Genomic DNA, 99543 nt, shown 5'->3' on the forward strand with positions numbered 1-99543 from the left:
GCTGTAAATCAAATAAGTTTATAATAATCCACAATTAAAATGTGGATTGTAAAAAGAAAAAAAGTAACAAAAAAAAGAAAAAGGGTAATAGTAGTAATAGTGTCTACTTTTTTCAGGACATGACAATTTCACATCGCCATCAGGCTGCAGCCACGTATATCGCTGTTATCTATTCTGCCCAATACTTCAAAGCCGCCATCACTATATAATAAGCCCGCATCTTCTGTAGCAATAAAACTGCAGGAGTATATATTGGCAAGATCAATAACATTAACAGCGCCACGGGTTTTAGCGGCAGAAGGGGCAGGCATATGCATCGGATCTTCTTCATCCCTTATAAATATTTTCATCCATGGCGGACAATAAAAAATGCCTTCACCTTTTGAATATGCCTGCGAAAGCAGTTCTGTCATTCCATATTCGGAATGAATATGACTGACTGTAAAAGCATTTTTCAATTCATCGTGTACTTCCGCCCTTGTCATTTCTGTTCTCCGGCCTTTCATGCCGCCGGTTTCCATTATGATAGTATTTTTTAAAGGGATAGGAAATGCTTCCGCAAAATCCAGCAAGGCAAAGGTTACGCCTATAAGCAATGTTTTTTGTTTGTTGTTTTCCAGGTCAACCAGTGTATCAGCGAGCTTTTGTTGTTCGTATAAATAAAAACCACTTTGCGGGTGACCGGACTGCTTTATCAATTCATCCACCATCACCACCAGCGATGAATGTTGTCTTTCCAGGTAGGAGGGAAGTAATCCTATAATACAGTATCCGGAAGGATCTCCATAAAACTGTGCAAACCCTTTGCTGAAGCTTTGCGTATATATACCGGCATCTTTTACATAATGCCTGCTGGGTGTGGTTTGTGTGGTACCGCTGCTTTCAAAAAGCAGTTCGTAGCTGAACGCGGTAGTTTTGATTTCATGGGTTTTAAAAAACTGTATGGGCAGAAACGGAATATCGCTGATGGTATTGATTTGTTCAGGGTTACTGCTGGTAAGCGAAACAAACTGCCTGTAAATGCTGTTGTTTTCATACTGGAAGCGGAAAACATCCAGCGCAACGGTCTCAAATGCCGAAATGTTAAAATCAAATAAACCCTTTGCAATGTCGTTATATGATGAAATTTTATTCAACCGGAATATTTACATTTGTTTACTGAATACGGTGTTATGAAAATAAGGATAGCAATCATTTTGTTGATAGTAATAGTAGTTTCCTGCAGCAAAGATACATTCAATAGTAAACCTTCGCTTAAACTGAAAGAAACAAGTGGCGATTACGTACCTCTTGACGGTAATTATGGTGTTCAGTTTACCTTAGAATATACAGACGCAGAAGGTGATATTGCCGGAGTTCCTATTTATCTTCAGAAATTGTCTTCTTCTGCTCCCTGTGCAGATAATACCAAAGATCCTACTTACCTGGATAGCAGTTATACCCTGCCAGCTGATGTGCCGTTGAGCGCTAATCAAAAAGGAGCGATTGTTATAACTATTTCAGATTTGTTGCTCAACAGAATTGCCTGCGATCCTTTAGATACACTTGAGGATGCCACTTTTAAATTCTGGTTTAAAGACCAGGCAGGTAATGTGAGTGATACTGTTACTTCTCCTGTTATTAAGATTGAGAAGCAGCCGTAAGCGGCCATGTCATCATCAATGCTCCGGCTTTGCAGTGCCTGGTGTCCTTTCATTTTCAAATTCATTTCCACATTTTCACATTTCCACATTATTTTGTCCGGGTTTCTTACATTTGAAGCCATAATTCATTATATACATGGCTAAAAAATCTAAAGAAAAACAAAAATCAATTTTAAAAGACAGCTCCTATACTTTCCTAAAAAATTATCTCAACAATCCTTCTCCTGTTGGCTTTGAAAGCAGCGGGCAAAAAATATGGCTTGATTATATCAAACCTTATATCGACAGCAGCTTTGTTGACCCTTATGGCACTGCGGTTGGTATAATAAATCCTGATGAACCATTTAAAGTAGTTATAGAAGCTCATGCAGACGAAATAAGCTGGTTTGTAAATTATATTACCAATGACGGCTTGATTTACCTGAAGCGCAATGGGGGAGTAGACCACCAGATAGCGCCTGCAAAGCGTGTGATCATTCATGGAAAAAAAGGCGCGGTAAAAGCTGTTTTCGGTTGGCCTGCTATACATACACGTATAGGTGGTGGTGAAAAAGAAACACAACCTAAAGTAGAAAACCTGTTTTTAGATACGGGTGCAAGAAGCAAAAAGGAAGTAGAAGACCTTGGTATTCATATTGGTGCTGTGGTTACTTATGAAGAAGGGTTTGACGAACTGGCATACGGGTATTATATCGGCCGGGCAATGGATAACCGTATCGGCGGGTTTATGATTGCTGAAGTAGCCCGTTTACTTAAGGAAAATAAGAAGAAGCTTCCTTTCGGGTTGTATGTGGTAAATGCCGTGCAGGAGGAAATTGGTTTACGTGGGGCTGAAATGATAGCGAGGCGGATTAAACCTGATGTTGCCATCATTACGGATGTTACGCATGATACTACCACGCCAATGATCAATAAAATAATTGAAGGTGATATAGCCTGCGGCAAAGGTCCTTCTCTTGCATATGCGCCGGCAGTGCATAACAAACTGTTGCAGGTAGTACAGGATGTTGCGGCAGAAAATAAAATACCTGTACAGTTAAGAACATTGAGCCGCAGCACAGGTACTGATACCGATTCTTTTGCTTATGCCAATGATGGTTGCCCGTCAGTATTAATTTCTATTCCCCTGCGGTATATGCATACAACCGTTGAAATGCTGCACAAAAACGACGTGGAAAATACCATTAAGCTGATGTATGAAACGGTGCTGGCATTATCGCCCAAAACAAAATTGAGTTATCTTTAAATATGCTGAACAACTTGTTATACATTGATCCGGGAAGCGGAAGCTATCTTGTGCAGGTAATTGCGGCTGCTGTGCTCGGTGTTGCCTTTTATTTTAAAACTTTTGTTGCCTGGGTAAAATCATTCTTTGGTGGAAAAAAGAACGTTTCTGACAAAGAAGAGAAAATCAATGAATAATTTAAAAAAACATCCTTCTTCGTTCAGGGATCCTTCAGGTTTTGTATTTGAATATGAAGGAAAACTTTATCGGCAGGTTAATAAGCATTATGCTGATGATTATGATCTTTTGCTTTCCTCCGGTTTATATGACGAATTGTTAAAGGGAGGTAAGCTTATTGCTCATCAGGCATTACAGCAGAATTTAACAGGCAGTAATGACTGGTATGTTACATTACTACCCGAACAAATTCAGTTTATTTCATATCCATATGAATGGTGCTTTGACCAGCTAAAAGATGCAGCTTTACTAACACTTGATATTTTACAAATATCGTTAAAGCACGGAATGGTATTAAAAGATGCAACTCCTTTTAATGTGCAGTTCGTAAATGGTAAGCCAATTTTTATTGATACACTTTCTTTTGAAAAATACAATGATGCAGAACCATGGGTGGCGTACAGGCAATTTATAGAGTGCTTTATTGTGCCGCTTGTCCTTTCTTCGTACAAATCAACAGATTTTATCAGGCAATTACAGTTAAATCCTGATGGGTTACCAACATCATTTGCGGCTAAACTGTTACCTTTTAAAAGCCGTTTCAGGTTGTCGTTGTTTTTGCATATTTTTTTGCCCAGTAATATCAGTACCAGGAAAAAAAATGCTTCATCAGCCAGGCACACCTCTTTTTCAAAGCAAAAGATGCTCAATATTGTAGATGATTTGCAATCGCTTATTCGTACCCTCAAACCGCGCAGACTATATTCAGTATGGAATAATTATTATGAAGAAACCATTTTGAGTAATGATTATTTACAGGCAAAATCTATTCTTGTAACAAAATGGCTGAATGAGCTGCAAGGAAATATTGCTATTGATATAGGAACAAATACAGGCGCCTTTGCTGTTGATGCGTCCAGAAGATACAAAAATGTAATAGCTGTTGATACCGATGAACTTTGTATAGATGAACTGTATAAAAAATGTAAAACCGGGCGAAGGGAAAACATCTTACCCCTGTGGGTTGATATAACAAATCCTACTCCGGCTATAGGCTGGGCTAATGTGGAAAGAGCAGGTTTTATATCAAGGTTAAATGCTGACCTGGTTATGGCGTTGGCGGTTATACATCATCTGGTTATTGGCAGTAATATCCGGATGAAGCAGGTGGTGGATATCTTTAAGCATATCACCAACCTGCTGTTAATAGAATTTGTACCTGAAGAAGATCCCAAAGTAGCAGAAATGCTTGAGAGGCGGGCAGATATTTTTGATGAATATAACCAGCAACATTTTGAAACTTCTTTTTCAGAGGAATTCAATATTCTAAAAAAAGAAGTAATCAAATCATCGTCAAGAGTTATTTACTTAATGCAAAAGAAATAGCCTGTTATGTTGAAAAAAATTAAAACTGCTCCATTCCACCCCTTTTTACTTCCGTTTTTTTTTATACTTCATGTTTTAAATGAGTATTATGGTTTGATGAGTGCCGGAATAGTTTTTCAATATTTGGGCTACTATCTGCTTTTGAGCATTGTTTTGTTTGGAATTGGAAGAGCGTTGTTAAAATCCAATATAAAAGCAGCGCTGTTTTCAACTATACTTCTTGCCGTTTTCTTTTTCTGGGGAGTATTTCATGATTATATCAAAAGTTTGAGTATTCCCCGTTTTTTTACATCTTATTCTTTTCTGCTACCATTGTTTTTTATATTGCTTGTTATCTTATTTTTTGCAGTAAAAAGAACAAAATATTTAACCAGGGCTACTTTTTTTCTTAACCTGTTATTAATATTGATTATATCGCTTGATGTAATTCAGATTGCCGGCAAAGCATTTTCACGTACAGATATTAACGACCTGGCAGCACAGAATCCTCCGTTACCCGTAAAGCATGAGATAATAGCGGATTCTTTAAAGCCCGATATTTTTTTTATTGTATTTGATGAATATGCGAGCAGCCTGAGCCTTGAAAAATATTTTGGGTTTAATAACTACGCATTAGATTCAATGCTGAAGAGTAATGGATTTTATGTGGCAAAAAATTCAAGGAGTAATTATAATTCTACGCCATTGTCTGTATCAAGTACCTTTAATTTACAGTATCTCAATGAAATTCACGGAAACCTTAAGATTGGTGCAAAAGGATTTCAAAAAGGCTTTCATACACTCCATAATAGTTTTCTTCCGAAGTTTTTTAAATTAAATGGTTACAAGATTATTAGCAACGGCGTTTTCCCTGAATATGGTTTGGCACCACAAAAATTTGGAAAAGAATGGCAACAGACTGTACTTTTTAACCATTCACTTTTGGGAAGGATTAAAAACGATATCCTATGGAATTTTATTTTTTTATTTAAAAAAAAAATAAGCCCTGAAAACCAAGAAAGGGCATATAAACTTGAAGTAGAAAAGCATAAAGAAACAATTTTGAAGAAATTTCCCGATTTGATTAATGCGTTAAAAGTATCTAATGATACACCGAGGTTTATGTACGCTCATTTTCTTATTCCACATTTACCTTTTTGTCTTGACCGTGATGGAAATCCTCTTAAGCCTGATTCTAATAAGTTAACTCCATGGTATGGATATACAGAGCAAATATTATTCACTAATAAGTTAATAAAAGAAATAATGGCTGTGTCAAAATCTGAGAGTAACCGTCCCAGGATAGTAATTATTGAAGGTGATCATGGTTACCGGGGAAGTACGCCTCGAAAAGAATCTCGTGAAGCTCAATTTATGAATTTAAGCTCATTTTATTTTTCAGATGGAAATTACCAGCTTTTGTTTGACAGCATCAGCCCTATAAATACCTTTAGGATAGTATTAAATAAATATTTTCAACAACAATTACCAATACTAAAAGATACATCAATATTTGTATATTAAATAAGATACTGTTTTATATGTTAATTTTTCTGGTTAAAAATAGAATAGTTCTTTGTGGCTTTTTGAACGCTTTCTTTTTTTTTCTTTTTTTTCTTTTTTTAAAACCTCTTTATAGCAGCGGAGATGATGTTTTTTGCCTGTACTTTCTATCTGGTGGATTTGGCTTTGCTCCGACTGAGATAGTAAACTATAATCATGCACTTAATCCTATATTAACATTACCTGTAAAATATCTATTTGTTTTAGCACCCAATATTAACTGGTACACCTTATTGCTTATAATTTTTCATTTTATAGCAACAACAATAATATTTGTCCAAATAACCAATCAAATATCATACTGGAAAAGCGTATTGGCTTATATAGCTATATTTTGTGTAGTAGAAGGTCAGTTTCTAATTAATCTTAGCTTTTCAAATACTTCTATTGTTCTTACCTGGGCTGCTTTAATTTTGGGATTAACAATAATCCATGAGCAGGCTCCTATTCGGAAATATATTTTGTGCATTGCAATGTTTGTTTTTGCCTCTTTATTCAGAATCCATACGATGTTTCCTTTTATAGTGATTATTATCCCTTTTTTCTTTTTGAATAAGAATATTCATTTCTATAGAATATTTGGGCTTGCTTTAATTACTACAACTATTGTGTTTTCGCTTAATCGTTGGCATCAATATTATTATGAGAGAAATATTCCCGGATGGATTGGAAAAGAACAATACCAACAATCGCTTTATAAGTATTATAATAAGGAAGGTTTATATAATGTAAATGTGCAAAAATGGAAAATAGAAGCTGAACTTATTAAATATTCAATACATTTTGATTCAAATTTTCTTTCCTTAGAAAAATTAAACAAAATGTATGTTGATTTAAATGCTGAAAGCACCTTTTCAGACAGTTTTTTTGATTTTAATTCAATCAAATGGCTGTTGATTAATAACAGGATCTATTTTTTTGCTTTCATACTCTTTCTGATCTATGTACGCAATAAGCGATTGCAAGTTGTTTCGCTTCTTTCTTTTGTGTTATTATGTGGAGGCATTGTTTTCTTGCTTTTGAACATGAAGTTGCCAGCTTATATCATTCCTGGGGCTGTAGCAGTAATTTGCTTCTCGATTTTCTTGACTAATAGTAATGATTGGACTGGTTTAAGCCCATTAAGAAAATTGGTCCAAACACTGTTGATTCTTTTTTTAATTTTCTGGGGATGTGTAAGATTGTGTAAAGTAAGTTTGGACAATGAGCAAAAGAACAATCAATTTAAAAATGCATTTAACGAAATTGCAAAGCACAGATCTACACTGTTTTTAGTGCAAGATTTTGGATTTCCTTTTGATTATTTTTCTGTTTTTGATGTCCCTTCAAAATACCCACTTAATAATATAGTGTTAGCCTGGCAATTCCCCGAAGAGATGGGAATGAAAATATTACACTTAAATGGGCTGAAGAGTATTAAAGATATACCTTATTCAGATAAAGTTCTTTTTTGGGGTAAACCTGTTCAGGCGTTACTTGATTATTTTGAAATAACTACAGGAAAAAAATATTGCTTTTCAGAACCCCTGAAAGAATTTAAATATGGAGAAGTGAGAAGACTTGAAACATGTAAATTAATAAAATAAGCGCAGTCGTAAATTACCCTTTATTTGTCATTTTTCCACCCCTTCAATCATAGATCTGTGTAAGATATTTGTATTTTAAACACAAACAAAATCCTTCAATTATGCAAAAAGCGATGATAACAGTTGATAACACGATCAATGCTCCAATTGAAAAAGTATGGCAATACTGGAACACACCTGAACATATTACAAAATGGTGTGCAGCTTCAGATGACTGGCATGCGCCTTCAGCAGCCAATGATTTGCGCACCGGTGGAAAATTTACAACCCGGATGGAAGCCAAGGATGGTAGTTTCGGTTTTGATTTTGGTGGGGAATATGATGTGGTTAAACCGCTTGAATATATTGAGTATACAATGGCAGATGGAAGAAAAGTAAAAATTGATTTTTCTGTTGATGGGTCGAGCACCAGAGTGGTGGAAAATTTTGACGCGGAAACTGAAAATCCGGTTGAAATGCAAAGAGCCGGCTGGCAGGCGATATTGGATAATTTCAAAAAATATACTGAACAAAACTAATGGTATTTGAAGCGCTATAAGTTGTATTCTTACATGGAGGGCGAGATGATAAAAGTGCGATGCTGCCGTTTGCCTTCACTGCTAATTTTTGTTATCTATTTGGCTGATATACAGCAATGTTGAACGGTAAGGTCGCCTGCGTGTATACTTATCGTTAATCACAAAATAACCGTTTTTATACTTTGCTATACCTTCCCAGTTATAACCCCGGTACTCAACCGGAAATTCCCATAAGGGCTTCCAGGTGAAGCCTTTTTTGTTGTATTGTAATGTTATTAATCTTGAATAATCTTCATATACTCCATTTTTTTTAATGAGCTTATTGTTAATGCTGTCTTTGCCGGCAACCCTGTATATGGTATCGCCGCCCTCTCCTTTGTAAAATACGTTTAACGCTGTAAAACTATTTTTACCGGCAGGAGTAATATCTGTTATTCTGAAAGGCAGTTCCTGCATTGGCATAGGATCTATAGCGGCTGTTGATAAAGATGGATTGGTTGTATAAGCAAAGTTACCGGCAAAAGAATTATACTCAAAAAACAGCATCAGCTTTTTCCTGAACAGCATCATGCTTTCAAAAGACGCGTTGTATATATGGCTGCCATCTGGCTGTAACGGCTTTGCAACAGGTAAAAATGTTGTACTTAAATAAATGGTATTGTCTTTCAGCCTGCCTTTTAAGATATACGCGAGGGGAGAGGGTGTGTTTGTTTCAACAGAAAGATAAACCATATCATCTTTTATTACAAATGCTTCCAGTCCTTCATAATCCTGGTTTGCCTGTTTCATTATCGCAGCAAGTGTGTCCAGCCCGTAAATCATGATCTTTTCAAATGATGGCTGATAACCAGTGTCTTTAACGGCGCGGTCAAGCTCATGTAAAGGGATAGTGTATATAACCGCTTCTCTTTTGTCCTGTATACGGCATTCGGAAAGCAGGTATAATTTTTTCCCGGAAACCTGCAACCCGGAAAACTGGTTGTCATAATAAGCAATTGCTTCCGGCAGTTTTATAGTATGAATATCAAATGAAGTTGTTTGAGCCTGTGCGCTGCAAACTAATAATATTGTCGTAAGAAATAAAAGCCGCATAGTATGATCGTAACGTTGTTTTTAATCGCAAAGAAACACATATTTACCTGAATAGCTCCGCCCTTAAGGGCGGAGCTATTCAGGTTTTTGTTTGTACATTCGCTCCTATTATATTATATTCCAAATTATTTTCATGAAAAAAATGCATCAGCTTTGCCGCCGCCTTGTATTATTGGTTGCAGCCATGTTCTCATTGTTACAGTTAATGGCGAATAATGCCGACCTGGCTATACAGGGTAAATGGGATTTAACTATTATGGTAGATGGTAAACCATCTCCTTCCTGGCTTGAAGTATATCACTCCGGTAATAAATGGCTGGTAGGCCAGTATGTAGGCATTACAGGCAGCGCAAGACCTGTATCCAAAATTAATTTTAAGGATGGAAAAATGAGCTTTACCATACCACCACAATGGGAAGAAGAAGAAAACGATGTGGTATTTGAAGCAACATTGAAAGATGATGTATTAACAGGCACTGTGGTAGCTGCAAATGGTAAAACCTATGAATGGAAAGGTGTGCGTGCTCCATTATTGCTCAGAGCATCTGCGCCTGTATGGGGAAAGCCCGTTAAACTGTTTAACGGAAAAGACCTTGCGGGCTGGAAAGCTGTAGGCAGGGAAAATCAATGGCAGGTTATTAATGGTATTTTAACAAGCCCCCGCTCCGGCGCAAACCTGATAACAGAACAAAAGTTCAATGATTTTAAATTACATATTGAATTTAGATGTCCGAAAGGAAGCAATAGCGGTATTTATCTGCGCGGAAGATATGAAGTACAGATAATGGATAGTAAAGGAGAAGTGCCGCAGAAAGATCTGTTGAGTGCTATATACGGTTTTATAACGCCAAACGAAATGGCTGCTAAAGAAGCCGGCGAATGGCAATCTTATGATATTACGCTTGAGGGCAGGGTTGTTACTGTTGTACTGAATGGTAAAACCGTTATTTGCCGTGTTCCAATCCCCGGTATTACCGGCGGCGCATTAGATAGCAATGAAGGAGAGCCTGGTCCGATCTATATACAGGGTGATCACGGTCCTATTGAATACAGGAATATAGTTATTACACCTGCAAAATAAAGCGCTGGTTATAAAGGCGTATCAAACCAGTTAATATATTTTAAATCTAAAAAAGCTATAATGATCTCCTGTAAAAAACTATTCGCCGGCTTACTGATTTGCTGCTCGGCAAATGTGTCCGCGCAAATGGTAACAAAAGTCACGGATCCTGTTGACTGGGTTAACCCTTTAATGGGGACGGATTCAAAACACAGTCTTTCTAACGGTAATACATACCCGTCAATAGCATTGCCCTGGGGCATGAATATGTGGACGCCGCAAACCGGCAAAATGGGCGATGGCTGGCAATATCAATATTCGGCGGATAAAATAAAAGGCTTTAAGCAAACACACCAGCCCTCCCCGTGGATGAACGATTACGGTCAATTCAGCATAATGCCTGTAACAGGTAAGCTGAGGATTAAAGAAGAAGAAAGAGAAAGCTGGTTCAGTCATAAAGCAGAAGAAGTTAAACCATACTATTACAGTGTGTACCTGGCAGATCATGATGTGACTACAGAAATTACACCAACAGAAAGAGCTGCTGCTTTCCGGTTTACATTTCCACAAACGGATGGAGCATATGTTGTGGTTGATGCTTTTGACAAAGGTTCTTATGTTAAGGTGATCCCTGCCGAGCGTAAAATAGTGGGTTATTCCACAAGAAACAGCAAAGGTGTACCTGAAAATTTTAAAAATTATTTTGTAATTGTTTTTGATAAACCTTTTGCCAATGCAGGTATTTTCAGCGGCGACAGTCTTGACCTTACAAAACTTGAAATGCAATCAGCACATGCCGGGGCGGTTGTTGGATTTAAGATATTCAAAAAAGGCGAACAGGTAAATGCGAAAGTGGCTTCGTCTTTTATCAGTCCCGAACAGGCAGAACTTAATCTGAAAGAAATTGGCGATAATAGTTTTGAAGTAACCAGGAAAAAAGCGAGAGATATATGGAATGAAACCCTTGGAAAGATCATTGTTGAAGGCGGCACTATTGACCAGGTACGCACTTTTTATTCTACGCTGTACAGAACTGTTTTCTTCCCCAACAAATTATATGAAAAAGACGCATCCGGTAATATAATACATTATAGTCCGCACAATGGCAAAGTGCTTCCGGGCTATATGTTTGGCGGCACAGGTTTTTGGGATACTTTCCGGGCGCTGTATCCTTTCCTGAACCTGGTGTATCCATCTATTAATAAAGAAATGCAGGCAGGATTGGTGAACGCATATAAAGAAAGCGGCTTTCTGCCGGAGTGGAGCAGCCCCGGCGCGAGAGCTGTAATGGTAGGTAATAATTCGGCTTCGGTTGTGTCAGACGCTTATATAAAAGGATTAAGAGATTACGATATAAATACTTTATATGAAGCCTTGCTGCATGGCGCAAATACAGAAGGTCCGAATGGCACAGGCAGGAGAGGGGTGGAGTATTATAACAAACTCGGTTATGTACCCTATGATGTAAAGATTAATGAGAATGCTGCAAGAACATTGGAATATGCGTATGATGATTTTACCATTTATCAATTAGGCAAGGCGCTTAATCGTCCTAAAGACGAATTACAGTTATATGCAAAGCGTTCACAGAACTACAGGAATCTTTTTGATAAGGAAACAAATTTGATGCGTGGCAAAAACCAGGATGGCAGTTTTGAAAAGCCATTCAACCCGTTTAAATGGGGCGATGCATTTACAGAGGGTAATAGCTGGCACTATTCATGGAGTGTGTTTCACGATATTAAGGGACTTTCTGATTTGATGGGCGGTAGAGAACAGTTTGTAAAAATGCTGGATTCTGTTTTCATAATGCCCCCGGTTTTTGATGATAGTTATTATGGCTTTGTTATTCATGAAATAAGGGAAATGCAGATAGCCAATATGGGGCAGTACGCGCATGGCAATCAGCCAATACAGCATATGGCGTATTTGTATAACTATGCCGGCGAGCCCTGGAAAACCCAATACTGGGTAAGAGAGATCATGAACCGTATGTACAAACCAACACCCGATGGCTATTGTGGTGATGAAGATAACGGGCAGACATCAGCGTGGTATGTATTTTCTGCCCTGGGATTTTACCCGGTATGTCCTGCCACTGATCAGTATGTATTGGGAGCTCCGTTATTTAAGAAAGCGGTAATAAAACTGGAAAACGGTAAAGAGTTCACTATTGATGCGCCTCAAAACAGTGACCAGGCCAGGTACATACAATCTGCCCAGCTGAATGGTAAAAACCTCGATCAAAACTGGATCGGTCATTTTGATATTCAGAAAGGGGGTAACTTTAACCTGGTAATGGGTATTAAGCCCAATACTGTTCGTTGTACCAAAGAGTCATGCTATCCTTATTCCTTTTCCGGCAGTGAAGATGCGGCTATATTAAAGTAATAGCCCATGGCTGACCGCAGATAGCTGACTGCTGATCGCTGACAGCCAATCGTCGCTTTACAATCTATTTACAACTTATTTAAACAGATATACTTACCTTAATGCTAAAATTTCAATAACGATGAGTAAGAAAGTCAAACAAAAGACAAACAATTCCCGCAGAAAATTTCTGCAAAATGCTTCCCTTGCCGCAGCAGGTTATTTTATAGTTCCCCGTCATGTACTGGGAAGAGGATATATAGCACCCAGTGATAAATTAAATATTGCCGGTATAGGCGCCGGCGGTAAAGGAGAAAGTGATCTGAAATCATTTGCTGAAAGTCCTAAAGTAAATATAGTAGCGCTATGCGATGTGGATGATCGTCAATCTGTAAAATCAAGACAAAATTTCCCTAAAGCCAATTATTACAAAGATTTCAGGGAAATGCTGGCTAAAGAAAAAAATAATATAGACGCATGTTCTATTTCTACTCCTGACCATACCCATGCCGTTGCAACATTAGCAGCTATGCAACTGGGCAAACATGTGTATACACAAAAGCCACTTACACACGATATTTATGAAGCCCGCATTCTTGCACAGGCTGCAAAAAAATATAAGGTTGTAACACAAATGGGTAACCAGGGTGGTTCCGGAGACGGTGTAAGAAGAATGAAAGAATTATATGATGCTGGTTTAATTGGTGATATTGTTGAAGCACAGGCATGGACTAACCGCCCGATATGGCCGCAAGGTGTTACCAAGCCAACAGGTACTTATCCTGTGCCCAGCGAGTTAGACTGGAACCTGTGGCAGGGAACTGCACCAAGAGAAGAATACAATCCTGCATACCTGCCGTTTAACTGGAGAGGCTGGTGGAATTATGGTACCGGCGCATTAGGTGATATGGCCTGCCATATTATGGATCCTATTTACCGCATTTTACCGATTGATTTCCCTTCTTCTGCCGAATGCAGCATTGCTAATCAATGGACGGGCATGAACCAGGAAGCTAATAATATAGCCAGTTGCCCTGTTTCCTCAATCATACATCTTGAATACCCGAGAAAAGATAAAAAAGGAACACTGAAAGTATCCTGGTATGATGGTGGTTTATTACCTAAACGTCCTGATGAATTAAAACCTGAAGAAGATTTTGGAAACTGGGATGGTGGTGTTTTATTCATAGGCACAAAAGGTAAGTTGTTGGCGGATTGCTATGGCGCTAATCCAAGACTATTACCATTGTCGAAAAATGATAGCGCTAAAGCTGTTAAAGAAACCATCAAACGTGTGCCTGAAGGTCACTACCTGCAATGGGTAAACGCTTGTATGGAAGGTTATGGCAAAGGCGTAACAAGCTCTCCATTTGAATATGCTGGTCCGTTTACAGAAAGTATATTGATGGGTAACCTTGCTATCAGGAGCGCTTTGTATACAGATCCAAATGTAAGCGGCTGGGGTAAAAATAAATTTACCGGGCGCAAGAAACTGTTGTGGGATGCGCAGAATATGAAGATCACGAACTTTGATGAAGCAAACCAGTTTGTAAAACGCCAGTATAGCGAAGGCTGGAGTCTTACATTATAATTGGTAATTGCCTTTAATTACAAATAACAGAGGGTTCATAGCAATATGAACCCTCTTCTTTTAAGCCTGCCTCAAGAGATTGATCAGTATCCCGGAAACGCCACAGCAGTATTGCCGGTTGGACGCTGCTCCCGGGTTTCTTTGCCTTTTACAACCTGTTTTTACCTGTTTGCACAATAACAGTAAGCCAGCATACGTATATAAATTTTATTATTTGTTTTACCTGAACCGGTTTCAATCCTGGTCTAAATTTTTACCATTAAAAATCCTGAAAGATGAAAAAAGGCTTTTTGTTATTCATCGTATATGCATCTGCACTTATTCCTTATATTTCTGATGCGCAGGATAATAAGCGCATAGATCCGGAGAAAAGACCGGTAAAAGATAAGATAAGTGTTTTTGTGGCAGGGGGCAGTTCATTTGCATCAGGCAATATGAAAGACAGCCTTTTTATACGCAATGGATGGAATATTGAAGCCGGCATTTACATACCATTCTTTTACAGCGACGCCCATAGCATTGAAACAAAAGCAGCAAATTATTTTACGGCAGGTATTGAAGCCGACATCAACTATGCGCAACATAAAGCAGATGGCGGCATGGCATCCTATACCAACGCTTTTCGTTTGCAGAACGGAACGATCAGTCCATCTTTCGAAGGAAGCACACCTTATGCCGGCTTATTCCAGGTACTGGTGGGACCCAGGTTTACATGGACTTTAGGAAAAGTGTCTGTTGCCCCTTCTGTATTATTGGGATATTTATCGTTGAACAGAAAAGGTTATATACTTTCTGATGCGGTTACAAATCCTAAGCAAAGTGAAGAGGGTAGAAATATTCCTTTCATTACCGCTGCCGGTTATTCCACATCCGGCTTTGTTGTAAAGCCGCAAATAACAATCGACTATTATCTTACCACAAAATTTTCTGTATTTGCCGGCGGAGCGATTTCCTTTGGACCACCTGTTCAGAACAGCATTACCTACTGGAAGCCCGAAGGAAAAGCAGCAGAAGATAATATGTACAGCTATGACCAGTTTATGAACGGGGAAACAAAAGCAGCAACATTCAGCAGCCGTTGGCAGGCCGCGTCTGTCAACCTGGGACTGCGCTATACCTGGATAAAAAATGCACCTGATAAAGAACGCAGCAGTAAAAAACAGAAAGCCACAGCACCGGCAAAACCCGGCGGCGCTGTTTCTTCATCGTATGCAGCGGGCAAAGCAGTATCGCCAAACCAGGAGAATAACACTCCGCAGGGCATCAGCACTGCCACAGATTTTAATACAACAAGAAGCAACCGTGACAACAGGATTTTAACCGATCCAGGCACAGACAATAAAACCGGTTCTGACAGCAGTATGCAAAACCGTCTCTCAATGACTCCAACCACAACCAGGCAAACACAGGGAAAAACTTTTGGAGAAAAAGTAGCACAAGGTATGGCAGTTAACAACCCATTGTATGAAGGAAATGGCACAGGAGGTAATAACCCGATATATGAACCTAAAAAACTGGCTATGCCCGGCAGTCCTATTGGCGGCATTGTTGTAAAGGGTGGAAAGAATCCTGGTGGCAATAATATCATCTTACAATCTGGCAATAATGGTGAAGTATTGTTGAACAACCTGGAAGCTGGGAATTATAGTTTTCAGCTCAGTTTGCCCGGTCAGTCAACAGGCAGCATTGCAGTAAAAGGGGGTAAAAATCCCGGTGAGGATTTTACGAGTCTTACGGTGAATAACAATGGGCAAATAGCCTTTGAAGTACTGGAACCAGGTAACTATAAACTCATCATACAAATTCCTGAAGCACCCGGCACAGAAAAGACAAAGAAAAAAGTAGTAGAGAAGGCAACCTCAGGTTTGAAGGATACATTAAAAACGAATGTTTGAGGGGAGGGTTAAAGGTTGAAGGCGTAAGGTGTAAGGTTCAGGTTCCAAATTTGAAACAGTTTTGAATTTTAGATACCTGAAACCTGCAACCACTTCTGAATGTTTAGTATATAATTAAAATTTTCTGGCAGGATTTTTTATCCTTCTATACATTATACATCATTTAAAACATTTGTTATATGCAAAAGAAAGGATTAGGCTTATTGATAGCTGCAGTAGCCGCATACAGTATTTACCGCATTGCTAAAATGTCTCCTGAAGAAAAAGCAGCTTTGAAAGAAAAGGGAAAAAAATTCCTGAAGGAAAATTTTGAGCTGGGAAATTTTTTCCCTGCAAAAACATCAGAACAGGCTGTTTAAAAATCTTTGACAAAGTCTGAAACAGGCAGCGGCCAGAAGGCAATATTACTATTGCTGTTGTGGCGATGCTTTATACTGATTGACCGTGCTTAATATTCAACAGAGCAGATCGCAGTAATTTATTTTGCAGGTAAGTGTACAGAAAATTTTTCTACCTGGTTGCTTACAGGCTTTACTGTTTTTAAATAGTGATAGATTGCTTTAAGGTCTTCTTCCGTCATGCCGCTGTACATTTTCCAGGGCATGATGGTGTTGAATTCGCCGGGTTTTACTACAGGCAGTTGGTAGCTGCTGTCTGCATACAGCCTGAATTTATTTATAAATATTTCTTCTGTCCATGTACCAATACCTGTGGCAGAATCTGGGGATATATTGGATGAGCGGAGCATACCGTCCGGCATATTAAATTCACGACCTCCGCCAAATGCAAGGGCTTCTATGATCTGTCCTTTTTTCACAGGTGTATGGCACTCAATGCAGGAAGCTGCATTTGCCATATACCTGCCATAAGCCAACTGGTCAGTCTTAGGCGGTAATTTTTGCAGATTGGCTTTAGCCGGTATGGTATTGATGATAAAATTCATCGGGAAATCGGCAACAGATTCCGGTACTGCGTTTTCAATGGGTGACAGCGAACGGATATAGGCAATGATGCATTGAATATCTTCTGCATCCATTTGTCCGTAATGGCTGTAAGGCATTACCGGGAACATAGCCCTGCCTTCTTTTGTAACACCTGTGGTTATGAGGCGAAAAAGTTCTCCGTCAGTATACCGGCTGATACCGGCAGGAGTAATATTCTTTGAATAAAAAACACCCGGAAAACCTGCCTGCTGATCAAAGCGTTCTCCGCCTTTACCCAGCGTACCTTCTACCAAAGGCCCGGAAAACCTTGACCAGTCGCGGGTAGAATGGCAATCCGTGCAAACCGTTACATGATTAGCGAGGTATTTTCCACGCTCTATTTTTTCAGGAGTATACGTGATGGTAAGCTGAGTTGCATCACCAACATTAGGGAGTGCCGTTTTTACATATACCAGCAGGAGGAAGATGATCAGGACAATGCTTAATAATGCATAGCCAAGCACTTTAAATGCTTTTTTCATTATTACCGGTTTAGTGGATGAAGTGGGAGGAAGCAATTAAGGTGCTGATTCAAGTGGAAGTAAGAAACAAGATATTGCTTATTGTATAAAAAGAGAAGTGTTTGCCGAAGTTTTTTTTATGATAGCATTGCTTAATTATCCGAAGCGGTAAATAGTGTTGGTATGTTATGCCGGTTCAAAGAGCGAAGCAGCTTCGCAACCAAGTCCCTAAACTCTAACGTACCCTGATCAATTCATCTCTTTGGCGTTCTGGCAGATTCTGAATGTCAGTTATCTGAAGCTTTATACTGGTAGTTGATTCCAGCTTATCAAGCTTTTCGTCAATTGCAACGTCTTTCAATTTCCACATTGCGCCGGTTGCGGGATCAATGATAAGCATGCCAACTGCTCCTCCAATAAAAATGTTCGCGAAATACTATCCATTTATAGTCGTCCTGATTTCAATGATTTTCTCCTGGTAACCAGGTGCATTAATTTTTACGGTATATTTAGCCGGAACGAAATAGCCAGCTCCCGCTTTTAAATGAACAATCGCCTGTCTTTTTCCATTAAATACCTCCTTTCCATGCCGATCTAAAATGGAAATATTTGCTGCCGGAGGATCGGTCCTGATATGAACAGTGTTTTTGGATCCGGAAATAATAGTGGCGCAACTCGTAAGGAATAACATAAATGTAACAAACAAGGCAGGTGGTTTCATGTTTAAGTATTTTATAAAATTCATATTAGTAAATAAAGAAGTTGTTGTCAGGCATATAACGCCAGATTATCATTTATAGAGATTATTTTATCTGCAAAAATTTGCATAATACAATTCATTTGTTGTTCGCAATACATTCTGTCATCCGCTGCCTGGTAAATCCATTCAAAAAATTTTTATGCTGTTCAAATAATAATATGCTGGTTTTAAATTAAGGGTTCAGGCAAGAAGATATATAAGGATTGAAGGGAATAAATGTATACAATTCCATTGAATAGCAAAACATTGCGGCTTAAATATTTTGCTGAATATATCTGCTGTAAGAGTATATACTCATTCTTTCTTCAATCTTTCATTATTACGCCGTATATTTCCCTAACTATTATTCTGATATGCCTTTGAAAAAAATATTCTTCAGTTATTCCCGTCAGGACGGCAGCGATTTTTCATTGCGGCTGGCTACTGATTTGAAAGAACTCGGCTTCAATGTATGGATTGACCAGCAGGATATTCGCGCCGGCACTGAATGGGATCTTGAAGTAGAAAAGGCGCTTGAAACCTGTGATTGCCTTTTGTTTGTTGAAACGGAAAAATCTGTTATTTCCAATAATGTGCTGGATGAGGTATACTATGCACTCGGACAAAATAAAAAAGTAATTCCACTGATAGTGGTGGATAGCAAAACACCTTTCCGCATTCAACGTATACAGCATGTAGATTTTACAAGGGATTATGATAGGGGGTTAAAGAAGCTGATACAGGAATTGCAAAGTGCTGAGACCAGCATTTTTGTGGATACGCCGCAAATAATAGCTCCGAGAAAAACCTTCTTACAGCAATATGCTGGCTGGCTGCTTGCAGCGGCAGCGGTAATTGTAATAATAGTATCCGTATTCTGGTATAATACTGCAAACCGTAAAACCTTAGCCGGTGATAGTAAAAGCATAAGCGAAGAGAATGCGTCACAAGAGGAAACAGAGCATATTGCTGATAGTGCCATCGCCGTAACAGAACCGTCAACCACACGTGCTGCAAAAAAAATAATACCGGCAGAAGCTAACAACAAAACGTCAGATGCTGGTAATATATCCAGCAAATCCTCTGTAAAAGCATCTGTTATTGATTTTAATACGCTCGAAGGGGAATGGCAACTGAAGAGCCTGGATTTAAAAGCGCATTCTTCCGATGGTTACCTGAAAATTGAATCGGCTGGTGATAAAAAATTTAATATCAGGAGTGCCCTGCGTTTCTTTTACCTTAAACCAAAAGATACCGCTTACCTGAGCATTTTTAATGCTTTTGTAGGGTGTAAAAACTGCGTCTTGCAGCAAGAAATTAAACTGGCGGTTGAAGATATTGCCCTTGGCAGCCAGGTATATTCTATTCTTAAACACGACCAGGAAGGCGTTGGTAAAGCCGGAGATACCATCATGGACAGGGGCGGCAATAAATCAATAAGAGGAACGGCAGTATTGCGGTTTACAGATAATAATACAGCGCTGATTAAAATTACAAGAACAACGCCTGTTGAATTAGACGCCGGGTTGGTGGTAAAGCCTTTTGATTATCTGTTTACATTTAAAAAGATGGAATAGGAATAATTTGAAAATGAGAGAGCATGCGGGAATGAATTTGAGAACGGAAGAGTGTTTGCATTAATAATCACTTTTTGCAAAGCAGTATTGTGCATGACGTTTCTTTCCTTTGGGAAGGTTAGGATTTGAAGTTTTTTCTACAAAAACCCTAACTCCAGCTTTGCTTCTTCGCTCATCATGTCTTTAGTCCATGGTGGATCAAAAGTGAGGTGTACATGTACATCGGTTACGCCTTCCACAGACTCGGCTTTTTGCTGTACTTCGGCAATAATATCTCCTGCGACAGGGCAGGCAGGTGCGGTGAGTGTCATGGTAATTTTTACTTTGCCCGCTGCTTCGTCAACATCAAGCTTATATACTAACCCCAGTTCCCAAATATTTACGGGGATTTCCGGATCGTGTACGGTTTTTAAAACTTCTTCTATTTTATCTCTTAGTACTGGTTCCATGTTTTAAGTTTCACGCAAAGAGCGCAGAGAAAGCAAAGGTCGTAAATAAATCCTTTATGCAACTTTGAGCCATTGTAGTTCAAAAATCAAAAATCCCAAATCAGAAATTTCAAATGTTATATTTCTTTCGCCTGGTACGCAACCCCATACATTTTCATCTGTTTCAGCATACTCAGTAACCCATTTGAACGGGTAATGGACAGATGGCTTTTTAAACCTATCTCATCAATAAAGTAAATATCAGCGTTGGCAATGTCTCTGGGTGTTTGTCCTGATAACACTCTTACTACCATGCCCACCAAACCTTTGGTAATAACGGCATCACTATCTGCTGTGAAATATATTTTACCATTGTTATAATCTGCATGTAACCATACCCGTGACTGACAACCCCTGATGAGGTTTTCGTCTGTTTTATATTTAGGGTCAATCAATGGCAGGTCTTTGCCCATTTGAATGATATGCTCATATTTTTCATCCCAGTCGCTGAAAAAACTGAATTCTTCTATGATGTTATCCTGTTCTTCTTTAATCGTCATATTGAGAGGCAAAGTTAGGGGTTTTAGCTTTCAGCTATCAGCTGTCAGCTTTTTTGCAGGTTGTAGCAATGAGCAGCCGTAAGTTAATTATAAGCCTGTAGTTGGAGTACCCGAAACCAGAAACTTATTCCAGCATTCGCTTGGCTTTCTCAATCGCCCTTACCAGTTCATCTACTTCAGCTTTGGTATTGTAGCATGCAAAAGAGGCTCTTACCGTACCGGGAATATGGAATAGCTCCATCAGCGGCTGTGTACAATGGTGACCTGTTCTTACAGCGATGGATTGTTTATCCAATATCTCTCCTGTATCAAAAGGATGAATATTGCCGATAAGGAATGATATAGCGCCGGCCCTGTGCCTGGCATCGCCAATAAAACGGAGCGAAGGAATAGCCGCAAGCTTATCATATGCGTAGGCTATCAGCTCTTCTTCCCATTGCTGAATAGCGTGTATGCCTGCCTGTTGTATATAATCAACGGCGGAGCCTAATGCAATAGCACCTGATATATCCGGCGTGCCGGCTTCAAACTTAAAAGGTAATTCGTTGTAGGTAGTTTTGGCAAAAGTTACATGACTTATCATGTCGCCCCCACCTTCGTAAGGCGGCATATCGTTCAGCCATTTTTCTTTACCATATAAAATACCAATCCCTGTTGGACCATACATTTTATGACCGGAGAAGGCAAGAAAATCAACATCCAGTTCCTGCACATCAAGCGGCATATGCTGCACCGCCTGCGCACCATCCAGTAAAACAGGAATATTCAACGCATGTGCCTTCGCTATAATTTCTCTAACAGGGTTTACTGTACCTAAACTATTGGATACATAGGTAACCGCAACGATCTTTACCTTAGGTGTAAGCAATTTGTCAAACTCATTCATTTGCAGTTCACCCGCTTCATCTATTGGTATAACTTTCAGTACTGCATTCTTTTCTTCACAAATAATCTGCCAGGGCACAATATTGGAGTGATGCTCCATGGCGGAGATCAATACTTCATCTCCTTCTTTTAAAAATTTTCTGCCGTAGGTATATGCAACAAGGTTAATGCTGTTGGTTGTGCCTTTCGTAAAAATTACTTCATGGTCATGTTTAGCATTGATGAATGCGGCGATTTTTTTTCTCGCTGCTTCATACGCTTCTGTAGCCTGCTGGCTTAAGAGGTGTACACCACGGTGTACATTACTGTTATACTCCGTATAATATTTTTCAAGGGTTTGTAAAACCTGCAAAGGTTTTTGCGTGGTAGCGGCATTGTCAAGGTATATCAGTGGTTTACCGTAAACTTTTGTTTGAAGTATAGGAAAGTCTTTCCTGATACTTTCTACATCAAACACCTGGTCGGTTATGGTATCACTGTTGGTCATACGCTTCAGCCATTTTTTTTGTAATCAGTTTTTCAACATATTCCTGCACGGCCGGTATCTGTATTTTATTGGTAACATCAAATGCGAATGCATTAACCAATAAGTTTCTTGCAGCTGCTTCACCAATGCCTCTTGCTTTCAGATAAAATAGCGCTTCATTATTAAAATTGCCCACGGTTGAACCATGACTGCATTTTACATCATCAGCAAAAATCTCCAACTGTGGCTTAGAATCAATAATGGCGTTATTGCTCAGCAGCATATTATTGTTTTGCTGGAAGGCGTTGGTTTTTTGCGCATCCTGCTGCACAAATATTTTACCGTTAAATACCGCTCTTGAATCTTTCATTAATACACCTTTATACAATTCATTGCTGAAGCAATGTGGGTTAAGGTGATTAACGCAGGTATGATTATCGGTTAACTGGCCTGGCCCGGTAAGATACAGACCATATAAATGGCTTTCTGTATTGGTTCCGTTCAAATCAAGATGAAGATTGTTGCGGAAAAGTAAACCTCCCGGTAACGTATAAGTGTAATTATTAAACAGGCTGTCGGCTTTTTGCACAGCCTGGTAAAAATTAATCCAGCGTACATTTCCCGGGGTAGTCTGCAGTATATAGTGATCTGCCTGCGCGTTCTCAGCTACATAACATTCTGTAACGCTGTTAATAAAAATCGGGCTTTCACCAATGATCAGTAAAGATTCCACCACCTGTAATTTGCTGCCCTTGTTAGCGATGATCAACAGCCTGGGTTGTACAAAAACGGGTTCAGCGGCATTATATATATGGGTAATGTGAATGGGCTTATCAACAATGCTGTTTTTATCTGCTTCAATCACAATACCATGTTCAAACATAGCGGTATTCAACGCTGCCATTGGTTGGGCGTTGAGTGAGATATGCTTTGACAAATAATCTTTAAAGCGATCATTTTTCAACGCGGTGCGGAGTGGGGATATGGTTACACCGGGAATATTAACATCTTCATTCAGCATACCGTTCTTCAGCACAATTTCATGCGCGTCAAGATGTGGTATATTAGCGGTTTTCTTTGTGCTGAGTAAGGAAGCTTCACCTGGGGATAACAGGAAATCGTCTTTTAAAAACGGGGCTATATTCGTAAAGCGCCAGTCTTCCTGTTTTGTTGTAGGAAAACCATTGCGTGCAAACGCTTTAAACGCGTCTTCGCGCAGGGCTGTTAACCAGGGACTTTCCGTATCGTTTCTTTTTTCTTTGTATAAAGAAGTTAACTGGTCGTATAGTGATGTTGTAGTAATCATGTGAATATTGTAATGCTTTAATCATCAAACCGAGGCCGTGGTAACAGGTTCTTTAATCCAGTCGTAGCCTTTCTCTTCCAGCTCCAGCGCCAGTTCTTTGGTGCCGGATTTTACTATTCTCCCATCATACAATACGTGAACAAAATCAGGAACTATATACTCCAGCAAACGCTGGTAGTGCGTAATCACAATAAATGCGTTTTTATCAGAGCGGAGTTTATTTACGCCGTTTGATACAATGCGCAGCGCGTCAATATCCAGTCCTGAATCCGTTTCATCCAAAATAGAAAGCTTAGGATTGAGCATTGCCAGCTGGAAAATCTCGTTTCTCTTTTTCTCACCGCCTGAAAAGCCTTCGTTCAACGAACGGTTGGTCAGTTTTGCATCAAACTCCACCAGCTTTTGTTTTTCTCTTGTAAGCTTTAAAAACTCTTTTGCTTCAATAGGCGGCTCATTATGGTACGCTCTTATTTCGTTTAATGCCGTGCGCAAAAAGTTTATGTTAGATACACCCGGTATTTCAATAGGGTATTGAAATGCCAGGAACAAACCTTCTCTTGCCCTGTCTTCAGGCGACATATCCAAAAGGTCTTTACCATCGAAGCTTACTTCGCCACCGGTTACTTCGTAATTTTCCCTTCCCGCCAGTACAGAAGCAAGAGAGCTTTTGCCTGAGCCGTTGGGTCCCATAATTGCATGTACTTCTCCTGGGTTTACCTGCAGGTTGATACCTTTTAATATCTGCTTATCCTCAACTGACGCCTGTAGATTTTTAATGTCTAGTAACATAATACTGTGCTGTGTTTCTTTTGTCTTTATCCTTTCTTTAGATAAATGATTGGTTTATATTTTTTAGCCAACGCTGCCTTCCAGTGAAATAGAAAGCAACTTCTGCGCTTCAACCGCAAACTCCATTGGCAGTTGGTTTAATACTTCTTTTGCATAGCCATTCACTATCAGTGCCACCGCTTTTTCCGTATCAATGCCTCTCTGGTTCAAATAGAATATCTGGTCTTCTCCAATTTTTGAAGTGGTAGCTTCGTGTTCTATAGTTGCCGTGCTATTCTTTGATTCGATATATGGAAAAGTGTGTGCTCCGCAACGATCGCCGATCAGTAAAGAATCGCATTGCGTAAAATTTCTCGCATGCTCTGCTTTAGCACTTACCTGCACCAATCCGCGATAGCTGTTTTGTCCCTCGCCTGCCGAAATACCTTTTGAAATAATACGGCTCTTAGTGCCTTTACCTATATGAAACATTTTGGTGCCGGTATCTGCGATCTGCTTATTTTTTGTAACGGCAACGGAGTAAAACTCGCCGGAAGAATAATCGCCCTGCAAAATCACGCTCGGGTATTTCCAGGTGATAGAAGAGCCGGTCTCAACCTGCGTCCATGAAATTTTTGCATGAGCGCCACGGCAAACGCCGCGTTTGGTTACAAAGTTGTATATGCCGCCATTGCCATCTTTATCGCCGGGATACCAGTTTTGTACTGTACTGTATTTAATCTCCGCGTTTTCCATCGCTATCAGCTCAACCACCGCGGCGTGCAGTTGGTTTTCATCTCTTTTCGGCGCAGTGCAACCTTCAAGATAGCTAACATAGCTTCCTTCATCTGCTACAATCAATGTACGCTCGAACTGCCCGGTATTTTGGGTGTTGATTCTGAAATAGGTAGATAATTCCATCGGGCAACGAACGCCTTTGGGAATATATACAAATGAACCGTCTGAAAAAACAGCGGCATTCAATGCGGCGTATAAATTATCGGAATGCGGAACAACCGTGCCGAGATATTTCTGCACCAGTTCAGGATGTTCTTTTACCGCTTCGCTGATGGAGCAGAAAATAATACCGTGTTCTTTTAAAGTTTCTTTATACGTGGTAGCAACAGATACGCTGTCGAATACAGCGTCTACTGCTACGCCTGCCAATACTTTTTGTTCTGAAAGTGGAATACCCAGTTTTTCAAATGTGGCGATGAGTTCAGGATCAACCTCATCCAGGCTTTTATACTTTGCGCCTGATTTTGGTGCGGCATAATATGAAATGTCCTGGAAATCAACCTTAGGCAATTCAAAATTCTGCCAGTGTGGTTCAGGTTGTTTAAGGAAAGACTGGTATGCTTTCAAACGCCAGTCGAGCAACCATTGTGGCTCACTTTTCTTGTTAGAGATAAAATGGATGGTTTCCTCACTTAATCCTTTGGGTGCAACCTCCATTTCTATATCCGTTACGAAACCAAATTCGTATTCCTTATTACTGTACTCCTCTAAAATATCGTCGCTCTTATTAGACATAATTGTTATGTATATATTAAAGACCTCTAACTAAACTGAAAAACTTTCACCGCAACTACATGTTCTGGTAGCATTGGGGTTGTTGAAAGTCAACCCTTTACCATTCAATCCGCCTGAATAATCCAGTTCTGTACCATAGAGATATAAAAGACTTTTCATATCTACTACTATTTTGATGCCTTTGTCTTCAAAAATTTCGTCACCGGCTTTGGTTTCATTGTCAAAGCTCAGTTTATATTCCAACCCGGAGCAGCCGCCACCTTTTACGCCTACACGCACAAAGCTGTTCCCGTCACTTTTTTCCTGCGCCAGCAGGTTATTGATATACTCCTTAGCAGAAGCTGAAACCGTAATCATAATGCTACATTTAAACTATCGGCAAAATTACGATTTTAGGTGATAAGATTATGTTACCTAACCTTAAAAGGTAGAAATATAGGGGAAAGGGGTATAATTATTAGTGGGGAAAAGTTCGGACTGCATCCTTCTCGGCTAAAAAAGCAATGACACGGCACAGGTCGGGAGACCCTGCGCCAGGAGTTGACCCAGGGATTTCGCTTTTAAAAGATACTTTAACCTCAAAAAACAAACAACAATATAGTTAAGTAATAAAAGAAGGTAGATAAAAGAATTGAGATTGCTTCGCCGCGAAGCAGGTTTATGTTTCTGGTTTGATTATGCGGCTCGCAATGACGTGTAACAGGCTGAAAAATTACAAACATTGATTTAGTGTTGATAGTAAATTCAAAACACCCTCGCCGTCCTTGCGAGCCCGCCGACACGAAGATTTGAGTTGAAGGCATATTGCGGCGGACGAAGCAATCTCCTGTAGCTGCTCCAATTTCTATTAGGTTTTTCTAAAAGCGAAATCCCTGGGAGTTGACCGCAAAATCTGCAATAAGAATGAACCAAAATCCACAAAATTCAAAATTGTGGATGAAAAAGATATGGTATTTTTACTATATTTGATTTTCAGCCCGTCTTATGAAGCTTAAATTCTTTATACTAATTGCTTTTCTGTCAATAGTCTTTACTACTCAAGGGCAATTCAGAAAAATTTATTTGGATTCAGATTCAAAAAATGATATCGTTGGTATTCATCTTTTATCTGCGAAAGAAGGATTTGTAGCATTTAAAAAATGGATAGGGTATACACAAGATAGCGGTTATACTTTTAACAAAAGATATCTTGATCAGGTAAACATAGATGGGAGTTTTATTAATGTCTCTTCTGTATTCGACATTAATGGTGTTTATGCAATAGATAAAAATAGAATTTTTGTTTTTGGTTCATTTGGTTTCGAACCCTCATTGCTTTTATCAACCAATGGAGGCATCAGCTATGATTTTGTATATCATGCTCAGGTTATAGTTAATGTGGAAAATGACGGTGTACAAAAAATTGATTTCCCCACAAAGTCATCTGTTGGTTATGCCATTGATAATATTCGTGTTCTTAAAACATCCAATAATGGACAATCATGGTCAATAGTTTATGAAGACCGAAATGCTGTATTTAATGATATAAGTTTTATTAGTGATCTTGTTGGCTATGTAACCGGAGAAAAAGGTTTAGTTAAAACTGAAGACGGAGGAAATTCCTGGCAAGTTATTAATGTTCCTGAAGGCAGAATTAGTGGAATGAGTTTTATTAGTGAAAATACAGGGTGGTTGAATATCTCAGGCAGGATTTATATTACGAAAGATGGCGGTAACTCCTGGAAACTCCCAAATGGAGGATTAAGCACGATTGGTTCTCCAATTAGATTCATTAATGATAGTGTTGGATATGGTGTAGGCAGCTCATTTAATACGTACAAAACTACAGATGGCGGTAAATTCTGGGAACCCTTACCAAGGGATAATAATTTTAGCTATGATGAATTTTCACACGGCGCATTCTTTTTTCTGAATGCATCTCTTATATGGGTTGGTGGCGCGCATGGTTTTTTAGAATTAAGCATCAACGGAGGAGGAACAACATTACCGGAAGCAAACTTCACACATGACCTATCAGGGCTTGGTGAATCTAATAAAGTAATACTAACAAATCAATCAAAGCCCGGATATGAGTATAGTTGGTTTAAGAATTCCACGCTGATTAGTAATGAATATGATGCATCTTACATTACTGACAGATATTCAATTGATACTATTTTTCTTATTGTAAAAAAAGGGAACATTAGTGATACGTCCGATAAACAGTTGATCGACACCAGAGCTAATACACAGCCATGTTCAGCAAACTTTCATACAGATGTTGATACTGGATCGGTCAAATTATTTGCTGGATACAATGCTGGAGGAGTAAAACATTACTGGGATTTTGGTGATGGGTTCATAGATAGTGTGAATGTGAGTCCTGAACATCTGTATAAAAGAGTAGGTACATATACTATTAAGCACAAAGTACTTAATACAATTGATAAATGTGTTGACTCAACCGAACTGAAAATCATAATAGAACGCACACAAAATTGTCTATCACTGGATTTTTCTTACGAAGCTGACTTTTTTTACTCAAATATGCTGACGTTTAGTTTTAGTTTCGATCAAACAAAAGAAAGTAATAAAGAGTCCGTTGAACTGCAGGCATGCGATTGGGGAGATGGTTCTACAACTTTTGGATATACCCATACTTACGATTCAGCCAAAATTTACAATGCTTGCTTTACAATCAGAAATCGCAGGACAGGCTGTGTCAGCCAGATTTGTAAACCAGTTCAGATATCTTTCCCTAAAGCATGTGATGCCGATTTTATATTAAACGACTGGACTAATGGGAATGTTTCTTTTGAAGGAAAACCAAACGTAAATAGTTCAGATAAAAGACATACATGGATCGTCAATGATAGGGACATTTATACTACCAAAAGTGCTACAACATTTAATAAGAATTTTTATATCTATGATTATGGCGTATTTACTTCTTTAGGGGGTGGTTGTTGGGACTATTATTATGTAAATACAGATTCGATAAAAAATACAGTTAAACATATTGTATACGATATAAAAACAAACTGTTCGGATACTGTTATAAAACAATTTACACTTAAACGGATCGATGATGTTGTGATGAATGTAAAGCAGGATTCACTTTTTCCTTGGAGTTATATTTTTACTGCAAAAAGTGTAAAAAATGATTCAACCTTACAACCATATGTATCGTACATGTGGCAGTGGGGAAAAGGGAGTGATCCAATGCGCTTTACCGGGCGTGTTGGGGCAGCTAAGACTGAGTTGGGTTATATATTTCCAGGGCCTGGCAAATACTTTGTAGCCTTTGCATCTCAAAGATGCCAAGTAAACACCGGACAAATTTTTTATAAAATCATTGATGTTCCTCCAATGGATTGCCCAATATATCCTCTATCTTTCACCTATTCAGTGCCAGACCCTATGGTCCCTAATAAAGTTTATTTTGCTGACGAGACTTTCCTTATAAATCCTGGACTTGGAAATTCCGGAATCTGGTATTTTGGAGATGGAGATTCCAGTACAAACACTCATCTTACACATGAATACAAAAATCCTGGAACTTATAAAGTGACATTAAGATACAAAAATCAAAACGGTTGTACGAAAGAAACTATCAAAGAAATTACAGTGAACCCTCCCTGCAATTTGAAAGCAAAATTTTCGTTCAGTAGAGATATCGTTATTCCTGCAAGAATATCATTTTCGGATAATACAGAACATGGAAATGAGTCTATTTCTTATAACTGGGTATTTGGAACGGGTGATACATCTACGCTTCAAAATCCTGTTTATTTGTACACAACACCCGGTATATACAAGGTTATTTTGAGGGTAACTGATCAGCAGTCTTGTACTAATTCTTATGATACAACGATAGTTATAACCGAAACAGATATTTGTAATATTTCTGTTGCCTTTAGCTACTCAATAGAAAGCAGTAACGTTCAATTTGTTAACTTAACTGAACCTAACAATAATGGCTATATCTACCAATGGAATTTTGGTGATAGCATTACTAATCAACAAAAAGATCCTTTACATGTTTATCTGGTTAATGGAAAATATGATGCTTGTTTAATCGTAAGAAGGGATTCGCTTTGTGAAGGAACATTTTGTGATTCCATTTCGGTACTGGCGGTCCGCAGAGAAAGTATAAGATTGTATCCCAACCCGGCTGCTTCATCCGTGATAGCTGAATTTTATTCAGACGAATCAAAACCTGTTACTATTTCTATTTACAATTCGTTTGGCACTGAATTATTTAAAATGCAGACAAATTGTGAGATAGGCTTAAATAGGGAAGTTATTAACATCATTTCATTTCCTAAAGGAAGCTATTTGCTTAGGGTTAGCGGGCTTGATACGAAAATTTCCAAAAGATTTGTAAAGCATTAAAGGCAAGTAATCTGAATGTTGAATAGGGTTTCGAACCTTTTAAAGGTTCGAAACCCTATTGCCGATACAAAATTTAGCGCTTTACAACTTACCCCAAATTCACAAAAGCCCAAAAATTTAAGCCAAATGTGTTATTATTGCCGTCTTAAAGACTAAATTTTGAGTGCTGTTTACCAGATACAAGTACCCGCAACTGTGCCTGAAGATACAACAGGCTGTCACTTATATATAGATATAGGTGCAGATCACCTGACTTTTATGGTTTTAAACACAGCAGAAAGGGAATTCTTAGCATTACAGCAGTTTAATCTTGAAAAATATAACGCATTAACGCATTGCCGGGAAGTGGTAAGCCACAATGAATGGCTGAATAAATCCTATGACCGTACAATTATTGCCTACAATTTCAGTGATAGCATACTTGTTCCGGAAAAATTTTATATGCCGGCTATCAATGAACCATCGCTTAGCCTGGTTTATGGGGATATGAATAAAGGTAAACAGTTTGTTGATCATGTGGCTGAATGGGAATTATATCATATATACAGGGTGCCGGAAGTGCTGCATAATATTTTTGCCGCACATTTTCCTTCGGCCGAATTTGTGCATAGTTATTCATGTTTTTTAAAAACAAAGAAGCAGAGCATACACGAAACCGGGGATGAACTGAACGCGGTTTTTTATAATAACAAGCTGATTATTAGCCTTTTTAAAGACGGTAATCTTCAGTTGATGCGCTCTTTTGAATATGAAACATCCGAAGACGTAGCATATCATCTGTTGAACATCTGCCGCCGGTTTGATGTGGATTGTGAAAAAGTGATACTTGTAATTTCAGGTTTGATAGATGATCATTCGGCAGTATATGCTGAATTGCAAAAGTATTTTTTGTTGTTGCAGTTAGACCAGCGTCCGGCTGATTTTAAATACAGTGAGGTATTTGATGAGTACCCTCCTCATTTTTTCACTTCTATTTTTAATGCGGCATTATGCGGATAATCAGCGGAACAGCAGGGGGCAGACGGATAAACCCACCTGCAAATATGCCTCATACCAGGCCTACTACTGATATTGCCAGGGAAGGCTTGTTCAATATTCTTCAGAATAATCTTGATATCAGTTCACTTAAAACACTTGATCTTTTTGGTGGAACAGGAAGTATAAGCTATGAGCTGGCATCGCGTGGCGCAACTGATCTTACAATAGTGGAGAAAGACCCGAAGATGTATGCTTTTATTGATGACAATCTGCGTAAGCTGGGGTTCAGGAAAATGGTTAAGCTATACAGGATGGATGTTTTCACATTTATTAATCAATGTACTGAAAATTTTGATTTTATTTTTGCCGGACCGCCATATGCACTTGGAAATATTGATGATTTGCCCATTGAAATTTTTAAGCATGATTTATTAAAGGAGAATGGATGGTTCGTGCTGGAGCATACACCGCGGAATAATTATGAAGCGTTCCCGCATTTCAGAACATCGCGTAATTATGGCACAACGGTGTTTTCAGTGTTTATAAATAAGTGAAGATGGAGTTTCACGCAAAGTGCGCAGAGATGAATAAAGAACGTAAAGAAAATTTTGCTTAGCGCCGCACCGTCGCGTTCGCTGCGGGAAAAATAAAAAATGTTCCTTCCAATATCTTCCTGAAACCTTTTTAATTATGAAAAGAAAAAAACTTCATGACGAAAAAAGATACCAGGATACTGTACAAACAAAAAAGAATTGAAATAAAAGATAATGAAATTGAAAAGTTACAGGATCTCGTATTGATCCGGTTTCAAAAACTATCTTTGCCTTTTATTGAATACCTGCATACTTACCTGCCTGTTCATTCTAATAAAGAAGTAGATACATTTCCTATTATTGATTTTATGGAATTTTGTAACCCGGGTTTACAGGTTGTAATTCCAAAAACAGATCTGCATACAAATACCATGACCAATTATTTATATAATGATGATACTGTGCTGAAGAAAAACAAATACGGCATAATGGAACCTGAAGAAGGAGAAATTATTGATGCCAAGGTGATTGATATGGTTTTGGTGCCTTTGCTGGCATTTGACGGTAAGGGCAGCAGGGTTGGATACGGTAAGGGATACTATGACCGTTTTTTATCGCAATGCCGTGAAGATGTAATAAAAATCGGTTTAAGTTTTTTTGATGCTGCAGATCATATAGACGATACCGATGAATTTGATATACCTTTAACGTATTGCGTAACGCCATACCGCATCTATGAATTTTAATACTGCCTGGATGAAAATAGTAAGGATGATGTTGTTTCCGTTCGCATTGTTTTACGGGTTAGCGGTTAAAGCCAGGAACTGGCTGTACAACAAAAACATAATCAAATCAAGCAGGTTTAATTTTCCGCTTATAGCTGTTGGTAATCTTTCTGTAGGCGGCACAGGTAAGTCGCCAATGGTTGAATATCTTATTCGGCTGCTTTTACCGGAATATAATATTGCAACGTTAAGCCGTGGCTATAAAAGAAAAACACGTGGTTATGTTTTGGCTGATGAAAGAACAACAGCAATAGACATCGGTGATGAACCAATGCAGTTCCATAATAAATTTCCGGGCGTAATGGTAGCTGTTTGTGAAGAAAGGGCTTTTGCTGTTCCGCAGATATTATATGATAAACCCGGAACCGATGTTATTATCCTGGATGACGCGTTTCAGCACAGGCAGGTAGATGCAGGGTTAAATATATTGCTCACGGATTATAACAATCCTTTTTATAAAGATTTCTTTTTGCCTACGGGTAATCTTCGCGATGCAAAAAGCAGCTATAAACGAGCCGATATTATTGTGGTTACTAAGTGCCCGCAGGATATCAGCAGCGAAGAAAAAGATATTGTTGCAGATAAAATCAAAGCTTTGCCGGAACAGCACTTATTCTTCACAGGTATTAAGTACGGAGCACCATATCACCTGGTGACAAAAGAAGGGGTGGTATTAAATGAACAGACGGATGTATTACTGGTTTGCGGTATTGCCAATCCAAAACCATTAAAGGCATTTATAAAAGAAAGGGTGAATGAGCTCTCCGTGTTGCATTACAGGGATCATTATATATTTACAATAGATGATCTCAGGCATATTAAAAAACAGTTTGATGCCATTGCGTCATCGCAAAAAATAATAATAGTAACAGAAAAGGATGCTGTACGTTTGATAAAATTTCAGGCTGAGTTAAAAGATATGCCTGTATATGTTTTACCGATAGAGCCGTATTTTTTATTTAACGGATCAGGAGAATTTAATTATTTAGTAAAGAAATTCATTAAGGATTTTAAAGTAAAATCATAATCTCGTTTATGGGGAGAAAGAATAGTAAGAACACCAAAAGCAAAACTTCACACGGCACACTTACCGGCACGCTTGATGTTACGCGTTCCGGCATTGGTTATGTGATAGTAGAAAACAGGGAGAAAGATATTTTTATTCGTCCGCAGGACTTTAATCATGCCCTGCACGGCGATCGTGTAAGCGTTAAAATTACACGAGAGGGACGCTCCGGAAGAATGGAGGGAGAGATAACAGAAGTTGTAGAGAGAAAACAATCAGAATTTGTAGGGCGGCTGGAACTGAACAAAGACTTCGGTTTTTTTATTCCTGATAAGGCAAAAGGAACGCTGGATATGTACATACCTGGTGATAAAACAAATGGGGCAAAAAACGGAGACAGGGTAGTAGTGCGCATAACCGAATGGAACAGCAGGGACAGAAGTCCTAACGGAGAAGTGATAAGTATCCTGAATGCCGGTGATGAAAATGATATGGCGATGAAAGAGATACTGGTGGATGCAGGTTTTGAGCTGAATTTTGACGATGATGCACTCGAAGAAGCAGCAAGAATACCTGATGCAATACCGGCATCCGAGATAAAGAAACGGAAAGACATGCGTGATATATTCACCATTACGATTGACCCTGTTGATGCAAAAGATTTTGATGATGCCATCAGCTACAGGAAATTAAAAAATGGCGTATATGAAATTGGTGTGCATATAGCTGATGTGAGCTATTATATAGAGCCGGATACGCCGCTTGATAAAAATGCATACCAGAGAGCAACCTCAGTGTATTTGCCTGACAGGGTATTGCCTATGTTGCCTGAACATATATCGAATGTGTTATGCTCACTCCGCCCTAAGGAGGAGAAACTTACCTTTTCCGCCATATTTCAAATCAATGCCAAAGGAGAAGTAAAAAGCCATTGGCTGGGCAGAACAATTATATATTCTGACCACCGGTTTACGTATGAAGAAGTGCAGGAGATTATTGAAAAGAAAGAGGGTTTATATAAAGATGAAGTACTTTTTCTGAATGACCTGGCGCAAAAATTCCGCAGGCAAAGGTTTAAAAATGGCGCTATCAATTTTTCCTCCCAGGAAGTACGGTTTAAACTGGATGAGAATGGTAAGCCTGTTGGTATAGTAGTTAAGGAAAGCAAGGAGGCGCATCAACTGATCGAAGAATTTATGTTACTCGCCAACAGAACTGTTGCGGAAGATGTAGCTAAAGTAAAAGTGAATAAGCATCCGCTGCCTTTTCCTTATCGTGTGCATGATACACCTGATGAAGAAAAACTTTTACCGTTCGTGGATTTTGCAAAAAAATTCGGGCATAAGTTTGATACAAAATCACCGGAAGGAATCGCCGCGTCATTTAATAAAATGCTGGCAGAAGTGCAGGGCAAGCCTGAACAGCATGTGCTGGAGCAGTTGGGCATACGCACAATGGCAAAAGCCGTATATACCAAAGACAATATCGGGCATTATGGTTTGGGCTTTGAGCATTATTGCCATTTTACTTCGCCAATCCGCCGTTATCCTGACATTCTGGTGCACAGGATTTTACAGGAAGTGCTGGACGGGAAGATGAATCCTGATAAAAAGATGGAAGAAAAATGCAGGCACAGCAGTGAGCGGGAAAGAGCGGCAATGGACGCAGAGCGTGCAGCAAATAAATACAAGCAGGTAGAATTTATGCAGGATTATATCGGCGATGAATTTGAGGGCGTGATCAGTGGTGTGGCCGGGTTTGGTTTTTGGGTAGAAACGGTGGCGCATAAATGCGAAGGTTTGGTAAGTATACAAAGCCTGCTTGATTATGATGATTTCAGGTTGATAGAATCAGAATATTGCCTTGCAGGGCGCAGAAGCGGCCGTACATTCAGAATGGGAGATAAGGTTTGGATAAAAGTAATTGCCGCTAATTTAGGTAAACGGCAGCTGGATTATGAATGGGTGATAAAGCCGGGTGATATTGCGGCAAATGGTACAGCGCAGCAAAAACCTTCTTCTAAAAAAACAAAGAAGGGAAAAAGAAAATAAAGATTGGGGTTAAAAATAAAAGTTTAAACAGGTTTACCATTATGTTCTCATTTGAAGAACTTACAAAGCAGTTTGCACAGAGATTCAATACACGTCATTTCCCGGGTACAGTTCCTTCTTTATATGAGCCTGCGGAATATTTTCTTTCTATGGGCGGTAAAAGGGTGCGCCCGGTAATGTGTTTAATGGCGAATGAATTGTTTGGTGATATATATCCTGATGCATGGCATGTTGCGGACGCTATAGAACTCTTTCACAACTTCACACTTATTCACGATGATATTATGGATAAGGCTACGCTGCGGCGTGGTATGCAAACCGTTCATGCAAAATATAACGAGCCTACGGCATTGCTTGCAGGTGATGTAATGATGATCACTTCTTATGAATGCCTCAGCAAAATAAATGCGCCGTATCTGCATAAGCTCATGAACATATTCAATAAAACAGCTAAAGAATTATGTGAAGGACAGCAACTGGATATGGATTTTGAAAAAAGAGATAATGTAACATTGGAAGAGTATCTGCATATGATTACATTGAAAACATCAGTGCTTTTAGCTGCCAGCCTGCAGATGGGTGCGATAATCGGTGGCAGCGGAGAAGGTAACCAGGATCTGATATATGAATTTGGAAAGAACCTGGGCATCGCTTTCCAGGTGCAGGATGATTATTTAGATGCTTTTGGTGACCCTCAGAAATTTGGCAAGCAACCGGGAGGAGATATATTGGCTAATAAAAAAACTTTTTTGCTTATACATGCCCTCGAAGTAGCGTCCGCATCACAGAAAAAGGAACTACTTGGCCTTATATCCGGCAATGCTCCTGATAAGGTTGCCAAAACATTACAGATATTCAGAGATAGTAAAGTAGATTCATGGTCAAAAGGCCTGAAAGATAAATATCTTGACATCGCTTTAAAGCACCTGGATGATATTGCTGTTATCAGTTCAAGAAAAAAGCCCTTGCAGGAACTTGCGGGCTTCCTGGTGCAAAGGGAGTATTAAATAATGGAGAACAAAGCCCGGCTTTGAGCATGATAAAGTAATAGTTGATTCTAAAGTAGCTAAACTTCAGCCTATATAAATGACGTTTAGGGTTTGCCTGGGTATATTTCAAATTTTCGCGAATTGGGCAGTCATATGCAGATGCCTCGTGCCTCGGCATGACAGCAGCGGTGCGTTGTTCAGCATTGATACAAATGCCTGGCAATAGTAATATAGTTCGGCATTGCACCGTAGCCTGTTACCCCGAGGCAGGAGGGGACTGCCGTTGCAGTCGTACCTATATGCGAAAATCTGAAATACACCCGTTTGCTTTTGCCCGGTAAATATTTTTAATTTATTTTGGATAAATAAACTCACCAAACTAATACCGGATGTTCAATTCCCTGTTCAGGACTAAAAAGATTTCTTCAATTCTTGCCGAAGGTAATGATGATGTGCACGAAGGCGGCGGCTTAAAAAGAGTGCTCACTATGCGTGACCTCACTTTTTTTGGTATTGCTGCTATTATAGGTGCAGGAAGTTTCAGCAGTTTGGGCGCGGCGGTATTCAGCGGCGGTCCTGGTGTGGTGGTATTGTTTATTATATGTGGTATTGCCTGCAGCTTTACCGCGCTTTGTTATTCTGAATTTGCAAGCCGTATACCCGTTGCCGGTAGTGCATATACTTACGCGTATGCTTCCTTTGGTGAGTTATTTGCCTGGATCATTGGCTGGGCATTGATCATGGAATATTCTATAGGCAATATATATGTTGCCTATAGCTGGAGTGATTATTTTACTTCGCTGATGCACAAATTAAATATTCATATCCCCGAATATTTATCATGCAGCTATCATGAAGCCAAAAAAGCATTTGCGGAAAATTCAGCTAACAAGGAGCTGATAGCCGCGTGGACAACAGCCCCGGTAGTTGGCGGATTAAAAATGATTGTTGATATACCGGCGCTTGTAATTAATGTGTTGATCACTTATCTTGTGTTCAGGGGAATAAAAGAAAGCCGCAATTTCAGTAATGCGATGGTGATGCTCAAACTGGCGGTTGTGGTGCTGGTGATACTGGTAGGTGGTTATATGGTTTTTTCAAACGGGCTTACGGTTAACTGGACGCCGGCAAATGAAGAAGGCGTACATTCATTTATGCCTAATGGTTTCAGTGGTGTAATGGCTGCAGTGAGTGGTGTGTTCTTTGCCTATATCGGCTTTGACGCGGTAAGTGTGTTGGCCGAAGAAAGTAAAAATCCACAGAAAGATTTACCACGCGGTATGATCGCCTCGCTCATTATCTGCACTGTAGTATATATATTATTATCTCTTGTGCTTACCGGTGCGGTGGTTTATTCAAAATTTGATGGTGTTGGCGATCCACTGGCATTTATTTTTGAAAAGGAAAATCTGAACATTGGGTGGATGCAGTTTCTTGTAGCAATATGCGCGGTAATTGCCATGACGAGTGTACTGCTCGTTTTTCAAATGGGGCAACCGCGTATATGGATGGGTATGAGCAGGGATGGATTACTTCCTCCCGTTTTTCAGAAAATCCATCATACATTTAAAACGCCTTCTTTTTCCACTATTATTACCGGCGTTGTGGTGGGCGTTCCCATTATCTTCACAGATAAAACTTTTGTGCTTGATTTTACCAGTATAGCCACTTTGTTTGCATTTGTGCTGGTATGCGGCGGCGTGTTGCTCATCCCGCCAAAGGAAAAAATAAAAGGAAGATTTCATCTGCCTTATATTAATGGACAATTTATTTTTCCGGGTATCATCTTACTTGCCATTATCATTATAGCTGTATTATCTGAAAATTATTTTCCTGATATGTTCAATCTTGATTTTTCAGGAGATAAAGATTATACTTCCGGCAAGTTGAGTTTTATGGATGTAGCTACTCCAAAAATTTCACTCATTGTTTTCTGGATGCTGGCAATTGTGCTGAGCATTGTTACCATCATAAAAAAATATTCATTAATACCTTTAATGGGGTTGATCACCTGCCTGTACCTGCTCACAGGTATGACAAAAAGTAACTGGGCCTGGTTTATCGGTTGGCTGTTACTCGGACTTATCATTTATTTTATTTATGGGTATAAGCATAGTAAGCTGGCTAAAGCTGCTGTATAATTATTTGATTAACGGCAGATAATAAAGTATAAGACCTTTGCAGCGTTTAAGCGTTAGGGTTACCTTTGCAAAGAAGTTTTATGAAGACCTTATCAATAGTTTCCGGGAAAAATATAGATACACTCCGTTCTCGAGCCAGTCTTGCCGAACAAGCTGGTTGTTTAACAGGTGAACAGCTCGATATAATCTACAAAGAAAAATGGTTTAATATATATGTTCCCCAATGCTTTGGCGGGCTTGGGCTTGCACTGCCTGAAGCTATTCGGTTGCTTGAACGGCTTGCATGGATTGATGGCAGTATAGGATGGACGGTAACGCTTGGCAGCGGCGCTAATTTGTTTATCGGGTATTTGCACAGCAATATCGTTTCTTTATTTTTTAATGATCCTGAAGTTTGTTTAGCTGGTAGTGGCGCTAATACAGGCATTGCAAAAAAAACAAAAGGGGGATACATCATTAATGGAAAATGGAGGTATGCTACGGGATCTTTGCATGCAACAGCATTTACTGTAAACTGCGTATTGCAGGATGATGATACCGCGCCTGCTGATAATACCGCAAGCTTTATATTTAAGGCAGGTGAAGTGCAGATCAACAGAGATTGGAACGGCATGGGCATGAGAGCTACCGGCAGCCATTCATTTTCGGTAACTGATTTATTTGTGCCTGATGAGCGCCGTTTTTTTATTGATGCTGCACAGGCTATATTACCCGACCCGGTATTCTATTTTCCTTTTATACCATTTGCTGAAGTTACACTGGCGGCTAATATAGCCGGGATGGCAGTTCATTTTACGGACGAGTGTAGAAGGATTTTTGAAGATAAAATAAGAAATAAAACGCTTCCTGTAGAGCAAAGCAGCGAAATGCTGGAACTGCTTGGCAGATCTATTTCAATAATAGAAAAGAACAGGGATGTTTTTTATGATGCTTTATACATGCTGTGGAATTCCGGTAAAAATGAAAGAAACTGGGATATTAGCCTGATAAACAGGCTCAGCTTCACTTCAAAAAAAATGGTGAGAGAGCTGCTCGGTATAGTATCGCAGTTATATCCATATTGCGGAATGGAGGCGGCAGATACCAGGGCCGTAATAAACAGGATATGGAGAGATATTCATACGGCAAGCCAGCACCAGTTGATCACTTTTAAAAGACCTATATCGGCACATCTATAACAGGTTGTAGGGGGCAGGCTACAGCACAATGTTTAACAATTATATTATAGCTCGGAATAAATCGGCAGTTTGTTACCCCAGTTCAGGGAAGGGCTATGCCTTATACAAAGCCGCATTTTAGTATGCGAAAAATTGAAATGGATCTGTTGTGAATATATTATCGAATCAAAAAAATCCATTATTTTATAGCTCAGGTCAGAAATACTTATCTTAGGGAATAAATTAGTGTATGCTGAACAGAATATTTTTTTTAGCGCTTGTATTGATTGGTACGGTAAGTGTTAACGCGCAATCAAAATCAAAAACAGATAAGATCGCACCTTTTTCTATTAAGCTCGCTGACGGCAAAACATTTACGCCGGCGGAATTAAAAAAAGGACCGGTGATCTTAATTTATTTCTCTCCGGATTGCGAGCATTGTCAGCATTTTACCAAAGAAATGGTAGATAATTATCAAACCCTGCTTACAGATAAGCAGGTGGTAATGGTAACTTATTTACCGGTAGATGATGTGAAGCGGTTTGAAGATATGTTTGAACTGCAGAACTTTAAAAATATTGTTGTTGGTACAGAAGAGAAAACATTTGTAGTAAGAAATTATTATAAAGTAACCCGTTTCCCTTTTGTTGTAATGTATAATAAGCTTGGCAAACAGGTGAAAACGTTTGCAAGCGGGCCATCCTTTACGGAAGTGTATAAAACAATCCAGGATTTATAAAATCATGCATAAAGATTATAGCCGCTAATTTTTATCTTTAAAATATGAAAAGACGATCAGCCATAAAAAGCCTTGTGATCATTGCCGGGGGAATAGCTATTATGCCTTCCTGCTCTACTGAACCCGGCAAAGCATCCATTGATTTAAAAAAGATAAATATCAATGCAGACCAGGAGGCTTTGCTTGCAGAAATTGCGGAAACCATCATTCCAAAAAATAATAAGCCCGGGGCAAAAGAACTGAACCTTCATTTGTTTATATTAAAAATGGTAGATGATTGCCATAATGAAGAAGATCAGAAAGCTTTTATTGAAGGGCTGAATAGTATGGATAAGCTAGCGAAAAGCAAATATGGAAGCGCGTTTGCAGCATGCGACCCAAAACAAAAAATTAATTTGCTTAACGCGATATCAAAGGAAGAAGGAGATGCAAAAGGAGCCACCGCTTTTCTGAAGATTGCCAAACGCAGGATTATACAGGGGTTCATGAATTCTAAATATGTGATGACGGATCTTAAAAAATATGAACTCGTTCCCGGAAGATATAACGGATACTTTCCTGCAAAACAAGCTTAATAAAACATTCTAACAATAACGTATGCCCGAAATTACTGGTGATAGTATTAAAGACAGAACTTTTGATGCCATAGTGATAGGTTCCGGCATTAGCGGCGGCTGGTCTGCAAAAGAGCTTACAGAAAAAGGTTTGAAGACGCTGCTGCTTGAGCGTGGCAGGGATGTAAAGCATATCAAAGATTATCCTACAACCAATAAATTACCTTACGAATTTGAGCACAGGGGAGAAGTGCCTTTGGATATTCAGAAAGAAGCGCCGATAGTAAGCCGCTGCTATGCGTTCCGGGAAGATACGCTGCATTTCTTTTTAAAAGATAAAGAACATCCCTACATTGAGCAAAAACCTTTTGACTGGATACGCGGCTACCAGGTAGGAGGTAAATCGCTGATATGGGCAAGACAAACACAGCGCTGGAGCGATTTTGATTTTGAAGGTCCTGCACGTGATGGCTTTGCTGTTGATTGGCCGATACGTTATAAAGATATTGCTCCCTGGTACAGTCATGTAGAAAAATTCGCGGGTATTTCCGGCAACAGGGATGGATTGGCAGAATTACCGGATGGAGAGTTTTTACCTTCCTATCCTTTAAACGCGGTTGAAAATTATTTTAAAGAACAGGTAAATAAAAATTATAAGAACCGGCATATCATCAGTGCAAGAGGAGCGCATATTTCCAAGCCTCAGCAGGTTCATTTTGACCAGGGCAGGGGGCAATGCCAGAACAGAACCCTGTGCCAGAGAGGTTGCCCGTTTGGCGGTTATTTCAGCAGTAATGCATCAACTATTCCCTGGGCTGAGAAAACAGGTAATCTTACCCTACGCCCGTTTTCTGTTGTGCATTCCATAATATATGATGAACAGAAAGGGAAGGCAACAGGTGTAAAAGTGATTGATGCCAATACAAAGCAGGAAATAGAATTTTATGCTAAAATAATTTTTGTAAATGCTGCCGCGCTTAATACCAATCTTATTTTGCTCAACTCCATCTCTAAACGTTTTCCTAATGGTTTAGGAAACGATAGTGATCTGCTCGGTAAGTATGTAGCGTTCCATAATTACAGTTCAACCGTTAGCGGGGAGTATGATGGCATGAAGGAGTTTACAACCGACGGTAGAAACCCGGTAGGTGGTGGTTATGTGCCGAGGTTCAGAAATGTATTTAAGCAGGAAACAGATTTTCTGCGTGGTTATGCTGCTGGTTTCAGCGCACGGCGCAGCCAGGATACCGACTCTTCCGGGTTTGGTGATGCATTAAAAGAAAACCTGCTTAACCCCAAATTAGGACCATGGCGCGTAGGTTCACACATGATGGGGGAGACGATTCCTAAAGCAACCAATTTTGTAACGCTGGATAAGAACCTGAAAGACGCGTGGGGAATACCACAGTTAAGCATATCTGTAGATTATGATGATAATGATCAGAAAATGATCAAAGATTATGAGGATGAGTTTTCAGAAATGTTTACAAAAGCCGGTTTTACCAATGTAAAAGTGTCAAGAACTCAAAAAGCGCCCGGGCTTGATATACACGAAATGGGCGGCGTGCGCATGGGAAATGATCCCCGAACATCTTTACTTAACAAATGGAATCAGTTGCATCATTGTAAAAATGTTTTTGTAACCGATGGTGCATGTATGACATCAACTTCTACACAAAACCCTTCACTTACCTATATGGCATTTTCTGCAAGAGCTGCTGATTACGCATTTGCGGAATTGAAGAAGGGGAATTTGTAGAGACAGGAGTTTTCGGTTATGGGGCTATTGGCGTGCATAAAGAGGCAAATCTTGTTGTTTGCAACCATTATGGCGCTGGAAAGATTGCAGAAGGGCATTAATCCTGTAAATACATTTATTATACCCTCAAAATCTTTTCCATTTTCCTGCCCTTTGCCAATTCATCTACCAGTTTATCTAAATACCTTGCCTGCTTTGTCAGTGGGTTCTCAATTTCTTCTATACGGTATCCGCATATCACGCCGGTGATAAGGTGGGCATTGGGGTTGAGTGTTGCCTGCTCAAAAAATGTTTCAAAATTTACTTTCTCTTTTATCAGTTCCTGTAATTTTTTATTGTTAAAGCCTGTCAGCCATTGTATCACCTGGTGCAGCTCTTCTTTTGTTCTTCCTTTCTTTTCTACTTTTTCAACATACATGGGATAAACGGAAGCAAAGGTCATTTTCGCGATACGTTCGTTATGCTTATCTGTAGTTGTCATAATTTTATATTGTGTATGATTTAAAGATATTAGCTATCAGCCCTCAGCTTTTGGGCATTAGCAACCCTTAAGGTTTGCAGCGCTGTAATGCCGCCCGGCAAACCTTATAGATTCAGCAACTATTACTGATAGCTGAAGGCTGACAGCTGGTAGCCGACAGCTATCACCTATATCCTCCTCACCTTAATATTCCTGAAATACACCTGGTCGCCATGATCAGTAAGCATAATATGCCCTGAATTTGATTTCGCGTATTCAGGATAGTCCTTAAATTTTGTTTCACTTATTTTTTTATTGAACTCATCCGTGCCTTTAAAGTAAGTAACGATTTTTATGCCGTTCAGCCAATGTTCAGCGTAATTGCCTTTTACAATAATTTTTGCGGTATTCCATTCACCCGCAGGTTTCAGCTTTTTACCAACGGGCGGATACAGCAAATAGGCCGCGCCTGTTGATGATGTACTGTTGGGATGATCTTTTATTTCAGGGTGATTGTAATCATCAATTACCTGGTACTCTATACCCATCATGGATGATTTTTTTGTTTGTGTATTCTCAATAAGGTTAACGTGATATTTTATTCCGCTGTTGGCGGCTTCCGTAAGTTTAAAATCAAAAACAAGCTCAAAATTCTGATAGGTTTCGCGGGTAATGATATCGCCGCCTTTTCTGCCTTTCAGCACAGATAGAGTATTGCCTTCTGTTACCCACCCCAGAGGGGGAACGCTGTCTTTATATGCCTGTCGCCATTTTGATATATCCTTGCCATCAAACAAAACCTCCCACTTTGGCTTTTGCTGGGTATTGCTGAAAAGCTGATCCTTTTTTTGATATTGATAATTAACAACTGCTGCTGCAATTATACCTACAATGAGGATAAAATGTTTCATTGGCAAAAGGGATTGAAATAGGGTTAAGTTACAATATTTACTGATTTTGCAATCATTGCTCCTGCAGATTTTTCAGAATTATATTGTTTGAATGAGAAAATCCGTAGAATCTGTGAGAAATATGGTAACACATTTTATAGTAATATTGCCGCTCATAAAATACGCTAATGATTGATCAGCTTGCGGAGAAATTTAAACTGGCTTTTGGGCACGTGCATACGAATGTTTTTTTTGCGCCGGGACGCGTAAATCTTATAGGCGAACATATTGATTACAATGGCGGGCTTGTAATGCCATGCGCCATTACTTTTGGTACATATTTACTTATTGCTCCCAATACAACAAATATATTCAGGTTCAGGAGTGTGAATTTTGATGAAACCCTGGATATTGAAGTGCAGGATAGTTATACTAAAAGAGAAACGCTTTGGTATAATTACCCGGTTGGTGTAATAGACAGGTTTTTGAAATCCGGTAAGAAGGTCAAAGGTTTTGATATGCTTTTTTTCGGGAATATTCCTATCGGTTCCGGGCTTTCATCATCTGCTTCTATAGAGATTGTCACGGCTTTTGCACTTAATGTTTTATTGAATTCAGGCTTTTCAAAGCTGGCGTTAGTGAAGCTTTCTAAAGATGTTGAGAATAATTTCATCGGGTTAAACTCCGGTATTATGGATCAGTTTGCAGTTGCTTTTGGCGAAGTAAATAAAGCCCTGCAGCTTAATTGTGATACGCTTGAATATACTGCGGTTGATTGTAGTTTGGGAGATAATGTGCTGGCCATCATTAATACCAATAAGCCCCGCAAGCTGGCTGAGTCGAAATACAATGAAAGAGTAAATGAATGCAATGCGGCGCTTAAAGCGTTAAACGTGGAAGTGGAGGCAACCTATTTGTGTGATATGGATTCACAGGCTTTTACTGCTCATCAGCATCTTATTAAGGATGATATTGTTCGCAAAAGAGCGCAGCATGTGGTTGAAGAAAACCAGCGTGTAAAACAAGCTGCTAAAGCGTTGGCAGCGGGCAATCTTTCCGCGTTTGGTAAGCTCATGTATGCTTCACATGATTCGTTGCAGTATTTATATGAGGTGTCGGGCAGGGAACTTGATGTGGTTGTTGAATACTGCCGCACCAATAAACATGTTACAGGCGCAAGAATGACCGGCGCCGGGTTTGGCGGCTGTGCAATAGCGTTGGTGAACAAAGATCAATATGATAATTTTTATAAGGAGATCATTGCCTTTTATACTAATAAAATAGGCTATGCGCCTTCGGTGTATAAATCAATGATAGGAGACGGGGTTAAAGCGCTGGCTTAGTTTATCCAGGTTATTTATACAGCTTCACTTCTTCAATGGTATGGTTGAGCCTGCTGCGTTCAGCAGCAAAAGCCATTAAATGGCTTACCACTGATACATCAATGGTTGAAGATAATATCTGTGCATCATTATGTGCAACAGCCTGTACCCAATCCTGCACTAGCCGGTGATCACCACCACCGTGAAAATCTGTTTTTAAACTCCATGTTGTTTTTTGCCCGCTTCTGAAATCCGTGATCGTATATGTTTCCATATCACCTGTTATATCGCCTTTTGTTCCCATAATGCTTGTGCGGCGGCCTTCATACGACGTTAGCCCTTCCATTGAAAAAGCTGCGGTAATATTATTGCCAAAGCGCATGTTAATGGTAAGATGGTCAGGCTGATCATTATCCATATCAAACACACAGCGGCCATAGTCCGTTGTTTTTAGTTTTTTAAGAATAATGTAATCCCAGTTTCTTCTCCGCTCGGGCAAATCAAATACATATAATCTCTTCCTGTCCCTGTAATAGATTTGTAATGCTGAAAACGGGCAGGTAGATTCAACAGCACAGCCATCCGTGCATCTCGGCTTGCTTCCTGCCGGTGCATTTTCCTTCCTGAATAATTTTAATCCTCCAAAGCATTGAATGTCTTCAACAGGCTCGTTTATCAGCCATCTTAATATATCCGTATCATGGCATGACTTTGCCAGTACTATCGGTGATGTTTTTTCGCTGTTATGCCAGTTGCCTCTTACATACGAATGTGCCATATGTGCGTAACCAATAGGTTCCATGTGCTGCACGCTTACAATATCCCCTATGGTTTTGGAACTGATGATCTCTTTAAGCTGCCTGAAATAAGGTGAGTATCGCAGCACATGGCAAACACCAACAATTCTGCCGGTGGATTTTGCTTTGTCAAATATCTGCCTGCATTCTGCCTCGGTAAGAGCGATGGGTTTTTCCAGTAATACATCATAGCCGGCTTCAAGCGCTTTTAAGCATGGTTCGGCATGTAAAAAATCCGGGGTGGCAATAATAACGGCATCAGCAAATTTTTCTCTTTCAAAAACCTGCTGCCAGTTGTAAAATCTTTTGTCTGCCGCTATATTGTGTTTGCGTACAAATCTTCCGTTTCGTATGGCATCCTGTTCGGCCACGCCTACTATATTCAATTCATCAGGGTGGATCAATGCGTAATCAGCATAAATATTACCCCTGTTTCCTGCGCCTATTAAAATAGCAGTTACCGGTTTTTGCAGCGGACGGTGTAAAGGATTTTTGTATACGTCTTGTTTTAAGCCAAATAGTGCCGATATTTCTTTCCACGTAAGTATAAGAGACGCTGTTGCCTGGGTAAATGTTTCAGAAGCTATGTTTTTAAAAGAGAAGTTTTTAAAAGGCATAATCAACTTTTATTGTACGGCAGCTTACAAACTACTGTAATTTAAATAATCGTTGCACAAATCACACCGAAAATTTACTACCTTAATTCTTTCAATCTTTATAAAAACACAGATCATGCCATCAAGAAGGAAATTTATTCAAAGTTCAGCGATTGCTTTATCCGCTTCTTCTTTGCTGCCTTATGCTGCAGCTGCAAATAAAGCTGTTAGAAGAGATGACGCTAAAAAATCGTTCCTGGAAACAGGAATGGCGGGTTATTCGTTTGTAAATTATTCTCTGGAGCAAACCATAGCGATGATGAACCGCATTGGGATATATAACCTGTCTTTAAAAGATTTTCATTTACCGCTCGACAGCAGTCAGGAAAAAATAGATGAAGTATTGGGGGCATTTAAAGCCGGAGGCATCAATGTATATGCAACGGGTGTTATTTATATGAGGAGTGAAGCCGAGGTTGACCGGGCTTTTGCTTATACCAAAAAAGTAGGTGTTGGTTTACTTGTTGGTGTTCCAACTTATGAGTTGCTTGCATATACTGAAAAGAAAGTAAAAGAGTATGATATTAAAATAGCAATACACAATCATGGTCCGGAAGATAAATTATATCCTGGGCCTAAGGATGTATATGACCGCATCAATAAAATGGATAAACGTATGGGTTTGTGTCTTGATATTGGCCATGCGGTGAGAGCCGGCGCTGATCTTGCAAAAGTGGTAGCTGCTTATGCTGACAGGTTATTTGATCTGCATATAAAAGATGTAAATGCTGCAAAAGCAGACGGTAAAGCCATTGAATTAGGACGAGGTGTAATAGATTTTCCGGCTTTTGTAAAAGCACTGCGTGCAATAAATTATAAAGGAAAATGCAGCATTGAATATGAAAAAGATATGAAAGACGCTTTGCCGGGTATGGCTGAGTCAGCCGGATACTTCAGAGGAGTGATGAGCTAAAGGTATAGTAATAGTATATGATGTTGCAGATTCTGTTTCCTGTCATGGATACACGCAATGATCATTTGCGTATATATACAACCATTAAGAAATTAAGGGAATTAAGGATGCCTGATAACTGGTCTTAATGTTGCTTAACTTCTTAATGGTTATAGTCCTGAATCATCCCGCGCACACAGGATGCCGGAGTTTGCGGCAAACTATTTTAATGTATAGAGAAATACTAATTCGATTTCAACTTATCAACCAGGGCAATATATTCCTGCATCGCGGCATTGGTGCTCTTGCCTTTTAACGCAGCCCATGCTTCATACTTTGCCTTGGCAACAAAATCAAAAGGATTGGTTGGCGCTTCACTGTTATTATCTCCTTCGGTAGCCTGCTTATACAATGAATACAACTGGAGCAGGGTTTCATTGCTGGGCTTTTCTGACAGCATTTTACTTTCAGCAGCGGCTCTTTCGAATTGTTCTTTCAGTTCCATCAATTGGTGTAATTTTATATGAAATTAATAAGTAAGCTTGTAATGCGAAAGTATCCGCTTAAAAATTTATTAAGTAAATTAAACGATGCCGGCTTATGAATTTTTTAGAAACAATTTACAATGAGCTCATTGGTTTCCTGGGAGTTGGTTCTCTTATAGAAATGTATAAATCAGGAGATTACAGTGCTCTGCTTACATTTAAGGGTATTCTCGGTGCTATATCCCCATTTATTCCCATCCTGCTTATTATAGAAATTATAAGAAGCGCAGCATATAAAAAGTTTAAAGTAGAAGACTACAGGGTCAACTTCTTTATTTATGTATTCAACAGGTTTGTGTCAAGGTTTATTTCTATTGCCGCTGTGGCTTTTTGTATAGGTGTATTTGAAAAATATGCCATCTTTAAAACAAGCTTTACCTGGTACTGGTTTATTTATGGTTATATTGTCTGGGAGTTTTCTCATTTCATCTATCATTTCCTGGCGCATAAAGTAAGGTTGCTGTGGTGCCTGCACTCAACACATCATGCGCCGCAAACCATGAACCTGTCGGTAACGTATACCCACTTTTTTCTTGAAGCACCTTATGCAGATGTGATTAGAACAACGATTTGCATACTCGCCGGCGTTAATCCACCGCTATTGTTTTTTATTATGTTCATTGACGGTACATGGGGCGCGTTCATTCATGTGGGTGAAAGTATTATGAAAGACGGGCGTATGGGCTTTATGAATAAAATTATTCTTACACCGTCACATCACCGTGTGCATCATGCCCGAAACCCTTTGTATATGGATACCAACTTCTGCAACCTGCTGAATATTTGGGATAAAGTATTTAAAACATACGAGCCCGAGCGGAAAGAAGTTAAGATTGAATATGGTATTACAAGAGCAATGAATCCAAACAGTTTTTGGGATGTGAACTTTGGAGAAATAGTTGCGCTGGTAAAAGATATACGCAAAGCGCCTGGTATAAAAAATAAGTTGTTGTATATGATAATGCCTCCGGGATGGAGCCATACAGGAGATCATAAAACCGCAAAAGTAGCACGACGGGAATACCTTGAAAACCCGGCCACCCATCAAACAAATGAATCTATTGTTGAATTGGAAAAGGCCTCAGCCTGATGGCTATATCAGGTCATTGACGTTTTTTTGAATATTTTCTGCCATCTTATGCATAGGAAGGTCATTCGCATCTTTACCAAATGGTTCTTCAATTTCTTCTGCAATCAATTCAAGGCTGGCGAGCACATAAAATACAAAAGCTACCATTGGGGCTACGTAATACCCTAACGAGAATACATAGCCAAAGGGAAGCGTCATAACATAAATAAAGATAAATTTTTTAATAAAAGCGCTGTAGGAGTAGGGGATAGGCGTGTTGCGTATACGCTCGCATGCGCCGCAAACATCGGTAAATGATGACAGCTCTCCGTTTAACACGATCAATTGATCGCCTGTGATTTTTCCATGTTTGTATAAAAGATATGCCCGCTGCATCATAATAGATGCTATCTGATTAGGTACATGCTTGTTGGTATCAATGGAGGCCAATTCAGGATGAGCCTGCTCATCGAGCATAAGCCTGGTGGTTTCAGACTGCAGGTGATCTTTGAGAGCAGAGGCATACAGCGGGATCATTCTCCTGTAAAACTTCCGCGAATCGTCATCTCCTTCCAGCATGGCACTCAGCTTTATGGCAAGGTTGCGGCTGTTGTTTACAAGGCTACCCCAAAGCTTTCTGCCTTCCCACCACCTGTCGTAAGCGGTATTGGTTCTAAAAACCAGCAACATGGATATGGCAAAACCCAGCAGGCTATGCATTACCGGAATATTTTTTACCCAGCTGTTGGCAGAAAGGTGCAGGTATTCTATTTCCCAAAAAGCAATCACAAGAGAATATACTACCATAAAGCACATCAGGGGGGTCAGCTTTCTTACCGTATCATACTTATGAAACTGGAAAATTGTTCCAAACCAATTTTTAGGATTATAAATCAGCATAAAGGCTTATATCTTTTAAAAGCAAATATAACAGTTCAATTTTTTTATCATTAATTAATGATATTAATATGTTGGGAACCAATGTTTAAACTTCGGGAATAAAAATAAGATAAAAATTCTCTGTGGAAAAAGGCAAATGAGCATGAAAATTGCTGATAAGAGTTTTTTCCAAAAAGGTTTCTTGTCATAGAGCCCTTTGAAAAACCATAAGCAAACTAAATTCAATTTTTTATGATGGGGTTACCCTTTTCCCTATGCGCTCCCATGTGGAACAGATATAAGTGTTTGTGCTTTCCCGGCTCTAGGCAATTCAGCTATACCTTGTTTTTAATAATAGGTATTCTTGCTTCAGTATCAGTATACAGCCAGCCTGATTTCGAAACCAGCGTTCCTTCCAATTTCACAGCTTCCAAAGGTAGTTTATCTATTAGCGACAGGCATTACAGGATAGGCGCAAAATCACTTCGATGGGATTGGGTAGCCGGTGATGTTCTGGAAGTTGAATTGACCAGTGCCCAGGCTTCTGCCATAAACGGGGGGCTTTTTAACTATTATCAGGGTCATTTTCAACTATGGGTTCATAATGAAACCGCCGCTAAAGATACTTTTGAAATTCAATTTTATAATAATAAGACTGTCAATCAATTCCACTTCAGGTTTAATGTGAATTTTGAGGGATGGAGAAAATTACTCAGGAGTTACATGTATGATATGCTGAACGGTGGTAGTACCAATAATGTTGGTACGGAAATGCGCATTGTTGCACCTGCATCAGGTAGTGGAACGATATATTTAGATGATCTGCAATTTATGCGGGCTTATGATTTTAAGCAGTCCGATGATGTGATGCCTGATTTATATGAATTAGCGCCCATAAAAAACAATATGATAAGCGACTTTTACTATAGTTGCTATTATGCACCACCATTAATTTCTTTTACACAACCTACGCAGCAGGAACTTGCGGGGCTTGACTCTGTTAGAGCCAGGGTTAAACGACGGTCTATTGGCAGCGCGCCCACAGCAGCACAATTGAGTTCAGCTGTCACTCAGTATAATACCTACAATATAATGGTGGAGGGAAGTGCTGTGAAGGGAAAACCTATTACTGATCCGCAGGAAATTGGCCAGATGATAGGAGTGTTTGCCCGTAGTTACGTGCATAATAATAATAACGACAGTAAAGAAAAAGCGATCAATCTCTTAAAGTTGATGTTTGATTCAGGCATTGCCGGAGGTAGCGGATTTTGGTTTGGAGGTGGTTATAAAGGATATAATCAAATGGATTTTTTTAGTGCGCTTATTAATGTAGATTATTTTGCCGATGCATCTCTCAGATATAATTTATGGCATTGGATAAAATGGAGTACAGGTACGGGGTTAGCCTGGAAAAATGAATCCAATGGCTTATTTGATACGGACGATATTTATACGCTGCAGGATGCATTTATGGCAATGATATTATTCAGCCCGGATGATGCTACCGGTGTGGAGGATCTGAAAAGGCTTAAAGTGTATCTGGAGAAATTTTTAGAAGACCAAAAAGGACTTAGTGACGGGATTAAGAAAGATGGTGTTGCTTTCCACCATTCGGCTCATTATAACGCATATATGTATGCGATGAATTCACTTATAACTTATACTTTATCAGTTTTGCGTAAAACGCCATTCCAGATTAATATACAGGCCTATTATACTCTTAGAAAGGCTGCTTATGCAGAGTGTATTATGTCTAATAAAATTTATTATGCAAATAGTTTAAATGGGCGGCATCCTTTTGAAGTTATTACTTATTACAATCAGCCGGCGCTTGAGCAGCTGGCTTATATTGGAGGTGAAATAGTAAATCAGGCATTTGATCCAGTAGTAGCGGCAATGCATTCACGTATATATGATTATGCCCCAAAAATTGGTGGAACAAGCGCAGAGGCTTTTCCCAGTGGTTTCTGGCAAATGAATTATAGTCCGCTCGCTTTATACAGAAAAGATAACTGGGTGGCGACCATCAAAGGGATAAATAACGATTTTTGGGCAACCGAAACTTATTCCAGTGATAACAGGTATGGAAGATACCAGGGCTATGGCGCTCTTGAAATATTATACCCCAGCGTTTATGGGCAAAAACTTAAGCCCAGTGGTATGATGCTGGAAGGGTGGGACTGGAATAAACCACCCGGCACAACCACTATAGTTTATCCGTATGATTCTTTGAGCCTTAAAGGAACAGTTACTGATATCAGCGAAAGAAATGCACTTAATTTTGCCGGAGGGGTAAAATTTGGTGAGCCTTCGGAAACATCGTCCTCTGATGTACTGTTACAGGAGTTGCAGGGAGAGTATGGAATGTACGGGCTTAATTTTCAGCAGATAAACTATACAATAACGCATAGTTCTACATTTACTTTCCGGAAGTCGTGGTTTTGTTTCGGCAAAAAAATTGTTTGCCTGGGAAGTAATATAAATAATAACAGATCATGGAGAAATACCATCACAACTTTATTCCAGACTTCCCTGTCCTCAACATCAACACCTGTTATTGTGGATGCTGCTTCAAAAACAGCATTTCCGCTATCTGAATCTTTAAGTCAGAGTGATGCTCACTGGGTGATTGATCCCTTTAAAACCGGGTATTATATACTGTCCGGCAGTAATGTGCAAATAGAGAAAAAATCACAGACCAGTCCTGATGAATCAGGCTCCGGCGCTACTACTACTGCTGACTATGCAAATGCCTATATTAATCATGGCAATGCGCCTTCAAATGCAAAATATGCTTATGTGGTAATACCCAATACTACCCAGTCGGCAATGAGCGATTTTTCTACCAGAATGGGATCGTCTTCAACACGTGAGTTTGATATTTTGCAGCAGGATGAACATGCGCACATCATTCAGGAAAATATTACCGATGCCGTGGGATTCAGTTTGTTTACCACAAATACACAGTTAACCAGTAATACCATAGTCAAGGCAAACGATGTTCCTTGTGTGGTTATGGCACAGATACGTAATGATACGCTGCGCATCTCTGTAGTAAACCCGGATATTAATCTTGTGAATGATCAGAGCGTGGCTGTACCTATAACGCTCCGGTTGTATGGCGGATGGCTTAAAGCTGCCAACGTTCCTGCAAAATATGCTACACTGGTTTCTTCAGAAGCGGCTGAATCAGTTGTTACTTTTTCAGTGGCTGATGGGTTACCTGCAGAAATTACTCTAGCGAGATTTGCTTCAGTATTACCGTTAACATCTTTAAAATTAACAGGTGAAATTGATGCCGCAGCTCATCAAAACATATTGACAGCAACAATAGAGAATAACAGCCAGGCTAAATATACACTTGAGTATAAATCTGCTGACGATGTGAATTGGGCGTTAATGGATAGTAAAATAATAGAAGGAGCTGCCAGTGAGCAATCTTATAAGTTTTATCATCTTAATCCCCTGCCGCAGGAAAATCAATACCGTGTTATGTGCACAGATAATGATGGAACTGTTAAATACTCCAATATTGTGCTGCTTAAGAATACACAATCTGCTGATATTACTATTGCTCCTAATCCTGCCAGGAATGATTTTGCGATTATGTTCAAGCAAAAGTCCCAGAAACCGCTGCAATGGACCCTTGCAGATGCAACGGGCAAAATTGTGAAGGCCGGAACTGTTTCCGGTTTAAGGGAAAATGTATCGGTGCGGAATTTACCGGCAGGCGTATATTACCTCAAGTTTGCCGATGGCAGGTATTTTCCGGTGGTAATTGCAAAATAAATATCATTTTATACCAGTAAAAGGTAGGATTTATTCCTGCCTTTTTTAATTTCTTCACTAATGCTTCACCCGGTTTATATTGCTGTTAAAACGCTTACCTTTGCGCATCTCAAAAAAAGACGAGCAAGTAAATGAAGCATATCCGGAACTTTTGTATCATAGCCCATATTGACCATGGAAAGAGCACCCTGGCAGATCGTTTATTGCAGGTAACCAATACCATCAGCGAAAGAGAAATGATGGACCAGGTGCTGGACGATATGGATCTTGAAAGAGAAAAAGGCATTACCATTAAAAGCCATGCTATCCAGATCAATTATAAAAATTCGCATGGTGAAACGTATACACTTAATTTGATTGATACGCCCGGGCATGTTGATTTCAGCTATGAAGTTAGCCGGGCACTTGCAGCATGTGAAGGCGCATTATTGCTGGTAGATGCCACGCAGGGGATACAGGCCCAAACCATCAGCAATCTTTACCTGGCTATAGATAACGATCTGGAGATCATCCCGGTAATCAATAAAATTGATATGGATGGGGCGATGATTGAAGAAGTGAAAGACCAGATAGTAGAATTGATTGGCTGTAAACCGGAAGATATTTTATTGGCAAGCGGCAGAACAGGGTTGGGCGTAGAGGCTGTGCTGGAAGCTATTGTTGACAGGATACCTCCTCCTGAAGGTAACCCCGATGTGCCATTGCAGGCATTGATATTTGACAGTGTATTTAATTCTTTCCGTGGTATAATAGTGTATTACCGTATTATGAACGGCGGTTTGAAAAAAGCCGACAAAGTGAAATTTGTAAGTACGGGACAGGAGTATGAAGCCGATGAAATAGGTATACTGAAATTAAAGATGACAGAGAAGCAGGAAGTGAAATGCGGGGATGTTGGTTATATAATTACCGGTATTAAAAACGCGAAGGAAGTTAAAGTAGGGGATACTATTACCCTGGCAAGTAATCCTGAACCGGTTGCCATCAAAGGTTTTGAGGAAGTTAAACCAATGGTTTTTGCCGGTATATTTCCTGTAGTTACAGATGATTTTGAAGAGCTGAGAGATTGCATGGATAAGCTTCAGTTAAATGATGCTTCATTAACATTTGAACTGGAAACATCACAGGCCCTGGGCTTTGGCTTCCGTTGTGGCTTTCTCGGGCTGCTGCACATGGAGATCATACAGGAAAGATTGGAGAGAGAGTTTAACCAAACAGTAATTACAACCGTTCCTAACGTAAGCTTTATAGCATATACTACCAAAGCCGAAAAAATAATTGTAAACAACCCGGCTGAGATGCCTGATGTTGTAAAAACAGAGAGAATTGAGGAGCCATATATAAAAGCGCAGATCATTACAAAGCCTGAATATATTGGTAATATAATGACGCTGTGTTTGGGTAAAAGAGGCATTTTGATCAATCAGAGTTATTTAACAACAACAAGGGTTGAATTGATTTTTGAAATGCCTTTAACTGAAATCGTTTTTGACTTTTATGATAAGCTTAAGAGCCAGACCCGTGGCTATGCTTCGTTTGACTACCATCCTATTGGTTACCGTGATGCTGATATTGTTAAGATGGATATTTTATTGAATGGTGATAAAGTTGATGCATTGAGCGCTTTAATACATCGCAGCAGGGCGCAGGATTTTGGGAGAAAGCTTTGCGAAAAATTGAAAGAACTGGTTCCGCGCCAGCAATTCCAGATAGCCATACAGGCGGCAATAGGAGCTAAGATCGTTGCCCGCGAAAATATTTCGGCTATGCGTAAAGATGTTACTGCCAAATGTTATGGTGGTGATATAAGCCGTAAACGTAAGCTGCTTGAAAAACAGAAAGAAGGTAAAAAGCGCATGCGCCAGATCGGGAATGTAGAAGTGCCGCAGGAAGCTTTTTTAGCAGTGTTGAAGCTGGATGATTAGGGGCTTGAAACTTGAGATTGGCGGGAGCGTTTGTCGTTTCTGGTTGCAACAGGTAAGTTACCGGTACGGGCTTACTGATAGTCATTTGTTCCAATACATTCGGTAGTTTCTTCATTTTTGTTCCAGGCAATTTACAGTTCCTGCAATACCCTTTTATTATGCTCATATCGCCTTTATAAAGTATGCTAAAAGAAAAGCGGAAATCAGTAAATCAGTCCACAAGGCAAATTTTTCATTTATTCCTGAGTTTTTTTTCAGCCCGTGTTGAATGCCGGCAATGCCGTAATAAAGTCCGCTTGCAAATGCGCTTACAATTCTCCAGTCTGGTCTGAATAAAGAAACGATGCCAACAAGTCCGAAGCAAATATTGGCGAAGCCTAACTCACGAAGGATTGTAAAAATGTCCGCATTCTCAACGTGAAATATTTGTTTGGCTGTAAACTCCGGGTTTTTCACTTGCTTTATGCCTGCCAGGAACAAACGAAGGCCGACTGCAGAAAAGATGAACCATTTACAAAACAGTTCAAAAGTCAATGCTATATCATTTGCCAGATATTCTGCAATAAAACCAATTGCCGGCAAAACAAAAGTCAGTGCAGTTACACTGATGATGTAAAACTTGTTTGGTCGATCTCCTGTATTTTTTGTTGCTGTCATTGTTATGCGTTGGTTGGCCTTTATAGTCACTATAGAACCGGCGGTTTTAAATGTATCCTGTTATCATCAGTTTAGGGATCGAAGCGCTTAAAATGTGCTTTCGTCTCGTTATAAAAAGCCCCAATAGGTTGCATCTCCTCGATTTCGGTTAAAGTGCCGGATTGTATTGCTGTCATTGTTTTTGATAATAAAGCCGCAGTTGTCATTTTATGATTGTGATAGTGTGTCGTTTATTGTGAGCACAAAGAGCAGGCTTTGTGCTGACGAGGAAATAGCAGTTTGCTGCCCAAAACTATAAGCTGCTTAATGTGCTGCTTCAATTGTTACCTTCCACATAATTCCAAATTTGTCAATACATATACCGTAATAAGATCCCCAGAATGCCTGGTTCAATGGAATTTTTATTTGTCCACCACGGGAAAGTTCATTGAATAGTCTGTCTGCTTCTTCTTTTTCACCGGCATGAACAATAAGCGAGAAGTTGCTATACGTTAATAGTTGGCTGTATGCTTCATTATTGTCGGAACCCATCAGAACTGTCTCCCTGCTGATAGGCAAAGAAACGTGCATGATCTTCTCATCTGTTTCCCGAAAAACATGCCTGTCTGTTTGGGGAACGTCTTTGTAACGTCCAAGATATGTAAAGTCTTTCTGAAAGACAGCTTTGTAAAAATTAAAAGCTTCTTCGCAATTTCCGTTGAAATATATGTATGGATTTACGGTTGCCATAAACTTCTTTTAATTGCTCCTTAGAATAATATTTAAATAATTTATGTGGAAAAAATCCTCATTAGGTTACCGGAAGTTACGATATCCGCAGACTTTAATAATGTAAAAGTTCATTGTGAACGCTATTGTAAAGGAATGTGGGCGATATCGCAAAGCCCAATACTCAGGAGGGCAGAGCTGTATACGAGGCCCGTACGTAAAGTGGTGTGGGAAATATGTTCCGTTACTTAGAATTAGAAGTAGCAGAGCCGCCTGCCCGATTATAAGCAGGCCTTCATCATCTGCAATCATGCGCTGTTAATGTTTATCTATAAATCCAGGCGCAACTTTATTAAATTCTCATGAGTTTTAATATTCCAATCCATGATTAGTATTGAGAAGAGTTATTTTTCCCCCACTGTCGCAGATCTCCCGACCAATGCCTAACATCGGCCTCCATAGGCGAAGCCTGCCCGGCAAGGTGGAGTTAACATCGTTTTCATTTCTTGTCTTTCGGGTAAAACGAAAGCATAGATATTGTACGCCGTTAATTTTCTTTATTACGAAATAAATAATCAACCGGTATTATAATTTGGTTACTGTCAACGAGAATTGTAAAGAAAATATTTGATTCTATTTTGTTAGAATTGATAACTGCCGTTTTCCACTGTGTCATTTTTGAAAGTAAATTGTAAATATAGTTTTCGATATTTTTATCATTGATTGAAGATGCAATGTTTATCTCATCAATTTTATTTTTCTTACTTACTTTAATACCAACAACCAACCACTGATTTTGAACTGGTTTATCATATTTTGAAAGCTCGTCTTGAAGTTGTGGATAAAAAGATGAATGGATATTTTGGTTGTTATAACGCCAGACAGAAACTGCATTCCCTGGACAAACAACTGAGTTATCTAACAGGATAAGGTTTTCATTCCCATAAAAAGCAGTTAAACCAATTCTTGGCTTGTCAGTATATTCTTCATTGTTTCCACCACCTTTTATAAAATCACCTTCATCGTAAGTTTCTATTGATATTGGTAAAGATGCATTTGGGCTGGCGAAAAATTTCCATTCACCATCTTTCTTTCCATTTTTTATTTGCCCCGACGTTTTATATTCATCGCATTGCTTGTAAATATTAAATTCTGTTTCAAAGTTTCCATTCTTATCATGTACAGTTGCTTTTCCATCACGTTTGTATGCTTCCAGTACTAAAGGCTCATTATCGGTATATTCATAAATCTTTTCAACATTTCCATTAGGATAATAAAAAGTCCATTTACCTTGTCTGACATTGCTTTGATAATTTCCTTCTTCTTTAAGTTTTCCGTTTTCATAGTAATAACTGGATAATCCTTCCAGATTATTGTTTAGCATATTTGCCTTTAAGTATACTTTTCCGTTTGTATAGTAATCAGTAAAACTGCCTGTAATATTTATTATTATTGAGTCCATTTTCCCTATACGATAGTAGGAAGCGCATTTCTTGCCAACAACAGTACCGCCACAATTGAAATAAATTTTTATGCTGTCGTTATTAAAGACTTCAACATAATCACCAATTTTGAAATTGTCGGGAAGCGTTTGTGAAGCCGCTGAAAGTTTAATAATAAGTAGTGAAATCGTTACCGCAACTTTTATGTATGTATTGGTCATTTTGTTAGAGTGATTGTGGATTGTTTTAACGGAGTATGATGTCTGGCGGCCTTGCAATGGTTCGGTAATAGCGAACAGTACTACTTAATTTTCCTAAACCAATGTCTGCATAGCTATAAGTCCCCAATGAATAACCCGTCAGCAAACATAAAGACCTTTTTAAAATAATGTCTTTATATTTTGTGTATCCGTCACCTGTACCTGCAATGAAAAAGAAACAAGTGCCGACAGGAAAAGAAATAGAAATTTGTTTTTCATTAGCAATGGTTCCGGGTAGTCCTCAAAAATTATCAATTTACCCATAATAAAAATGTTTTTCGCTGCAGTCCCGCCATATAACCAAGCCGCCTGTTGTGTGCATGTTGTTATTGTCCAAACCCGATCGCTGACTTTCCTTCTCGCCCGAGCAGTTCATCCTTAAGAGCTTCATAGTGATTTTCAGTTATGATCTCTCTGTTTCGTAAAAACTGTAGATTGTCAATCTGTTGCTCCACCGGAAGAGCACGGTCAATTTTTCCATATTTTTTCATGAGATAGTTATTTGATGCTTCAATAATCTTATCTGAAAACTCTACGACATCTTCTTTATTTTTATTGTTGAAGTATAGTGTTATTTCGTCGCCAGTATAGGTTGCAATTGTCACTGTCTTTTTTCTATTCATGAAGGCGGTTAATACAAAGATCACTCCGATTGAAAGGAATATGACCGTTAGTTCTTCGGCTGTCCCTAATAGAAACAGGAAGCTAAAGACAAAAAAGAAAAGTCCAGTAATAACAAGGTTATTGTTTATCTGTGTTTGAATCTTTTTCTTGTTATGAATATTGTCGAATGGAATTTCATATTCAATCCTGTCTAATAAACCTTTTCGGTCAATTTTTAGCGAACTACTAAGAATATCAAAGGTCTGCCTTGTAAAGCGTCTATTATTATTGAATGTCATAATTTAAATGGAAACAATTACACACAACGAACTGCGGTTTTGTACAGGTGTGGTATTCATTGAATGTCAGACCCAGAACAAAAGCCGATTGAAAAAATGTGATGAAGATAATAACTAAAAACCAAATTACTAACGTTCAGTCTGGAACCGAAGCTGTATATCGAGCCTGTTGTGGGGCTTACGACATCAGAGCACATTTCCACAACCCAACGTTGCCTGCTGGGCTTACCAAACAGTCAGTCTGTAAATGCTTTCAGCAAAGGCTTTCTGTAATCGTGGTCCTTTTCGTGAAGCTCAATTATTTTTTCAGCTGTATTTATATTAAAAAACATTTCCGCATAAGTGTTCTCGTCACAATCGTCATTAAAAAATAGCTTGAATTTATAGTAACCATTTTTATCAAAGTCTGTGTCTTGTTGGTTTAAAGAAAATACAGTAGCCGATATTATGTTCCTGGAAAAGGTCTTTTTCGTTGGTTCGTTATATAGATCAAACAGAGCATTGATGAGTTTATCGCTTTCTTGTCCAAGTGAAATAAACTTTACACCATTTTTTACAAAGCCACTTTTTGAATTAATTTCTCCGTCAGAAGTTATGCCAAATGGAAGTTTAGAATTGATTTCAAATTTAAGTCCAACAGGCTTGTTTTTATAAAGTCCCTGTCCAACATAAATATTTGTTATGTCTGTTTTGCTGCTGGCCGTAATTGTTAGGAAAATATCACTAAACCCTTCGCTTATATCAGTCCTTGATGTAATGTCAGCAAGTTTTTGCGAATTGGTTTGCTGCTTTTTGTCATTGCCTTGTCCACAACCAAATAGAGTTGAAAAAAGTCCCATTAAAATTATTTGAATTAGTAGTTTCATTTTTGAAGTGTTGCCATAGCCTTGCAACCAACACGTAAATTTATGTTATTGCCCCAATTTCCAGTTATCAATAATCAGCATCTCAGCGTTATGAATTTTGTATTGTTATTAGTACAATACGATCTGTTATAGTAATACCAAATAAATAAGGCTACCACAACGGGCAGCCTTATTATGTAAAGTGTAATATGAAATTTTATTTAACCAGTTCCTGCTCTCCTTCATAAGCCATATTATGCACATTTGCAACGGCTCTGCCTGAAGGATCATTGAGGTTCTGGAATGATTTATCCCATGCCAGCGCCTCAGGTGTGCTGCAGGCAACAGAGGGTACCGAAGGTACACATGCCGCCGCGGTATCTGATGGAAAATGTTCGCTGAATATGGAACGGTAATGATATTCTTCTTTTGACATTGGCGGGTTGATCGGGAACCGGTACCTGGCATTAGCCAGTTGTTCGTCGGTAACTTTTTCAGCCGCAACTGCTTTAAGCGTATCTATCCAGCTATACCCCACACCGTCAGAAAATTGTTCTTTCTGGCGCCATGCAATGCTCTCCGGCAGGTAATCTTCAAATGCCTTGCGCAGTATCCATTTCTCCATCTTGCCCGGCTTTATCATTTTATCAGCAGGGTTAAGCCGCATGGCAACATCCATAAATTCTTTATCAAGAAACGGAACACGCCCTTCAATGCCCCATGCTGCTAATGATTTGTTGGCGCGAAGGCAATCATATAAATGCAGCTTGCTTAGTTTGCGCACGGTTTCTTCATGAAAACCCTCGGGGTTTGGTGCTTTATGGAAATACAGGTATCCACCGAATAATTCATCTGAACCCTCTCCTGATAATACCATTTTTATCCCCATTGATTTAATGATCCTTGCCATTAAATACATTGGTGTTGATGCCCTGATGGTAGTAACATCATATGTTTCTAGGTGATAAATTACATCACGGATGGCATCCAGCCCTTCCTGTATAGTAAAATGAATTTCATGATGCACGGTTCCTATATGATCCGCTGCTTTTTTTGCTGCTGCCAGGTCTGGTGAGCCTTTTAAGCCAACCGCAAATGAATGCAACTGGGGATACCAGGCTGTTTGTGTATCGCCTGATTCAATTCTTTTTGAAGCGAATTTTTTGGTAACAGCGGCTATAATGGAAGAATCAAGCCCGCCTGATAATAAAACGCCATAAGGAACGTCAGACATCAGTTGGCGGTGTACCGCGTCTTCCAGCGCTTTGCGTAAAGTGGCGATATCAGAAACGTTATCTTTTACGTTCTCATATTTTTCCCAATCGCGCTTATACCATTTCTTCAGCTCATAGCTTCCGTCTTTGCTGTGCAGGTAGTGACCAGGCAAAAATTCTTTTATGTTGTTGCAAACACCTTCCAGCGCTTTCAGCTCAGAAGCCACATAAAAATTGCCCCATTCATCCCATCCCATATAAAAAGGAATGATACCAATATGATCACGCGCTATAAAATAACTGCCATCTGATTTATCGTATAAAGCAAATGCGAAAATGCCATTGAGGTCCTCAAGAAAATTAATACCCTTTTTACGGTATAATGCCAGTATCACTTCGCAATCCGACTGTGTCAGGAATTCATAATCAGGCAGCGTTTTACGTATCTCCTGGTGATTATATATTTCGCCATTCACTGCCAGTACTAAAGTTTTGTCTTTGGTATACAGCGGCTGACCACCCGACTGGGGGTCAACAATAGCGAGACGCTCGTGCGCCAGTACTATATTGTCATCGCTGTATATGCCAGACCAATCCGGGCCACGATGCCGGATCCTTTTCGACATCTTCAAAATTTTCGGTCTTAATGATTCGGTGCCTGTTTTGCAATCAAACACCCCAACAATGCCACACATAATGAATTTAGTTTATTCTTTTGGTTTAAAAATTTCAGCAAATGTAGGATAATGTTTTCAAATTATAACTCAATTTGCTTTTTTTATAAAAATTTTTCAAAAATATATGCCTTATTAAAGAAAATATTTAAAACGATTGCGTGAAAATACTGGTAAAGTGGGCAAATTTATAAGCAATATGCTGTATTGGCCGCCCCAAAACCCTTAAATTAAGCTCAAAATAGTTGCATGAACCGAATTGACAGGCTGCTGGGTATTCTTACCATGCTTCAATCAAAAAAATTTTTACCTGCCGAGCGTATTGCTGAAAAATTTTCAATCAGTATAAGAACGGTTTACCGCGATGTTAAGGCTTTAACGGAAATAGGTGTGCCTGTAAGTTTTGAGAACGGACGGGGGTATTTTATTGTACAGGGATATTTCCTGCCTCCTGTATCATTTACCAATGAAGAGGCAAATGCATTATTGCTGATGGAAAGTATTGCCGGCAGGTTTGGCGATAACTCAATAAAGAAGCATTATGAAACCGCGCTTAATAAAGTGAAGGCTGTTTTGCGTGGTTCACAAAAAGACAAACTGGAGCAATTGCAGCCGCAGATAAAAGCGGTAAGCTGTGACTTTGTTCAAAATAATTTTGCGTACTTAACACAGTTGCAGGAGGCGATCGCTTCGCAAAACTGTATTGAAATTGAATACCAGAATAATAAGAATGAAATAAGTCTGCGCATGCTAGAGCCTGTCGGGTTGATATTTTATGCGCTGAACTGGCACCTGATAGCATGGTGCCATTGGCGGAATGATTATCGTGATTTCAGGGTGTCTCGTATATTAAAGCTGAATTTACCGGGTAAAGCATTCAGCAAAACAGATCATATTGATTTGAATGATTACATGAAATTGCTGCCGGTTAATTATTAAAACACCGTGATCTTTTATTTTATAATTTTAAAAAAACATCTTTTAGAATTTGTGTTAGGGCATAGACCCCTCCTTTGGTCGGGGTGACAAGCTACAGTACAATGTTCAGCATTAGAATAAATGTTAAACAATTGTACTATAGCTCAATATAATTCGTACAGCCTGTTACCCTGACTAAAGGATGGGGCTGCAGGATGCCAGTACATATGTTTAAATATGAAAATTGAAATGCACTCCGATTATCAGTCACAGAACAGATAAGCAAAGGTCAACACTTAAAATATAATCCTGTTTTCTTCAATATTTAAAACGCTTGCATCGTGTCAAAAAAATCAAAATCATTATCCCGCAGAAAATTTATCCTGTCAGCAGCAACCACAGCCGTTGTGCCATCTGTTTTATTGCAATCTTCCACCGCTGTTGCAGCGCAACCGGCCAGGCTTAACCATGCATGCATTGGTGTTGGCGGAATGGGATGGGGAGATCTCAATAATTTTAAAAGCCATCCCAGTGTAAATATTGTGGCCATTTGCGATGTGGATGCGAACCATCTTAAAAAAGCTGCGGATGCTATTCCGGGAGTAAGAACCTATAGCGACTGGAGAGAGCTGCTGAAGAAAGAAAAAAACAATATACAGTCGGTAAATGTAACCGTGCCGGATCATAATCATTTTATAATTGCTTACAGCGCAATCAAATTAAACAAACATGTGTATTGCCAGAAGCCAATGTGCCATGATGTGGCTGAAGTAAGAGCGCTTACCAACGCGGCGGTTAAAGCAGGAGTGGTGACACAATTGGGCACGCAGGTTGCATCCTCGGCATGCGATCGTACAGCAGTGCAATTATTAAAAGATGGTGTTATCGGAAAAATAAAACACGCGTATCTCTGTTCCAACCGCCCCGGCGCTATAGATACTTACCGGCTTGTGGGACCGCGTCCGGCAGAAAGGGCGGATGCTCCTGCCTCACTCAACTGGGATCTGTGGACAGGCACAGCTCCGCTGCGTTCTTATGCTCCTGGTATCTACCATCCAACCAAATGGCGTGCATGGCAGGATTTTGGTACCGGCTGGTCGGGCGATATTGGCTGTCATATTTTTGACGCGGTGTGGAAAGGAATAAATTTAAAAGCGCCGATCTCCGTAACAGCAGAAGTGCAGGAGTCGTGGAAAAATTCGCCTGAAAGAAGGGCTGATACCTGGCCGCAGGGCGATCATATTACCTGGAAATTTCCGGGTAATGAATTTACAGAAGGAAAAGAGCTTACACTTGAATGGTTTGATGGCGCGTTTTATCCGCCGGAAGAAATAAAGGCATTGTATTCGGTAGAGCAATATCCTGCGGAATCTGCAATGCTGATTGGTACAGAAGGCGCGTTGCTGATACCGCATGGCGGAGAAAAACCTGTTTTACTGCCTGCCGAAAAATTTCAAAACCGGGATTTCAAAAAATTTGAAAGCCGTAATCACTATCATCATTTTGTGAATGCCTGCCTGGGTAAAGCAAAAACAGAATCGCATTTTGCGCAATCAGGTCCTATGACGGAAGCTATTCTGCTGGGCACGGTTGCCATCCGTATGCCCAATGAAGAATTATTGTGGGATGCGGCTAACCTGTCTTTCACCAATAACGCGGAGGCTAATAAATATTTAAAGCGGGTATACAGGAAAGGTTGGGAAATAAAACTATAATAATCCGGTAAGAAAGTAACGCTATATGTGATTGCTTCTTCCCAAATTTGCAGCAGAATAATATAACAGAGCATGTGTTGTTATTCTGCTTATCACCATGACGTATCAAAACACAGCAACGGGTATACTGTTAGAACAGGTGCTTCCTAAAGAAAGGATTAAAGCAAGACTTATTGATCTTATTGCTTATGCTTCAGACGCGGGTTTCTATTATTTGCGTCCGCAGGCTGTTGTGCAGCCTGTATCAGAAGAAGAAATTCAGCAGCTTTTTGCATTTTCCCACCAGCATGCAATACCGCTTACTTTCCGCACCGCGGGCACGAGTTTATCTGGGCAATCTATTACCGATGGAATACTGGTTGATCTGAGCCAGCACTGGCGTGGAATTACAATAGAAAATGAGGGCGCGGAAGTAAAAGTGCAACCGGGTATTACCGGCGCCATGGTAAATGCAAAGCTGAAACCTTATCGTAAAAAAATAGGCCCGGATCCTTCAAGCATCAATTCTGCGATGATGGGGGGCATACTTTCCAATAATTCCAGCGGCATGTGTTGCGGTGTGCATCTCAACTCATATCACACCACAAAGCATATACGGTTTATCCTGCCGGACGGAAAGATTTTTTCAACAGCGCTTAAACCGGATTATGAACGTTTTGAAAAAGAATGTGTGGATATATTCAATGCCATTGCTACATACCGGCAACGCATACTCGAAAGCCCGGTATTATATAGCAGGATAAGGCAGAAATATCTTACCAAAAATACCACGGGCTACAGCTTAAATGCCTTTATTGATCATGAGCATCCTTTGGATATTTTTGCTCACCTGCTCATTGGCGCGGAAGGTACGCTTGGTTTTATAGCGGAGGCTACATTAAAAACGATTCCTGATTATCCGTTCAAATCAACGGGCTTATTATATTTTCCGGATATATACGCGGCATGCCAGGCAATTGTGCCTTTAATTAATACTGATGCAGAAGCTGTGGAATTGATGGACAGGGCATCGCTAAGGTCAATAGAACATATACCGGGTGTGCCTGATACGCTTAAAACTTTGCCTGCCGGCGCGGCAGCTTTGCTGATAGAATTCCAGGGCAATACACAGGAAGAAGTGGAGGAAAAGAAAAATGCGTTTCTGACTATTGCGCACAACTTATCATTACTGGATATACCACAATTTACAAATGACAGGAAACAGCAGGCTTTTTTGTGGAAGCTTCGTAAGGGAATGTTTCCAGCGGTTGGTGCTGTTCGTGCCAGAGGCACAACTGTTATTCTTGAAGATGTTGCTTTTCCGGTAGATAAGCTCGGCGATGCTATTATAGACCTGCAGCAACTGTTTAAAAAATATGATTATAATGATGCTATTATTTTCGGGCACGCGAAAGATGGCAATATTCATTTTGTGGTAACGCAAACATTTAATGCGGAAAGTGAAGTGCAGCGTTATGCGCGTTTTATAGAAGAAATGGTTGTGCTTGTGGTTAACAAATATGATGGCACCCTCAAAGCAGAGCATGGCACCGGCAGAAATATGGCGCCGTTTGTGGAAACAGAGTGGGGGAGTGAGGCATACGAAATAATGAAAGGTTTGAAGGCAGTGGTTGATCCCCGTAATTTGTTGAACCCTGGCGTTATTATAAACGAAAATAAAAACGGGCATTTGCTGAACCTGAAACCTTTGCCTGTTGTAGAGGAAGAAGTAGATAAATGCATTGAATGTGGTTATTGTGAGCATGTTTGCCCGAGCAGGGATCTAACGCTTACGCCCAGGCGAAGAATTGTAGTAAGGAGGGAAATGGAGTTGCTGCATTCAGAAGGAAAAGATGATGAGCTTAAGCAATTGAATGAACAATATGAATATGATGGTATAGAAACCTGCGCGGTAGATGGTATGTGCTCATTGGCCTGCCCGGTAGATATTAATACAGGCGATCTTATCAAGCGGCTCCGTGCGGAAAGTCATTCTGCTTCCGATACAAAAAAAGCGGTTTGGGTTGCTGAGAATTTTTCTGTTGTGATTAATACTGTGCGTTTCGGGTTAAATACAGGTTCATTTATCAATATGCTTTTTGGTGCGTCGGCAATGTCGAATCTTACAGGTGTATTTAAAAAAGTTGTGCCTGCTTTGCCGTTGTGGTCTGATCAGCTATCTGTTGCACCTTCCCAGAAAAACTACTGGGAAGACCTGGAAAAACAACAGCATCAACGTACGGTGGTATATTTCCCTACCTGCATTTCCCGTATGATGGGTGGAGCAAAGGAAAAGAAGGCTGATGCCATGAAAACCTTTTTAAGTATATCTGAAAAAGCGGGAACAGGCATTAAAGTGCCTGCCAATATTCCTTCACTTTGCTGCGGACAAATGTTTTCTTCAAAAGGGTATAAAGAGGCATTCAGGCTGATGGCTGATAAAACCATTGATGCATTATGGGAAGCGGCCGAAGAAGGAAAACTGCCTGTTGTGCTTGATGTTACTTCGTGCACCTTGACTTTATTGCAATGCAGACCGGCGCTTTCAGCAGCCCAGCAACATAAGTTTGATAAGCTTACCATCATTGATAGTATTGAGTATATCGAACAGTATATCATACCGTATGTGACGGTCAGCAAAAAAAAGAAAGCGATTGTTTTACATCCTGTTTGTTCTGTATATAAAATGAAAATGGAGGACCGGTTTAAAAAAATCTCGGCTCATTTTGCAGATACAGTACATGTTCCTGACTATGCGGGTTGCTGCGGCATGGCCGGCGACCGGGGATTTTTATTCCCGGAACTTACGCAGGCTGCAACAAAAATGGAGGCAAAGGAAGTAAGGGATTGCAGTGGCTATTACTCTTCTTCCAAACCATGCGAAATGGCGATGAGTGAGGCGACAGGTAAAAACTATGAGTCGGTGTTATATCTTGTTGATGAAACTACAATGTAACAGGATGTAACGTGTATTCTTCAAAAGATAGTTAGGTAAGCAATAAATGGAGTTTGGAATTGAATTGTGATTGCTTTGCCATGCAACAGGTTAAAATTGTAAGTTTTCTCATGCAGAGCGCAATGTGGCAGCAGTATGAGCAATTACAAACATTGCCTAAGTGTTGATAGTAAATTACAAGTTCCCGGCTTACCAGTTGCAATATTCACTGGTTATTTCACAGAGGTACACGAAGGCTACACAAAGAGCCACAAAGAATAATAAAACACTCTGTGTAACTTTGTGTATCCTTCGTGGCTCTTTGTGTAACAAACCCATTCCCGCCGGGCAGACACCGAAATTCGTGGCAGGAAATATATCAGGGGTTATTTAAAAATAACTTCGGGCATGCCCAATACGCAGAATGGAGCACGGATAAAACGGATATAGCGGATATTCACGGGATGTATCGGTGTTTATCAGTATCATCAGTGTATTCCGTGTGCTATTCTATAAAAAGTATTTGTTGTAATCCATAATGATGTCATTATAATCCTGCCATTATGAAGTTTAAATTAAAACATTTTGAGGCAGGAGAGAACTTTTATCACCGAAGGTAAATCCGTTGGGCTATAGTACGAAAGCTAAGCATTAGTACAACGCCCGGCAGATCTCTCACTCGCGTAAGAACGATGATAGTAAAGCTCCCGTATTGCTCGTTCGGGATCACGCAAACCTGCAGACTTCATTTCCTTTTTTTGCCTTAGGTTTGCAAAAAAATCTTGATGAAAAAGCTCCTGTTTTTTATTCCGGTTGTTTTGTTTATTGCCTGTGGAGGAAATAAATCTAATGAAAAAGCCACTGATGCTCCTGTTGAAGAAAAGAAGGTTTCTGTATTGTCAGATGCATTTAACAGCTCTTTTGAAAAAGTGCTGACTACATATTATGCATTACGTGATGCGCTGGTGGCAGGTGATACCACACAGGCAAACGCTGCATCATCTTCCCTTATTACCGCTGTAAGTGAAGTGAAGCTGGACGAACTTAAAAGTGCAGACACTGCCGATATTATTATTCCTACTGCTAAAACATATACAGAAGGCATAACCAATGAAAGCAGGGGACTGTTAGGCGAATCAGATATCGAACAAAAACGCAGGTCATTCCAGATGATATCAACCGGCTTGTTTGACCTGGTAAGAACAGTTAGATACGATAAACAAAAAGTATATATGCTCCATTGTCCCATGGCATTTAATAATTCCGGAGCAGACTGGCTCAGCAATACTACTGAAATTAAAAATCCTTATTTCGGAAGTAAGATGCTTACCTGTGGGAGCGTTGCGGATTCGGTGGTGCTGAAGTAAGCAAATAAATTTATACCTGGCAATTTACTAGTCCATCAGCCAAAGCCGAAATAATTTTATCACAATCATCTTTTGTAATCACTAATGATGGTCGCATCGTAATGATATTGCCTTCAATCACCTTAAATGCAACGCCGTTATTCAAACAGTGATACATTACTTTCTCGGCTTCTTCATCAGCGCGTTCTTTTGCCGTATTATCTTTAACAAGGTCAACGCCTATATGCAGCCCTTTTCCCGCCACGTTTCCTATTACGGGAAAACGCTGTTTGAGTTTATTTAATTCAGCTATCAGGTAGTCACCTAAAGTCGCCGAATTTTCTACCAGGTTATTTTTTTCTATGTAATTAATAGCTGCAAGTCCTGCAGTGCAGCTCAATGGATTTTTTTCGTGCGTGAAATGCCCGATAGACCTGTGCCGGAGAATATTGTATTTCTCTTTGGTAACTATTCCCGCCAGCGGAAGTATACCGCCGCCTAAAGATTTCCCAAGTACCAGCACATCCGGGGTAATATAATGCCCGCTGGCAAACCATTTGCCCGTACGGCCAAAACCTTCTATGATCTCATCAAATATGAGCAATATGCCATATTCATCACAAATCTCCCGAATACGCTGCCAGTAATAAGGAGAAGGCACAACCGGCGTTGCTGATATGGGTTCCGCGATAATTGCCGCTATATCAGGATTTCGTTTAAGGATATTCGTTAGTTGCCGTATATATTCTTCGTCAATAGCTTTTGTATCTGTAAATCCCCAAGGGTTCCTGTAATAATTGGGAAACTCAATATGAAATGCGCCGGGAACCATTGGACCCTGGCCGTTGGTAAAATGTTCTTCGCCACCTACGGAAGAAGCCTGGAATCCATTGCCGTGATAAGAATCCCAATAGGAAATGGTTTTCCATCTGCCGGTTACCTGTTTCGCAAGCGCTATTGCCATTTCAATTGCCTCTGAGCCGCCCGGGCAAAACAATACCCTGTCAAGTCCGGCAGGTGTAATTTCTACCAGCTTTTTTGCCAGTTCCACAGCCGGTATATTGGTATAACGGCGGGGGGTAAACGCTAATTCATTTTGCAACTGTTGAATTACCGCTGCTATAACTTCGGGGTTTGAAAAGCCTGCATTGTGCACACCATTGCCATGCAGGTCTAGGTATTTATTGCCACTGAGATCATAAATATATGCCCCTGATGTTTTGGATAATACATTCATTACCGGCGTTGAAAGTGCCTGGTGCAGGAAATATTTCGCGTCTTCATTTATCCAGTGCCGTGTACTATCATCCAATGATTGGGTATATGCTTTACGGAGTGCGCTGATATTATTATCTCCCTGTTCGGTTGAGGCATGATTGATTGAAGACATGTTGCTATGGTTTGAAGTTTCGGGTTGCAAGTTAAGGTTTGCAGGTTGTAAGTTTCAGGTTTGTGGTTGCAAGTTTCATGTTTCAGGTTACGAAAAACCTATAAGGTTTATATTCGATCAGTTGCAGGTCACGGGTTACAGGTTTCTGGTTGCAGGTTTCATCTGCTGACCGCTGATACCTAAAACCTGCAACCACCTTTCCAGCCGTTTTGGCAAATTTGCACTAAATTCCACTTCCAATCTTAGTATATATGCAATACAGAAAAAATTTTACTCCTTTATTTATTGCCGTTTGGCTGGTTTTTCAAATCAGCGTTTATGCTCAACCGTCAGCTGCTTCATTGCCGAGAAGCAAGCCTGAGGCAGAAGGTGTTTCATCAACTGCAATAAATAATTTTATCGATGCGGCAGGGAAAAGCAAAAATGAGTTTCACAGCTTCATGTTTTTGCGGCATGGTAAGGTTATAGCAGAAGGCTGGTGGAACCCCTACAAACCCGCGCTTAAGCACACCATGTATTCAGTAAGCAAAAGTTTTACATCTACCGCAATAGGCTTTGCCGTTAGTGAGGGTAAGTTTAAACTTAATGATAAAGTAATTTCTTTTTTCCCGGAACTGATAAAACCTGATACGGTTACAGGCTTGCTGGCCTCGTTAACGGTAAAAGATATGATCACCATGTCGGCAGGGCAAACCCCTGATCCTACAAGATCGGTTATGATACAACCTGACTGGATAAAAGCTTTTTTAAATACTCCAATATTAGATACACCGGGTACAAAATTTCTCTACAACTCCGCAGCTACATTTATGCTTTCTGCTATTGTGCAAAAAACAACAGGCGAAAAAATATTAGACTATCTCACACCAAGATTATTTCAGCCATTAGGCATTACAGGAATTGACTGGGAAGAAAATCCGCAACACATTAATTCAGGTGGTTGGGGGCTGAGATTAAAAACAGAGGATATGGCAAAATTCGGGCAACTGTATTTGCAAAAAGGAAAATGGAACGGCAAACAAATTTTATCTGGAGACTGGATTGAAGAAGCCACGACATTTAAAATCAGAAACGCGCCTGATACGGCTTTAGCACTTAAAGTGAAAAGTGATTGGGCACAGGGTTATTGTTACCAGTTCTGGCGTTGCAGAAATAATGCGTTTCGTGCGGATGGCGCTTTTGGACAGTATATTATTGTAATGCCGGACCAGGATGCGGTGATAGCCATTACAAGTGAAACAGCTAATATGCAGAGTATACTGGATATGGTCTGGGAATATTTATTGCCCGGTATGTCGGAAGTGGGAGAGAAGAGCAGTATTGATCTCAGCAAAAAGCTGGCGACGCTTTCTATAGCAGCGCCTGCTGTATCTGCTGATGCTCCAGTTGTTTCCAGGATATCTGGTAAGACTTTTGAGATGAATGATTCCACAAAGCAGGCTGATAAAATATCTTTTCTCTTTAAGAATAATAGCTGCACTTATACGGTAACTTCCGGTGGCAAAGCATACTCATTTATATGTGGTAACGGAAAATGGATAACAGGAGAAACAGCTTTTCTTCTGTCTATGCCTTCATTAACCGCGGTTGCGCAAAACAGGCTTGCAGTTTTTACTTCTTTTAAAGTAGCAGGTGCATATACCTGGCAGGATCAAAATACACTGGTGCTTAGTATACGTTATATTGAAAGCCCGCATACAGACTATATATACTGCCGTTTTGAAGGCGACCAGGTTTCAGTGTATCATCAAAACAGCCTGCAGCGTATGGCTGGTGGCAATGATAAGCCGTATATTATTACAGGTAAGATAATAGCCCAGTAAGATTCATTTTCACGCGGCGTACATAACGGAGCAATGTTACCGGCGGGTAATGGCCGGATAAATAAATTAAACTCAGATTTGACTATTTTGATTAATTGTTTAAAATAGTTATATTCGATACGATCGGAGTTGACACTACAGACCTATGGTTAAATACTTTCTTTAATATCCCGTATTCTTATTTCTTACCTTTTTTATGAACTTTTCTAATAGATTAATAATTTGTAATTATAATTAATTAATAACGATGGCAAGCAGTAAAAGTACCGAGATCATAATAAGAGATACGAGATCTGTAAGAAGCAGAGTGCTTAGTATTTTATTACGTGTCACTTTAAATCATTTTTTTGCCTTTATTATGATATGCTTTCTCGGCTGGCTACTAATAGCAATGTCGTATAATATTCCTCAGTTTAATGAAAGGCATGAGGAAAATTTTTGGCGACTTTTTCTTAGAGACATCGGTATAGCATTATTCCCGATAGGCCTGGTAGCATTAATGTATGAAATTTTTTTGCGGAATAATTTTATCGGGAATATGACCCAAACAATAAAAAGTTTGATGCCAAGCAGATATACGAATATGAGGGAATCGGGGCTTATAGATATATATCCTGATCTTAGGATTGATAAATTGAAACTAGATATTGAGAATGTTCATAAAACAGAAATTAAGATAATAGATATTTGGATGGAAAATTTTAATAGAATAGAATCGGCCATTGTTGAGTCAATAATAAACAGGAATTGTGAAGTTAAGATTATGCTTTGGGACCCTAAAAGCTTAAATGCACTTGAGAACAGAGCGCGAGCGTTGGGTAATGGTGCCACCGTACGAACAATGGTTGACAATATAATCGGGAATCTTAGATATATCGATAATATTTTTGAGAAATTGGAGTCCCATCCTAATTTGAACAAATTTGAAGTAAAGTTTTATAATAGTTTTATAGGCGTTCATTACATATGTATTGGCGATGAGTGTCTTGTTGGAACGTATCTTAGAGAAAGGGTATCATCTATGGGTACAATAATGAAAGTAGCAGGCAAACAACATTTCTTTTTTCAGGAGTTAGAGAAGCATTTTATAAGTCAATGGAATGATAAAGCTAATAATAGTACAATCTCTTTATCAAGAGATAAAATTAAAGAGTATTTAGATTGGTATGATGAATTCATTATAGCATATAGAAAAAAATAATGCATATATCTTCAATATAATAATTTGTTCACAATATCACTTCTTCCATGCCTTTCGCAAAAACCTCAGCCAGTTGCTATGAAAAATATTTTCAATATCACTTTGAGCATAGCCGCGTTTTGTAAGTAAGCCTTTCAGTTGCTGCAGGTCAGCAATGGTATCAATATCACAAGGCGACTGTTCAAGCCCAAACATGCCATCGAGATCGCTGCCAATAGCAATATGATTGCTGTTGCCTGCCATCTGGCAGATATGATCGTAATGATCAATCAATGTATCAAGGGTAATATTTTCTTCTTTGGGATTATGTTTGCCGCGTATCCAGCCCGGCATCAGCATCCATGTGTCGAGCACGCCGCCAATTACGGCATCTCTTTCAATCAGTATTTTTATCTGTTCATCAGTAAGTTGCCGTTGATGCGGAACCAGGGCTCTGCAATTATGATGGCTTGCCCATATATGTCCTTTGAATACATCAACAGCCTGTGTGAATGCTTCGTCAGTAAGATGCGTAATATCAAGAATGATATTCAGTTCTTCCATTTTCTTCAGTAAATCAATACCGGCATGTGTCAGCGGGCCTTCCATACCGGTGCCGGGAGAATATCTTCCTGGTCCGTAATGCGCAGGACCTAGCGCACGCAAACCATTTTCCCAGGCTTTTTCAAGATAAGAGAGGTGTACGAGGGAATCAGCGCCTTCAAGACTGAGGATAAAACCAACAGGCTTATTTTCATCAGGTAAAGTGTTGTTATTCCAGAGCTGAATGTGATGCTCTAATTGATCAATATTCCTTATCTGTATCATTTCTCCCTCTGTTTCCATTGCCTTATACCATGCGAGTTGCCCTTGTGTTTGCGCCCAGGCCTGTTCGGGTGAATGCCAGCCGGGCAATGTACTGTCTTCGGCCACAAACCTTGCTATCTGCGTGGCAACCACAAGTCCTATTTTACCTTTTCTCAGTTCAGGTAATGATACTGTTCCTTTGCCACGATCTGGTTTATCGGTAAGGTTTTTTTCTCTTGCTCTTATATCTGCCGCTGTTCTTTTAAGATCCCTGTTCCATTCAAGGGCATTCATTGAAAGGTCGAGATGCGCGTCAATGATCAACATATTATTAGGCTTTCTTTGTTGTGCATGATTTTTTTCGTGCTGCTAATTTTTTCTTTACAATGTTTTCAGGGTATTTAAGCGCAAGCGCTCTTATATCGTAACTAAAATCCGTAAAGGTTTCTTCCCATAGTTTAGCTTCTTCAGTGGTATACTTATGAAATCCATGCGCATTGGCAACGCCTTTGCCACCTTTCTTAACGATGTCGTCAATCAGTTTTGGAACCTCTGTACCATTATTTAATGTGGGGAAAAGATCTTTCATTACGGTATGGTATGCAGGTACACCGGTAAGATCCATCCAGCGGAACACGCCAACCAGCGTCATCCAGTAGCCGGCGTTATTTCTGCAGGCTCGGTCAACATCTTCAACAGTGGCATAGCCGTTTTCTACAAGCGATATGGCTTCGCGGTAAGCTGCATACATAACCCTGTTGGTGATAAAGCCGCGTATATCTTTGCGAACAAGCGTTGGCTCTTTGCCCCAGTTGTGTGATAGCTTATATAAATATTCTCCTTTTTTAATATCGCTTTTATTGCCGCATATAATTTCCAGAAAACGGGTGGTATGCGATGGCTCTGCCCAATGCAGCCCAAAAAATCTTTCCGGGCGTGAGGTTTGTTCCTGCAGCAAACTGATAGGGATAGCCGAAGTATTGCTTGCCATTAACGCCGTTGGTGCAATAACATCTTCAATTTTTTTATACACCGATTTTTTGATCTCCATGTTTTCAATAGTACATTCAATTACCAGCCTGCAATTTTTGAGGTCGTTATAATTCTCGGTGATGATTAAGCTTTTAAGGTAATGGCCGGGTTGTTTTTTAACCAGCTTTTCCTTGAATGACCTTTTAAGATGGGCGGTGATGCGTTTTTTTGCGAGCAGCAGATCTGCGGATATTGGCGCTACCGCTATTACTTTATGCCCGGCAATCAGCAGGCAGGTAGTAATGCTGCACCCCATCAATCCTAAACCTACCACGCCAATATCAATATTGGTTTTTTTTACAGACATGTTCATTGTTTGAGCAGGTGCAAGATACGAAAAGGGTGGAGCTATCAGCCGTCAACTGATGGCTGATGGCTGATAGCTGACGGCTGACTGCTGTATCTACATGTCTTCTTCCCAAATATTAAAATCACTGCTGTTGTTTTTGAGCAGTTGATAATGCATCCTTAAAGATGTTCCTATGGAATAGCTCCTGTAGGGCAGGTTGTTTTCTATTGAAATCCGTTTAAGCTTTTCCGTTATCCGGGGGTAATAGGTATGATGAATATTGGGAAACAGATGATGAACAATATGATAGTTGAAATTACCTAATACAAAGCGGGTAAACCAGTTTTCACCATTTACATCGTTGGTGGTTTTAAGCATATGTATAAACCAGTCATAAGGCAGTCTCCTGTTTTCATCAGGCTCGGGAAATTCTGAACCTGTATTGGCATGAGGCGGCAGCAATACGGTAAGCGCGGCGATACTTGCAGTAAATATCATAAGCACAAAAGCCAGTAATACTTTTTTCCATGCAATATGAAAAACAAACACGGGAAGTACGATCATATAGGTAAAAAATAAGCCCTTAAATAAGAACAGCTTCACGTATTCAATAAACGGAATATTAATTTTTTTATGCACGATGCGTTGCCTGCTGAAAAAGTCTTTAAAATCTCTTATGAGCAGCCAGTTAAATAAAAATAAAGGATAGATGAACGGCAGGTAAATATGCTGATATTTATGCAGCTTTGATGCAGGCGCCCGGGGAACAATTTTTACCAGTGCGCTCTGGTCTATATCCGTATCCCAACCATTTACATTGGGGTAATTGTGGTGAAATAATACATGACGGGTTTTCCAGATAAAACTATTGGCGCCCATAATATCAAACAGGTAAACATATAATTCATTCAGGCGTCGGCTTTTAAAAATGGTATTGTGCACAGCATCGTGCACAACATTAAGATAGTTTACTACAACCAGCAAGCCCATAGCGAAGTAACCTGTAAACAATATGGCAGAAGTTTCAGCACCGTATAACATAGCAACTATCCAGCAGCTAAAATACAAAGCCGGAAATAAAAATGCTTTGAACACTATCTCGTTTCTGTGCTTAGAAGAAGTCTTTGCTACAATGTCGTTTGCTTCCGAGCGTAAAAGAGCAAAGAAATGATCCTGTCTTTCCTTATTATATAAAAGTTTCTCCTTTTTCATGTTACCTCCAATCAAAATCAAATAGAGGATATTGATCTTAAAAACAGGTAGAGAGATTAGTATTGCAAAAATAAGAAACCATCAAAAATCGACCAATAAAAAATATTTTTTTGGTTAGCGGTTAAATGAAAAAAGCTTTTCATGATCATTCTTTTTCCCGGTAAGCATATCACGGATTATTTGAGCGGCAATTACGCTGAATGTAATGCCATTGCCACCAAAACCTAAAGCAAAATAAGTACGGGGCCGTTGAGGTATCATACCTATGTATGGCAAACCGTCTTTGGTAGAAGCGAAATAGCCAGCCCATTTAAAATCGGGTTTGAAAATAATATGGGGAAAAAGTTTATGAAATTCTTGCGTAAGCAAACGTGTTTTTAAAGACAGGGCTTTGTCTCTTGCAGCGGGTTGTTTGTTATCATCTTTACCGCCAAGTATTACACGGTTGTCGCTGGTTACCCGGCAATAGATATAAGGAGTAGCAGTCTCCCATATCAGTGCGTTTTTGTACCAGAGATCATGCCTGTTCAAGGGCTCGCTTATTGTGGCATAAGTGCTTTTTAATTCCTGTACTTTACGCGGAATATATTTTTGCGATTCATAACCGCAGGCAATTACAATATAGCGGCTTCTTATCACTCTTTTTTCAGTTGTGTGTAATGTAACGCCCCGTGGGGTGTAAATGATCTTTTCTATTTCTGTATGATCGTATATATTTGCGCCCTTGCGGATGCTTTGTTCCAGTAAAGCGTGCGTAAGCACATACGGATCAACCTGGGCCGCACGATTGGAAAATATAGCGCCACTTTTTTCAATGCCGAAAGTTTTATACAGCATCTTCTCATCAAGCCATTCTGTTTTAATACCGATTTTTTTACGCAGGGCGATTTCTTTTTGCATACCAGGTATATCTTTTTTAAAAGATGCAAACTGGAGGCTCGGTCTCATTTTAAAATCGAGGTCGGCATTCAGCTTTGATGCAATGGCTTTAATATCCGGTATGGATTGATAACTTGCTTTATAGCTTTCGATGGCAGTTCGTTCACCCACAAGCTTTATTAGTTTATATAACGGAATATCAATTTCATATTGCAGCATAGCAGTGCTCGCCGCGGTGCTGCCCATACCGATATGACGTTTATCAACAACAACGGTTGCTAAACCAGCATTGCATAAATGCCAGGCAACAAGCGCGCCTGTAATGCCACCGCCTATTACCGTAACTTCCGTGGTAATATTTTCGGTAAGTGAGGGGTAGGTATTAATAATGCCATTGCGTAACATCCAGTAAGGATAAGCTGATCGTAAATCCATAATTTTAGAATGATGGATATACCAGGCACAATTTCATGCCGGGTTTAGCAGCAAGGGATACAAGGTAAGTGGCAAACGGGCCTTCCGGATATATTAGTTTACAGGGATTGGGATATTAAGCAATATTGTATTCGTGCTGTGGCGAAAAGTCTACAATGCTTCATTAAGTTTTTCCAATTCCTGCACCATTTTTTTTACTTCATCCACATTTAATCCTGTTGATTCAAGCAATTCGTTCATACCTGTATTAATATATTCCATTGCAGAAGGAATACTTATCCTGGCTGAAGAATGAAATTCAAAAGCCTGTGTTTGTTTGGCAAGATTAAAAATATTGTCAGCCCGTACACCTGAGCCAGGCATAATACTGATCCTGTCGTTGCTTTGCCGCACAAGTTCGGCTATTGTATCAGCACCTTCGGGTGCGGTAGGTTTTAACCCGCTGGTTAAAATACGTTCACAGCCGCAATCTATCACATCTTCAAGTGCTTCAAATGGGTTGGCAACACGATCAAAAGCACGGTGAAAAGTTACGCCGAGGGGATAAGCCGCTTCAACCAATCGTGCAGTTCTGTTTTTATCTACGCTGCCATCTGCCTGTAATAAACCTATCACCACACCATCGCATTGTAATTCTTTGCAAAGCAAAATATCTCTTCTCATTATCTCAAATGCTTCATCGCTATATAAAAAATCTCCGCCACGCGGACGAATGATAGGGTAGAGCTGTAAGCTTGTTTTTTCTCTTGCTGTTTTTATCATGCCATAGGAAGCTGTGGTTCCGCCTTCTCCCGGGTTATCACATAATTCTATCCGGTTTGCACCGGAATTACCGGCAGCTATTACGGACTGTATATCGAAAGCTATTACTTCAAGATTATATTTCATACAGCTAAATTAATTGATCTGCAATTTTTGTGCAAAAGAGGAATGGAGGTCGCAGGTTGCTGGTTTCAAGTTACAGGTTTCAGGTTGCAAGTTATACGTTGCAGCCTCTGTCTTCAACCCGATAGCTGACTGCTGATAGCTCATCGTCCCCACCAATTCAAACGATTGCGTAATTTACTTTTTGTTGTATGGTTGTAAATGCTGATATTAGTAAATAATTCATTTTCCACATTTTTAATCTATTATTTGCTATGCCGGGTAGAAGAAGTTTCATCCGTAATATTACATTGGGAACAGGTGCGCTTGTATCAAATGTCCCGCTTATCTCTGAAGCATCCACCCATAATCATTACCTGCCTGCAGGCTTTAATATGAGTGGCTATGCCGCGCCTAAAATTGATAAAGTAAGGATTGGTTTTGTAGGATTAGGCAACAGAGGTCCTGGTGCTGTTAACCGGATATCATTTATTGATGGTGTTGAAATAAAAGCTTTGTGCGATAAAAGGCCTGAGCGTTTAGCCGTTGGGCAAAAAATTCTTGCAGATAAAGGATTGCCCAAAGCAAAAGAGTATACCGGCGAGGATGGATGGAAAGCAATGTGTGAAAGCAAAGATCTTGATCTGATCTATATATGTACGCCCTGGAGCTTACATACGCCCATGGCAGTATATGCCATGAAGCACGGAAAGCATGCCGCTTCTGAAGTGCCTATTGCTGTTACAATTGATGAATGCTGGCAATTGGTAGAAACATCAGAAAAGACCAAAAAGCATTGTATGATGCTTGAAAACTGCTGCTATGATTTCTTTGAACTGCTCACACTGAATATGGCACGCAATGGAATGTTTGGTGAATTGATACATGCTGAAGGTGCTTACCTCCACGACCTGCTTGAATCAAATTTTAAAAAAGGCGGTTACTCAGATATGTGGCGGCTACGTGAAAATGCTTCACGTAACGGTAATTTGTATCCTACGCACGGTTTAGGTCCGATAGCACAATGTCTTGATATTAACCGTGGCGATAAAATGGATCATCTTGTTGCCATGTCTTCCGCGGATTTTATGATGGGGGAAACAGCGAAACAAAAAGCTAAGGAAGACGCAGCATTTTATAATGAATTTGTTGGTAAGCCTTACCGTGGAAATATTAATACTACTATCATTAAAACAAATAAAGGTAAAACCATTATGCTGCAGCATGATGTTACTTCGCCACGGCCATACTCCCGTATTCATTTATTAAGCGGCACCAAAGGTATTGCGGCTAAATATCCTGAGCCTGCACGAATAGCATTTGGCCACGAATGGATAAAACCCGAAGAAATGGAAGCTTTGTATACGAAATATACACCACCAATTGCCAAAAAAGTGGGTGAGATAGCAAAACAAATAGGCGGGCATGGCGGTATGGATTTTATGATGGACTGGAGATTGATCGATTGCCTGCGTAACGGACTACCACTTGACCAGGATGTTTATGATGGCGCGTTATGGAGCTCAATAGCACCTTTGAGTGAAGCATCAGTTGCAAAAAAATCTTCTTCAGTAGAAGTGCCTGATTTTACAAGAGGCAACTGGAAAACAAACAAACCTGTAAATCTTACGCTTGATGGCGGCGGCACAACCAATGTTCGCCCGGTAGCATCAAAGCAGGAATAATATTATATATCCCTGATGATAAACCACCCGTTTAAAAAAAGGCGCTTTCAAAGCGCCTTTTTTATTGATTTTTTCATGAGGCGGAATACATGATCACATCAGGCAATACCTCAGCTTCAAAGCCATACTTATTTAATATTCTGATCAACTGCGCCGGTTCTATCAGTTCATCACTGCTCATTACGCGTAAAATTTTATCACAATCAGCCAGGTCAAAATTGGCTTTATAGGTTTTGAAAGAAGCATGAATTTCTTCCAGCAACATATCGGCCTGACTGCGCAGTTTTACATTTGTTTTAAATACTTCAACCATGATAGCAATATTAAGTGGTGAAATGTTTTGATACCAGGAAACAGGCATGGAATAATTGAAAACTTTGTTTGCAGAAGTGGAGCGACAAAAGTGCTTAACAGGAAATCTTACTCAAGATACATTGATTGCAAAGATAACAGAATATCAATTCCCGCATTTAAAATTTGCAATCGAAAGAATAATGCTTATTGATTGCTTCTTTGCTTACTTTGCCCCTTTGCGTGAACTCATTTTTAGCAGGCTCTAATCCGCTTCTGCTAAATTTTTCAACCTGTTCAACCCTTTGGTATACTGATCGCCCATCATTTTATCCATATTCATAAACAACAGCATAGTATTCATGGGATATGTATATTTTGTATCAAATCCCCAGGTAACTTTTGTGCTGTTGTTGCCCGCATCATCAAGCGTGATAAAGGTTTCAGCTTCACCATCAAATGGCTCTATAAAATGAACATGTGAATTTACACGCGACATGGGTTCTAATTTTGTAAGGGTTTGCTCCCCGCTGCCTACTTCCTTATTGCCTTTCCATTTATACATAGCTCCTTCGGTGCCATCCTGGCCCTCATAGCTGATCTGTATATTGGGGTCACCATCTTTCCAGGGGCTCCATTTATCCTGCCCGTGAAAATTATTTACCAAACTCCATACTTTATCTTTTGGAGCATTAATGGTAATGGTTTTTTCATAGTGGTAAGATTTTGATATGAACAAACCGGCAATTAAAATAAAGGCGATAACAAGCAGTAGTATAACGCCAATGATCTTTAAAACCTTTTTCATAAAACAGTGTGTTTAAGTTAAGAAGATCTGATGTTTTATAACCTATATCAGCAATGCAAAATTAGTTATCATAAAAATGATTAAAAGGGGGTAAATACGGCTTAATACGGTGTTGAGAACGACAAAGGGAATGCTTTTGACGGTTATTCAATAAATATAATCATTCAAACACTCATCCTGTGCTGTCCTGCCCGCAAATATTTGGAAGGAGCGAAAAAGCCCAAATCCGTAGTATCCGGAATAAAATTTTTACTCTCCGTAAATCATACGTGGATATTTTCATTATATTTCCACAATGTTTTATAAAGAACCAATTCTTTTAACCATCTAAACTAATATTAATGAACGAAAACGTTAACAAGTCGGCCCTGTTTAACGGTAGCTGCTTTGCCCTCATCACGACTGCTTTTACCTTTTCTATCCGTGCAGGCATCCTGTCACAGGTAGGTGATAGTTTCGGACTTACCGCAACACAACTGGGATTTATTAACCAGATGTTTTTTCTGGGTTTCCCTATTTCCATGATCCTTGGTGGTTTATTGTATTACAAAATCGGACCTAAGATTATTATGCAGGTTGCTTTTGTAACACATACCATTGGTATCTTAACCACAATTTTTGCCAGCAGTTATCCTATCTTGCTTGTCTCTACATTATTTATTGGCTTTGGTAATGGTTGTACTGAAGCTGCGTGTAATCCTATGATCGCGGATATGTATTCCGGCGATAAAATGAGCAAGATGCTGAACAGGTTTCACATGTGGTTTCCCGGTGGTATTGTAATTGGTAGTCTTATTTCGAAATTTATGACAGACAATGGTATGAGCTGGCAGGCCCAAATGTGGGTTACCATGGTTCCGACTATCATTTATGCCATATTGTTTTTTGGAAAAACTTTCCCCAAACCCAAATTGCAGACATCAACTTCAATTGCAGAGAACCTGAAAGCAATGGCAACGCCAACTTTTATCTTCCTGTTTGTATGTATGATGCTCACCGCTATTTCAGAATTCGGCCCGCAGCAATGGGTAGGATTGATCATGAGTAAGAGTGGTGCAAGCCCGATGCTGATACTTGCTTTGGTAACTGGTTTAATGGCAGTAGGAAGATTCTTTGGAGGTCCTGTTACACATGCTTTAGGACAAACAGGTGTATTATTGATGGGCGCTATTTTTGCCGCTATCGGTATATATTTATTCAGTACGGTTACCGGTGGTATGGCGTATGTAGCTGCTATATTTTTTGCTATAGGCGTTTGTTTTTTCTGGCCTACAATGGTTGGCGCCGTTGCACAACGTGTTCCTTTAAGCGGTGCGCTGGGCATGTCCATTATAGGTGGCGTAGGTATGTTTTCTACTGCAATATGGCAGCCAATTATCGGTAGCTGGATTGATAAAGACAAAGCTGTTCATGCGGCATCAGGCCTAACAGGCGATCAACTGGAGCTGATTGCGGGTCAGGCTACGCTTGCTAAAATGGTTGCTTTCCCTGCAATATTAATTGTGTTGTTCATTATTTTCTTCTTCTGGCAAAAGAAGGTAAAACAACCTGGCGGAGCGCCTGTTGCAGCACATTAAAGCTGAAATGGTTTATTTTATATAAAGAGGTTGTCTATAAGGCAACCTCTTTGCTTTATAACACATTGCTGTAAAGGTTGATGATCTGCATTCACAGCATATCCTTAATTTTGGAGCGTTATGGCGCTTTATATCACTTCTCTCAACTCAGGCAGCAATGGTAATTGTTATTATGTGGGCAATGATGATGAAGCTGTTTTGGTTGACGCCGGTATTTCATGCAGGGAAACAGAAAAGAGAATGAAAAGACTTGGCTTGCCAATGACCCGTGTGAAAGCCATTTTTGTTTCTCATGAACATGGTGATCATATAACAGGCGTGGCAGGGCTTTCAAAAAAATTTCAACTGCCTGTATATATTACAAAAGCAACCCACACTGCTGCGGCTATACCTATTGCTAATGAGCTTTTGCATGATTTTACGCATGAACAGGTTGCTGCAATTGGCAAGCTGCGTATTACCGCTTTTACAAAATGCCACGATGCCTGCGATCCGCATAGTTTTTTTATTTCGGATGGAGATGTGAATGTTGGTGTGTTTACGGATATCGGCAATGCCTGCGATAATATCATTCGTTATTTCAAAAAATGTCACGCAGTATTTTTAGAATCAAATTATTGTGAGGATATGCTGATGAAAGGTTCTTATCCCTGGCATTTGAAAAAAAGAATAAGCGGGGGTGAGGGCCATTTATCAAACAGGCAGGCCCTGGATTTATTTCTTCAGTACAAAGGAGCACAATTAAGTCATCTCATTCTTTCACATTTATCTAAAAACAATAACAGCCCGGAACTTGTTGAACGCATATTTACGGAAAAGTCCGGCGATGTAAAAATTACTATAGCTCCGCGCTATAATGAAACGCCTGTTTTGAGGATTGAGCCGGTTACTATAAAAAGCAGCATATTCGAAAAGCGTGTTGTAATTACATCACCACAACAGCTTTCCCTGTTTTGAAAATATTATTGAATAAAATTCTATAAGATGACAAAAAGACGTTTAGGAAAATCTGATATTGAAATTGCTTCGCTGATATTTGGCGGTAATGTATTTGGATGGACGGTTGATGAAAAACAATCTTTTGCTTTACTTGATGATTTTACCGCGGCGGGATTTAATTGCATTGATACTGCAGATTCATACAGCCGTTGGGTGCCCGGCAATTCCGGCGGAGAAAGCGAGCGTATTATCGGTAAATGGATGAAGGCAAGAAATAACAGGGATAAGGTTATTATTGCTACCAAGGCAGGCTCAGATATGGAGCAGGGACATAAAGATGTGTCCAGAGCATATATACTTAAAGCCGCGGAAGATTCATTGAAAAGGTTGCAAACTGATTATATTGATCTTTACCAAACGCATTGGGATAATGAAGAAACGCCGGTGGACGAGACACTTGAAGCATATGATATACTGGTAAAACAGGGAAAAGTGAAGTGGATCGGCGCTTCAAATCTATCGCCGGAAAGACTGCGGGGATCCTTAGAGGTGAGCAAATCAAAGGGGTATCCGACTTACCAAACATTGCAGCCAGAGTATAATCTGTACGATAGAGAGAAATTTGAAAAGCTATACCAACCTTTTTGTGTAGAAAATAATATCAGTGTAATCAGTTATTATTCCCTTGCTTCAGGTTTTTTAACGGGAAAATACCGCAGCGAAGCTGACCTTGCTAAAAGCAAGCGTGGGGGAGGAATAAAAAAATATTTAGACGAAAGAGGTCTGCGGATTTTAAAAGCCCTTGATGAAATATCCGCGAAATATAATACAACACCTGCAAGCATAGCGCTTGCCTGGTTGATGGCGCAACCAACTATTGCTGCACCTATTGCCAGTGCAACCAGTGCTGAACAATTGAAAGCATTGATAAATGCTGTTAATATTGTTTTAGACAATGATGCTATATCAGTTTTAAATACTGCAAGTAGTTATTGATGCTCTTTAATGTTCGTTACAACAAAGGCGGATGCAATATTGCGCCCGCCTTTGTTGTTGGTTTACATAAGCACAGAATTAAGATTCTGCCAGTTTAAATGTAATAGGTAATGTTAATCGTGTTTTTACAGGCTTGCCTTTTACAGTACCTGGTTTCCAGTCAGGCATCTGGTTAACGATTCTTACTGCTTCATCATCAAATCCATTGCCTGCTTTATTGCCTATAGTTTCCGGATTTACTACTTTGCCTTTTTCATCTATTACAAAAGAAATATTCACAGTACCTTCAGCATCCCTGTCAACAGCGCTTTGTGGATATTCAATTTTATTTACCACAAAATCGGACAGTGCCTGTTCGCCTCCCGGGTATTGAGGCATAACTTCAGCGTTGGTATATATACCGTCTTTACCTTTTTCAACTTTTTGCCCGTTTTCTTTGTTAATTATAACAGATGCTGTTCCTTTCTTTTTCTTAGCAACGGTGGGTGTATTCTCCGGAGTAACGGCTGGTTCGTTTGTAATAGTAGTTACATCTGAATCTTTATTTTCATTTGCATTCTCACTACACGAAGTGAACGTAATGGTTGCAACGGAAAACAATAAAGGAATAATGCTTTTTTTCAAATTCAATATAGCCATATACTATAATTTAAATTAAGAATACAAGCATTGATAAAAATATAGTGCCGACAAGTAATCTGTTGATTACTATATGTTTGATAAAGTTGCGCCTGTAGAAATTACTACCCGGTTTGGGTAGCCAGCATGGTTATTCGGCTATGGTTATTTAATTGCTGAACACTTTTTTTAATAAGTCAGATGTTCTTGCTAAAGGATCTTTTCGTATTTGCTGTTCTTCCTGCCCTACCTGGTAAAATATACCAGTCAGTGCTTTTTCTGTTACGTATGCAGAAAGGTCAGGATTAATTTTGTTGAGTGATACTTTATTGTAAGCAGTAACTACTGTATTCCAGTATTTTGTTGCATCAACTTTTTCCAGTGATTTTTCTATCACAGGGCGAAATGCTTCAGTAAGAGAAGTGGTGGTTTTATCTTTTAAATAATTAGTAGCGGCAAAATCACCGCCTTTTAAAATATTTGCTGCATCTTTTATACTCATTTGTTTAATAGCATTTACAAAAATCGGAGCTGCAGATTTTGCAGCGTCTTCTGCGGCGCGGTTCATTGAGAGTATGGCTTCATCAACCTGTTTGCCCAGCCCTATAGCACGCAGTTTTTCTTCTGCTTTTTTTGCTTCATCAGGCATTAATATTTTAATAGCGGCATTGCCAAAATAGCCATTCAGTGCAGATAAGCTGCTTCCTGCTTTTTCAGCGCCAACTGATAAAGCCTCTTTCAGACCTGCTGCTATCTCATCTGTACTTAAACTGCCTGTTCCACTGCCTAAAACATTGCTTAAAACGCCTGATGATTTTCCGGTGCTATCCTTTTTATCACCCAAAACTTTTTTTAGTATCTGTGCCTGTGACGAAGAAAATAAAAATAACACGGCAGTTAGACAAAGAAGAATTTGCTTCATAAGATTGATTTTTGTGTGCTGACAAATGTAGGCACTATGCTGATGTAATGTTGCTAAGAAAATATTAATATGTGAAGGGAATTTATTGCTTCACAAACTTTATAACTCTTTGCCCGCCCGCATATTGTATGCGCGTAAAATAAATTCCGGTAGCTAATTTGCTTATATTAACAAGTGTATGTTTGTATCCGTAGATTAATAATTTCCCTTTGACATCATAAATGCGGTATTCATCAGGAGTGATTGTTTTTCCCTGGCTATCACGAAAATAAATTTCATTTACTGATGGATTAGGATAAATAGCTATGCCTGTTGCTGTAGTTACGCTATCCTCTTCAGCAGGTTTTGCTTTCCAGGCTTCTCCCAGCGCATATGATTGGAGTATTGTTGCTCTTGCGCCATCCTCATCAAATAATCTTCTCATGCGTTGTTTTTGTCCATAAGTAAACATGAGCATGCAGGCATCATCTGAAAAATCCATATAGTTCATAAACATATCGCCGTTGTTGCCGGTATTGCAGGAGCCTGCTGTTATTTTAGGAAAAGATGAGCAACCGGTATTATATGTTTTTTGCTGCGGTGTATCATCCACACCATCATCTCCACAATCAGTATCACCCCACAAATGTTTTAAATTAAGCCAGTGACCAGCTTCATGTGTGGTGGTTCTTCCTCTGCTGTAAGCAGAACTTTCATTACCCATGGTGCCGAAGATATCCGTTCTGATGACTACGCCATCTTTCAGTAAATCACTTCCCGGAAAAGTAGCATAGCCCAACAGGCTTTTAGAAAGATTACAAACCCAGATGTTAAGATAATAACGGCTGTCCCATGCATCATCACCGCCTGAAGAAGAAAACTTCATTTTGTCATCCTGCTTCCAGCTTGTTTCATTGGTTTTTTTGTAAACAATACCCGTAGTGGCATATCCCTCCGGATCAACCCTGGCTAATGCAAATTGAATTTTGCAATCAGCCGCCAATGGTGCAAAAGGCTTGGGAATATTTATCGTGTCTGCATTTAATTTTCCAAAGTCATTATTTAATGCATCAATCTGGGTTTGTATTTGGGCTTTACTGATGCGCTGATTTTCGGTATTGTATAACACATGCACCACAACGGGGATTATTATTGTCATGTCAGATACGGCAAAGCCGGATTTCTTCTTAACTATTTTGTTGGCTGTATTGTTTATGCGCTGATATCGTTCGCGCAAAAGCGGGTTTGTGGATAATTGTTCCTGCCAGTAACCGGAAGTGCCGCAATTTTTTTGCGCATATACCTGCAATGCAGTAATGAGGAATGTGAATATGACAATAACAGATTTCATCGGCTGATTTTACATCAGCTTTTCACCTGATACTAAATTTAAAGAAGATTATAGCCGCAGCTATTCCACATAGTTTTAAAAAGATGACTGGATTATTGCTATTGATTTAAGGAATGAGGAGAAAACAAAAATAACTTAAAAAGATTGCCGCACTAAGTATGATTTTCCACAAGGATACAACCGTGGCATAATTACCCGTTAAAATGTATGTGTAAAATATTTCTGTTCAGTGCCAAAGCCTATTTTTGCAGCAATCAATTGAGATATGGTAAGAAATTTAACAGGCATTCTTTTCATGGTAATCCTGGCAAGCGCATGTAATAACAATGCTGATAAAAAGCCGGAAATTCAAACAACTGAGCCTTCCAATAATATCCCTGCGCCGTCAGCAGTATCATATACTGTTGTAAATATTTACCCGCACGATACAGCGGCATTCACACAGGGGCTGATATACTATAATAACAATTTGTATGAAGGTACCGGTCAGAAAAAGGAATCAACCCTGAGGCTTGTTGACCTTACAACAGGCCGGGTTGAAAATAAGGTTGATATAAATCCTGAATGGTTTGGAGAAGGCATTACTATTTTAAATGACACCATTTACCAGCTCACCTGGCAGGATCATGTAGTGTTGGTATATACGTTAAAAGATATGAAGCTTGTTAAGCAATTTAAATGGACAAATGAAGGGTGGGGGATAACGCACGACAATACGAATCTTATTATCAGCGACGGCACTGACAAGTTATATTATGTTCGCCCTTCTGATTTTAAGCTGATGAAAGTTATTTCAGTTTCGAATAATCTTGGCCCGGTTAATAATCTTAACGAGTTGGAATATATTGACGGATTTATTTATGCCAATCAATGGGAAACTGATTATATCCTTAAAATTGATCCTTCTTCAGGATTTGTAAAAGGGGTGCTTGACTTCAGCAATGCGCTTAAAAAGCTTGCCAATATCAATTACGAAAAAGAAGCTGTGGAGGAAGGAGCTGTATTGAATGGGATAGCCTGGGATGCTGCAGGCGGCAGAATGTTTGTTACCGGCAAGCGGTGGCCAAAATTATTGGAAATAAAGATGCATTAATGCAAGGGGTAATACAGGGCAATTTGTTGCCACAGATTCGCAATATTAATCTGTAAATCTGTGGCAATTTATTTTTATGACTTCTTCATCCTGTATTTTTTATTCACCTTTTTATTGTTGAAATATTTGTCAAGTTCTTCAGGTGAATCACCTACTTCAACCAGCGGCACTTCGATTAATGCAACCTGCATAGCTTTCAATTCATCTCTAAGCTTCTGCGTTTTTGTTAGAATTTCCGGGTCTTTATCACCAACAAGCGTGTTATTCTGGAGCAGGTATTCCAATCTTTTAATACTGTTGCGAACCAGCGTTGCCGAATTTTGTTCAGCGGTTTTATTTGGCGCTACCGACTCTTTTACCGGAACCATTGCCACGCCCACACTCGGCAAAATTTTGCCTGCGGTTTTTTGTCCGTCGGTTGGTAACGATGAAAAAACAGTGCCTCCCAAAGATGATGCTGCTGAAGTAAGGTCGAAAGAGTTCCTGGTTCCTTTTGTAGAACGCACTTTTTTGTCCAATGTCATAAATGTTGCTTTCAACTGATTGGAGTAATTTCTTATATTCCTTCTTATTTCCTCGTACTCTAATACTTTTTGCGGGTAGTTGATATTTTCTTTTACAAATATTTGTACTACAGCGGTATCCCGCACATTAAATTTATTGGATCCGATAAAATTTAAAATCACCGCCCTTTGTTTGTCTTTATCGGTAGATTTTACGAACCCGAAAGGAGGTGACCATTTAAAATCATCGCCGCATTTTGTTATAGGTGTCAGGGGTTTAATCGGGTAATTGCTGGTCATAATGATCTTCTCAATGGGGAAATTACCATCCTCACATTGTATTTTGAAATTGATACTATCGCCCTCATCAACATACAGAATGTTATTGACCGCAGGCTTTATTTTGGAAGGGATGATTTCTGTATTATAAAACATCACCGTAATAGATGTATCGATCTTGTCTGAAGGATTATCGAGATTTTGAACGCCAAGGTTTATTTTATATTCCTGGTCGTATTTAAGTCTTCCATTCAGGAAAAGCGCTTTCTCGGCTTTTAAATGAAGTATACCTGTTTTTCTGTTGATCTGCACACCGGGAGGTGAATTCCTCAAAAACCAGTAATATTTGGAAACATCTTTATTGATCATTAATTCATAATCCAGCGTGGAATCTGTACTTAAAGTAATATAAGGATTAAGGTTCCTGATCCTCAGAACGGTATCAACCTGCTGAATAGTAAATGAAGAGTCTGTTCTTATTGACGTATCTACCCTTGCGGTGTCAGACTTCAACTTTAATGAATCCGGCACCTGCGCCTGCAACTCAAGGGAAAAACCTGTCATAAGAAGCAAAAGGACAAATTGAATTTTTTTGTGGCTCAATGTTCCAGTCTTTTAAAGGGTTATGAAAAACAGTCGCAAATTTAAAGTAATAAAGCTTACAAACGCTGCTTAATACTCTTTTGTATGTAGATGATTGATAAAAACAAGGGTATTATAATGAGTTGTTAAAAAAAGGGTTAGTCTTTAACAGACTAACCCCTTACATCAAAACCAACCAGCATCAACTACTAATCATGGGAAGCTATTACTGAATATCAATTTGCTTGCTTACTGCCTGTGCTTCTGGCTTTTTAGGCACAAATACTTTTAACACACCATCTTCATATTTAGCCTGTATATCACCGGCATTTATTTTATCGCTGAGTGTAAAGCTTCTTTTAAAGCTGTTATAAGTAAATTCCCTGCGAACGGTTTTATAATCTTCGCTGGTGGTGCTTTCCTTTTTTTCATAACTGATGCTTAATAAACCGTCTTCCACGTTCAGCTTAATATCTTCTTTTTTCAAACCCGGAGCACTTAGTTCCAGGTGATAAGCGTCTTTGGTTTCGTGAATGTTAACCGGCGCTGAGCTCCATTTGCTGATACTGCCATCATTTCCAAAACCAGACCAGTCGTTCAGCAATTCATCAAATAATGATGTGTAAGATTTTTTTACCGGTGTGCCGTTGAATTTTACAAGTGTCATAGTTATAATTTTTAAGTTTTAAAATTTTTGAATATACAGGGTGAGCATCAAACCATATTCCAATGGAAAAACAAGGGTATTTATATGTCAAACTATCTTTAAACAGCCTTATATTAGTGTCATTGTGTCTTTTTTTGAATTTTATAAATGACATTTTGTCTTTTGTGTAATCAACTAAAGTTTTACTTAATTTTGCCAATTAAAATTTAGATATGTATCCTTCAGAAATTGTAATACCAATGAAAGAGGAGTTAACAGAGAATGGTTTTGAAGAACTGTTGACTCCCGAAGAAGTTGATAAAGCTTTACAGAATAAAGGCACAACTTTAGTTATGATCAATTCCGTTTGCGGTTGTTCGGCAGGCAGTGCCCGTCCGGGTGTATTGATGGCAGTGACCAATGCTGAAAAAAAGCCTGATCATCTTACCACTACATTTGCAGGTTATGATATTGATGCTGTAAAAAAAATAAGGGAGCATCTTTTACCATACCCTCCATCATCTCCGGCTATTGCTTTGTTTAAGGATGGACAATTGGTTCATTTTATTGAGCGCCATCAGATAGAAGGCAGGCCGGCACAGTTGATAGCAGGTAATCTTATAGCGGCATTTAACGAATACTGCAATTAAGGAGATAAAATTTGAAAAAGAAAAAATCCTGTCTTGTGATAGGATTTTTTTCTTTGGATAATTAACACTATAAGTGCAAAGGTTTTATTTTCTTTCAATCCACATTTTTGAAGTAACATTGCACACTTACTAACTCAGCAGTATGTATCCAAACCTGTATTTTTTTCTCAAAGATGTTTTTGGAATTGAGCCGTGGGCCTGGACTAAGTTTGTGAATTCATTCGGTTTTTTTGTAGCCATCGCTTTTATTGTTTGTGCTATTGTTCTTGCAAAAGAATTAAAAAGAAAAGAGCGGCAGGGGCTTTTGTTTCCTGTTGAAGAAACGATTACTGTAGGTAAACCCGCCACAGCTGCCGAGTTGATCATAAACGCTATTCTTGGGTTTGTAGTAGGGTATAAGGCCTTGGGGATATTTTTAAATCAAGACCAGGTATCTCCACAGGAATATATTTTTTCAGGCAGTGGCAGTGTAGGTGGAGGGATATTGCTGGCAGCATTATTTGTGTTCCTGAAATACCGGGAAAAAAATAAACAAAAGCTTGCAAAGCCAGAAGAAAGAAAGATACGGGTATGGCCACACGAAAGAGTAGGGGACATCACCATTTTTGCTGCCATTTTTGGATTTTTAGGCGCTAAGATTTTTGATAATCTTGAAAACTGGGATCGGTTTATACAGGACCCGATAGGCAATTTATTATCGCCCAGCGGGCTTACTTTTTATGGTGGTTTAATATGTGCCACTATTGCTATTTTATGGTTTGCCCGTAAAAAGAAGATCAGTATACGCCATTTGGTAGATGCCGCAGCGCCGGTGCTTATGCTGGCTTATGGCTTAGGCAGGATCGGGTGCCAGGTTAGCGGCGACGGTGATTGGGGGATTTTAAACAGCGCATATATTACGGATATAAATACAGGCAAAGCTGTGCCCGCGCAGCCCGGCGACTTTGAAAGAACTATACAGGCAAACCGGGCTATTTATACCGCTGAATTTGGAACAGACAGCATTCCGCATAAATCTGTAAAAGCACCTTCTTTTTTGCCGGTATGGGCTGTGGCTTATGCATACCCGCATAATGTAAATGAGCAGGGCTTTAAACTTGCTAACTGCGAAGGCGATCATTGTAATGCATTGCCGGTTCCGGTTTTTCCTACACCATTATATGAAATAATAACCTGTCTTCTGCTATTTGGCGTGCTTATGGCTATAAGGGGTAAATTTACCATGCCCGGGCAATTGTTTTCTATCTATCTCATTTTAAATGGATTAGAGCGGTTTTTTATAGAAAAAATCCGCGTAAATACAAAGTACGACAATCTACCATTTCACCCCACACAGGCTGAAATTATATCATCCCTGCTTGTTATCGGAGGTATTGCACTTTTCTTTTGGGTAAAGAGGAAGTAGGGTTCATGGTTTATAGTTTGTCGTTTATAATTTGAGGCAACCATAAACCACAAACTACAAACCACAAATTATTTCCACTACTATGCATTACCAAATATCCCTGTTAATTGCCGTTCATTGTAAAACTATGTTCTATGCATTGCAAAGTACCTACTTTTGTCAGGTAATATTTAGCAACCATTTAACATACTACAATGAAAAATTTATCAGGAGTGATTTTGCTGCTTATGATAGGAGTATTTTCACTTAATGCACAAACACAGAAAAATACAATAAAAGGGGAGATAAGCGCCGGGGCAAAACCGGTTGAAGCAGCAACGGTTTCGCTGGTAGCCGCAAAAGATTCAGCCGTGGTAAAGGTAGAGGTTACCAATAAAAGCGGCAGGTTCGAAATTGCTTCGGCAAAGCAGGGAACATTTTTGCTGCTGATAAGCGCTGTTGGCTTTGAAAAACAATATAAGGGTCCATTTATATTCGGGAATACCCAGGCGGATATAGATGCCGGCTATATAACACTCCAGGCAATTGCCAAAGATTTAAAAGCTGTGGTGGTAACTGCTAAAAAACCGCTGATTGAGCAGAAGATAGATAAGCTGGTGGTGAATGTAGATGCAGCCCCCACCAATGCCGGGGCAACGGCTATGGAAGTTTTAGAAAAATCTCCGGGCATATCTGTAGATAACGATGGTAATATCAGCTTAAAAGGAAAAGCCGGTGTAATTGTAATGATGGATGGCAAGCCAACTTATCTTTCTGCGGCAGATCTTGCCAATCTCTTAAAAAATACGGCTGCTTCCTCAATTGACCAGATAGAAATAATGACGCAACCCTCATCAAAATATGATGCGGCTGGTAATGCCGGTATCATCAATATAAAAACTAAAAAAAGTTTAAAGAGCGGTTTGAATGGTAGTGTTACTGCAGGTGGAAGCATTGGTCTTTTATCTAAAGGGGACGTAGTATATGCAACTGCCCGTTCACAGAACAGCCTGAATTTTAATTACAGGAAAAATAAGATCAACATTTTTGGCAACTATAACCCCAATTTTAATAAAGGAAGAAACGAGCTTACTATCAATAGAAATTTTTATAATCCTGATGGATCAATAAGCTCAAAAACAGATATGAGCACTTCTTTTAAAGGGCGGAATAATAATCATAGTGTAAAACTTGGCGCAGATTATTTTATTGATAAGAAAAACGTAGTGGGTGTTGTATTTACAGGATTTGGTTTTTTCGGAAATCCAAATCCTTCAACAATCACCAGTATTTACAACCCTGATGGGTCTGTACAATCTGGTTTGTATTCTACTACAGCAAATAATATGAAGTTCCTTAACTATACAGCGAATGTAAACTATAAACATACTTTTGACAGCACAGGGAAAGAATTTTCAGCGGATATTGACTATGTGAAATACGATAATGTGTCTGACATGTTGCTGACTACTTATCCCCGTGACTATAGCGATAAGTTGGGCGACCCTGTTTTGCTAAAAGGTCATCTGCCTTCTGATATCAATATATATTCAGTAAAAGCTGATTATACACATCCGTTGAAAGGAGATGCTAAATTTGAAGCTGGTATCAAAAGCACGCTGGTGAAAAACGATAATACGGTAGATTACGCAAGAGATGCAGGAGAGGGCTGGATACCGGATGCAAGATCAAACCACTTTTTGTATGAAGAAAACATTAATGCGGCATATATAAACCTGGGTAAAAAATTCAATGATAAATGGAGCGGGCAGGTTGGTTTAAGGGCAGAGAATACCAATACCAAAGGAAAACAGGTTATTAATGATTCCTCTTTTACAAGACATTATACCAATCTTTTTCCAACCGCTTTTGTTAGTTATGCCGTAGATAAGAATAACCAACTAACATTATCGTATAGCCGCAGGGTTAACCGGCCTAATTACCAGGATCTGAACCCATTTACTTTTTTCCTTGATTCGCTCACTTATAAAAAAGGAAATCCTTACCTGCTGCCGCAGTTTACACACAGTATTGAGTTGAGCCATAACCTGAAAGGGAAATATATATTCAGTGTTAATTACAGCAGGACAACAGATGTTATTTCAGAAATAATCAGGCAGAATACAGATGAGAAAATCATATTCGCCACTACTGAGAATATATCCACCTTCCGCAATATGGGCTTATCCATTACGGCTCCTTTTAAATGGGCACCCTGGTTTAATACCAATGTATTTGCTAATCTTTATAATAATCATTACAAAGGAATGTATAATGCAGAACCGATTGATCTTAGTTATACTGCATATATGGTGAACGTTACCAACAGTTTTACCATTACTAAAGGTTTCTCCGCGGAGCTTAGTGGTTTTTACAGGTCAAAATCAGTTAATCAGCTTTTGGTGATAGACCCGATGTATCAAATGAGTATCGGGCTTCAGAAATCGTTGCTGAAGGATAAGGCTACCCTCAGGCTCAATTTCCGTGATCCGTTCGGCTGGCAGAAATTTGGTGGAGTAAGCCGTTACGGAGATGTAGATGTTACTATCCGCAACCGCTGGGATACTCGACAGATTTCTGCCAGTTTAACTTACCGCTTTGGAAAAAATACCATAGCGCCATCCCGCAAAAGAGCAACAGGTGTTTCAGATGAAATAAACCGTGCAGGACAGGCGAATTAAGGAGCTATCGGCAATGGGCGGTGACAATGAGTATCTCGCCGCCCACTGCCCTCTGCTCATCGCCCATTCCCTCTCACTACATCTGCCCCTTTAACCATATTAATCAGTTTTTGCCTTGATGCCCATCTCGCGGTTTGGCTTAATCCGCAATCCGGCGCAACAGATAACTTTTCAGCGGGAATATATTGCAGGCATCTTTTTATTCTTTCCACTACATCATCCACTGTTTCTATATAATAGTTTTTTACGTCAATAATACCCACAGCCACATTCATTCTTTTGGCAAATACTTCCAGCAATTCTATCTCTGCAAATTCACGGTTTGCCATTTCAATATGTATTTCATTTACTTTCAAATCCAGGAAATCCGGTATCATGGGTTTTATGCTGCGATAACCCACTGGCCTTCCTTTAAAGTTGCCAAAGCATAAATGAGTGGAGAGATTACATTTGCCAACAACCGGCTCAACGGTTTCGTTAAAGATTTTTGCAAACCGCTTTGTATTTTCTTTGTAGGCATAGCAGCTCATCGATGGCTCGTCAACTGTGATTTCTGTGCAACCTGCGGCTACAAGATCTTCCAGTTCTTTTTGTATAAATGGAAGCAATGCCTGGGTTATCGCGTACCTGTCTTTATACATTTCATTAGGCAATAACCTGCCGCTTAATGTATATGGGCCGGGGATGCTGGCTTTAAGCACTGGACCCTGTGGCGCTAATTTTTTTAAGCGCAGGAATTCTTTTACTACGCCCAACCCGTTTGGCGCGGCAAGCTTTTCGGTAATATTATGTTTGCCACGCTGATCATGAGCCGCGGGTCCAAACTTTCTTGTTTCTGATTCGTTGGGAGAAATGCCTTTAATATAGCCGTAAAATGACAGGTTAAAATCAAGGCGTGTTTGTTCTCCGTCTGTAATAACATCAAGTCCTGCAGATACCTGGTCGTGTATGGCAGCAATAACCGCGTCATCGATCATTTCTTCAATATCTGCAGGGCCAAACCTGGAGAGATGTTGTGAACCAAATTCGAGCCAGCCGGGAAAAGGATAGCTTCCTACTACTGTTGTCCGTATGGGTTTTTGCATATCGTTCATTTATTTAGTACCTACATTTTGATATAGTTTTGAAAGCCTGTGCGCGTGTTCATCATACGCACTTTCAAATAAAATTTTTGCTTTTTCATTGCCGGCAATGCAGCCTGCGGTTAATACTTTGGGTGGCTTACCTGCTGCGGTTAATAATTTCGCAACTTCTGCCTTAATACAGTTCACGATTAAAGCACCGCCTACTGTTGATCCGGGTGATACAGGTGTATCCAGCCCGGGCAGATAAACCATCGCGTCTCCTTTTGGCGCGCCGGTATCTAAGATAATGTCTGAAAAATCTCCCAGTTTCTTTTCGTCTTTTCTTTTACTGGTTGATGCTGCTGAATGTTGTTGGGTAATGATAGAAACCACCTTGACTTTTTTCTGCTGAAATATTTCCGCCATTTCAATGGGTACAATATTGCACCCGCTGGAAGAAATGATTAATGCGCTGTCTGTGGGGTCAATATCAAAGTTGCGGAGTATTCTGTCTGCCAGGCCTTCCACATTTTCCAAAAACATCGCCTGCCGCTGACCATTAGCACCTACTACCAGGTTATGAAAGGTGAGCGACAGTTCAACAATAGGATTAAAGCCGGGAAAAGAACCATACCTTGGCCACATTTCTTCCACCATAATGCGGCTATGGCCTGAGCCGAATACATGCACCATTCTTCCTGCAAGTACAGTACCCGCAAAAAGCTGTGCAGCCTGTTGTAGTGTTTCTTTTTGCGCTTCAACGGTATCTGTAATTTTTCTGCACTGCTGCAAATAGTCATCTATCACATCCATCGCTATACTTTATTATTTTAATGATTTATGTAATGCAAAACCAGCGGCACCTACAGCTCCTGAATATTCATCAAATACTGCCTGTACTACAGGCGTGCGTACGCCTGAATGCCGCCATTCAAATATATCCATAAATGTTGCCAATGGTTCAAACAAATCTTTGCCTGCGTGCGCAATGCCGCCACCCAGTATAATAATTTCGGGAGAAATAATATTGATGAATGCGCAAAGGCTTACCGCCAGTTTTTTTACTGATTGCAGCCATATATAGGTAGCGAGTGTATCTCCATTTTTATAGTCCTGAAGTAAATCATAAGTGCTGCTGTATTTTCCGAATGAGCGTTGTTGTATAGTGCAGTCGCCTATCGCGTCCTCCAGGCTTGCAGGCATATTGGTTACATCTCTTGCATCACTGTCTGCATTAAGCATTACATGACCAAGATGCCCGGCTCTGCTTAATAATCCCTGGTGCAATTCACCATTAATTACCACACCACCGCCAACGCCGGTACCAAGGGTGAGCATAATAATATTTCTATAGCCTTTTCCTGCACCGAAGCTTGCTTCAGCCATTAATGCGGCATGCGCATCATTCAATACCCAGGCAGGTGTATTGAGGTGATCTTCCCAAACAAAATTTTCCAGGCCGGCAAGGCGACCAGGCATTAATACAATACAAGTATTGTCTTTTCCTGCCAGTCCTGGTGCTGAAAGCCCAACAGGCAACACCGTTGAACCTGCTTTTTGCTGCAATGTTTTTAATATTGCCGAAACATTATTTTTCCAGTTCGCTTCCTGCTTTTCATTGGTTTGCTGTTGCACGGTTTCCAATACATTGCCTGCATCATCTACCAATACTCCCTTAATGTTTGTGCCTCCAAGATCTATTCCTATAGCTTTGTTCATCGTTAGATGGTCTGTAGTTTATAGTTTGTAATTTGGATATCAGCTATCAGCTATGGGTTCCTGTGTCATGTCCTGAAAAAAGTAGACACTATTACTACTATTACCCTTTTTCTTTTTTTTGTTACTTTTTTTCTTTTTACAATCCACATTTTAATTGTGGATTATTATAAACTTATTTGATTTACAGCT

Annotated in this window: 83 protein-coding genes; 44 read left to right on the top strand and 39 right to left on the bottom strand. The window is 39.6% G+C overall.

From position 1 onward, the window contains the following. Positions 1 to 128: 128 nt before the first annotated feature. Positions 129 to 1136, bottom strand: coding sequence for a LuxE/PaaK family acyltransferase (locus DC498_RS19130; protein ID WP_240628051.1), 1008 nt, complete (start codon positions 1134 to 1136; stop codon positions 129 to 131). Between the two features lie 36 nt (positions 1137 to 1172). Here DC498_RS19130 and DC498_RS19135 point away from each other — a divergent pair, with 36 nt between their 5' ends. From DC498_RS19135 to DC498_RS19160, 7 genes are all read left to right on the top strand, one after another. Continuing rightward, a complete protein-coding gene (locus tag DC498_RS19135; RefSeq protein WP_116875767.1) occupies positions 1173 to 1643 on the top strand; it encodes a hypothetical protein in 471 nt (156 codons plus the stop codon). Between the two features lie 136 nt (positions 1644 to 1779). Beyond that, a complete protein-coding gene (locus DC498_RS19140) occupies positions 1780 to 2889 on the top strand; it encodes a M42 family metallopeptidase (protein WP_116875768.1) in 1110 nt (369 codons plus the stop codon). Positions 2890 to 2891: 2 nt separating this feature from the next. Then, positions 2892 to 3065 (top strand): hypothetical protein, encoded by a 174-nt coding sequence (locus DC498_RS26230; protein WP_165813900.1) that lies wholly within the window; start codon positions 2892 to 2894, stop codon positions 3063 to 3065. Further along, a complete protein-coding gene (locus DC498_RS19145) occupies positions 3058 to 4431 on the top strand; it encodes an SAM-dependent methyltransferase (RefSeq protein ID WP_116875769.1) in 1374 nt (457 codons plus the stop codon). The genes DC498_RS26230 and DC498_RS19145 overlap by 8 nt, the downstream gene beginning before the upstream one ends. Positions 4432 to 4440: 9 nt before the next feature. Next, a complete protein-coding gene (locus DC498_RS19150) occupies positions 4441 to 5934 on the top strand; it encodes a sulfatase-like hydrolase/transferase (protein ID WP_133176907.1) in 1494 nt (497 codons plus the stop codon). Between the two features lie 17 nt (positions 5935 to 5951). After that, on the top strand, positions 5952 to 7559 hold the full coding sequence (locus tag DC498_RS19155; protein WP_116875771.1) for a hypothetical protein: 1608 nt from the start codon (positions 5952 to 5954) through the stop codon (positions 7557 to 7559). A 101-nt stretch (positions 7560 to 7660) separates the two neighbouring features. Next, on the top strand, positions 7661 to 8077 hold the full coding sequence (locus DC498_RS19160) for an SRPBCC family protein (RefSeq protein ID WP_116875846.1): 417 nt from the start codon (positions 7661 to 7663) through the stop codon (positions 8075 to 8077). Positions 8078 to 8158: 81 nt separating this feature from the next. Here DC498_RS19160 and DC498_RS19165 read toward each other — a convergent pair whose 3' ends face one another. Then, on the bottom strand, positions 8159 to 9169 hold the full coding sequence (locus tag DC498_RS19165) for a hypothetical protein (RefSeq protein WP_116875772.1): 1011 nt from the start codon (positions 9167 to 9169) through the stop codon (positions 8159 to 8161). 133 nt (positions 9170 to 9302) lie between these two features. Between DC498_RS19165 and DC498_RS19170 the strand changes: the two genes are divergently transcribed. From DC498_RS19170 to DC498_RS19190, 5 genes are all read left to right on the top strand, one after another. Beyond that, positions 9303 to 10250, top strand: a complete 948-nt coding sequence (locus DC498_RS19170; RefSeq protein WP_116875773.1) for a 3-keto-disaccharide hydrolase — start codon at positions 9303 to 9305, stop codon at positions 10248 to 10250. A gap of 60 nt (positions 10251 to 10310) precedes the next feature. Continuing rightward, positions 10311 to 12620 carry a GH92 family glycosyl hydrolase gene (locus DC498_RS19175; RefSeq protein WP_116875774.1) on the top strand — a complete coding sequence of 770 codons (2310 nt, stop codon included), beginning with the start codon at positions 10311 to 10313 and terminating at the stop codon, positions 12618 to 12620. 121 nt (positions 12621 to 12741) lie between these two features. Beyond that, on the top strand, positions 12742 to 14190 hold the full coding sequence (locus tag DC498_RS19180) for a Gfo/Idh/MocA family protein (RefSeq protein ID WP_116875775.1): 1449 nt from the start codon (positions 12742 to 12744) through the stop codon (positions 14188 to 14190). A 275-nt stretch (positions 14191 to 14465) separates the two neighbouring features. Continuing rightward, positions 14466 to 16085: a hypothetical protein gene (locus tag DC498_RS19185; protein WP_116875776.1), complete on the top strand. Its 1620-nt coding sequence runs from the start codon at positions 14466 to 14468 to the stop codon at positions 16083 to 16085. A 179-nt stretch (positions 16086 to 16264) separates the two neighbouring features. Then, a complete protein-coding gene (locus tag DC498_RS19190) occupies positions 16265 to 16444 on the top strand; it encodes a hypothetical protein (RefSeq protein WP_116875777.1) in 180 nt (59 codons plus the stop codon). Positions 16445 to 16563: 119 nt separating this feature from the next. On the opposite strand, the gene DC498_RS19195 is transcribed toward DC498_RS19190, so the two are convergent. The 3 genes from DC498_RS19195 to DC498_RS19200 form a co-directional block, all read right to left on the bottom strand. Then, positions 16564 to 17550: a c-type cytochrome gene (locus DC498_RS19195; protein WP_116875778.1), complete on the bottom strand. Its 987-nt coding sequence runs from the start codon at positions 17548 to 17550 to the stop codon at positions 16564 to 16566. Between the two features lie 214 nt (positions 17551 to 17764). Further along, positions 17765 to 17929 carry a hypothetical protein gene (locus tag DC498_RS26235; protein WP_165813901.1) on the bottom strand — a complete coding sequence of 55 codons (165 nt, stop codon included), beginning with the start codon at positions 17927 to 17929 and terminating at the stop codon, positions 17765 to 17767. Between the two features lie 36 nt (positions 17930 to 17965). Next, positions 17966 to 18250 (bottom strand): hypothetical protein, encoded by a 285-nt coding sequence (locus DC498_RS19200; protein ID WP_133176908.1) that lies wholly within the window; start codon positions 18248 to 18250, stop codon positions 17966 to 17968. A gap of 392 nt (positions 18251 to 18642) precedes the next feature. Here DC498_RS19200 and DC498_RS19205 point away from each other — a divergent pair, with 392 nt between their 5' ends. Then, positions 18643 to 19845, top strand: a complete 1203-nt coding sequence (locus DC498_RS19205) for a toll/interleukin-1 receptor domain-containing protein (protein ID WP_116875780.1) — start codon at positions 18643 to 18645, stop codon at positions 19843 to 19845. Between the two features lie 137 nt (positions 19846 to 19982). Here DC498_RS19205 and DC498_RS19210 read toward each other — a convergent pair whose 3' ends face one another. The 7 genes from DC498_RS19210 to DC498_RS19240 form a co-directional block, all read right to left on the bottom strand. Continuing rightward, positions 19983 to 20294 carry an iron-sulfur cluster assembly protein gene (locus tag DC498_RS19210; protein WP_116875781.1) on the bottom strand — a complete coding sequence of 104 codons (312 nt, stop codon included), beginning with the start codon at positions 20292 to 20294 and terminating at the stop codon, positions 19983 to 19985. Positions 20295 to 20410: 116 nt separating this feature from the next. Further along, complete coding sequence (locus tag DC498_RS19215) at positions 20411 to 20833, bottom strand: SufE family protein (RefSeq protein WP_116875782.1); 423 nt, start codon at positions 20831 to 20833, stop codon at positions 20411 to 20413. A gap of 124 nt (positions 20834 to 20957) precedes the next feature. Further along, the gene (locus tag DC498_RS19220; RefSeq protein ID WP_116875783.1) at positions 20958 to 22205 is read right to left on the bottom strand and encodes an aminotransferase class V-fold PLP-dependent enzyme; all 1248 of its coding nucleotides are present in this window, start codon (positions 22203 to 22205) and stop codon (positions 20958 to 20960) included. Then, positions 22192 to 23490 (bottom strand): Fe-S cluster assembly protein SufD, encoded by a 1299-nt coding sequence (gene sufD, locus DC498_RS19225; RefSeq protein WP_116875784.1) that lies wholly within the window; start codon positions 23488 to 23490, stop codon positions 22192 to 22194. Before sufD ends, DC498_RS19220 begins: the two co-directional genes overlap by 14 nt. 24 nt (positions 23491 to 23514) lie before the next feature. After that, a complete protein-coding gene (gene sufC / locus DC498_RS19230; protein WP_116875785.1) occupies positions 23515 to 24279 on the bottom strand; it encodes a Fe-S cluster assembly ATPase SufC in 765 nt (254 codons plus the stop codon). A 63-nt stretch (positions 24280 to 24342) separates the two neighbouring features. Further along, positions 24343 to 25791, bottom strand: coding sequence for a Fe-S cluster assembly protein SufB (sufB, locus tag DC498_RS19235; RefSeq protein ID WP_116875786.1), 1449 nt, complete (start codon positions 25789 to 25791; stop codon positions 24343 to 24345). Between the two features lie 30 nt (positions 25792 to 25821). Beyond that, positions 25822 to 26148 carry a HesB/IscA family protein gene (locus tag DC498_RS19240; RefSeq protein WP_116875787.1) on the bottom strand — a complete coding sequence of 109 codons (327 nt, stop codon included), beginning with the start codon at positions 26146 to 26148 and terminating at the stop codon, positions 25822 to 25824. A gap of 627 nt (positions 26149 to 26775) precedes the next feature. Here DC498_RS19240 and DC498_RS19245 point away from each other — a divergent pair. The 12 genes from DC498_RS19245 (at position 26776) to DC498_RS19300 (ending at position 42857) form a co-directional block, all read left to right on the top strand. After that, entirely contained in the window at positions 26776 to 30165 is a 3390-nt protein-coding gene (locus tag DC498_RS19245) for a PKD domain-containing protein (protein WP_116875788.1), read from the top strand. A 159-nt stretch (positions 30166 to 30324) separates the two neighbouring features. Further along, positions 30325 to 31164 (top strand): DUF3822 family protein, encoded by an 840-nt coding sequence (locus tag DC498_RS19250; RefSeq protein ID WP_165813902.1) that lies wholly within the window; start codon positions 30325 to 30327, stop codon positions 31162 to 31164. Further along, the gene (locus DC498_RS19255) at positions 31155 to 31697 is read left to right on the top strand and encodes an RsmD family RNA methyltransferase (RefSeq protein WP_116875790.1); all 543 of its coding nucleotides are present in this window, start codon (positions 31155 to 31157) and stop codon (positions 31695 to 31697) included. The genes DC498_RS19250 and DC498_RS19255 overlap by 10 nt, the downstream gene beginning before the upstream one ends. A gap of 155 nt (positions 31698 to 31852) precedes the next feature. Beyond that, the gene (locus tag DC498_RS19260) at positions 31853 to 32422 is read left to right on the top strand and encodes a 5-formyltetrahydrofolate cyclo-ligase (protein WP_116875791.1); all 570 of its coding nucleotides are present in this window, start codon (positions 31853 to 31855) and stop codon (positions 32420 to 32422) included. 10 nt (positions 32423 to 32432) lie between these two features. Beyond that, complete coding sequence (gene lpxK, locus DC498_RS19265) at positions 32433 to 33488, top strand: tetraacyldisaccharide 4'-kinase (RefSeq protein WP_240628052.1); 1056 nt, start codon at positions 32433 to 32435, stop codon at positions 33486 to 33488. 8 nt (positions 33489 to 33496) lie between these two features. Beyond that, the gene (rnr, locus tag DC498_RS19270; protein WP_116875793.1) at positions 33497 to 35518 is read left to right on the top strand and encodes a ribonuclease R; all 2022 of its coding nucleotides are present in this window, start codon (positions 33497 to 33499) and stop codon (positions 35516 to 35518) included. A 41-nt stretch (positions 35519 to 35559) separates the two neighbouring features. After that, positions 35560 to 36525, top strand: coding sequence for a polyprenyl synthetase family protein (locus DC498_RS19275; protein ID WP_116875794.1), 966 nt, complete (start codon positions 35560 to 35562; stop codon positions 36523 to 36525). Positions 36526 to 36896: 371 nt separating this feature from the next. Beyond that, complete coding sequence (locus DC498_RS19280; protein WP_116875795.1) at positions 36897 to 38648, top strand: amino acid permease; 1752 nt, start codon at positions 36897 to 36899, stop codon at positions 38646 to 38648. 80 nt (positions 38649 to 38728) lie between these two features. Beyond that, on the top strand, positions 38729 to 39826 hold the full coding sequence (locus DC498_RS19285; protein ID WP_116875796.1) for an acyl-CoA dehydrogenase: 1098 nt from the start codon (positions 38729 to 38731) through the stop codon (positions 39824 to 39826). Positions 39827 to 40055: 229 nt separating this feature from the next. Beyond that, positions 40056 to 40544, top strand: coding sequence for a thioredoxin family protein (locus DC498_RS19290; RefSeq protein ID WP_116875797.1), 489 nt, complete (start codon positions 40056 to 40058; stop codon positions 40542 to 40544). 44 nt (positions 40545 to 40588) lie between these two features. Continuing rightward, positions 40589 to 41119: a gluconate 2-dehydrogenase subunit 3 family protein gene (locus tag DC498_RS19295; RefSeq protein ID WP_116875798.1), complete on the top strand. Its 531-nt coding sequence runs from the start codon at positions 40589 to 40591 to the stop codon at positions 41117 to 41119. Positions 41120 to 41141: 22 nt separating this feature from the next. After that, complete coding sequence (locus DC498_RS19300; protein ID WP_116875799.1) at positions 41142 to 42857, top strand: GMC oxidoreductase; 1716 nt, start codon at positions 41142 to 41144, stop codon at positions 42855 to 42857. Between the two features lie 118 nt (positions 42858 to 42975). Here DC498_RS19300 and DC498_RS19305 read toward each other — a convergent pair whose 3' ends face one another. Further along, entirely contained in the window at positions 42976 to 43338 is a 363-nt protein-coding gene (locus DC498_RS19305) for a DUF2200 domain-containing protein (protein ID WP_116875800.1), read from the bottom strand. Between the two features lie 167 nt (positions 43339 to 43505). Then, on the bottom strand, positions 43506 to 44228 hold the full coding sequence (locus DC498_RS19310; RefSeq protein ID WP_116875801.1) for a 3-keto-disaccharide hydrolase: 723 nt from the start codon (positions 44226 to 44228) through the stop codon (positions 43506 to 43508). Between the two features lie 167 nt (positions 44229 to 44395). On the opposite strand from DC498_RS19310, the gene DC498_RS19315 reads away from it, so the two are divergent. Then, positions 44396 to 45550, top strand: coding sequence for a galactokinase (locus tag DC498_RS19315; protein WP_116875802.1), 1155 nt, complete (start codon positions 44396 to 44398; stop codon positions 45548 to 45550). Between the two features lie 10 nt (positions 45551 to 45560). Here the strand turns inward: DC498_RS19315 and DC498_RS19320 are convergent, their stop codons facing one another. Next, positions 45561 to 46943: a Gfo/Idh/MocA family protein gene (locus tag DC498_RS19320; RefSeq protein ID WP_116875803.1), complete on the bottom strand. Its 1383-nt coding sequence runs from the start codon at positions 46941 to 46943 to the stop codon at positions 45561 to 45563. Between the two features lie 115 nt (positions 46944 to 47058). Here DC498_RS19320 and DC498_RS19325 point away from each other — a divergent pair, with 115 nt between their 5' ends. Then, positions 47059 to 47895 carry a sugar phosphate isomerase/epimerase family protein gene (locus DC498_RS19325; protein WP_116875804.1) on the top strand — a complete coding sequence of 279 codons (837 nt, stop codon included), beginning with the start codon at positions 47059 to 47061 and terminating at the stop codon, positions 47893 to 47895. A gap of 223 nt (positions 47896 to 48118) precedes the next feature. Here DC498_RS19325 and DC498_RS19330 read toward each other — a convergent pair whose 3' ends face one another. Next, positions 48119 to 48379 carry an acyl-CoA-binding protein gene (locus tag DC498_RS19330; protein WP_206197700.1) on the bottom strand — a complete coding sequence of 87 codons (261 nt, stop codon included), beginning with the start codon at positions 48377 to 48379 and terminating at the stop codon, positions 48119 to 48121. 95 nt (positions 48380 to 48474) lie between these two features. Here DC498_RS19330 and DC498_RS19335 point away from each other — a divergent pair, with 95 nt between their 5' ends. Further along, positions 48475 to 49509: a sterol desaturase family protein gene (locus DC498_RS19335; protein ID WP_116875806.1), complete on the top strand. Its 1035-nt coding sequence runs from the start codon at positions 48475 to 48477 to the stop codon at positions 49507 to 49509. A gap of 3 nt (positions 49510 to 49512) precedes the next feature. On the opposite strand, the gene DC498_RS19340 is transcribed toward DC498_RS19335, so the two are convergent. Further along, positions 49513 to 50388 carry a bestrophin family protein gene (locus DC498_RS19340; protein ID WP_116875807.1) on the bottom strand — a complete coding sequence of 292 codons (876 nt, stop codon included), beginning with the start codon at positions 50386 to 50388 and terminating at the stop codon, positions 49513 to 49515. A gap of 321 nt (positions 50389 to 50709) precedes the next feature. On the opposite strand from DC498_RS19340, the gene DC498_RS19345 reads away from it, so the two are divergent. Further along, on the top strand, positions 50710 to 54156 hold the full coding sequence (locus DC498_RS19345; protein WP_165813903.1) for a polysaccharide lyase family 8 super-sandwich domain-containing protein: 3447 nt from the start codon (positions 50710 to 50712) through the stop codon (positions 54154 to 54156). A 131-nt stretch (positions 54157 to 54287) separates the two neighbouring features. After that, the gene (gene lepA / locus DC498_RS19350; protein WP_116875809.1) at positions 54288 to 56081 is read left to right on the top strand and encodes a translation elongation factor 4; all 1794 of its coding nucleotides are present in this window, start codon (positions 54288 to 54290) and stop codon (positions 56079 to 56081) included. 162 nt (positions 56082 to 56243) lie between these two features. Here lepA and DC498_RS19355 read toward each other — a convergent pair whose 3' ends face one another. The 6 genes from DC498_RS19355 to asnB all read right to left on the bottom strand — a co-directional run bounded on the left by DC498_RS19355 (position 56244) and on the right by asnB (position 62804). After that, positions 56244 to 56738, bottom strand: a complete 495-nt coding sequence (locus DC498_RS19355; RefSeq protein ID WP_116875810.1) for a DUF6790 family protein — start codon at positions 56736 to 56738, stop codon at positions 56244 to 56246. 303 nt (positions 56739 to 57041) lie between these two features. Beyond that, the gene (locus tag DC498_RS19360; RefSeq protein ID WP_116875811.1) at positions 57042 to 57467 is read right to left on the bottom strand and encodes a VOC family protein; all 426 of its coding nucleotides are present in this window, start codon (positions 57465 to 57467) and stop codon (positions 57042 to 57044) included. Positions 57468 to 57993: 526 nt separating this feature from the next. After that, positions 57994 to 59109: a toxin-antitoxin system YwqK family antitoxin gene (locus tag DC498_RS19365; protein ID WP_116875812.1), complete on the bottom strand. Its 1116-nt coding sequence runs from the start codon at positions 59107 to 59109 to the stop codon at positions 57994 to 57996. A gap of 365 nt (positions 59110 to 59474) precedes the next feature. Beyond that, entirely contained in the window at positions 59475 to 60050 is a 576-nt protein-coding gene (locus DC498_RS19370; RefSeq protein ID WP_116875813.1) for a hypothetical protein, read from the bottom strand. A gap of 236 nt (positions 60051 to 60286) precedes the next feature. Continuing rightward, the gene (locus DC498_RS19375) at positions 60287 to 60916 is read right to left on the bottom strand and encodes a hypothetical protein (protein WP_133176909.1); all 630 of its coding nucleotides are present in this window, start codon (positions 60914 to 60916) and stop codon (positions 60287 to 60289) included. 196 nt (positions 60917 to 61112) lie between these two features. Next, a complete protein-coding gene (gene asnB, locus DC498_RS19380) occupies positions 61113 to 62804 on the bottom strand; it encodes an asparagine synthase B (protein ID WP_116875815.1) in 1692 nt (563 codons plus the stop codon). A 228-nt stretch (positions 62805 to 63032) separates the two neighbouring features. Between asnB and DC498_RS19385 the strand changes: the two genes are divergently transcribed. The 4 genes from DC498_RS19385 (at position 63033) to DC498_RS19400 (ending at position 69697) form a co-directional block, all read left to right on the top strand. After that, on the top strand, positions 63033 to 63722 hold the full coding sequence (locus DC498_RS19385; RefSeq protein ID WP_116875816.1) for a helix-turn-helix transcriptional regulator: 690 nt from the start codon (positions 63033 to 63035) through the stop codon (positions 63720 to 63722). Between the two features lie 320 nt (positions 63723 to 64042). After that, entirely contained in the window at positions 64043 to 65416 is a 1374-nt protein-coding gene (locus DC498_RS19390) for a Gfo/Idh/MocA family protein (RefSeq protein WP_116875817.1), read from the top strand. Positions 65417 to 65513: 97 nt separating this feature from the next. Next, positions 65514 to 68351 (top strand): FAD-binding and (Fe-S)-binding domain-containing protein, encoded by a 2838-nt coding sequence (locus tag DC498_RS19395; RefSeq protein ID WP_116875818.1) that lies wholly within the window; start codon positions 65514 to 65516, stop codon positions 68349 to 68351. A gap of 764 nt (positions 68352 to 69115) precedes the next feature. Then, on the top strand, positions 69116 to 69697 hold the full coding sequence (locus tag DC498_RS19400) for a DUF3347 domain-containing protein (protein ID WP_116875819.1): 582 nt from the start codon (positions 69116 to 69118) through the stop codon (positions 69695 to 69697). 10 nt (positions 69698 to 69707) lie between these two features. On the opposite strand, the gene pbfA is transcribed toward DC498_RS19400, so the two are convergent. Then, positions 69708 to 71066, bottom strand: a complete 1359-nt coding sequence (gene pbfA, locus DC498_RS19405) for a (R)-1-hydroxy-2-aminoethylphosphonate ammonia-lyase (protein WP_116875820.1) — start codon at positions 71064 to 71066, stop codon at positions 69708 to 69710. Between the two features lie 251 nt (positions 71067 to 71317). Between pbfA and DC498_RS19410 the strand changes: the two genes are divergently transcribed. Both DC498_RS19410 and DC498_RS19415 read left to right on the top strand, forming a co-directional pair. Then, positions 71318 to 72889, top strand: coding sequence for a serine hydrolase domain-containing protein (locus tag DC498_RS19410; RefSeq protein ID WP_116875821.1), 1572 nt, complete (start codon positions 71318 to 71320; stop codon positions 72887 to 72889). Positions 72890 to 73136: 247 nt separating this feature from the next. After that, the gene (locus DC498_RS19415; protein ID WP_133176910.1) at positions 73137 to 74090 is read left to right on the top strand and encodes a hypothetical protein; all 954 of its coding nucleotides are present in this window, start codon (positions 73137 to 73139) and stop codon (positions 74088 to 74090) included. A 36-nt stretch (positions 74091 to 74126) separates the two neighbouring features. Here the strand turns inward: DC498_RS19415 and DC498_RS19420 are convergent, their stop codons facing one another. From DC498_RS19420 to DC498_RS19440, 5 genes are all read right to left on the bottom strand, one after another. After that, complete coding sequence (locus DC498_RS19420; protein WP_116875823.1) at positions 74127 to 75203, bottom strand: dipeptidase; 1077 nt, start codon at positions 75201 to 75203, stop codon at positions 74127 to 74129. Positions 75204 to 75207: 4 nt separating this feature from the next. Beyond that, on the bottom strand, positions 75208 to 76215 hold the full coding sequence (locus DC498_RS19425) for a 3-hydroxyacyl-CoA dehydrogenase family protein (RefSeq protein ID WP_116875824.1): 1008 nt from the start codon (positions 76213 to 76215) through the stop codon (positions 75208 to 75210). Between the two features lie 96 nt (positions 76216 to 76311). Further along, positions 76312 to 77409 (bottom strand): fatty acid desaturase family protein, encoded by a 1098-nt coding sequence (locus DC498_RS19430; protein WP_116875825.1) that lies wholly within the window; start codon positions 77407 to 77409, stop codon positions 76312 to 76314. Between the two features lie 114 nt (positions 77410 to 77523). After that, complete coding sequence (locus DC498_RS19435; RefSeq protein ID WP_116875826.1) at positions 77524 to 78723, bottom strand: NAD(P)/FAD-dependent oxidoreductase; 1200 nt, start codon at positions 78721 to 78723, stop codon at positions 77524 to 77526. Positions 78724 to 78873: 150 nt separating this feature from the next. Beyond that, the gene (locus DC498_RS19440; protein WP_116875827.1) at positions 78874 to 79611 is read right to left on the bottom strand and encodes a copper homeostasis protein CutC; all 738 of its coding nucleotides are present in this window, start codon (positions 79609 to 79611) and stop codon (positions 78874 to 78876) included. Positions 79612 to 79862: 251 nt separating this feature from the next. Between DC498_RS19440 and DC498_RS19445 the strand changes: the two genes are divergently transcribed. Further along, positions 79863 to 81272, top strand: a complete 1410-nt coding sequence (locus tag DC498_RS19445; RefSeq protein ID WP_116875828.1) for a Gfo/Idh/MocA family protein — start codon at positions 79863 to 79865, stop codon at positions 81270 to 81272. A 73-nt stretch (positions 81273 to 81345) separates the two neighbouring features. Here DC498_RS19445 and DC498_RS19450 read toward each other — a convergent pair whose 3' ends face one another. Then, on the bottom strand, positions 81346 to 81585 hold the full coding sequence (locus DC498_RS19450) for a hypothetical protein (RefSeq protein WP_116875847.1): 240 nt from the start codon (positions 81583 to 81585) through the stop codon (positions 81346 to 81348). Between the two features lie 243 nt (positions 81586 to 81828). Then, complete coding sequence (locus tag DC498_RS19460; RefSeq protein ID WP_116875830.1) at positions 81829 to 82371, bottom strand: SRPBCC family protein; 543 nt, start codon at positions 82369 to 82371, stop codon at positions 81829 to 81831. A gap of 341 nt (positions 82372 to 82712) precedes the next feature. On the opposite strand from DC498_RS19460, the gene DC498_RS19465 reads away from it, so the two are divergent. The 3 genes from DC498_RS19465 to DC498_RS19475 all read left to right on the top strand — a co-directional run bounded on the left by DC498_RS19465 (position 82713) and on the right by DC498_RS19475 (position 85883). After that, positions 82713 to 83948 carry an MFS transporter gene (locus tag DC498_RS19465; RefSeq protein WP_116875831.1) on the top strand — a complete coding sequence of 412 codons (1236 nt, stop codon included), beginning with the start codon at positions 82713 to 82715 and terminating at the stop codon, positions 83946 to 83948. Between the two features lie 120 nt (positions 83949 to 84068). Continuing rightward, on the top strand, positions 84069 to 84905 hold the full coding sequence (locus DC498_RS19470; RefSeq protein ID WP_116875832.1) for an MBL fold metallo-hydrolase: 837 nt from the start codon (positions 84069 to 84071) through the stop codon (positions 84903 to 84905). A gap of 27 nt (positions 84906 to 84932) precedes the next feature. Beyond that, positions 84933 to 85883 (top strand): aldo/keto reductase, encoded by a 951-nt coding sequence (locus DC498_RS19475; RefSeq protein ID WP_116875833.1) that lies wholly within the window; start codon positions 84933 to 84935, stop codon positions 85881 to 85883. Positions 85884 to 85961: 78 nt separating this feature from the next. Here the strand turns inward: DC498_RS19475 and DC498_RS19480 are convergent, their stop codons facing one another. From DC498_RS19480 to DC498_RS19490, 3 genes are all read right to left on the bottom strand, one after another. After that, complete coding sequence (locus DC498_RS19480; protein WP_116875834.1) at positions 85962 to 86522, bottom strand: energy transducer TonB; 561 nt, start codon at positions 86520 to 86522, stop codon at positions 85962 to 85964. A 148-nt stretch (positions 86523 to 86670) separates the two neighbouring features. Then, on the bottom strand, positions 86671 to 87423 hold the full coding sequence (locus tag DC498_RS19485; RefSeq protein WP_116875835.1) for a DUF4197 domain-containing protein: 753 nt from the start codon (positions 87421 to 87423) through the stop codon (positions 86671 to 86673). Positions 87424 to 87505: 82 nt separating this feature from the next. Continuing rightward, a complete protein-coding gene (locus tag DC498_RS19490) occupies positions 87506 to 88753 on the bottom strand; it encodes a M43 family zinc metalloprotease (RefSeq protein ID WP_116875836.1) in 1248 nt (415 codons plus the stop codon). A gap of 265 nt (positions 88754 to 89018) precedes the next feature. On the opposite strand from DC498_RS19490, the gene DC498_RS19495 reads away from it, so the two are divergent. Further along, positions 89019 to 89846: a glutaminyl-peptide cyclotransferase gene (locus DC498_RS19495; RefSeq protein ID WP_116875837.1), complete on the top strand. Its 828-nt coding sequence runs from the start codon at positions 89019 to 89021 to the stop codon at positions 89844 to 89846. Positions 89847 to 89920: 74 nt separating this feature from the next. Here DC498_RS19495 and DC498_RS19500 read toward each other — a convergent pair whose 3' ends face one another. Both DC498_RS19500 and DC498_RS19505 read right to left on the bottom strand, forming a co-directional pair. Then, positions 89921 to 91192 carry a hypothetical protein gene (locus tag DC498_RS19500; protein ID WP_116875838.1) on the bottom strand — a complete coding sequence of 424 codons (1272 nt, stop codon included), beginning with the start codon at positions 91190 to 91192 and terminating at the stop codon, positions 89921 to 89923. Positions 91193 to 91436: 244 nt separating this feature from the next. Further along, positions 91437 to 91877: an Hsp20/alpha crystallin family protein gene (locus tag DC498_RS19505; protein ID WP_116875839.1), complete on the bottom strand. Its 441-nt coding sequence runs from the start codon at positions 91875 to 91877 to the stop codon at positions 91437 to 91439. 212 nt (positions 91878 to 92089) lie between these two features. Here DC498_RS19505 and DC498_RS19510 point away from each other — a divergent pair, with 212 nt between their 5' ends. The 3 genes from DC498_RS19510 (at position 92090) to DC498_RS19520 (ending at position 96571) form a co-directional block, all read left to right on the top strand. Next, the gene (locus DC498_RS19510) at positions 92090 to 92506 is read left to right on the top strand and encodes a BrxA/BrxB family bacilliredoxin (RefSeq protein WP_116875840.1); all 417 of its coding nucleotides are present in this window, start codon (positions 92090 to 92092) and stop codon (positions 92504 to 92506) included. A 142-nt stretch (positions 92507 to 92648) separates the two neighbouring features. Beyond that, a complete protein-coding gene (locus DC498_RS19515) occupies positions 92649 to 93911 on the top strand; it encodes a prolipoprotein diacylglyceryl transferase (protein WP_116875841.1) in 1263 nt (420 codons plus the stop codon). Between the two features lie 194 nt (positions 93912 to 94105). Beyond that, complete coding sequence (locus DC498_RS19520) at positions 94106 to 96571, top strand: TonB-dependent receptor domain-containing protein (RefSeq protein ID WP_116875842.1); 2466 nt, start codon at positions 94106 to 94108, stop codon at positions 96569 to 96571. 56 nt (positions 96572 to 96627) lie between these two features. Here the strand turns inward: DC498_RS19520 and DC498_RS19525 are convergent, their stop codons facing one another. The 3 genes from DC498_RS19525 to DC498_RS19535 are packed head-to-tail and all read right to left on the bottom strand — an operon-like array spanning position 96628 to position 99354. After that, entirely contained in the window at positions 96628 to 97656 is a 1029-nt protein-coding gene (locus tag DC498_RS19525) for a methionine synthase (protein ID WP_116875848.1), read from the bottom strand. A gap of 9 nt (positions 97657 to 97665) precedes the next feature. Continuing rightward, entirely contained in the window at positions 97666 to 98448 is a 783-nt protein-coding gene (locus DC498_RS19530) for a sugar isomerase domain-containing protein (protein WP_116875843.1), read from the bottom strand. Positions 98449 to 98460: 12 nt separating this feature from the next. Then, positions 98461 to 99354 (bottom strand): ROK family protein, encoded by an 894-nt coding sequence (locus DC498_RS19535; RefSeq protein WP_116875844.1) that lies wholly within the window; start codon positions 99352 to 99354, stop codon positions 98461 to 98463. Positions 99355 to 99543 lie beyond the last annotated feature (189 nt).

Origin of the sequence: Terrimonas sp., assembly GCF_003075435.1 — a bacterium.
GTDB lineage: Bacteria > Bacteroidota > Bacteroidia > Chitinophagales > Chitinophagaceae > Agriterribacter.

What these genes read in the sequence shown, in the direction of transcription:
- DC498_RS19420 (WP_116875823.1), bottom strand. Translation starts at nt 75,203, where the DNA reads ATGTTGATCATTGACGCGCATCTCGACCTTTCAATGAATGCCCTTGAA.
- DC498_RS19215 (WP_116875782.1), bottom strand. Translation starts at nt 20,833, where the DNA reads ATGACGATTAAAGAAGAACAGGATAACATCATAGAAGAATTCAGTTTT.
- DC498_RS19355 (WP_116875810.1), bottom strand. Translation starts at nt 56,738, where the DNA reads ATGACAGCAACAAAAAATACAGGAGATCGACCAAACAAGTTTTACATC.
- DC498_RS19170 (WP_116875773.1), top strand. Translation starts at nt 9,303, where the DNA reads ATGAAAAAAATGCATCAGCTTTGCCGCCGCCTTGTATTATTGGTTGCA.
- DC498_RS19185 (WP_116875776.1), top strand. Translation starts at nt 14,466, where the DNA reads ATGAAAAAAGGCTTTTTGTTATTCATCGTATATGCATCTGCACTTATT.
- DC498_RS19385 (WP_116875816.1), top strand. Translation starts at nt 63,033, where the DNA reads ATGAACCGAATTGACAGGCTGCTGGGTATTCTTACCATGCTTCAATCA.
- DC498_RS19440 (WP_116875827.1), bottom strand. Translation starts at nt 79,611, where the DNA reads ATGAAATATAATCTTGAAGTAATAGCTTTCGATATACAGTCCGTAATA.
- DC498_RS19490 (WP_116875836.1), bottom strand. Translation starts at nt 88,753, where the DNA reads ATGAAATCTGTTATTGTCATATTCACATTCCTCATTACTGCATTGCAG.
- DC498_RS19480 (WP_116875834.1), bottom strand. Translation starts at nt 86,522, where the DNA reads ATGGCTATATTGAATTTGAAAAAAAGCATTATTCCTTTATTGTTTTCC.
- DC498_RS19410 (WP_116875821.1), top strand. Translation starts at nt 71,318, where the DNA reads ATGCAATACAGAAAAAATTTTACTCCTTTATTTATTGCCGTTTGGCTG.
- DC498_RS19495 (WP_116875837.1), top strand. Translation starts at nt 89,019, where the DNA reads ATGGTAAGAAATTTAACAGGCATTCTTTTCATGGTAATCCTGGCAAGC.
- DC498_RS19415 (WP_133176910.1), top strand. Translation starts at nt 73,137, where the DNA reads ATGGCAAGCAGTAAAAGTACCGAGATCATAATAAGAGATACGAGATCT.
- DC498_RS19275 (WP_116875794.1), top strand. Translation starts at nt 35,560, where the DNA reads ATGTTCTCATTTGAAGAACTTACAAAGCAGTTTGCACAGAGATTCAAT.
- DC498_RS26230 (WP_165813900.1), top strand. Translation starts at nt 2,892, where the DNA reads ATGCTGAACAACTTGTTATACATTGATCCGGGAAGCGGAAGCTATCTT.
- DC498_RS19360 (WP_116875811.1), bottom strand. Translation starts at nt 57,467, where the DNA reads ATGGCAACCGTAAATCCATACATATATTTCAACGGAAATTGCGAAGAA.
- DC498_RS19325 (WP_116875804.1), top strand. Translation starts at nt 47,059, where the DNA reads ATGCCATCAAGAAGGAAATTTATTCAAAGTTCAGCGATTGCTTTATCC.
- DC498_RS19370 (WP_116875813.1), bottom strand. Translation starts at nt 60,050, where the DNA reads ATGACATTCAATAATAATAGACGCTTTACAAGGCAGACCTTTGATATT.
- DC498_RS19340 (WP_116875807.1), bottom strand. Translation starts at nt 50,388, where the DNA reads ATGCTGATTTATAATCCTAAAAATTGGTTTGGAACAATTTTCCAGTTT.
- asnB (WP_116875815.1), bottom strand. Translation starts at nt 62,804, where the DNA reads ATGTGTGGCATTGTTGGGGTGTTTGATTGCAAAACAGGCACCGAATCA.
- DC498_RS19320 (WP_116875803.1), bottom strand. Translation starts at nt 46,943, where the DNA reads ATGCCTTTTAAAAACTTCTCTTTTAAAAACATAGCTTCTGAAACATTT.
- DC498_RS19280 (WP_116875795.1), top strand. Translation starts at nt 36,897, where the DNA reads ATGTTCAATTCCCTGTTCAGGACTAAAAAGATTTCTTCAATTCTTGCC.
- DC498_RS19300 (WP_116875799.1), top strand. Translation starts at nt 41,142, where the DNA reads ATGCCCGAAATTACTGGTGATAGTATTAAAGACAGAACTTTTGATGCC.
- DC498_RS19160 (WP_116875846.1), top strand. Translation starts at nt 7,661, where the DNA reads ATGCAAAAAGCGATGATAACAGTTGATAACACGATCAATGCTCCAATT.
- DC498_RS19400 (WP_116875819.1), top strand. Translation starts at nt 69,116, where the DNA reads ATGAAAAAGCTCCTGTTTTTTATTCCGGTTGTTTTGTTTATTGCCTGT.
- pbfA (WP_116875820.1), bottom strand. Translation starts at nt 71,066, where the DNA reads ATGTCTTCAATCAATCATGCCTCAACCGAACAGGGAGATAATAATATC.
- DC498_RS19200 (WP_133176908.1), bottom strand. Translation starts at nt 18,250, where the DNA reads ATGAAACCACCTGCCTTGTTTGTTACATTTATGTTATTCCTTACGAGT.
- DC498_RS19190 (WP_116875777.1), top strand. Translation starts at nt 16,265, where the DNA reads ATGCAAAAGAAAGGATTAGGCTTATTGATAGCTGCAGTAGCCGCATAC.
- DC498_RS19245 (WP_116875788.1), top strand. Translation starts at nt 26,776, where the DNA reads ATGAAGCTTAAATTCTTTATACTAATTGCTTTTCTGTCAATAGTCTTT.
- DC498_RS19520 (WP_116875842.1), top strand. Translation starts at nt 94,106, where the DNA reads ATGAAAAATTTATCAGGAGTGATTTTGCTGCTTATGATAGGAGTATTT.
- DC498_RS19450 (WP_116875847.1), bottom strand. Translation starts at nt 81,585, where the DNA reads ATGGTTGAAGTATTTAAAACAAATGTAAAACTGCGCAGTCAGGCCGAT.
- DC498_RS19530 (WP_116875843.1), bottom strand. Translation starts at nt 98,448, where the DNA reads ATGGATGTGATAGATGACTATTTGCAGCAGTGCAGAAAAATTACAGAT.
- DC498_RS19395 (WP_116875818.1), top strand. Translation starts at nt 65,514, where the DNA reads ATGACGTATCAAAACACAGCAACGGGTATACTGTTAGAACAGGTGCTT.
- DC498_RS19140 (WP_116875768.1), top strand. Translation starts at nt 1,780, where the DNA reads ATGGCTAAAAAATCTAAAGAAAAACAAAAATCAATTTTAAAAGACAGC.
- DC498_RS19505 (WP_116875839.1), bottom strand. Translation starts at nt 91,877, where the DNA reads ATGACACTTGTAAAATTCAACGGCACACCGGTAAAAAAATCTTACACA.
- DC498_RS19445 (WP_116875828.1), top strand. Translation starts at nt 79,863, where the DNA reads ATGCCGGGTAGAAGAAGTTTCATCCGTAATATTACATTGGGAACAGGT.
- DC498_RS19195 (WP_116875778.1), bottom strand. Translation starts at nt 17,550, where the DNA reads ATGAAAAAAGCATTTAAAGTGCTTGGCTATGCATTATTAAGCATTGTC.
- DC498_RS19260 (WP_116875791.1), top strand. Translation starts at nt 31,853, where the DNA reads ATGACGAAAAAAGATACCAGGATACTGTACAAACAAAAAAGAATTGAA.
- DC498_RS19315 (WP_116875802.1), top strand. Translation starts at nt 44,396, where the DNA reads ATGATTGATCAGCTTGCGGAGAAATTTAAACTGGCTTTTGGGCACGTG.
- sufC (WP_116875785.1), bottom strand. Translation starts at nt 24,279, where the DNA reads ATGTTACTAGACATTAAAAATCTACAGGCGTCAGTTGAGGATAAGCAG.
- DC498_RS26235 (WP_165813901.1), bottom strand. Translation starts at nt 17,929, where the DNA reads ATGCTTATCATTGATCCCGCAACCGGCGCAATGTGGAAATTGAAAGAC.
- sufD (WP_116875784.1), bottom strand. Translation starts at nt 23,490, where the DNA reads ATGATTACTACAACATCACTATACGACCAGTTAACTTCTTTATACAAA.
- DC498_RS19175 (WP_116875774.1), top strand. Translation starts at nt 10,311, where the DNA reads ATGATCTCCTGTAAAAAACTATTCGCCGGCTTACTGATTTGCTGCTCG.
- DC498_RS19155 (WP_116875771.1), top strand. Translation starts at nt 5,952, where the DNA reads ATGTTAATTTTTCTGGTTAAAAATAGAATAGTTCTTTGTGGCTTTTTG.
- DC498_RS19135 (WP_116875767.1), top strand. Translation starts at nt 1,173, where the DNA reads ATGAAAATAAGGATAGCAATCATTTTGTTGATAGTAATAGTAGTTTCC.
- sufB (WP_116875786.1), bottom strand. Translation starts at nt 25,791, where the DNA reads ATGTCTAATAAGAGCGACGATATTTTAGAGGAGTACAGTAATAAGGAA.
- DC498_RS19295 (WP_116875798.1), top strand. Translation starts at nt 40,589, where the DNA reads ATGAAAAGACGATCAGCCATAAAAAGCCTTGTGATCATTGCCGGGGGA.
- DC498_RS19255 (WP_116875790.1), top strand. Translation starts at nt 31,155, where the DNA reads ATGCGGATAATCAGCGGAACAGCAGGGGGCAGACGGATAAACCCACCT.
- DC498_RS19515 (WP_116875841.1), top strand. Translation starts at nt 92,649, where the DNA reads ATGTATCCAAACCTGTATTTTTTTCTCAAAGATGTTTTTGGAATTGAG.
- DC498_RS19375 (WP_133176909.1), bottom strand. Translation starts at nt 60,916, where the DNA reads ATGAAACTACTAATTCAAATAATTTTAATGGGACTTTTTTCAACTCTA.
- DC498_RS19305 (WP_116875800.1), bottom strand. Translation starts at nt 43,338, where the DNA reads ATGACAACTACAGATAAGCATAACGAACGTATCGCGAAAATGACCTTT.
- DC498_RS19435 (WP_116875826.1), bottom strand. Translation starts at nt 78,723, where the DNA reads ATGGATTTACGATCAGCTTATCCTTACTGGATGTTACGCAATGGCATT.
- DC498_RS19425 (WP_116875824.1), bottom strand. Translation starts at nt 76,215, where the DNA reads ATGTCTGTAAAAAAAACCAATATTGATATTGGCGTGGTAGGTTTAGGA.
- DC498_RS19510 (WP_116875840.1), top strand. Translation starts at nt 92,090, where the DNA reads ATGTATCCTTCAGAAATTGTAATACCAATGAAAGAGGAGTTAACAGAG.
- DC498_RS19465 (WP_116875831.1), top strand. Translation starts at nt 82,713, where the DNA reads ATGAACGAAAACGTTAACAAGTCGGCCCTGTTTAACGGTAGCTGCTTT.
- DC498_RS19240 (WP_116875787.1), bottom strand. Translation starts at nt 26,148, where the DNA reads ATGATTACGGTTTCAGCTTCTGCTAAGGAGTATATCAATAACCTGCTG.
- DC498_RS19310 (WP_116875801.1), bottom strand. Translation starts at nt 44,228, where the DNA reads ATGAAACATTTTATCCTCATTGTAGGTATAATTGCAGCAGCAGTTGTT.
- DC498_RS19180 (WP_116875775.1), top strand. Translation starts at nt 12,742, where the DNA reads ATGAGTAAGAAAGTCAAACAAAAGACAAACAATTCCCGCAGAAAATTT.
- DC498_RS19290 (WP_116875797.1), top strand. Translation starts at nt 40,056, where the DNA reads ATGCTGAACAGAATATTTTTTTTAGCGCTTGTATTGATTGGTACGGTA.
- lepA (WP_116875809.1), top strand. Translation starts at nt 54,288, where the DNA reads ATGAAGCATATCCGGAACTTTTGTATCATAGCCCATATTGACCATGGA.
- DC498_RS19210 (WP_116875781.1), bottom strand. Translation starts at nt 20,294, where the DNA reads ATGGAACCAGTACTAAGAGATAAAATAGAAGAAGTTTTAAAAACCGTA.
- DC498_RS19525 (WP_116875848.1), bottom strand. Translation starts at nt 97,656, where the DNA reads ATGCAAAAACCCATACGGACAACAGTAGTAGGAAGCTATCCTTTTCCC.
- rnr (WP_116875793.1), top strand. Translation starts at nt 33,497, where the DNA reads ATGGGGAGAAAGAATAGTAAGAACACCAAAAGCAAAACTTCACACGGC.
- DC498_RS19535 (WP_116875844.1), bottom strand. Translation starts at nt 99,354, where the DNA reads ATGAACAAAGCTATAGGAATAGATCTTGGAGGCACAAACATTAAGGGA.
- DC498_RS19475 (WP_116875833.1), top strand. Translation starts at nt 84,933, where the DNA reads ATGACAAAAAGACGTTTAGGAAAATCTGATATTGAAATTGCTTCGCTG.
- DC498_RS19330 (WP_206197700.1), bottom strand. Translation starts at nt 48,379, where the DNA reads ATGGAACTGAAAGAACAATTCGAAAGAGCCGCTGCTGAAAGTAAAATG.
- DC498_RS19500 (WP_116875838.1), bottom strand. Translation starts at nt 91,192, where the DNA reads ATGACAGGTTTTTCCCTTGAGTTGCAGGCGCAGGTGCCGGATTCATTA.
- DC498_RS19460 (WP_116875830.1), bottom strand. Translation starts at nt 82,371, where the DNA reads ATGAAAAAGGTTTTAAAGATCATTGGCGTTATACTACTGCTTGTTATC.
- DC498_RS19285 (WP_116875796.1), top strand. Translation starts at nt 38,729, where the DNA reads ATGAAGACCTTATCAATAGTTTCCGGGAAAAATATAGATACACTCCGT.
- lpxK (WP_240628052.1), top strand. Translation starts at nt 32,433, where the DNA reads ATGAAAATAGTAAGGATGATGTTGTTTCCGTTCGCATTGTTTTACGGG.
- DC498_RS19145 (WP_116875769.1), top strand. Translation starts at nt 3,058, where the DNA reads ATGAATAATTTAAAAAAACATCCTTCTTCGTTCAGGGATCCTTCAGGT.
- DC498_RS19335 (WP_116875806.1), top strand. Translation starts at nt 48,475, where the DNA reads ATGAATTTTTTAGAAACAATTTACAATGAGCTCATTGGTTTCCTGGGA.
- DC498_RS19220 (WP_116875783.1), bottom strand. Translation starts at nt 22,205, where the DNA reads ATGACCAACAGTGATACCATAACCGACCAGGTGTTTGATGTAGAAAGT.
- DC498_RS19430 (WP_116875825.1), bottom strand. Translation starts at nt 77,409, where the DNA reads ATGAAAAAGGAGAAACTTTTATATAATAAGGAAAGACAGGATCATTTC.
- DC498_RS19205 (WP_116875780.1), top strand. Translation starts at nt 18,643, where the DNA reads ATGCCTTTGAAAAAAATATTCTTCAGTTATTCCCGTCAGGACGGCAGC.
- DC498_RS19365 (WP_116875812.1), bottom strand. Translation starts at nt 59,109, where the DNA reads ATGACCAATACATACATAAAAGTTGCGGTAACGATTTCACTACTTATT.
- DC498_RS19485 (WP_116875835.1), bottom strand. Translation starts at nt 87,423, where the DNA reads ATGAAGCAAATTCTTCTTTGTCTAACTGCCGTGTTATTTTTATTTTCT.
- DC498_RS19470 (WP_116875832.1), top strand. Translation starts at nt 84,069, where the DNA reads ATGGCGCTTTATATCACTTCTCTCAACTCAGGCAGCAATGGTAATTGT.
- DC498_RS19165 (WP_116875772.1), bottom strand. Translation starts at nt 9,169, where the DNA reads ATGCGGCTTTTATTTCTTACGACAATATTATTAGTTTGCAGCGCACAG.